Annotated in this window: 90 protein-coding genes (2 of these 90 cut by a window edge); 34 read left to right on the top strand and 56 right to left on the bottom strand. The window is 51.4% G+C overall.

All coding sequences use genetic code 11. The features are described 5' to 3' along the window. Positions 1-724 carry the 3' portion of a sulfite exporter TauE/SafE family protein gene (locus ACTZWV_RS02765; RefSeq protein WP_444785072.1) on the top strand. Its footprint begins 80 nt before the window's first position, so 724 of the gene's 804 nt are visible here — the last part of the coding sequence; its start codon lies off the left edge, out of view; its stop codon occupies positions 722-724. A 27-nt stretch (positions 725-751) separates the two neighbouring features. Continuing rightward, a complete protein-coding gene (locus tag ACTZWV_RS02760; RefSeq protein WP_444785071.1) occupies positions 752-1,546 on the top strand; it encodes an acyl-CoA thioesterase in 795 nt (264 codons plus the stop codon). On the opposite strand, the gene ACTZWV_RS02755 is transcribed toward ACTZWV_RS02760, so the two are convergent. The 5 genes from ACTZWV_RS02755 to ACTZWV_RS02735 all read right to left on the bottom strand — a co-directional run bounded on the left by ACTZWV_RS02755 (position 1,543) and on the right by ACTZWV_RS02735 (position 8,791). Continuing rightward, positions 1,543-2,511: a diguanylate cyclase gene (locus ACTZWV_RS02755; protein ID WP_444785070.1), complete on the bottom strand. Its 969-nt coding sequence runs from the start codon at positions 2,509-2,511 to the stop codon at positions 1,543-1,545. The two genes, ACTZWV_RS02760 and ACTZWV_RS02755, sit on opposite strands and share 4 nt — an antisense overlap. Before the next feature lie 164 nt (positions 2,512-2,675). After that, the gene (locus ACTZWV_RS02750; protein WP_444785069.1) at positions 2,676-3,116 is read right to left on the bottom strand and encodes a hypothetical protein; all 441 of its coding nucleotides are present in this window, start codon (positions 3,114-3,116) and stop codon (positions 2,676-2,678) included. Between the two features lie 13 nt (positions 3,117-3,129). Continuing rightward, a complete protein-coding gene (locus tag ACTZWV_RS02745; protein ID WP_444785068.1) occupies positions 3,130-4,905 on the bottom strand; it encodes a S8 family serine peptidase in 1,776 nt (591 codons plus the stop codon). 238 nt (positions 4,906-5,143) lie between these two features. Continuing rightward, positions 5,144-5,518 (bottom strand): DP-EP family protein, encoded by a 375-nt coding sequence (locus ACTZWV_RS02740; RefSeq protein WP_444785067.1) that lies wholly within the window; start codon positions 5,516-5,518, stop codon positions 5,144-5,146. 24 nt (positions 5,519-5,542) lie between these two features. Continuing rightward, positions 5,543-8,791 (bottom strand): nSTAND1 domain-containing NTPase, encoded by a 3,249-nt coding sequence (locus tag ACTZWV_RS02735; RefSeq protein WP_444785066.1) that lies wholly within the window; start codon positions 8,789-8,791, stop codon positions 5,543-5,545. Between the two features lie 151 nt (positions 8,792-8,942). Here ACTZWV_RS02735 and ACTZWV_RS02730 point away from each other — a divergent pair, with 151 nt between their 5' ends. After that, complete coding sequence (locus tag ACTZWV_RS02730) at positions 8,943-9,683, top strand: ferredoxin--NADP reductase (protein WP_444785065.1); 741 nt, start codon at positions 8,943-8,945, stop codon at positions 9,681-9,683. A gap of 21 nt (positions 9,684-9,704) precedes the next feature. Here ACTZWV_RS02730 and traT read toward each other — a convergent pair whose 3' ends face one another. Both traT and ACTZWV_RS02720 read right to left on the bottom strand, forming a co-directional pair. Continuing rightward, entirely contained in the window at positions 9,705-10,523 is an 819-nt protein-coding gene (traT, locus tag ACTZWV_RS02725; RefSeq protein ID WP_444785064.1) for a complement resistance protein TraT, read from the bottom strand. Then, entirely contained in the window at positions 10,524-11,258 is a 735-nt protein-coding gene (locus ACTZWV_RS02720; RefSeq protein WP_444785063.1) for a complement resistance protein TraT, read from the bottom strand. Positions 11,259-11,519: 261 nt separating this feature from the next. Between ACTZWV_RS02720 and suhB the strand changes: the two genes are divergently transcribed. Beyond that, positions 11,520-12,323 carry an inositol-1-monophosphatase gene (gene suhB / locus ACTZWV_RS02715; protein WP_444785062.1) on the top strand — a complete coding sequence of 268 codons (804 nt, stop codon included), beginning with the start codon at positions 11,520-11,522 and terminating at the stop codon, positions 12,321-12,323. Between the two features lie 167 nt (positions 12,324-12,490). On the opposite strand, the gene ACTZWV_RS02710 is transcribed toward suhB, so the two are convergent. The 8 genes from ACTZWV_RS02710 to ACTZWV_RS02675 form a co-directional block, all read right to left on the bottom strand. Beyond that, a complete protein-coding gene (locus tag ACTZWV_RS02710) occupies positions 12,491-13,354 on the bottom strand; it encodes a TraB/GumN family protein (protein ID WP_444785061.1) in 864 nt (287 codons plus the stop codon). A gap of 11 nt (positions 13,355-13,365) precedes the next feature. Continuing rightward, the gene (locus ACTZWV_RS02705) at positions 13,366-13,743 is read right to left on the bottom strand and encodes a rhodanese-like domain-containing protein (protein WP_444785060.1); all 378 of its coding nucleotides are present in this window, start codon (positions 13,741-13,743) and stop codon (positions 13,366-13,368) included. A gap of 81 nt (positions 13,744-13,824) precedes the next feature. Further along, positions 13,825-14,772, bottom strand: a complete 948-nt coding sequence (gene secF / locus ACTZWV_RS02700) for a protein translocase subunit SecF (RefSeq protein WP_444785059.1) — start codon at positions 14,770-14,772, stop codon at positions 13,825-13,827. A 10-nt stretch (positions 14,773-14,782) separates the two neighbouring features. Beyond that, positions 14,783-16,636: a protein translocase subunit SecD gene (gene secD, locus ACTZWV_RS02695; RefSeq protein ID WP_444785058.1), complete on the bottom strand. Its 1,854-nt coding sequence runs from the start codon at positions 16,634-16,636 to the stop codon at positions 14,783-14,785. Between the two features lie 21 nt (positions 16,637-16,657). After that, the gene (gene yajC, locus ACTZWV_RS02690; protein ID WP_305552235.1) at positions 16,658-16,996 is read right to left on the bottom strand and encodes a preprotein translocase subunit YajC; all 339 of its coding nucleotides are present in this window, start codon (positions 16,994-16,996) and stop codon (positions 16,658-16,660) included. 20 nt (positions 16,997-17,016) lie between these two features. Further along, a complete protein-coding gene (gene tgt, locus ACTZWV_RS02685) occupies positions 17,017-18,159 on the bottom strand; it encodes a tRNA guanosine(34) transglycosylase Tgt (RefSeq protein ID WP_444785057.1) in 1,143 nt (380 codons plus the stop codon). Positions 18,160-18,418: 259 nt separating this feature from the next. Then, positions 18,419-19,444 carry a tRNA preQ1(34) S-adenosylmethionine ribosyltransferase-isomerase QueA gene (gene queA / locus ACTZWV_RS02680; protein WP_444785056.1) on the bottom strand — a complete coding sequence of 342 codons (1,026 nt, stop codon included), beginning with the start codon at positions 19,442-19,444 and terminating at the stop codon, positions 18,419-18,421. Between the two features lie 74 nt (positions 19,445-19,518). After that, positions 19,519-20,427: a hydrogen peroxide-inducible genes activator gene (locus ACTZWV_RS02675; protein ID WP_305552232.1), complete on the bottom strand. Its 909-nt coding sequence runs from the start codon at positions 20,425-20,427 to the stop codon at positions 19,519-19,521. A 384-nt stretch (positions 20,428-20,811) separates the two neighbouring features. Between ACTZWV_RS02675 and ACTZWV_RS02670 the strand changes: the two genes are divergently transcribed. Continuing rightward, entirely contained in the window at positions 20,812-23,070 is a 2,259-nt protein-coding gene (locus ACTZWV_RS02670) for a S8 family serine peptidase (protein WP_444785055.1), read from the top strand. A gap of 84 nt (positions 23,071-23,154) precedes the next feature. On the opposite strand, the gene ACTZWV_RS02665 is transcribed toward ACTZWV_RS02670, so the two are convergent. From ACTZWV_RS02665 to phoU (ACTZWV_RS02655), 3 genes are all read right to left on the bottom strand, one after another. After that, entirely contained in the window at positions 23,155-24,423 is a 1,269-nt protein-coding gene (locus ACTZWV_RS02665; protein ID WP_444785054.1) for an inorganic phosphate transporter, read from the bottom strand. A gap of 18 nt (positions 24,424-24,441) precedes the next feature. Next, positions 24,442-25,119: a TIGR00153 family protein gene (locus tag ACTZWV_RS02660; RefSeq protein WP_444785053.1), complete on the bottom strand. Its 678-nt coding sequence runs from the start codon at positions 25,117-25,119 to the stop codon at positions 24,442-24,444. 151 nt (positions 25,120-25,270) lie between these two features. Beyond that, positions 25,271-25,981, bottom strand: coding sequence for a phosphate signaling complex protein PhoU (gene phoU / locus ACTZWV_RS02655; protein WP_444785052.1), 711 nt, complete (start codon positions 25,979-25,981; stop codon positions 25,271-25,273). Between the two features lie 323 nt (positions 25,982-26,304). Between phoU (ACTZWV_RS02655) and ACTZWV_RS02650 the strand changes: the two genes are divergently transcribed. The 12 genes from ACTZWV_RS02650 to ACTZWV_RS02595 all read left to right on the top strand — a co-directional run bounded on the left by ACTZWV_RS02650 (position 26,305) and on the right by ACTZWV_RS02595 (position 39,586). Further along, entirely contained in the window at positions 26,305-26,811 is a 507-nt protein-coding gene (locus ACTZWV_RS02650; protein WP_444785051.1) for a glycine cleavage system protein R, read from the top strand. 109 nt (positions 26,812-26,920) lie between these two features. Then, complete coding sequence (gene ppk1, locus ACTZWV_RS02645; RefSeq protein ID WP_444785050.1) at positions 26,921-29,035, top strand: polyphosphate kinase 1; 2,115 nt, start codon at positions 26,921-26,923, stop codon at positions 29,033-29,035. Then, on the top strand, positions 29,035-30,573 hold the full coding sequence (locus ACTZWV_RS02640) for a Ppx/GppA phosphatase family protein (RefSeq protein WP_444785049.1): 1,539 nt from the start codon (positions 29,035-29,037) through the stop codon (positions 30,571-30,573). Before ppk1 ends, ACTZWV_RS02640 begins: the two co-directional genes overlap by 1 nt. 244 nt (positions 30,574-30,817) lie before the next feature. Beyond that, positions 30,818-32,296 (top strand): SulP family inorganic anion transporter, encoded by a 1,479-nt coding sequence (locus ACTZWV_RS02635; protein ID WP_444785048.1) that lies wholly within the window; start codon positions 30,818-30,820, stop codon positions 32,294-32,296. A gap of 138 nt (positions 32,297-32,434) precedes the next feature. Continuing rightward, the gene (locus ACTZWV_RS02630) at positions 32,435-32,722 is read left to right on the top strand and encodes a hypothetical protein (protein ID WP_444785047.1); all 288 of its coding nucleotides are present in this window, start codon (positions 32,435-32,437) and stop codon (positions 32,720-32,722) included. Between the two features lie 7 nt (positions 32,723-32,729). Then, positions 32,730-33,032 (top strand): HigA family addiction module antitoxin, encoded by a 303-nt coding sequence (locus ACTZWV_RS02625; protein ID WP_444785046.1) that lies wholly within the window; start codon positions 32,730-32,732, stop codon positions 33,030-33,032. A gap of 110 nt (positions 33,033-33,142) precedes the next feature. Beyond that, positions 33,143-33,958 carry a class I SAM-dependent methyltransferase gene (locus ACTZWV_RS02620; protein ID WP_444785045.1) on the top strand — a complete coding sequence of 272 codons (816 nt, stop codon included), beginning with the start codon at positions 33,143-33,145 and terminating at the stop codon, positions 33,956-33,958. Between the two features lie 234 nt (positions 33,959-34,192). After that, positions 34,193-35,683, top strand: coding sequence for an alpha/beta hydrolase (locus tag ACTZWV_RS02615; RefSeq protein WP_444785044.1), 1,491 nt, complete (start codon positions 34,193-34,195; stop codon positions 35,681-35,683). A 3-nt stretch (positions 35,684-35,686) separates the two neighbouring features. Next, positions 35,687-36,421 (top strand): ABC transporter ATP-binding protein, encoded by a 735-nt coding sequence (locus tag ACTZWV_RS02610; RefSeq protein WP_444785043.1) that lies wholly within the window; start codon positions 35,687-35,689, stop codon positions 36,419-36,421. Further along, positions 36,418-37,554 (top strand): ABC transporter permease, encoded by a 1,137-nt coding sequence (locus ACTZWV_RS02605; protein ID WP_444785042.1) that lies wholly within the window; start codon positions 36,418-36,420, stop codon positions 37,552-37,554. The genes ACTZWV_RS02610 and ACTZWV_RS02605 overlap by 4 nt, the downstream gene beginning before the upstream one ends. Positions 37,555-37,689: 135 nt before the next feature. Continuing rightward, on the top strand, positions 37,690-38,997 hold the full coding sequence (locus ACTZWV_RS02600; protein WP_444785041.1) for an amidohydrolase: 1,308 nt from the start codon (positions 37,690-37,692) through the stop codon (positions 38,995-38,997). Between the two features lie 10 nt (positions 38,998-39,007). Further along, positions 39,008-39,586 carry a DNA-3-methyladenine glycosylase I gene (locus tag ACTZWV_RS02595; protein WP_444785040.1) on the top strand — a complete coding sequence of 193 codons (579 nt, stop codon included), beginning with the start codon at positions 39,008-39,010 and terminating at the stop codon, positions 39,584-39,586. Positions 39,587-39,654: 68 nt separating this feature from the next. Here the strand turns inward: ACTZWV_RS02595 and ACTZWV_RS02590 are convergent, their stop codons facing one another. Beyond that, positions 39,655-40,170: a M23 family metallopeptidase gene (locus tag ACTZWV_RS02590; protein WP_444785039.1), complete on the bottom strand. Its 516-nt coding sequence runs from the start codon at positions 40,168-40,170 to the stop codon at positions 39,655-39,657. Between the two features lie 574 nt (positions 40,171-40,744). On the opposite strand from ACTZWV_RS02590, the gene ACTZWV_RS02585 reads away from it, so the two are divergent. After that, entirely contained in the window at positions 40,745-41,602 is an 858-nt protein-coding gene (locus ACTZWV_RS02585; protein ID WP_444785038.1) for a hypothetical protein, read from the top strand. A gap of 42 nt (positions 41,603-41,644) precedes the next feature. On the opposite strand, the gene ACTZWV_RS02580 is transcribed toward ACTZWV_RS02585, so the two are convergent. The 3 genes from ACTZWV_RS02580 to phoB form a co-directional block, all read right to left on the bottom strand. Then, positions 41,645-42,409 (bottom strand): substrate-binding periplasmic protein, encoded by a 765-nt coding sequence (locus ACTZWV_RS02580; protein WP_444785037.1) that lies wholly within the window; start codon positions 42,407-42,409, stop codon positions 41,645-41,647. 111 nt (positions 42,410-42,520) lie between these two features. Continuing rightward, on the bottom strand, positions 42,521-43,861 hold the full coding sequence (phoR, locus tag ACTZWV_RS02575; protein ID WP_444785036.1) for a phosphate regulon sensor histidine kinase PhoR: 1,341 nt from the start codon (positions 43,859-43,861) through the stop codon (positions 42,521-42,523). 17 nt (positions 43,862-43,878) lie between these two features. Further along, entirely contained in the window at positions 43,879-44,565 is a 687-nt protein-coding gene (gene phoB, locus ACTZWV_RS02570) for a phosphate regulon transcriptional regulator PhoB (protein ID WP_305552213.1), read from the bottom strand. A 368-nt stretch (positions 44,566-44,933) separates the two neighbouring features. Between phoB and ACTZWV_RS02565 the strand changes: the two genes are divergently transcribed. Then, complete coding sequence (locus ACTZWV_RS02565) at positions 44,934-47,603, top strand: hypothetical protein (RefSeq protein WP_444785035.1); 2,670 nt, start codon at positions 44,934-44,936, stop codon at positions 47,601-47,603. Between the two features lie 122 nt (positions 47,604-47,725). Then, positions 47,726-50,386: a TonB-dependent receptor domain-containing protein gene (locus ACTZWV_RS02560; protein WP_444785034.1), complete on the top strand. Its 2,661-nt coding sequence runs from the start codon at positions 47,726-47,728 to the stop codon at positions 50,384-50,386. A gap of 60 nt (positions 50,387-50,446) precedes the next feature. On the opposite strand, the gene ACTZWV_RS02555 is transcribed toward ACTZWV_RS02560, so the two are convergent. From ACTZWV_RS02555 to ACTZWV_RS02500, 12 genes are all read right to left on the bottom strand, one after another. Further along, complete coding sequence (locus tag ACTZWV_RS02555; protein WP_444785033.1) at positions 50,447-51,349, bottom strand: porin; 903 nt, start codon at positions 51,347-51,349, stop codon at positions 50,447-50,449. Positions 51,350-51,610: 261 nt separating this feature from the next. Next, positions 51,611-52,336 (bottom strand): phosphate signaling complex protein PhoU, encoded by a 726-nt coding sequence (phoU, locus tag ACTZWV_RS02550; RefSeq protein ID WP_444785032.1) that lies wholly within the window; start codon positions 52,334-52,336, stop codon positions 51,611-51,613. A gap of 55 nt (positions 52,337-52,391) precedes the next feature. After that, complete coding sequence (gene pstB / locus ACTZWV_RS02545) at positions 52,392-53,162, bottom strand: phosphate ABC transporter ATP-binding protein PstB (RefSeq protein ID WP_305552208.1); 771 nt, start codon at positions 53,160-53,162, stop codon at positions 52,392-52,394. 59 nt (positions 53,163-53,221) lie between these two features. Continuing rightward, on the bottom strand, positions 53,222-54,592 hold the full coding sequence (gene pstA, locus ACTZWV_RS02540; protein WP_444785031.1) for a phosphate ABC transporter permease PstA: 1,371 nt from the start codon (positions 54,590-54,592) through the stop codon (positions 53,222-53,224). 3 nt (positions 54,593-54,595) lie between these two features. Further along, positions 54,596-55,975, bottom strand: coding sequence for a phosphate ABC transporter permease subunit PstC (gene pstC, locus ACTZWV_RS02535; protein ID WP_444785030.1), 1,380 nt, complete (start codon positions 55,973-55,975; stop codon positions 54,596-54,598). Between the two features lie 133 nt (positions 55,976-56,108). Next, positions 56,109-57,140: a substrate-binding domain-containing protein gene (locus ACTZWV_RS02530; protein ID WP_444785029.1), complete on the bottom strand. Its 1,032-nt coding sequence runs from the start codon at positions 57,138-57,140 to the stop codon at positions 56,109-56,111. A gap of 103 nt (positions 57,141-57,243) precedes the next feature. After that, positions 57,244-58,041 carry a GGDEF domain-containing protein gene (locus ACTZWV_RS02525; protein WP_444785028.1) on the bottom strand — a complete coding sequence of 266 codons (798 nt, stop codon included), beginning with the start codon at positions 58,039-58,041 and terminating at the stop codon, positions 57,244-57,246. A gap of 133 nt (positions 58,042-58,174) precedes the next feature. Next, complete coding sequence (locus ACTZWV_RS02520) at positions 58,175-61,276, bottom strand: S8 family serine peptidase (protein ID WP_444785027.1); 3,102 nt, start codon at positions 61,274-61,276, stop codon at positions 58,175-58,177. Positions 61,277-61,481: 205 nt separating this feature from the next. Then, positions 61,482-62,021, bottom strand: coding sequence for a PEP-CTERM sorting domain-containing protein (locus ACTZWV_RS02515; RefSeq protein ID WP_444785026.1), 540 nt, complete (start codon positions 62,019-62,021; stop codon positions 61,482-61,484). Between the two features lie 211 nt (positions 62,022-62,232). Next, positions 62,233-63,258 (bottom strand): L-threonine 3-dehydrogenase, encoded by a 1,026-nt coding sequence (gene tdh / locus ACTZWV_RS02510; protein ID WP_305552201.1) that lies wholly within the window; start codon positions 63,256-63,258, stop codon positions 62,233-62,235. A gap of 15 nt (positions 63,259-63,273) precedes the next feature. Further along, a complete protein-coding gene (locus ACTZWV_RS02505) occupies positions 63,274-64,470 on the bottom strand; it encodes a glycine C-acetyltransferase (protein ID WP_444785025.1) in 1,197 nt (398 codons plus the stop codon). Between the two features lie 137 nt (positions 64,471-64,607). After that, positions 64,608-65,255, bottom strand: a complete 648-nt coding sequence (locus tag ACTZWV_RS02500) for a TetR/AcrR family transcriptional regulator (RefSeq protein WP_444785024.1) — start codon at positions 65,253-65,255, stop codon at positions 64,608-64,610. Between the two features lie 118 nt (positions 65,256-65,373). Between ACTZWV_RS02500 and coaD the strand changes: the two genes are divergently transcribed. Both coaD and ACTZWV_RS02490 read left to right on the top strand, forming a co-directional pair. Next, positions 65,374-65,856, top strand: coding sequence for a pantetheine-phosphate adenylyltransferase (coaD, locus tag ACTZWV_RS02495; protein ID WP_444785023.1), 483 nt, complete (start codon positions 65,374-65,376; stop codon positions 65,854-65,856). After that, positions 65,853-67,250, top strand: coding sequence for a capsule assembly Wzi family protein (locus ACTZWV_RS02490; protein ID WP_444785022.1), 1,398 nt, complete (start codon positions 65,853-65,855; stop codon positions 67,248-67,250). The genes coaD and ACTZWV_RS02490 overlap by 4 nt, the downstream gene beginning before the upstream one ends. A 27-nt stretch (positions 67,251-67,277) precedes the next feature. Here the strand turns inward: ACTZWV_RS02490 and ACTZWV_RS02485 are convergent, their stop codons facing one another. From ACTZWV_RS02485 to nagK, 5 genes are read right to left on the bottom strand one after another with little or no spacing between them, the layout of a single operon-like run. Then, positions 67,278-68,357: an acyltransferase family protein gene (locus tag ACTZWV_RS02485; protein WP_444785021.1), complete on the bottom strand. Its 1,080-nt coding sequence runs from the start codon at positions 68,355-68,357 to the stop codon at positions 67,278-67,280. Next, on the bottom strand, positions 68,357-69,649 hold the full coding sequence (nagP, locus tag ACTZWV_RS02480) for an N-acetylglucosamine MFS transporter NagP (protein ID WP_444785020.1): 1,293 nt from the start codon (positions 69,647-69,649) through the stop codon (positions 68,357-68,359). Before nagP ends, ACTZWV_RS02485 begins: the two co-directional genes overlap by 1 nt. Positions 69,650-69,684: 35 nt before the next feature. After that, complete coding sequence (nagA, locus tag ACTZWV_RS02475; protein WP_444785019.1) at positions 69,685-70,800, bottom strand: N-acetylglucosamine-6-phosphate deacetylase; 1,116 nt, start codon at positions 70,798-70,800, stop codon at positions 69,685-69,687. Between the two features lie 22 nt (positions 70,801-70,822). Then, complete coding sequence (gene nagB-II / locus ACTZWV_RS02470) at positions 70,823-71,821, bottom strand: glucosamine-6-phosphate deaminase NagB-II (RefSeq protein ID WP_444785018.1); 999 nt, start codon at positions 71,819-71,821, stop codon at positions 70,823-70,825. A gap of 10 nt (positions 71,822-71,831) precedes the next feature. Next, complete coding sequence (nagK, locus tag ACTZWV_RS02465; protein WP_444785017.1) at positions 71,832-72,746, bottom strand: N-acetylglucosamine kinase; 915 nt, start codon at positions 72,744-72,746, stop codon at positions 71,832-71,834. 344 nt (positions 72,747-73,090) lie between these two features. Between nagK and ACTZWV_RS02460 the strand changes: the two genes are divergently transcribed. Then, positions 73,091-75,682 carry a family 20 glycosylhydrolase gene (locus ACTZWV_RS02460; protein WP_444785016.1) on the top strand — a complete coding sequence of 864 codons (2,592 nt, stop codon included), beginning with the start codon at positions 73,091-73,093 and terminating at the stop codon, positions 75,680-75,682. A 46-nt stretch (positions 75,683-75,728) separates the two neighbouring features. On the opposite strand, the gene ACTZWV_RS02455 is transcribed toward ACTZWV_RS02460, so the two are convergent. Further along, complete coding sequence (locus tag ACTZWV_RS02455) at positions 75,729-76,442, bottom strand: SapC family protein (RefSeq protein ID WP_444785015.1); 714 nt, start codon at positions 76,440-76,442, stop codon at positions 75,729-75,731. Positions 76,443-76,760: 318 nt separating this feature from the next. Between ACTZWV_RS02455 and ACTZWV_RS02450 the strand changes: the two genes are divergently transcribed. Next, positions 76,761-77,816, top strand: a complete 1,056-nt coding sequence (locus tag ACTZWV_RS02450) for a sulfite exporter TauE/SafE family protein (protein WP_444785014.1) — start codon at positions 76,761-76,763, stop codon at positions 77,814-77,816. Between the two features lie 11 nt (positions 77,817-77,827). Here the strand turns inward: ACTZWV_RS02450 and ACTZWV_RS02445 are convergent, their stop codons facing one another. The 4 genes from ACTZWV_RS02445 to ACTZWV_RS02430 all read right to left on the bottom strand — a co-directional run bounded on the left by ACTZWV_RS02445 (position 77,828) and on the right by ACTZWV_RS02430 (position 84,311). Next, on the bottom strand, positions 77,828-79,387 hold the full coding sequence (locus tag ACTZWV_RS02445; protein ID WP_444785013.1) for a tryptophan halogenase family protein: 1,560 nt from the start codon (positions 79,385-79,387) through the stop codon (positions 77,828-77,830). A gap of 12 nt (positions 79,388-79,399) precedes the next feature. Then, positions 79,400-80,098, bottom strand: a complete 699-nt coding sequence (locus ACTZWV_RS02440; RefSeq protein WP_444785012.1) for a SapC family protein — start codon at positions 80,096-80,098, stop codon at positions 79,400-79,402. A gap of 28 nt (positions 80,099-80,126) precedes the next feature. Continuing rightward, on the bottom strand, positions 80,127-81,674 hold the full coding sequence (locus ACTZWV_RS02435; RefSeq protein WP_444785011.1) for a tryptophan halogenase family protein: 1,548 nt from the start codon (positions 81,672-81,674) through the stop codon (positions 80,127-80,129). Positions 81,675-81,758: 84 nt separating this feature from the next. Continuing rightward, the gene (locus ACTZWV_RS02430; protein ID WP_444785010.1) at positions 81,759-84,311 is read right to left on the bottom strand and encodes a TonB-dependent receptor; all 2,553 of its coding nucleotides are present in this window, start codon (positions 84,309-84,311) and stop codon (positions 81,759-81,761) included. Between the two features lie 455 nt (positions 84,312-84,766). On the opposite strand from ACTZWV_RS02430, the gene ACTZWV_RS02425 reads away from it, so the two are divergent. Further along, positions 84,767-85,792 (top strand): LacI family DNA-binding transcriptional regulator, encoded by a 1,026-nt coding sequence (locus tag ACTZWV_RS02425; protein ID WP_444785009.1) that lies wholly within the window; start codon positions 84,767-84,769, stop codon positions 85,790-85,792. A gap of 47 nt (positions 85,793-85,839) precedes the next feature. On the opposite strand, the gene ACTZWV_RS02420 is transcribed toward ACTZWV_RS02425, so the two are convergent. Continuing rightward, the gene (locus ACTZWV_RS02420; protein WP_444785008.1) at positions 85,840-87,438 is read right to left on the bottom strand and encodes an AbgT family transporter; all 1,599 of its coding nucleotides are present in this window, start codon (positions 87,436-87,438) and stop codon (positions 85,840-85,842) included. A gap of 371 nt (positions 87,439-87,809) precedes the next feature. On the opposite strand from ACTZWV_RS02420, the gene ACTZWV_RS02415 reads away from it, so the two are divergent. Further along, entirely contained in the window at positions 87,810-88,559 is a 750-nt protein-coding gene (locus ACTZWV_RS02415) for a 3-hydroxybutyrate dehydrogenase (protein WP_444785007.1), read from the top strand. A 45-nt stretch (positions 88,560-88,604) separates the two neighbouring features. Further along, entirely contained in the window at positions 88,605-92,060 is a 3,456-nt protein-coding gene (locus ACTZWV_RS02410; protein WP_444785006.1) for a hybrid sensor histidine kinase/response regulator, read from the top strand. Here ACTZWV_RS02410 and ACTZWV_RS02405 read toward each other — a convergent pair. Both ACTZWV_RS02405 and ACTZWV_RS02400 read right to left on the bottom strand, forming a co-directional pair. Next, positions 92,057-92,704 (bottom strand): response regulator, encoded by a 648-nt coding sequence (locus ACTZWV_RS02405; RefSeq protein ID WP_444785005.1) that lies wholly within the window; start codon positions 92,702-92,704, stop codon positions 92,057-92,059. The genes ACTZWV_RS02410 and ACTZWV_RS02405 overlap by 4 nt on opposite strands. Before the next feature lie 67 nt (positions 92,705-92,771). Next, entirely contained in the window at positions 92,772-95,090 is a 2,319-nt protein-coding gene (locus tag ACTZWV_RS02400) for a TonB-dependent receptor (protein ID WP_444785004.1), read from the bottom strand. Between the two features lie 157 nt (positions 95,091-95,247). Here ACTZWV_RS02400 and ACTZWV_RS02395 point away from each other — a divergent pair, with 157 nt between their 5' ends. From ACTZWV_RS02395 to ACTZWV_RS02380, 4 genes are all read left to right on the top strand, one after another. After that, complete coding sequence (locus tag ACTZWV_RS02395) at positions 95,248-96,549, top strand: GntP family permease (protein WP_444785003.1); 1,302 nt, start codon at positions 95,248-95,250, stop codon at positions 96,547-96,549. 14 nt (positions 96,550-96,563) lie between these two features. Beyond that, a complete protein-coding gene (locus ACTZWV_RS02390; protein ID WP_444785002.1) occupies positions 96,564-97,721 on the top strand; it encodes an E22 family MetX-like putative esterase in 1,158 nt (385 codons plus the stop codon). A gap of 181 nt (positions 97,722-97,902) precedes the next feature. Continuing rightward, complete coding sequence (locus ACTZWV_RS02385) at positions 97,903-99,783, top strand: hypothetical protein (protein ID WP_444785001.1); 1,881 nt, start codon at positions 97,903-97,905, stop codon at positions 99,781-99,783. Between the two features lie 143 nt (positions 99,784-99,926). Further along, positions 99,927-100,925 (top strand): PAS domain-containing protein, encoded by a 999-nt coding sequence (locus ACTZWV_RS02380; RefSeq protein WP_444785000.1) that lies wholly within the window; start codon positions 99,927-99,929, stop codon positions 100,923-100,925. Between the two features lie 27 nt (positions 100,926-100,952). Here the strand turns inward: ACTZWV_RS02380 and ACTZWV_RS02375 are convergent, their stop codons facing one another. Further along, the gene (locus tag ACTZWV_RS02375) at positions 100,953-102,119 is read right to left on the bottom strand and encodes an MBL fold metallo-hydrolase (RefSeq protein ID WP_444784999.1); all 1,167 of its coding nucleotides are present in this window, start codon (positions 102,117-102,119) and stop codon (positions 100,953-100,955) included. A gap of 117 nt (positions 102,120-102,236) precedes the next feature. Between ACTZWV_RS02375 and ACTZWV_RS02370 the strand changes: the two genes are divergently transcribed. Continuing rightward, a complete protein-coding gene (locus tag ACTZWV_RS02370) occupies positions 102,237-102,836 on the top strand; it encodes a TetR/AcrR family transcriptional regulator (RefSeq protein ID WP_444784998.1) in 600 nt (199 codons plus the stop codon). Between the two features lie 6 nt (positions 102,837-102,842). Here the strand turns inward: ACTZWV_RS02370 and ACTZWV_RS02365 are convergent, their stop codons facing one another. From ACTZWV_RS02365 to ACTZWV_RS02340, 6 genes are all read right to left on the bottom strand, one after another. Next, positions 102,843-103,109: a DUF3325 family protein gene (locus ACTZWV_RS02365; protein ID WP_444784997.1), complete on the bottom strand. Its 267-nt coding sequence runs from the start codon at positions 103,107-103,109 to the stop codon at positions 102,843-102,845. Continuing rightward, positions 103,106-103,429 (bottom strand): hypothetical protein, encoded by a 324-nt coding sequence (locus tag ACTZWV_RS02360; RefSeq protein ID WP_444784996.1) that lies wholly within the window; start codon positions 103,427-103,429, stop codon positions 103,106-103,108. Before ACTZWV_RS02360 ends, ACTZWV_RS02365 begins: the two co-directional genes overlap by 4 nt. Next, positions 103,420-104,985, bottom strand: coding sequence for a PepSY-associated TM helix domain-containing protein (locus ACTZWV_RS02355; protein WP_444784995.1), 1,566 nt, complete (start codon positions 104,983-104,985; stop codon positions 103,420-103,422). Before ACTZWV_RS02355 ends, ACTZWV_RS02360 begins: the two co-directional genes overlap by 10 nt. Positions 104,986-105,151: 166 nt before the next feature. After that, positions 105,152-109,093 carry a di-heme oxidoredictase family protein gene (locus tag ACTZWV_RS02350; protein WP_444784994.1) on the bottom strand — a complete coding sequence of 1,314 codons (3,942 nt, stop codon included), beginning with the start codon at positions 109,091-109,093 and terminating at the stop codon, positions 105,152-105,154. A gap of 373 nt (positions 109,094-109,466) precedes the next feature. Then, entirely contained in the window at positions 109,467-110,105 is a 639-nt protein-coding gene (locus tag ACTZWV_RS02345) for an alternative oxidase (protein WP_444784993.1), read from the bottom strand. A 62-nt stretch (positions 110,106-110,167) separates the two neighbouring features. Beyond that, on the bottom strand, positions 110,168-110,791 hold the full coding sequence (locus ACTZWV_RS02340; protein ID WP_444784992.1) for a LysE family translocator: 624 nt from the start codon (positions 110,789-110,791) through the stop codon (positions 110,168-110,170). A 203-nt stretch (positions 110,792-110,994) separates the two neighbouring features. On the opposite strand from ACTZWV_RS02340, the gene ACTZWV_RS02335 reads away from it, so the two are divergent. Further along, the gene (locus tag ACTZWV_RS02335; protein ID WP_444784991.1) at positions 110,995-111,447 is read left to right on the top strand and encodes an SRPBCC family protein; all 453 of its coding nucleotides are present in this window, start codon (positions 110,995-110,997) and stop codon (positions 111,445-111,447) included. A gap of 412 nt (positions 111,448-111,859) precedes the next feature. Further along, positions 111,860-112,270 (top strand): hypothetical protein, encoded by a 411-nt coding sequence (locus tag ACTZWV_RS02330; RefSeq protein ID WP_444784990.1) that lies wholly within the window; start codon positions 111,860-111,862, stop codon positions 112,268-112,270. 52 nt (positions 112,271-112,322) lie between these two features. Here the strand turns inward: ACTZWV_RS02330 and ACTZWV_RS02325 are convergent, their stop codons facing one another. Together ACTZWV_RS02325 and ACTZWV_RS02320 are read right to left on the bottom strand one after the other, a co-directional pair. Then, complete coding sequence (locus ACTZWV_RS02325; RefSeq protein ID WP_444784989.1) at positions 112,323-113,705, bottom strand: efflux transporter outer membrane subunit; 1,383 nt, start codon at positions 113,703-113,705, stop codon at positions 112,323-112,325. After that, on the bottom strand, positions 113,698-115,343 hold the 3' portion of the coding sequence (locus ACTZWV_RS02320; protein ID WP_444785638.1) for an efflux RND transporter permease subunit. 1,552 nt of this gene lie beyond the right edge of the window; only the last 1,646 of its 3,198 coding nucleotides appear in the window; its start codon lies beyond the right edge, outside the window; the stop codon is at positions 113,698-113,700. The genes ACTZWV_RS02325 and ACTZWV_RS02320 overlap by 8 nt, the downstream gene beginning before the upstream one ends.

Below are 115,343 nucleotides of genomic sequence, written 5' to 3'. Positions count from 1 at the left end.
GGGCGGCATTATGGTACCGCTGCTTACCAGCATTTTCCTGGCCCAGGGTATAGCCGCCGATGCCGTGGTACATTTGGCACTTGGCACCTCTATGGCGACCATTGTGATGACGTCACTGTCGAGCATGCGTGCCCACCACGCCCGCGCGGGCGTTTTATGGCCGATTGTGAAAGCGATGACACCCGGCGTAATAGCCGGTACTTTTGCTGCCACGTTTCTGGCGGCACGTATCAGCTCGCTGTATCTGGCAGGCTTTTTTGCCCTGTTTATGGGCTATGTTGCCTTTACCATGCTGCGGGCTAAAACCCCTGCCGCCGGTGGCAAACAGGCCGGTAAGGCCGAGCTGACTGCAGCAGGTGCCGGTATTGGCGCCATCTCGGCCCTGGTGTCTATCGGCGGTGGTTCACTTACCGTGCCTTATCTTAGCTGGCGCAGTATCGAAATTAAAAAAGCCATTGGCACCTCTGCCGCAGTCGGGTTACCTATTTCAGTGGCCGGTACCGCCGGCTATCTGCTAAATAGCCAAAGCAGCGCCGACCTGCCGTTTATTGTCGGCCTGGTATATCTGCCCGCTGTGTTGCTGATGTCGGTGGCAAGTTTTATCTGTGCGCCGCTTGGCGCCAAACTGGCACACAAACTGCCGGTTACCACGTTAAAACGGCTGTTTGGCATTTTGCTGCTGTTACTTAGCCTGAAAATGCTGGCCTCGTTGCTGGCGCACTAACGTTGATTGAATTTTAGGGATCACTTTATGCATTTTTACCAGATAATGCAGCAGTTTGCTGCCGGCAACCCGGACACATTCAACATAACCGTACCGGAGCAGTGGGGTCAGGGCCGCGCAGTGTTCGGTGGCTTAGCCGCCGCGCTGGCCATGGCGCACTTGCTGCCGGTGATCCCCCCGGCCGTGCCGCTGCGCTCGGTATCGGTCTCGTTTGTTGCGCCGTTAAATGCCGGGGCCGCCACCGTAACACGCCGTATTCTGCGCCAGGGCAAGTCGGCAATCCAGGCTCAGGCTGAAATTACACAGGATGGCCAGGTGGCCCTGGTTATGCAGGCAAGTTTTGGTGCGCCGCGTACTTCCGCTTACAGCTTAGCGGCCGACACCGCACCACAGTGGCCGCAAGGCGACGCCTTGGTTTTGCCCAAACAAGGCCCGGCACCGGAGTTTACCCATCACTTTGATTACCGCATCAGCCATGGCAAGCTGCCCTTTGGTGGTAGCACGCTGCGCGCCCTCGGCGGCGATATTCGTATGGCCGGCGGTGACAGTCGCCAGGCCGGAATACCGGAGTTACTGGCATTGGTAGATGCCTGGCCACCAGTTAGCCTGACCTTGCTAAACCAACCGGCACCGGCCAGCTCACTTACCTGGACCATTGAATTTGTTGCTCATGATTTACCGTTTACTAATACCGATTGGTGGCGCTATCAGGCTGAAATTGACTACGCTGCTGACGGCTACCACCATATTGCCGCCAAACTGTGGCAGCCGGATGGCAAACTGGCGGCGATCAGCCGCCAAACGGTTACCGTGTTTGCTTAACTACTGGTATTAATACAATCGCGGCCGTCAGACTTGGCGCGGTACAGCGCGGTATCGGCCGCGCATAACAACGCCATGCTGGTGCGGTACTGGCCGTTAATTTCTGTCGCTACGCCCTGGCTTACCGATACACTAAGCGAGGCCGGCAAACCGGCGTCGGTAAACTGCAACAACCGCACTGCCTGCTGCACGTCACGGGCTACCTGCAGCGCGTTAATTTCATTATGATTGGGCAGTATCAGCGCAAACTCTTCGCCGCCGTAGCGCGCTGCCATTTTGCCATCAACCGGCATCGCCTGCACTATGGCACCGGCGACCTTACGCAGGCAGGCATCGCCCTGAATATGGCCATAGCGGTCGTTAAATTGTTTAAAAAAGTCGATATCAATAATCACCACGCTAAGCGGCCGGCGAGCGGCCGTACATTGCTGCCACTGCTGTTGCAGCTGTTCATCAAAACCGCGCCGGTTCGCCAGCCCGGTTAGCACATCGGTAGAGGCCTGCAGCCGCAGTTGCTCGCATTCGGCTTTGTAGTGCGTAAGATCACGCATTACCAACACCAGCCGGGGCTCCGGGTCCGGTAAAAATGATACCGACAGCTCAATATCCTTTACCGCATTATCAGCACAGCGCAGCGCCATTTCTGTTGGCCCGGCCTGCAGCGACAGTATGCGTTTGGCTACCATTTTTACTAAGCCATCGTACTGCTGCTGACAGCGGTTAACTAAAAATTCCGGCCACTTGCGGCCAATCAGCGGTTGGCCAACACAGTTCAGCAGCAAGGCCGCCTTGGCATTGGCGCATTCAATCACGCCATCAGGGCTGACAATCAGCACCGCTTCGGCCAGATACTGAATAAAACCGCCAAGGTCGATGCCGGTGGAGATATCGCCATCGTCAGACCATAAGCTATCGTCATTCAATGCCAGCGGTTGCAGATTGGTTTTACGTTGCGACGTAGTCATCAGGTTATCTCGCTCAAGTGGCTTAACTGTTGCCAACTTTAGCCTTTACTACTTGTCACAACCTTCCGACAACCTTCTGATTTAATTGATTGATTTTTAAAGAATTAAAGCCCCTCCCGGGGCTTTACTCTGAGCGAGACTTACCTCAAACCATGCTGCAGGAATTACTTGGGATCATTGATTACTTGCGGATCCGGGCTTAATCCCAACTCGCGCAGACCATAGCTTGCTCTGAGTACTGTCGGCTCCTGCGCCAACTGTGCCAGTAGTTGTTTAATGTTAGCGTCTGGCGTGGCCACTACCAGGATATCACCGTAGGCGTGTTTCAACTGCAGGTTATAGCTGGCTGCCAGCGCGGCAAAATCAGCCTGTGCGCTTAACTGCAACAGTATTTCACCAGTTAGCTGATACCCGGCTGCGCTTTGGCTATCCGCAACAATATCGCCGCTGCGTAGTGCTGCACTGGTATTGTGTTGCGCCGCAAGGCTGGCTAGGATAGCGCTGCCCGGCTGAATGGCCGTATTAGCAGTAGTGCTTTGTGCCTGCGCTAACGGCGCCATGCTGTATGCCAGCAACAGGGTTGAAACATAAGAAATAAACTTCATATAAAATCCTCTATCAGTGGCCGTAGATACGCAGCGACCACGACAGCAGGCTGCCGTTTGTGCTGTTGTTCGTATCGTTCATGCTTAACAAACCGGTTTGCTGGCTGTAAAGCAAAGTCTGGTTGCTGCCGTTATCGGTATCAATTAGCTTGATTTGCCACGCACCTGCGGCAGGTTCGCCGTAGAAATGCTGACTTAGCAGCACGGCATTATGCACTGTGTCACCGGTAATATTTAATACACCGGTGCGGGGGCTAAGCAGCACACTGCGGGTACCGGCCGGAGAGATAAGCTCTATCGCTAAATCGCGCATCCGTTCATGCTTAACGCTGAACTTTAGTTGTACCGCTTCTATTGTCAGGTTGTCTGTAAGCTGCATAGTGTCCTGCACGCCGGCAACATTGGCATCCGGAATAGTCAGTGCGGTGTTATTGCTATGCCAGTCAGATATTTGCAACGCAGGTAACGACGCTGTGGTTTGCAGCGCCATAGCTACTGCAGCATCCACATCTATTGCACCCAAACCATAAAAGTAATGGAAGTTATAGCCTGCTGCATTCTGCTGCCAGCCGGGCACTGCATTGTAACTCCTGATATTGCCGTTGTTATCGCTGAAGCTCAGCTCAACACCGCTGTTGTTTGGGTCCGGCTTGCGCGCGGTGATGGCAAGTATATGTTTAACCGTTCTGGCATCCAGTTGCGGGTTGGCCGACATTATCAGCGCAATTGCGCCTGAAACACTGGCTGCAGCAGCCGAAGTGCCGTACATCGCCGCTGTTGCATCACAGTTGGCGTCTAAGCCGCTATCTTTTAAGGCGTTGTCAGCCGTGCCGAAATCGGTGTTAAAACCGTCAAAGCAACCGCTAAGGTCAGTGGTAACGATACCAGCTTGTTGTGTACCGCCCTCTCCGCCTGGAGCGGACAGAAACACGTTTGCGCCCACGGAAGAATAAGATGCTAAGCGACCACTGGCATTGTAGGCCGATACCAGCAAATTCCAGAAACTGGCGTTGTCAGCACTTAAATTAGCGTTATGGAATGGCAGGCCGGCATTATTAAAGCGCTGTTGATCCTCAAACGGAAGAACCCGGAACTCAACATCGCCGATAAAGGTATCGTAGTATTTAAATGCGTTACCGGCCGATTTTACAAACAGCGCGCCTAAACCATTATTACTGCTCAAAGTAATATCGTGCATTACCTGGTCTTGTAGTTGCAGGCTAAGGCTTAGTTCACCATCAGTATCAATAAACATAGCAGGCTTGCTACTGTAGCTTTGGTTATACACGCGGGAATGTGCGGTGCCATTAAGCGGCACGCCGTGAGATTGTAACCAGCCCGACACAGACTGCGCATCCAGATAGTTAAAACCGACAATATTGGCTTCCGGCGCTACACCGCGCCCTCCGATATGATTGTTGGCTTCGGCGGCAATAATACCCGCCACTGCTGTGCCGTGGCCGCTGCGATCTTCAGGCTCAGCGCCGCCATTCAGCAGGTTTACTGAACCTGGTGCTATGTTACGCCATAAATCAGGGTGGTTAAGTTCTACCCCGCTGTCGATTACTGTGACCGTAACGCCCGCGCCTTTAATGCCCAGTAGATCGGTAGTTAGCAGGTTTAAATCTTCGCCCTGTGTTCCGGCTACCGCAGAAAAACTGTGCTGGCCGGTGTTGTGCAAATGCCACTGGTACGGCGCAAGCGGATCACCGCTGGCCAAGTTGTCAGTTGCCTGGCTGCTAAAGGCCATTAGCACGCAGCAACTAAGTAGTGTTTTTTTAACATGCATATATAAGACAATCCTCGTGATAGTTTGCATTAGAGCTTAAAAATATTTTAATCAAGTACTTAGCGGATTATTTCTTATAAAAGGCAGAACTACAACTGATAACTTTTTGCTTACAGGTGAAAAGAGGTTTCGCCGGAGTGATGTAGCTTGATTTCAACTCGCTATATACAAAAAAATAAAGCCCCTTCCGGGGCTTTTCAGAACAAAAGAACACAATCAGCAAATACTGATTAAAGCACTATTCAGGATCATTTTTAACTTGAGGGTCTGGACTCAAAACCATCAAAGTATTGGTACTGTTTGTTAGCACAAACTGAAATTTAGTAGTGCCGGCACTGCGATCCATATCCAGCATTTGCACCAGCTGACCATCACTGCTGACGGTGATAGCATCGATAATGCCGTCAAACGGTGTTACAAACCCCACGCCGATAAAACGCAGGCCTTTGCCGGTATTATCTACCAGTTGATAAGTAATAGTACCGGCTTCAGTTACGGTAACATCACCGTTAGGCAACGGCTGGCCAGCGGTGGTTTGATAGCTAAATACCGGTTCACCGTTTTCCAGATGGACAATAACCTGAATTAAACTCGCGGCTTGAGTTAAAGGCATAACGTATTTCCTTATAGTTGTGGGTTAAAATTCAAAATTTACTATGGCATTTTGTTGCAACATAGCAAGAATGTCAGGGTAGTCTTGTAACTCCCCTAAGCAATTCAGCGCCTTTGCAAAGGTAATGATGAACCTTGGTTCTTTATTTTTCTTGGTGATCACAGATAAATTATCTTTAACCTGATTACAAAGATTTACCGCAATACCGCGCTTATCGGTTGCCAATAAAACTTTGGCTTGTAGTAGCTGAGTGTCGGCCAGAGCGAGACTGTAATTGTAATTCTGCCTATATCGTTCGGTAAGTGCCTTGAGAGAAACATAAGCTAAATCGGCATATTTTTTACTTAGCGCCAAATGATCAATCTCTTGTAGTTGTTTTGCAGTCGAGAGCCACAGCCTTGCCTGTATATCTTTTATATTGGTGTTTGACAGCACATTTTTTTGCTTTTTTAATGTCTCAATCAATAAACTAAGGTCATGCTCAATTTGCTCTGCAGTTGAACCGGGGTTTATATTAAACTTCTGATAATCAATAAAACTTTTGTTTCTCAGCCACCTACTGTTTTCCGGGTCTTGCTCTATTGCTTGTGACAAAGCTTGTTCACCTAGGTTAGAAACAGTTTGAGCTTCATTTATTTTTCCCTGGTAAATAAACAGATCCGCAAGTTTTTGGTAGCTGCTTGACAAAATATCAAGTAAATAAGGTTCCGGCGTTGTTGTAGTATTTGTCAACTCAGCCTGCAATTCCTGATGAGTTTCAATTGCTAAATGCACATTGCCTTCAGCTAGAGCTGCGCTTGCCAACCAAGATCGGGTATCAGCAATGTCCGCGATTAGCTGCCCATTATCCGGCTGTTGTTCTTGCGCCAGTAATTTAAGCCGCAGCGACTCTTCAAAATTCTTCCGCGCTAAATCAAACTGCTGCAGCTTCATTGCCAGCGAACCCAATGAATTGGTGGCGTAAGATAGCTCCATAATGGCGTCTAAATCGTCTGGTGCTAACTGATACATGCGCTCGCTGTAGTGGTAATACTGCTCAAATTCTGGCTGCACTGCCTGCCAGTTGCTGGCGTCGTAGTGGATTTGCCCCAGCCAGAAGGCGTTGGCGCCGAGGGTTTTTAATAACTCCAGATTATCCGGCTGTTCAGCCAATACCGATAACAGCTTGGTTCTGGCGGCTTGCAAGGCTGCAGTGGCTTCATCCATTTTACCGCGGGAATAGGCTACCTCGCCCATGGCTTCTAAGGTTTGGCCGTGCTTTAACCGCGCCTCTGCGCTTAAGTGATCATTGGCGGATGAAAAGTCGCTGAAGTACTCCAGCGCTTTATTGCTGATACCGTCGAGCAAGTCCATCCGGCCTATGCTGCGCAGCTTGTCGGCAAATTCACCCACCATAAAACCGAGCAGGTTTTCTGCCGCCAGCCGCTTTTGCTGCGCCTGTTGCTCCGCCTTAAAGCTTTTAATACTCATGCTTATGGCGGTAAAAGTAAGCAGGCACAGCATGGCGATGGTGCCGCGCCGCGTCCAGCGCTTCAGCCTGGCTTTATTGGCAGACACCTGAATAAAACGCCGCTCGTCGGCTTCGAGCGAAAACAAGCTGTTATTCAGCAAGGTTTGCGCTTCCTGCAGCGGTTTGCCATCGGCCAGCAAGTAGGCGCTGTTTTGCTGCTCGGCCAGCCAACGTTGGGTTAAATGCTGCAGCCGGCTTTTTACACTTAAGCTGTCATGGTGTTCGCTAATCCAGGCTGTTGCGCGCGGCCAACGCCGCAGCAAGGCTTCGTGCGCAATGCTGAAACACGGCTCGCCATTTTGCAGGTGCGACACAAACAGGCGCTGTTCTACCATGGTTTGCACCAAAGTGCGCTCGGCGTCGGTTTGCAGCTGTTGCACACGGCCGCTGCGGCTGGTAATGCTTTTTTCATCTTCACGCAAGGTTACCAGCATTGATAACACCCGCGGCAGGCTGGCTTTTTCCGCAATGCCCAAAGCGGTTATTGCCTGTTCGGCGTTTTTACCAATGGCGCCTTCAATGCCGCCCAACGCTTTATACACCGACAGCAACAGCTTGTTGTCGGCGCTGCGTTGTAAATACAGCTGCTGCAGCGTGTATTGCAGCATCGGCAGTGCATCGGGGTTACTGGCCGCTTCGCTGCAGAGCATTTCATCCAGCGGCATAGCGGTATCAGGGTCGGTGTCAAAACTCAGCCCGGCGGCCAGCGCCGGCAGGCGGATCATTTGCAGCAAATCGCTGCGGCCGGGCGCGGCCAAATCAAAATGCGCGCCTTTGGCTTTGCCGGCAATCAGGCTGGGGTAGTCAACCAGCAGCGGATAAAACTCGTTGCGACAGGCGCTCAGTACCAGCACGGCGCCGCTGGTTGCCAGTTGCTCCAACAGCGCAACAAAATCTGTACGCTGTTGCGTGCTGAACAACGGCGAAGACAACAGCACCTCTAAACGGTCAACAAACAAGGCGAAACGCTGCTTCGTCTGTGCGTTTTCGGGCAATTGCTGCAGGCAGCGCTGCATAACCCGTTGCGGATCCGTTGCCAACATAGTCGCCAGGCTTTGCGCACTGTCACCGGCAAATACCGGTGTATCATCCAGCTCCCAGTCCAGCATGGCGCCGGCTAAATCGGTGAGCAATTGGCCGGGCGCCACATCGGCCAAATCCAGACTGCTGAATGACAACACCTGAACGCCGTTATAGCCGCCCTGCTGCATCAGGTTAGGCATAACGCCGGCATTAATTAATGAGGATTTACCGCTGCCACTGGGGCCGAGTAGTAAACAACAATCACGGCCATATTTAATTTGTTGGGCGATGCGGCTAAGCAAGGTGGTTATTTGTATACCACGGCCAAAAAATACGCTGGCATAACGCGCATCATAGGCCTGCAGGCCCGGAAACGGCGAGCCTTGCTGCCAGCTTTGTGCCTGTACACTTTGTTCCTGCCCCAGCGGAAAGCGTACCGGCGCCACAGTGCGGTAACCCCGCTTACGAATGGTTTCAATAAACTGCGGCGCTGTTGCGCTATCGCCCAGTGCTTTGCGTAATTGGGTAATGGTTTTGTGCAGCGGGTTATCGCCGGTGTCGGTATCCGGCCAGCAATGGCGTACTATGTCGTCGCTGCTAAGTACATCACCGCCATGGCGGCACAGCAACACCAACACATCCATAGCCTTGGGTTCGAGCTGAATAAGCTGCTTGCCGCGGCGCAGGCTGTTGGCGGCAGGGTCTACCTGCCAGTCAGCAAAGAAGAAAGTGTCGCTCATAGCTACTTGTAATTATTGCTTTGCTGCACAACATAACATGCTGTAGCGCATTAGTTTAGCCCCTTTTAATATTAACAACTGCGACAATACGGCTTGAATATCGCGGCAACTTTGCCAGACTTGAGCCAAAGCAGAAGCAAGGAAACTAATTATGGCGCAATGGCTTAGCGGTACAGTAACCGAAAACCATCATTGGCATGCCAACTTATTCAGCATTAAGCTGCAAACACCGCCGTTTGACTTTACCGCCGGGCAATTTGTCCGGCTGGCGCTGAATACGCCGGATGGCCGCGTGCAGCGCGCTTATTCACTGGTAAACAGCCCGGGCAGCGCCGTACAAGAGTTTTTAGTCAGCACGGTGGCGCAGGGTAACCTGTCGCCGTTACTGCAACAGCTGAAAATGGGCGATACGCTGGAGATCAGCCAACCGGCTTCCGGCTTTTTTGTATTGGATGAAGTGCCAGACGGCGACAACCTGTGGCTGATTTCCAGCGGCACCGGTATCGGGCCTTATTTATCTATGCTGGGCACACACAACCTGTGGCAGCGCTTTAACCATATAGTGCTGGTGCACAGTGTGCGCACTATTGCTGATTTGGCCTACCGTGAGCTTATTCAGCAATACCAACATCAATACCCGGGCCAATTGCACTACCAGCCGATAGTAACCCGCGAGGCCCATGCCGGCGCCCTTAGCAAACGCCTGCCGCTGCTTATTCAAAGCGGCGAGCTGCAAAGCGCCTGTAAGCAAGCATTGACCAGCCGCTCTCAGGTAATGCTGTGCGGCAACCCGGCGATGATAAAAGAAACCAAAACCCTGATGGAAAGTATGGGCTTAAAGAAAAACCTGCGCCGGGCGCCTGGCAATATTACAGTTGAGCAGTATTGGTAGCCGGCGCAGAGTACACCGGCACTAAAAAATACCCGCCAGCGAGCGCAGCAGGCCCTGGTGCAGCGGTTGTTCAGCGTCTTGCCAGCTTAAGTTGGCTTTGTTGGCAAAGCTAACCACCTTCACCTGATACTTGCGCATATCGGTATCGCGCTGCCATAACTGCTCAAAAGCACCGCTGTCGCCCTGGCGCAGCTGATGCTCGCTGTATTCCTGCACTTTTTGCTCTGAGTCCGGCGAGATACGCTCGGCAATCTGAATATCGGTCAGCATGGTGTAGTACTTATCCTGCACCAGCTGGTTACCGATATACTCGGCACCGGCAAAGGCAGCCAGCACCACTAAGGCGCGGGCGATGTCTTTGCCATCGATATTAGTACCCACAGAGGTATCAACAAACACCGCGGCATTGCGGTTATAGCGGTTGTTACGCTGCTGAGGTGTTTCCGGCGGTGGCGGCGGTGCCATGCCGGGATCCAGCAGTTGCTGCACTTCGGCGGCGGTCATGCCGTATTCGTCGGCCAGTACTTTATCCGGCCGCTCTTTTAACACTGTGCGTACATTCACCTGTAACCAGTATTGCGCGTTAATGGGCGAAGCCACCAGTTGATAACCGCGCGCCAACATAAAGTTACGCACATCCTCACCCAACGGCAATTGGTACTCTGCAGCGGTTTGGCGGATATCAACAAAAATGGTGCGCTGCTCCGGCTCTACCGGATCCAGATACACCGTTTGGCTCATCCGTGTTTGTACATCCAGATTACGTTTTGCCACCGAGGTATGTACAGCTGTACAAGCCGACAGCAGCCATACCGCCAGCAGCAGGAAAGCAATGCGCATTTAGAATAAACCGGCCAGCGCCCGCACCATACCTTGAGTAAGTTCCGGCTCGGCCTCCGGCCATTTTAAATTGGCCTGGTTGGCAAAGCTAACCACCCGGGTTTGATATTTGCGCATATCGCTCTGGCGCTGATAACTGGAGGTAGTGCTGCCGCTGTCGCCCTGGATCAGCTGATGCTCTGAACTTTCGCGCACTGTGCCGTCAAAACGCTCCATAATCTGAATATCGGTAATCACGCTGTAGTACACATCTTCTACCAACGCATCAATTACAGTACCGGCCACCGCACCACCGACTACCGCACCAATAGCCGCACCGCCACCGGAACTGCCGCCGGTAGCACGGTGAATGGCATAGCCTGATACCGCACCACCGGCCATGCCAGGGCCTGCTGCCAGCGCACCGTTAGTAGCGCGCGCATTGCTGCGGCCAACCTGTAACACATTGGCCTGCAGCCAATAATTCGCCCGTGATGGGCTATCGATAACCTGATAGCCGCGGGCTTGCAGGCTTTGGATTACCTGAGGCTTTAAATCAAATTCCGGTTTATCTGAGGTATTGCGGATATCAACAAACACAGTGCGCTGCTCCGGCTCAACCGGGTCGAGAAAAATAGAGCTGCTCATTTTGGTTTGTACATCTAAGTTACGTTTGGCTACAGCCGTGTGCACCGCGCCGCAGCCGCCCAACACTAAGCTGACAACGGCCACTAAGCTGATTAACAGGGTTTTCATCTTGGGTATCCTCTGTGCTGATATCACTTCGCTTTGCGCTGCTCCAAATTTAGGCGCGCGGGGCTGAATCATATCTGAATAATTAACCTGAGTTTATACTAAAACTTACAACAACAGGCAGTGGCTTTGTAAGCAAACATAAACAGACGAAATTACGCGGCGCTGATGGTTTTACCTTTACTTTTACGTGCCAGCCGTTACAATGTGCGCCGCTCTTTTGACCGAAATTTACACAGCTCTTTTCAAAATAAGGTAATTGCTATGCATCCGATGTTAAACATCGCGGTTCGCGCTGCCCGCAGCGCCGGTAACGTGATCGCTCGTGCCTGTGGCCAGCTTGATATGGTTCAGAAAGTACAAAAAGGCACTAACGACTTTGTTACCAATGTCGACAGAGAAGCTGAACAAGCCATTGTTCAGGTGTTACAAAAATCGTTCCCGACCCACGGTATTGTCGGTGAAGAGCATGGTGATTACGGCAATAACGACAGTGAGTTTCAATGGATCATTGACCCACTGGACGGCACCACCAACTTTATTAAAGGCATTCCGCACTTTGCGGTGTCTATCGCACTAAAACATCAGGGTAAATTAGACCAGGCAGTGATCTTTGATCCACTGCGCGGTGAGCTGTTTACCGCATCCCGTGGTCGTGGCGCCCAGTTAAACGGTACCCGTATTCGTGTAACCAACCTGCCTGATATGCAGGGCACTATTTTAGCTACCGGTTTTCCGTTTAAAAACAAAACTCACTTACCGGCACACAGCGCCATGTTAGCGTCGTTACTGACCGACGCTGCCGATATCCGCCGCACCGGCTCGGCCGCGCTGGATTTAGCCTATGTGGCTGCCGGCCGGTTTGACGGTTTCTTTGAGATTGGCTTAAAACCGTGGGATATCGCTGCAGGCGAGTTAATTGTGCGCGAGGCCGGTGGCCTGGTGTGTGATTTTGTCGGTGGCAATAACCAACTGCGCAGCGGCAATATTGTGGCAGCCAGCCCGAAAGTACTGGCGGCTATGCTAAAAGGTATCCGTCCGCACCTGACAGAACCCCTGTCACGCTAAGTCCGGTGTAACACCGCGACAGCACAGGTTAGAACCCCGATGCACAGCCACAGAGTGTCTGAACAAGCCAGGGATGGCTTGTGAGTTGCTGTGGCGAGCACAGCGGGTGTTGTAACCTGACGGTGACCCCGCCGGTTGCGCATTGGAGTTCCGGACTATAAGCAAAGCTACAACTGCGTGATGTTATAGCCCTGCTCACGCAGCAATTGCAGTACATTATCCTCACCAGCCAGATGCAAAGCTCCTACTAACACCAGCTCTACTTCCGGCGTGGCCAGCATCTGCTGTATTTGCGGCAGCCAATTTTTATTGCGCTGCACCAGCAACGCCTCGTAAAACTGCTTACCTTCCGGCGTATCGGTAAAGGCCATCGCCAGCTCTGCCATAGTGTCAGTGTCACCACTGCGCCAGGCGGCAATAATTTTAGTCAGCTCAGCTTCCAGCTCAGATAACTGCTGTAAATTCTGTTGCACAAAGGCGTCTTCGTTATTGGCCGATATGTTCAGCAACATGCTTAACTGCTGCTCTACGGTTTCCAAAAACAGCAGCGGTTTCTTATCTGTTACCGCTTGTTTGAGGAAATACATATCCACGCCCTCTCCGGCCATACCGGCTTTTTGTAACGCCACCTGCATTAAGGTTAGCAGCACAAAATCCGGTTTAAAGCCGTTCAGCGGCGTCAAATCGACACCCTGGGTGTGGGCATACTGCTGTAACTGCTGATAGGTTGCTGCTGATAATACGCCACTGAGCTTACGACCATCTTTGTACATCGCCTGTTGCATCAGCAATTGCATGCCCTGCGCTGTTTCCAGTTCACGCACATCGGTTTCAAACACCAGGGTATCGGCTTGCCGGTAAGCCGCGGCAAACTCCGCCGGTAGCGGAAACTGCTGCGGTGGCAATAAATGCACAGTACCGGCGATATATAATGTTTGCTCAGCTTTGCTGACTTGCCATACCGAGGTTTGCGCTGTCACACTTAGCGTAAACAGCAGTGCGGCAGCATATAGCCCTGTTTTTAACCACATCGGTAAGGTCCTCATTTTGCAGCCGGCACTTCTACCGGCAGCTTACGCTCACACCACTCACGATAGCCGCCGGCTAAACTAAACACATTTTGATAGCCCATTTGCTGCAGCGTTTGTGCTGACAAGGCAGAGCGATAACCACCGCCACAATACAATACTATTTTCTGCTTTTTATCCGCTACAGTGTGCTCGATATCACGCTCAATTATACCTTTACCCAAATGCATCGCCTCAGGCAAATGGCCGGCTACCCATTCATGGTCCTCGCGGATATCCAGCAGCACATAAGGCTGATTATGCTCGAGCAACTCAGTAATACCGATTTCTTTAATTTGCGCTTTGGCCTGCTCTACCAGAGCGATAAACCCCGGTGCGTGTTGTTTACTCATGCTGTTGATCCTTATTTTGCCGGCGCAAAAAACAAAAATGCCGGTCAGTGACCGGCATTTTTAGCATCTTTCGCGACGCAATTACAGTAAGGCGTCGGTATTTTCGCCTTCTTTCTCTACCGGCGGTGGCGGCAGCATGTCTTCACGGCTGATGCCGAGAATTTCTGCAATCGCACTGGCGACATAAACAGAAGAGTAAGTACCGATGGCAATACCAAACAGCAATGCCGTAGCAAAACCATGAATTAACGCTCCGCCCATATAAAACAGCACCACCAACACCAGCACTGTGGTTAATGAGGTGATCACCGTACGGTTTAAAGTTGCGGTAATGGCATCGTTAATGGTGTCATCAACGCTGGTATCGCGCAGCTTACGGAAGCTCTCGCGAATACGGTCGAATACCACTATGGTGTCGTTAATCGAATAACCTATCAGCGCCAGGATGGCCGCCAGTACCGTTAAGTCGAACTCCAGCTGCAATACCGAGAACAAGCCCATGGTTAGCGTAACGTCATGGAACAATGCTGCTACAGCACCAACCGATAAACGCCATTCAAAACGCATAGTGACATAAAGCAAAATACCGATCAGCGCTACCAGCATCGCCAGGCCGCCATCTTCTTTTAGCTCTTCACCTACGCTTGGGCCAACAAACTCAATACGGCGCATCGTCACCGGTTCGGCTTCTGCTGCGTTAAGCGCCTTTATTACACTGTCGCCCAAAGCCGACTGATCAACATCGGTGCGCAGCGGAATACGGATTAACACATCGCGACTGGTGCCAAACAACTGCACCACTGCATCGCCATAGCCGGCAGCTGTCAGGGTTTGTCTTACGGCTGGCAAATTCGCCGGCTGGGCAAAACCTACTTCAATTACGGTACCGCCGGTAAAATCCAGCCCCCAATTAATGCCTTTGGTGGCAAAGGAAAACAGCGAGCCAAGGATTAATAAGCTTGACAGCACTATAGCCGGCCATTTTAACCGCATAAAATTCAGCGGCTGGCTAAAGGAAAATATTCTCATTGCATACCCCTTATATTGGCAGTGACTGCACGCGGCGGCCACCCCAGAACAGATTAACCAATAAACGGGTACCGACAACGGCGGTGAATATTGACGTTAAAATACCAATGGCCAGGGTTACCGCGAAGCCTTTTACCGGCCCGGTACCAATACCAAACAGGATTAACGCCACTAACAAGGTGGTAATGTTAGAGTCGGCAATGGTAGCAAAGGCACGGTCATAACCATGATGGATAGCTTGCTGCACGGAACGCCCTTCCGCCAATTCCTCGCGGATGCGCTCGAATATCAGTACGTTGGCATCAACCGCCATACCTACCGTTAATACGATACCGGCCATACCGGGTAAGGTAAGGGTTGCGCCCGGGATCATCGACATTACGCCGACAATTAATACCAGGTTGGCTACCAACGCCAGGTTAGCGACCAAGCCAAAAGCTTTGTAGTAAATCACCATAAAGATCAGCACGCACACCATACCCCATTGGATAGCCGTAGTGCCAAGCTCGATGTTCTCTTTACCCAAGCTTGGGCCTATGGTGCGCTCTTCAATAATTTGAATCGGCGCAATCAAGGCTCCGGCGCGTAGTAAGGTAGCCAGATTTTGCGCTTCACCCGGTGAGTCGATACCGGTAATACGGAAATCACGGCCTAAACGCGCTTGAATGGTAGCGTCGTTAATCACTTCCTGCTGCTTAATCAGCACAGGGTTGCCATCCGGGCCAAGCTCGGTGCCGGGTTTATATTCAATAAACACCGACGCCATGCGCCGGCCAATGGCATCGCGCGTAGCGGCTGACAACATATTGCCGCCTTTGGCATCCAGCTTAATGCTCACCTGAGGCCGGCTGTACTCATCAAAAGCCGAGTTAGCGCCGGTAATATGCTCGCCGGTTAACATAATGCGTTTTTCCAGCAGCACCGGCCGGCCATCACGGGTGTAATACAGCTCAGCATTCAGCGGCACACGGCCTTCTAAAGCGGCGGCTAAATCGCCCTCTTCATCGACTAAGCGAAACTCCAGCGACGCGGTAGCACCGAGGATTTCTTTCGCCGTAGCCGTGTCTTGCACACCAGGCAGTTGCACTACGATGCGATCTGCGCCCTGGCGCTGCACTAATGGCTCAGCTACACCAATTTCATTTACCCGGTTACGGATAATAGTGATGTTTTGCTCCAGTGCGTATTCACGAATTTCTTTTAAGCGAATTTCACTGATGCTAACCAGCAGGCTTAAGTCATCGCTGCCCTGGCTAAACACCAGCTCACGATCACGCTTTTTCAATGCGGCTTCAGTTGCGGCGACATCGTCGGCCGAGCGCAGTAATACCTGAACCTGGCCAGTGGCCGGGTCAGCCTGAATGCTGCGGTAGCGGATTTTATCTTCCCGCAAGTCTGCCCGAAAGGTTTGCACCATATCGTTCAGGTTTTTATCCAGCGCTGCTTTCATGTCCACCGCCATCAGGAAGTGCACACCGCCGCGTAAGTCCAGGCCCAGTTTCATCGGTGAGGCACCGATAGCCGCCAGCCAGTCCGGCGTTGCCGGTGCCAGGTTTAGCGCGGTAATGTAGTTAGCGCCCAGTTGCTGGCTGGCAATTTCACGCGCCTGCAGCTGATCTTCGGTGCTGTTAAAACGCGCCAGCAGCTGGCCGTCTTCCAACACCACCGATTTTGCCGCTATACCGGCGGCGCTGAAGCTTTGCTCCAACTGCTGCCGGGTTTGCTCCGCTACCGTACCGCCGCGGGTGGCGCTGATATTCAGCGCCGGATCTTCCGGGTATAAGTTTGGCAGTGCATACACCAGTGCCAGCAATAACATGCCGAGCACCAAAAAGTAGCGCCAAACGGGGTTTTGATTTAACACCTGTTTATCCTTTCTTCCGGCTTACAGAGATTTCAGTGTGCCCTTTGGCAATACAGCACTGATCGCTGCTTTTTGCACAGTCACTTCTGTGCTGTCATTCAACGCAATAACGACGAAATCTTTGTCGTCAGCAATTTTGCTGATACGGCCCACCAGGCCGCCTTGGGTTAATACTTCATCGCCTTTGCCCAGTGCCGACATCAGGTTGCGGTGCTCTTTTACACGTTTGGCTTGCGGGCGGTAGATCAGGAAGTAAAAAATCAGACCAAAGGCCACCAACATAATAATTAAATCCCAACCGCCGCCCTGGGCTGGCTGGCTGGCTACGTCGGCATAGGCGTTGCTGATAAATAAACTCATTTGTGTCCCCTTAATTGTGATTAATGTTGTTCTGTATTGGTATCAACCGCGTCCAATGCCGGTACCGGCAGGTCACGTTTAGCATAAAACTGTTCGACAAACTGCTCCAGGTTACCAGCGGCTATGGCCGCGCGCAATCCTTGCATCAATTTCTGATAATGATGCAAATTGTGCATGGTATTTAATCTGGCGCCCTGAATTTCGTTGCAACGGTCCAAATGGTGTAGATATGCACGGGAATAATTTTTACAAGTGTAACAGTCGCATTCTGCGTCTAGCGGGCCAATATCGTCTTTGTATTTGGCGTTGCGGATTTTTACCACACCAGTGCTGACAAATAAATGACCATTACGTGCATTACGGGTTGGCATCACACAATCAAACATATCAATGCCACGGCGCACGGCTTCTACTATATCTTCCGGCTTGCCCACACCCATTAAATACCGCGGCTTGTGTGCCGGCATTTTACCGGTGGTGTGGTTTAAAATGCGGATCATGTCGGCTTTCGGCTCACCGACTGATAAACCGCCAATGGCGTAACCGTCAAAGCCGATATCTTCCAAACCATTCAGCGACACATCGCGCAGGTTCGGGTACATGCCGCCCTGAATAATACCGAATAACGCCGCCGGGTTTTCACCGTGCGCTTCTTTGCTGCGTTTAGCCCAGCGCAATGACATCTCCATCGATTTTTTCGCTTCCTGCTCCGTAGCCGGGTACGGCGTGCATTCGTCGAAAATCATTACGATGTCAGAGCCTAAATCGCGCTGCACTTCCATCGAGCGTTCCGGTGTTAACATAATGCGCTCGCCGTTTAGCGGTGAGCGGAATTTAACGCCTTCTTCGGTAATTTTACGCAGCTCGCCGAGGCTGAATACCTGAAAACCGCCGGAGTCGGTCAAAATAGGCTTGTGCCAGTGCATAAAGTCGTGCAAGTCACCGTGTTTTTTGATGATCTCAGTGCCCGGGCGCAGCATCAGGTGAAAAGTGTTGCCAAGGCAAATTTGTGCGCCGGTAGCATCCAGCTCTTCCGGTGTCATGCCTTTTACCGTGCCGTAGGTGCCAACCGGCATAAAAGCCGGCGTTTCCACTACGCCACGGTCAAAAATCAGCCGGCCACGGCGAGCCTTGCCATCTGTGGTATCTAATTCAAATTTCATTACTATCCTCATACGCCGGAAAAACAGTCCGGCTTTTTTGCGCCGCCGATTATAGCAGCTAAATCCGGATAAACTAAGCCAGAACCTTTTAAGACGGTAGCAAGGTGTTCCTGTGCAGCAGCGGCAGGGATGCCGCGGAGGCTGAGACAGCACAGGGACGTGCTGTCGAAGGCGGCGAAACAGGAATTTCCTTGCTGCTGGTCATGCAATCCCTGCTACGCGCGAACACCTTATCCCCTTCATTACAATGCAGTGATAACTACTTAATAAACATCGCATCGCCGTAAGAGTAAAACCGGTATTGCTCAGCAATCGCCGTTTTATAGGCATTCATTACATTTTCGCGGCTGCTGAATGCTGATACCAGCATAATCAGCGTAGATTCCGGTAAATGAAAGTTAGTGATCAGCGCATCAATAACCTTAAACTGATAACCCGGGTAGATAAAAATCTGCGTATCACCGTTATAGGCCACTAAATTGCCGCCGCCCTGCTGCGCCGCCGACTCCAGCGAACGTACCGACGTAGTGCCCACCGCTACCACGCGGTTACCGCGTGCTTTGCAGGCGGCAACGGCATCCACCACTTGCTGCGGCACCTCGATATACTCGGCGTGCATCTTGTGCTCCAGCACGTTATCCACCCGTACCGGTTGAAAAGTACCGGCGCCAACGTGCAACGTCACATAAGCAAACTCAACGCCTTTAGCTTTAAGTTTATCCAGCAGCGGTTGGTCAAAATGTAAACCGGCGGTAGGCGCTGCCACGGCGCCCGGCTTTTCGTTGTACACCGTTTGATAACGCGCTTTATCTTCTGCATTATCGGGCCGGTCGATATAAGGCGGCAGCGGCATATGGCCGAGGCGTTCCAGCATCGCCAGCACCGGCTCGTCGCTGAGTACTTCGAGCTCGAATAATTCGTCGTGGCGCTGGTTCATCCGCACTTCGGCGCTATTTTCCAGCACTAATACCGAGCCGGGCTTAGGCGCTTTACTGGCGCGCACATGCGCTAAAAAGCGCTTATCGTCCAGCATGCGCTCTACCAGCACTTCTACCTTGCCGCCGGAGGCCTTTTGGCCGAATAACCGCGCAGGGATCACCTTGGTATTGTTAAATACCAGCAAATCGCCGCGCTGCAGAAAATCGGCCAGATCTTTAAAAGTATGATGGCTTAACTCGCCGCTGTGTTTATCCATCGCCAGTAAACGGCTGGATGAACGCTCGGCTTTTGGAAAACGGGCAATAAGCTGCCCGGGCAGTTCGAATGAGAAGTCTTTAACTTGCATTTAGATTCCTTGGCTTTACCGACCAGAGGGCACGGCTGTAAAAAAACAGCCGGCATTTTAGCAGAACTACCGCCTTAACGGCATTTTTGTTGCAGTACTTCGGTAATCAAATCGGCCATCAGCCGGTAGCTACGCGCCTTGGTTGAAGTGGGCCGCCACGCTACACCAATATCGCGGTATGCCGCGGCACTGCCCGGCGACTGGGCCATCAGGCCGGTGCCATCCAGTACGCCGCTGTTAATCGCCATTTGCGGCATAAAGGTTACACCCAGTTTATTGTTTACCATCTGCGTTAAGGTATGCAGGCTGGTGGCAAAAAACGGGTTAACCTTACGGCTGTCTTCCAGCTCACAGGCCTTTACCGCATGGTTGGTTAAACAATGCTCGCGCTCAAGTAAAAAAATGCTTTCGTCCGGCCACTGGCTGATGTCTTTATTAAAGCCCCTGTCTTGCCAATCTTTATGCAGCACCAGTTTAAATGCATCTTGCGCCAGCACTTCGGTATGAAAGGCGCCGGTTTCATAAGGCAGCGCCAGCAACACCATATCCAGCCGGCCTTCGGCCAGACCATGCAGCGAATTGTCTGAGGTATCTTCGCGCAATAACAGCTGTAAGTCCGGGTAACGCTCACGACACAGTGCCATCACCTCCGACAGCACAAAGGGCGCAATAGTGGGGATACAGCCTAAGCGGAAGGGTCCGGTCATTGGTTTACCCTGGCACTTGGCAAATTCGGTCAGCTCTTCACATTGCTCAATAATGTATCGCGCCTGGCGCACCACATCTTCGCCCAGTGCGGTAAAGATAAAGGTTTTATGATCGCGCTCCAGCAGCTGGGTCTGCATGGTTTCTTCTAAATTAGCAATGGCTGCGCTAAGGGTAGACTGGCCGATATAACAGGCATCGGCGGCACGGCCAAAATGCTGGTGCTCATGCAGCGCCAGCAAATACTGTAACTGTTTAATACTGGGCAAACGTTTCATTACTAATTCCGATTAAAAAAAGACTAAATAGCCAATATAAGTGTTTAAACTCTACGCCTGAAACCATAGCGATGCAAGCGGCAGGCACAGCACGATAAACTGTTACCAGAATTACAACTGATAATAAATAGTAAATACAATTTCAACCAGTTAGCTATTAAAATACGCATTTATGTAAATTGAAGTTTGAATAAAAATTTCTTTTGTTATAGCGTAATAACTGAATTGTATTAAGCCTGCTTACTCTGCGTCCCTCTTACAGCACGTGCAGGCTGTTGTTGTATACATTTCACTTAATTGAATGACCTCCCGCTTGCGAGTTATGCGGTCCGCGCTGTATCGGGTATGCATCTGAAAACTATAACAATCACCTGGAGGGTGAACATGTCCGGAACACATAACAAATTATTGCTGGCAGGTGTCAGCATTTTAGCGGCAGCCGTCAGCAGCGCCATGGCCTCCCCGGCAGACGCCGTGCGTTTAGCGGCAGAGCAAGCCGGCAGTGACCGCTATATCGTTAAATATAAAGACAGTAACCTGAATAAAGACCCACTGTTAAGCCGCAGCAAAGTGGCTAAAGATGCCAGCTTGTCGGCACTGGCCAACAACAGCGACCGCTTAAGCCGCCAGGGCGCGCGCGTTCACCATGTGCTGGCCAAACGTAACGCCATTGCAGCAGATCTAAGCCCGGCTGCAGTTAAAGCACTGAAAGCTGATCCTAATGTGGAATATGTTGAACGTGATTTGCCGCGTTTTCCGATGTCACAGCAAGTACCATATGGCTACACCATGGTGCAGGCCGATCAGGTCAGCGATCAGTTTGCCTCTAACCAAACGGTGTGTGTTATCGACTCGGGTCTGGGTTTACCGCATGAAGATTTCAACGACGCCAATATCGGCGGTACTAACGATATCGGCACCGGCAACTGGTTTGACGCCGGCGGCCCACACGGCACCCACGTAGCCGGCACCATCGCCGCATTGAATAACGATGTTGGTATTGTCGGTGTATTGCCTAACGGCAATGTAAAACTGCATATTGTTAAAGTGTTTAATGACGACGGCTGGGGCTATTCTTCCACCCTGGCACAGGCGGTTGATACCTGTGTGCAAAACGGCTCTACGGTAATTAATATGAGTTTAGGTGGGCCGGGTTCCAACACCACTGAAAGCAATGCCATGCAAGCTGCCTATAACGCCGGCGTACTACTGATTGCGGCTGCCGGCAATGACGGCAACACCGCCCTATCATATCCGGCATCTTACGATTCTGTGGTCTCTATTGCTGCGGTTGACGATACCAAAACCCATGCCGACTTTTCCCAACGTAATGCTCAGGTAGAACTGGCAGGCCCTGGCGTAGATGTGCGCTCAACTTATCCTACCGGTACGGCACTGGATGCCACCTTAACGGTAAACGCGACAGCATACAGTGTAAACCCAATGACAGGTTCCGGCACCGCAGATTTAACGGCGGAGCTGGCCGGCTGCGGTTTAGCACTGGAAACCTGTACTGATGTAGCCGATAAAATTTGTTTAATTGAACGCGGCGAGGTGGCTTTTGGCCAGAAAGTGGCATCGTGCGAAGCCGGTGGTGGCGTTGGCGCCATTATTTATAACAATGAACCGGGTAATTTCAGCGGTACTTTAGGCGATGCGCCCACTACCAGCATTGCTGCAGTAAGCCTGTCACAGGAAGATGGCCAATTGTTGCTGACGCAACTGGGCAGCGATGCCAGCTTATTTGCCGGCGCCGCTAACTACGGCCTGATGAGTGGTACCTCTATGGCGTCACCTCACGTAGCCGGCGTGGCTGCGTTGGTATGGAGCCATTACCCGGCTTGTACTAATGCGCAAATTCGCAGTGCCTTAGCCGCAACGGCAGAAGACCTCGGCGCTCCGGGTCGCGATACATCGTACGGCCATGGTTTGGTGCAAACCAAAGCGGCTGTGGACTACCTGGCCGAATTTGGCTGCGATGGCGATGATACTGAGCCACCACCACCGCCAACTGCAACTGAACTGACCAACGCTGAAACCGTGTCCGGTATTGCCGGTACCGGTGGTGAAGAACTGCTGTACAGCCTGGCCGTACCGGCCGGTGCCAGCAACCTGTCATTTGTCATGAATGGCGGTAGCGGTGATGCCGATATGTACGTCAAGTTTGGCACTGAGCCAACTGCATCTGACTGGGATTGCCGGCCTTATCTGGTTGGCAATAACGAAAGCTGCGCTATTGATCCGGTACAAGCCGGTACTTACTATGTGAAGTTAATCGGCTATACCGACTTTGCTGAAGTTAACCTGACCGGCAGCTTTACTGCTCCGGATTTACCGGACGCCGGTGGTGAAACCATTACCGATATCAATATCGCCCGCCGCGCCTGGCAGCACTATACGCTGGAAGTGCCTGAAGGTATGGCACAGTTAACCGTTGAGATTAGCGGTGGCCGTGGCGATGCCGATTTATACATTAAACATGGCAGCCAGCCTACCAGCGCCAGCTACGATTGCCGGCCAAATAAAAACGGCAATAACGAAACCTGTGTTATTGACAACCCGCAAGCCGGCATTTGGCATCTGTCTGTGTATGCCTTCCGTGCAGTGAGCGGCTTAACTCTGGTAAGCGAATACCAACCGTAAGCCGTATTACAAATTACTAACGCAAGTCATAAAAAAGCCCTCGATACTGAGGGCTTTGTTTTTGCAGCTATTTGTATGGTGCTATCAGACGCTGAAAATGGCTTTAAGAATATAGAAGAATATTATTGCCAGGCCGGCACCTACCGGTAGGGTGATGATCCACGAAATAAAGATATTACGCACTACGCCCAAATTAAGTGCCGCTATACCGCGGGCTAAACCAACACCTAATACCGCCCCTACCAGGGTTTGTGTGGTAGAGATAGGCAAGCCGGCTCCGGAGGCGATAACCACGGTAGAAGCCGCCGATAACTCAGCCGCAAAGCCGCGGCTTGGCGTTAAATGCGTAATAGCCGTACCTACGGTTTTAATGACCCGTGCACCCAACGTCGCCAAACCAATAACTATACCAATACCGCCCAGTGGCAATATCCACCATGCCAATGAAGCCTTGCTGGCAATTTCGCCACCTGAGGTCACGACACTGACTACCGCAGCCAAAGGTCCGATAGCATTGGCCACGTCGTTCGAGCCATGGGCGAACGCCATACAACAGGCGGTGGTAATCATTAACACACCAAAAATACGTTCAACATTATTAAACTGCATTTTTTTATCGGCGGCCGGGTCAAACTTCAACTTGCTGATCACCACTTTACCAATTACACCAACCACCAGTGCTATAGCAATGGAAATGTAATAGCCCTCAGCTGTACTCAGGTGCAAACCCACATGTTTTAAGCCTTTTTGCACTGTTACCAGCGTCATCATAAAGGCAGCAAACACCATATAAAACGGTACGTACTTTTTCGCATTGGCCAGCGGCGCATCAGTGTCAAAAATCAGCTTTTGCGCACTCATAAAGAACATATAGGCCAGCACCCCGGCCAGCATCGGTGTCACCACCCAGCTGCCGACAATACCGCCCACCTTGTCCCAATGCACCGCATCCATGCCCACACCAACGGCAGCAAAACCAATAATGGCGCCAACGATAGAATGGGTAGTGGATACCGGCCAGCCAAAGTACGACGCCACTATTAACCAGGTGGCTGCCGCTAATAACGCCGCTATCATGCCGTACACCATCAGCTCCGGCGCGTCGACAAAGAACGCCGCATCAGTAATGCCACCGCGGATAGTGGAGGTAACCGAGCCACCGGCCAGATAAGCCCCGGCAAACTCAAAAATAGCTGCGATAAAAATGGCTTGTTTAATGGTTAACGCCTTAGAGCCAACCGAGGTACCCATCGCATTGGCCACATCATTAGCACCAACACCATACGCCATCATAAAACCGAATACGGCGGCGATAATAATCAGAATCAAGCCGTAAGATTGAATAATATCCATCAGGAAAACCTTTTAAAATTAACGGGCGAGCATAATTTCAAGACGTGAACCAACCTTCAGCGCCACGTCGGCTAAATCACCAACCCACTCCAGTGTGCGGTATAGAAACATCACATCTATCGGGTTCAGTTCTTGTTCTGCCAAACGTAAGGCTTTACGCAGTTTAATCTGCATTTCGTCGGTATCGTTTTCAATAATATCCAACTGCTCTACCATCTTGATCACCAGGTCGACTTCGCGACCACGGAAACCGGTTTCCAGCAGTTCGTCCAGCTCGTTAATTACTTCGCTGGCCAGTGCGGTCGCATCAATACAACGCTGCACGTAAGTTTTAAAGTCTGCCTGCAAGCTTGATGGAATTAACAGCTCGCGGCCCAGCACGCGGCCGGTAATATCTTTGGTTTTGTTGGCAATTTTGTCCTGCTGCGACACCAATTCTAAAATGTCGGTGCGGTCGACCGGTAAAAACAGGCCGCGTGGCAGGTTAACGCGGATTTCACGTTTTAATTTGTCGGCTTCTTTTTCCAACGCGACGATATTTTTGCGTACATCCGCAGCAAGTTGCCAATTTTGCTGATACACCGCATCAAAAAACGGCAGTAACAATTCGCTGGCCTGATGTACCTTGCGAATATGTTCTTCTATCGGTTTAATCGGTGATTTGGCAAACACGGATAAAAAAGTACTAGCTGGCATAGCCTGGCCCCGTAAGTTGGTTTGACGACAGTCGGCGCGCATTGTAGCGGCATTCCCGACACATGAAAAACGAAAAATGAACGCCAAATGAAAACGCCCTGAGCAAAAGCCTGGCAGGGCGTTGGTGAAATAAAACAAAAACCTCAGAAAATCAGCTACGTGCTTCCTGCTCCAGCTTCTCTGCACTGCTGTGGCGCACTACTTTGCCTTTAACAAAGAAAATAATATATTCCGCCAGGTTTTTACAGCGATCGCCAATCCGCTCCAGCGAACGTGCCGACCACAGCACATTCATCACTTTCGGGATAGAACGCGGATCTTCAATCATGTAGGTCATTAGCTGGCGTGTAATGGCCTCATATTCACGGTCAACCTTTTTATCTTCTTTATGCACCAACAGCGCCGTTTCCACATCCATCCGGGCAAAAGCATCTAATACATCATGCAGCATTTGGCCGACATGACGGCCTAAATTGTCCAGATTTACCAGCAAATCCTGCTGTTCGCTGTTAAAAGATTCCAGCGCAACCCGGGCAATGCGCCTGGTTTCATCGCCAATGCGTTCTAAATCGGCGATGGTTTTCATAATTGCCATAATTAAGCGTAAATCACTGGCGGCAGGTTGGCGCTTAACAATAATGCTGGTGCATTCTTTGTCAATTTGCAGTTCCCAATCGTTTACTTTTAAGTCAGTGTCGATAACCAGTTGTGCCAGTTCAGCATCGGCGTTAGCTATTGCCATCAGCGCATTATTCAGCTGTTGCTCAATCAGCCCGCCCATCGCCATTACGTGATTACGCACTTCGTCAATTTCGTCATTAAAAGAACTGGAAATATGTTTGCTTAAATTGAGCTTATCCACTGCTGGCTCCGTTTCGTTAGCTGTATCAGGACTCACCTGCCGGCGCGCCGGCTCATATCGGCTAAGTATAGGCAGAAAGCTAAGCTTCGCACCAGCAGACAGACCACTAACAAGCGCTAAATTTATGTTGCAGCAGCATTACCCGGCGCAAATTGGCTGCTGCACACACTTTGCTAAGCCATTAAATTTACAATTAATGTTAACGGTACATTTTAAAACTTTTCGGCAACAGCTACACTCTGATAGTGTTAATAATCTTTTAGCCGGCTGTGGCAGTAGTGTCCGCTGTTACTTTTACTTCAGGTATGACAGGAATAAATTGAATGAAGCAGTTAGTACTTACATTAATAGGTAAAGATAAAGCTGGTTTAGTCGAGAAACTGGCCACTGTAGTCAGCGAGCATAACGGTAATTGGATGGCCAGCAACCTGAGCCATTTAGCCGGCTACTTTGCCGGTATTTTGCAGGTCGAAGTGGCCGAACAGGATTTACCGGCGCTGACCACGGCGCTGGAGCAAATTACCGATTTAGACATAAAAATTCAGCACGGTATTCCGGGTAATTTAAATGCGCAGCAACATCTGAAATTTGTGATTACCGGCAATGACCGGCCGGGCATAGTGCGTGAACTGTCTTCAGTGATAAAACACAAAGGCACCAATATAGTGCATTTTGAAAGCAGCAAACAAAGCGCGCCCAACTGGGGTGTACCGCTGTTTAATGCCATTGCTACTGTAGAATTACCGGCCAGTGTCAGCCGTGACGAAGTGGTTAAAGCACTGGAAGCTATTGCTACTGACATCGTAGTGGATGTAGAAACCGAACATTAAAGCAAAGTACGCTGCTGCCGGCAGCGTTTTGTTGCACCCGGCAGCGGCTTTCACCATTTTGTCATAAAAATGCCATAGAGTAAGCCCAGTCGTAGTCAGGAGCTGGACCATGCAACATACAGATACTACTCTGGAATTCCCTACCTACCCGCGCGAGTTAAGCTGGTTAGCCTTTAACGGCCGCGTGCTGCAGGAAGCCGCAGATGAGCGTAACCCGCCGATAGAGCGTTTACGTTTTCTCGGCATTTATTCCAATAATATGGATGAGTTTTTCCGCGTCCGCGTAGCGGATGTTAAGCGCCGGATTTTACTGAAGAAATACCAGTCTGATGAGCAGGAAGATGCCGAAGACCTGCTGCAGGAAATTCAGCAACAGGTGCTGCAACTGGGCGCCCGCTTTAACGCCATTTACCTGGATATTCAGTTAGAGCTGCGTAAACACAATATTGAGCTGATCGACAATTTTAAGCTTGGCGAACTGCAGTCCGGCTGGGTAAAAAGTTACTTTCGCAATGAGGTGATCAAACACATATCACCGATGATTTTATCCGGCGAAGAAGTCAGCCTGCCCAAAGCACTGGAAGATAACACCACCTACCTGATGGTTGAAATGACCGGCAGCGGCAAACCGCAATATGCCATAGTGCAGGTGCCCACTAATGAGTTATCGCGCTTTATTGAACTGCCGCTGCACTTAAACACCCGTAAGAAAAACGGCCACTATCGCCGGCAAATATTGCTGCTGGACGATGTTATCGTGCACTGCGTTGCCGACTTATTTGCCGGCTTCTTTGAATTTGATCATATTCAGGCTTATTCGCTGAAACTGACCCGCGATGCTGAGTACAATATCAGTGATACGCTGGACCAAAGCCTGATTGATAAAATGTCAAAAGGCATTCGCCAGCGTTTAAAATCGGAACCGGTGCGGCTGGTATACGACGCCGCTATGCCGGAGCAAATGCTCAAAGTGCTGAGCAAACAGCTGGGTACCAGCTCGGTAGACTCGCTGATCCCGGGCAGCCGCTACCGCAACTTTAAAGACTTTATCGGCTTTCCCAATATCGGCCACCAAAGCCTGGAGTTTCCGGCCATGCCGCCGCTGCAAAGCCCCGACTTTGAACAACATACCACCAGCTTTGATGCCATTCGCGCCGGCGATATTCTGCTGTACTACCCGTACCATAACTTTGGTTATTTTACCGAATGGGTGCGCCAGGCGTCGTTCGACCCCAAAGTAACCCACATTAAAATGACCATGTACCGTGTGGCCAAGCATTCCCGGGTGATCCACTCCTTACTGGATGCGGTGCGCAACGGCAAAAAAGTCACGGTAGTGGTAGAGCTCAAAGCGCGCTTTGATGAAGAAAACAACATCAATTGGGCGCGTAAAATGACTGAAGCAGGTATTCAGGTAGTGTTTGGCTTAACTACGCTGAAAATTCACTCTAAGTTGTGCCTGATAAGCCGGATGGAAAAAGGCAAACCTGTGCACTACGGCCATATAGGTACCGGTAACTTTAACGAGAAAACCGCACGTATTTATACCGATATGAGCCTGTTTACCTGCCATCAGGAAATTACCGCTGAAATTGACCAGGTGTTTGAGTTTATTGAATACAGCTACCGGCCGTATCAATTTAACCACCTGATTGTTTCCCCCACCTGGAGCCGGCCGCGTTTAATAGCCTTGATCCAGCGCGAGATGGACTTTGCTATCAGTGGCCGCAAAGCTGAAATTTTCCTGAAAATTAATAACCTGGTAGACCAGCAAATTGTTAACCTGCTGTACCGCGCCAGCCAGGCCGGGGTGAAAATCCGTATTATTGTCCGCGGCATGTGTTCGCTGGTGCCGGGCTTGCCCGGTAAGAGTCAGAATATTAAGGTGATTTCGGTACTGGACCGGTTTTTAGAGCACGCCAGGGTGTATGTATTCCATAACGGTGGTGAGACCGATTTATACCTGTCGTCGGCCGACTGGATGACACGCAATATCGACCAACGGGTTGAAGTAGGTGTGCCTATTTATGATGTGCGCTTAAAGCAGCAAATATTAGATACGCTGGATATTCAGTGGCGGGACAATGTAAAGGCACGTATTATTGATGCCAGACAAAGCAACGCCTATGTAAAACGCGGCAATAAACGCAGCATCCGCTCACAACAGCAGATCTACGACTATTTTGCCCGTCAGCAGGGGCTGCACAACGACGCCGAGACTTAATGAACGATACTTTGCCCCTACCAGAGCGCCCGGACAACCAAGCCTATATGGCAGCGGTTGACCTGGGCTCTAACTCCTTTCACATGGTGATAGCCCGTGTTGTAGACGGCGATATTCAACTGCTGCACCGTGAAAAACAAAAAGTGCAGCTGGCCGAAGGCTTAAACGAACAACTGGTGTTAAGTGAAGAAGCCATAGAACGTGGCCTTAGCGTACTGGCACAATTTGCCGATACCCTCACCCCCTTTGCGCCGCAATCGGTACGGGTTATTGCTACTTATACGCTGCGCCGTGCGCGTAATTCGGCTACCTTTTTACGCCGCGCCAAGGCAGTGTTTCCGTTTCCGATAGAAGTGATCTCCGGCCAGGAAGAAGCGCGTTTTATTTATCAGGGTGTGGCGCATTTCGAGCATTTTTCCGGCCGCCGGCTGGTGATTGATATCGGCGGAGGCAGCACCGAATTCGCCATTGGCGAAGGCTTGCAGCCGCTGCGGTTAAGCAGCCGCAATATGGGTTGTGTCAGCTATGCGTTGCAGCACTTTGGCCAGGGCCGCATTAGTGACAAACGTTTCAACCGCGCTATTTTGCAGGCTGAGCAAGAGCTGGAGCCTATCGTCAGCAGCTTTAAAACTGCCGGTTGGCAACAAGCAGTAGGCACCTCCGGCACAGTAAAAACCATCCGCGATATTATTATCGGTATGGGCCTGAGCAACAATGCACTGGAGCTGGAACACCTGCTGGCGTTAAAACAGCATTTAATTGAACAAGAGAACAGCTATCAGCTGGATTTACCCGGTTTAACCGATGATCGCAAACTGCTGATTTGCTCCGGGCTGGCGATCTTAATTGCCGCTTTTCAACTACTGCAAATAGAACAACTTATTTATATTGATGCAGCGCTGCGTGAAGGTGTGCTGTATGAAATGAGCGACCGGCTGCAGCATTTGGATATCCGCGAACACAGCGTTGCCAGTATACAACGCCGCTATGATGTCGATATGGCACAAGCCGCCCGGGTCAGTGATACCGCGCTACAACTGTTTAGCCAGGTGCGCACTAAATGGCAGCTTACCGACGAAGACGCCATGCTGCTGGGCTGGGCCGCAACGCTATACGAGGTAGGCCTGCACATTAACTCGTCCGGAGTACAAAAACACTCGGCGTATATTCTACAAAATGCCAACTTACCGGGTTTTAACCAGGAACAACAACAGCTTATCGCCACCCTGGTGCGCTTTCACCGGCGCAAGATCCGGCTGGAAGAAATGCCGGCTTTTAACCTGTATCAGCTATCGCAGGTAGTACATCTGCTGGTACTGCTGCGCCTGGCGGTGCTGTTAAACCAAAAGCGCCGCGATGATTTCCTGCCGCAACTCAGTGTCATTGCCGATATGCAGGCATTGCAGCTGAATTTAGCCGCCGACTGGCTGGCACGGCAAAGCCTGTTGGCTGCCGACTTGTTGTTAGAGCAAAAAGCGCTGAAGAAAATTGCTTTTGTGCTCGACTGCCCGGGTTTAGCCGATGCCGTGCCGGGTTAAGCAGCCGGCATTAGCGTGACGGGCTACAAAAGCAGCGCTTTTTAGCGTAAACTCCGCGCTTCGTTTTTTTGACACATCATATTTCAGTGAGGATGGGCCGGTGTAATCAATCAGACAACACTTTAATCAATTGCCGGTAAAGTTGACTGTTGGCAACACCTTGCAACTATGGGCGCAACTTTAAGTGCAATTTATGCTGTGTTGTCCCGGTTATAACCGTTTTATTTAACTCATTGGATATTGTATGTTGAAATCAATTCAGCAGAACTGGTTCTCTAATATCAGAGGCGATGTTCTGGCGGCCTTAGTTGTGGCCTTAGCGCTGATCCCTGAAGCTATCGCTTTCTCTATTCTTGCAGAAGTTGACCCTAAGGTTGGCTTATATGCCTCTTTTTGTATTGCGGTGATTACCGCTTTTACCGGTGGCCGTCCGGCAATGATCTCGGCAGCCACCGGCGCTATGGCACTGTTGATGGTGACACTGGTACGCGAGCACGGGCTGGAATATCTGCTTGCTGCTACCTTGCTCACCGGTGTACTGCAGATTATTTTTGGCCTGTTTAAGCTGGGCGAATTAATGCGTTTTGTGTCGCGTTCGGTGGTAACCGGCTTTGTTAATGCGCTGGCAATTCTGATATTTATTGCGCAACTACCCGAGTTGACTGAGCACGGTTCCCTGCATGTTTATGCCATGACACTGCTGGGCCTGGCCATTATTTATCTGTTCCCTTATGTTACTAAAACCATCCCCTCGCCGCTGGTATGTATAGTGGTACTGACCGGGCTGGCGTTCTATTTTGGCTTTGATATCCGCACTGTGGCCGACATGGGCGAACTGCCGGACAGCCTGCCGGTTTTCTTATGGCCGGATGTACCGCTGAATTTCCAAACGCTGCAAATCATCTTCCCTTACGCCTTAGCGCTGGCGGTAGTGGGTATTTTGGAGTCATTGATGACGGCAACTATTGTTGATGATCTAACCGATACCGGCAGTGATAAAAACCGTGAATGTGTCGGCCAGGGCGTAGCCAATATTGGCTCGGGCTTAATTGGCGGTATGGCCGGTTGTGCCATGATTGGTCAATCCATTATTAACGTAAAATCCGGTGGCCGCACACGGTTATCTACCTTGCTGGCAGGTATTATTTTGTTGATTATGGTGGTGTTTCTGGATGAATGGGTTGGCATGATCCCGATGGCTGCGCTGGTAGCTATTATGATTATGGTGTCTATTGGTACCTTTAGTTGGAGCTCTGTTAAAGATTTGCGCAAAAACCCGACAAGTTCCAGCGTAGTAATGATAGCCACAGTGCTGGTAACCGTATTTACCCATAACCTGGCTTACGGCGTATTAGTGGGTGTGTTGTTAAGTGCGCTGTTCTTTGCCAATAAAGTCGGCCAGATTATGTATATCGGCTCTACCTTGTCTGAAGATGGCCATCAGCGTATTTACCAGGTTATAGGCCAGGTGTTTTTCAGCTCCGGCGAGCAGTTTGTTGCCGCCTTTGATTTTAAAGAAGCAGTAGAAAAAGTACGTATCGACTTAAGCAAAGCGCACTTTTGGGATATTACCGCCATCAGTTCGCTGGATAAGGTAGTGATTAAATTCCGCCGCGAAGGTACCGAAGTAGAACTGCTTGGCCTGAATGAAGCCAGCGCTACCCTGGTGGATAAATTTGCTATCCACAACCGCCCCGATGTCGAGAAGTTAATGGGACATTAAGGTTATCAAGCCCGGCACTCGCCGGGCTTTTTGTTTATCCGCCAGAAAATTGAGCTCTCGCGCGTTGAGGTTGTGCATTTTTTATACTACACTTCAACCGTTACGCGAAAGGTAACACCCTTATGCTAAGGATGGCGCTTGATACAAAGTTTTAAATCGACGGTATTGCAACAATTATGGCAAAGCGGCGACATAACTCTGTTGCCCAATACCTATGTTTATAAGGTTGTTGAAATAATGGATGACTTAGATGATGCCGCTTCAGTAAAGGATTTAGAACTACTTGGCGGTTTTGAAATTAGTCAGTATACGCCTGGCTATTGGGCGGTTACCGTAACAGTGAATAATGTTGAACCTATTGGTTCAGTGACCTGCCTGTTTAGTAAAGGCAATGTGTATGATGTTGATTTAAATGAGTTTGAGTGAGGCTGATATGGCAGAATTAATACGCAGCACCAGATTAGCCGTGCAACACCCCGGGCAGGTATTGCTGCAACGTTGCCTGCAACCACATAACCTTAGTATTGCAGAAGCAGCGGCCAAGCTGCATATCAGTCGTAAGCAGTTATCACTGTTTGTTAACGGCCACAGCTCCGTATCAGTTTTACTGGCGAAAAAACTGGAACTGGGCACCGGCATCAGTGCGCAGTTCTGGCTAAGCCGTCAGCAAAAATATGATCTGCATAAAGCTGCCACGCTTAATGTGGTAGCTGAGCCGCTGTACCAATATGGCTAATCAATACAAACGTCAGCGGATTAACCCGTTAAATCACTTTTGAAAACAGACTTTTAGGGTTACCTTTTAACCACTTCCCGAATAAATACGCACCATTACAGGATCTGCTGATGCTCACTAAACTCTTGAATGTAAGTTTGTTATTACTGGCAAGCAGCGCCAGCTGTATTGCCCACGCGGATATTAGCCGGGCGTTGCAACATGAAGCCCGCACCGACGCCAATAAACTGCGCGATACTGCACGCAAGCCTGAGCAAACGCTGACCTTTTTTGAGGTTACACCGCAAAGTACTGTGGTGGAAATATGGCCGGGTTCTGGCTGGTATACCGAAGTATTGGCACCGCTGTTGGCGGAGCAAGGCAAGCTGTATGCCGCGCATTTCTCTGATAAGTTCAGCTTATTGCCCGCTGACTATATGCAAAAAGGCCGCGCAGACTATAACAACAAACTGGCATCACACCCGGTGTACAAAAATGTCACCGTAACTGAGTTTGCCCCACTGGCCGGTATTGCTATCGCGCCTTCCGGCAGCGCTGATGTAGTGCTGTCTATCCGTAATCAGTTTTATATCTTTGATGGCGAGACCTCGTTAAAACACGCCCTGGCCAACTTTTATCGGGCACTAAAACCGGGTGGTGTATTGGGCGTAGTGGCACCACGCCTGCCGGATCATATGCTGGACACTGACTGGAAAGAATCAGGCTATGTGCCGGAACAGTTATGGTTAGACCAGGCCAAAGCAGCCGGCTTTAGCTTTGAAGCACGCAACGATATGCTGCTTAACCCGAAAGATAGCGCCGATCACCCGGCAGGAGTGTGGTCAATGCCACCCACTTTAGCCGGCGATGAAACCGAAAAGGCTAAACACCTGGCCATTGGCGAGGTTAATCAGATGGTGCTGAAGTTTAGAAAACCGCGCAGTTAGACAACGGCTACTGTCGCTGCGCGCTCCCTGAGTCTGTTTTTGTGGTCAAAGTGTTACAAAAATAAAAAAATTAAATAATGTAACAGTGCTCCTTCCCTGCCCGACTTAATCATCAAACAGCTTAACAAGCTTGTTCTGTTGATTATCAATACCTTGAGGAGCACCCGTTTGAACACACTAAAATTAAAATACCTATGCGCTGCCTGGCCGCTTGTTGCGGCAACGGCGTTACTGATGCCGGCAGCAGTGAGTGCGCAGCAGGCAAAAACGCCACCACAGGCTGCACCTGAACTGACACCTTGTTATGCCAAAAATTTAACTGACCGTATGCTGTGCGGCAGTATTCGCCGGCCACTGCACGCTGCGGCGCCATCTCAGGATGCCGGCATCGATATTCATTTTGCCGTGTTGCCCGCAATTAACCCGTTACACCCACAAGAGGCGGTACTGGGCTTTGCCGGCGGGCCTGGTCAAGCCGCGTTTGATGCGGCGGCAACCTTCGCCCATGCCCTGCGCTACGCCCGGGAAAGCCGCGACATCCTGCTGGTCGATCAACGCGGTACCGGCAAGTCCGGTCTACTGCAATGTGATGGCCTGAACTTAACCAGCCAGTTTGCGCTGGATGAAAACAGCCTGGATATGGCCGAAATGACGCGCAGGGAAACAGAGCTGTGTCTGGACAAATTACAGGTTGATCTTAGCCATTACACTACAGTAGCCGCCGCGGCTGATTTTGAAGCGGTACGTCTGGCACTGGGTTATCAAAAGCTGCATTTGTATGGTGGCTCGTACGGCACGCGGATGGCGCAGGAGTATATGCGCCAGTATCCGGATGCTGTGCTCACTGCCACTCTGGATGGTGTAGTGCCGTTTAACCAAAGCTTCGGCGCTATGGGTGCCGCCTCTGATGCGTCGTTGGAAGCCGTCTACGCTTATTGTGATGCGTCACCGGAATGCCGCCAGCAATTTCCTACTGCCCGGGCGCAACTGCAGCAGCTGCAACAAACGCTGACTGAACGCACCATTAGCAGCAAGGTTCGCCACCCACGCACTTTTGAGCTGATTGAACTGAAACTCACCCGGGCCAAACTACAACAAGCGCTGCGCTTTGCGCTCTACAGTAATCGTTATCGTGCTCTGATCCCTATGGTGGTAGAGCAAGCTACACAAGGCGATTATAGCGCCCTCGTCGGCTTAATGCTGGCACAGGATTTTGCTGCAGATTTATCCATCGGGGTTAACTTTGCCGTGGTCTGTGCTGAAGACCAGCCATTTTGGACCGAAAAGAGCCGTGCTGAATTTGCGCAAAGCTATTTAGGCCACAGCTGGCTGGAAGGCGCTGAGGCCAGCTGTAATGTGTGGCAGGTTAAGCCGGTCGCTGCCGATTACACGGCGCCACTGCAAACCGACACGCCGGTGCTGTTATTGTCCGGTGGCTTAGATCCGGTCACCCCGCCTGGTTGGGCTGAACTGGCGATGGCGCGGATGGGCAATGCCCGCCATCTGATTGCACCGCATGCGACCCACATTGTCGCTTCGCAAACTTGCGCGCCAAAACTGATTAGCCAGTTTATTAACCTGCAGTCTGCCAGCGCACTGGATGACAGCTGCTTGCAACAAGAGCTGCGTAAAGCCTTTTTAACCAATGCCAATGGCGCCGTTATGCCAACTGCAACTGCTCTGGCAGCAAGCCCAACCTCCACTACTATCAGCGCTCAGGAATAAACCATGATTAAAGTAACCGATTTGCATAAAAAAATAGGCCGGGTGCAGGCATTAAACGGCCTGAGTTTTCAGGCAGAAAATGGCACTATCACCGGCTTATTAGGCCCCAACGGTGCCGGAAAAACCACCTGTTTACGTACCCTGTTTGGCTTACTGAAAGCAGACAGCGGCGGCGCCGAGATAGACGGCCTGAACGTGGCAACCCAAAGCACACAAGCAAAACAACAACTGGGGCTGTTTCCTGATCCTTTTGGACTATATGAGCGGTTAACCCCGCGCGAGTATGTGCAGTTTTTTGCACAGCTCAATGGCATGAGCACACAAGATGCCAAACTCGCCACCGCCGAAACTCTCAGTTTGTTAAAAATGCAGGATATCGCCGATAGGCGCTGTCAGGGGTTTTCACAGGGCCAACGCATGAAAACCGCGCTAGCCCAGGCCATCGTGCATAAGCCCACCAATATTGTTTTGGACGAGCCAACCCGCGGTTTAGATGTAATGAGCACCCGGCTGCTGCGCGATTTACTGCTGATGTTAAAACAGCAAGGCCATTGTGTGCTGTTTTCCAGCCATGTCATGCAAGAAGTGGCCGCGCTGTGTGATCAGGTGGTGGTTATGGCTGAAGGCCGGGTGGTGGCGCAGGGCTCACCGGCCGAACTCTGTCTACGTACCGGCAAAACCAGCCTGGAAGATGCATTTATTAGCCTGATTGGCACTGATGAAGGAATTGCAGCATGATGAACTTATTTCGTACTTTGTTTCGTAAAGAACTGCTCGATGCCAGCCGTGATAAACGCTCGGTCATGGCCGGACTGTATTATGCTGTTGGCACACCGCTACTGATGTGCCTGCTGTTTTCAGTGCTGCTAAGGCAGCTTAGCTCCAGCGATGAGTTACTGATCAGCATCGACAACGCTGACGCCGCGCCGGCGCTGGTGCAATATCTGGCCAACAACGATATCCGCCATGGCGAAGGGGCTGAGGTCAAAGCTATTCGGTTAGTAGTCAGCACTGATTTTCAGCAGCAGATGCAGCAAGGCCGGCCGGCGACAGTCATTATAGATGCCGATCGTGCCGACGACCAGCTGCAAACGGCTATCCGACGCTTAGAGCGCGAGCTTGGCCGTTACAACAGTGACATTGCCACTTTACGCCTGATGGCGCGCGGTATAGATCCACAGTTAATGCAGCCGGTGGATGTGCAGGTACAGGATCAGGCTACGCCAGACTCCCGCGGCGGCACCTTTTTAGCCTTTGCCACTCTGAGCATTATTTTAACGCTGTTCTACGCCGCGATGAACCTGGCCATAGACACCAGTGCCGGCGAGCGTGAGCGTAACTCGCTAACACTGTTACTTAGCCAGCCACTAAGCAGCCTGCAGCTGGTATTGGCTAAAATTGCCGCCATCGCTTGTTTTTCCATGCTGGGCTTGCTGGTTATTCTGCTGGTGTCCAAGTTTGCCTATGGCATGGTGCCCTGGCAGCAACTGGGCTTTAACATCAGCTTAAATGCCGACTTTATGCTGTTCACACTACTGCTTGGCTTGCCGCTGGCGCTGCTGTCAGCCAGTTTACAAGTGATGGTGTCTTTCGTTGCCAAGTCGTTTAAAGAAGCACAAACCTACGTGACTATGGTGCTGCTGGTACCGGCGGGCCTGAGCATGGTGACAGCTTATAACATAGCGCCGGATTACCTGCAGTGGCTGCCGATAGCCGCACAACAACAAGCGATGATCGCCTATCTAAAAGGCAGCGCCATCGCTATGCCGCAACTGTTGGTATCCGGCCTGCTGACATTGGCCATCTTTGCCGCCTGCAGTTACGCCAGCAGCCGGTTGTTAAAAAGCGAAAAAGTGGTGTTTGGTTTATAACCCTGAGCCCGGCTTAACACCGTGGCTGGTTAACTGATGGCTTAAGCTGTTCCGGAACTGATTTAGCGTCGCCCCTTGGCTTTTTGCTGTGGGGCGCTTAAGGTAGTAACACTATATAAAAATTATGGAGTTACTATGCGCTGGTCAGTATTAAGTTTGGCTCTATTACCGCTGTTACACACGCCGAACGCCGTGGCAGAACAACGGCCACAGCTAAGCAGGCAAATAGAGCAGGTAATGCCAAAGGTGATTAGCTGGCGCCGTGACATTCACCAGCATCCGGAACTGTCGAACCGCGAAGTGCGAACTGCCGCTAAAGTGGCAGCGCATTTAGAAAAACTCGGCCTGGAAGTACGCACCGGCATTGCTCATACCGGTGTAGTGGGCATTTTAAAGGGCGGTAAAGAAGGCCCGGTAGTGGCGTTACGTGCCGATATGGACGCACTGCCGGTGACAGAGCAAACCGGCTTGCCGTTTGCTTCTAAGGTGATAAGCGAGTTTAACGGCCAGCAAACCGGTGTAATGCACGCTTGTGGCCACGATGCCCACGTAGCTATGTTGATGGGCGCCGCCGAAGTACTGAGCAAACAACGGGCGGATATTGCCGGCACTATTATGTTTGTGTTTCAACCGGCAGAAGAAGGTCCGCCGGCCGGTGAAGAAGGCGGCGCCAAAATGATGCTGGCCGAGGGGTTATTTGCTAACCCTACCCCGTCTGCCATTTTTGGCCTGCATGTTTGGCCTGGCGAGCCCGGCCAGTTACAGGTAAAAACCGAAGGCATAATGGCCGCGGCCGACAGTTTCCAAATTACCGTTAAAGGCAAGCAAGTGCATGGCTCCAGCCCATGGCGTGGCATAGATCCGATAAACGTTACCGGCCAGCTGATCAGCGCCATTAACCTGATACCGGCGCGGCAAATTGATGTCACCAAAGCACCGGCTGTAGTGTCGTTTGGCCAGGTACATGGCGGTATTCGTTGGAATATTATTCCCGATGACGTAAAACTGGAAGGTACCATTCGAACCTTTGACAGCGAGATGCGCGAAGATTTAATCGCCCGCATGGCGCACACCAGCGAGCATATTGCCAAAGCCAGCGGCGCTGAGGCCGACTTTCATGTACACAACTTTGCAGCCGTTACCTGGAATGACCCGGCTTTAACCAACTGGGCAATGCCAAGCCTTAAGTGGGCAGCGGGTAGCAAAGGCATGGCATCGATTAAACCCATTACCGGCGCCGAAGATTTTTCGTTCTATCAGCAGCAAATTCCGGGCGTGTTTTTCTTTTTAGGCATCTCGCCCGATGGCAAACCGCTTAGCGAAGTCCCGCCGAACCATTCGCCGATGTTTGATGTTAACGAAGATGCCCTGGTAAACGGTGTGCGGGCCTTAACCGGGCTGGCGCTGGATTATCTGGCGCAACCACCCAAGCTGGAACAATAAGGAGCTGACAATGAACACACCGTGCCGCTGCGGTTGGGTAGATTTAAGCAAACCGGATTATGTTGCCTACCACGATACTGAGTGGGGCGTGCCGGTATATGACGATAACAAGCTGTTTGAGTTTTTAACGCTGGAAGCGGCCCAAGCGGGGCTTAGCTGGTACACAGTGCTGAAAAAGCGCGATAACTACCGCGCTGCCTTTGCTAACTTTGACCCGGTTAAAGTCGCCGCTTTTGATGAGGCCAAAGCGGCAGAGCTGCTGCAAAACCCCGGCATTATCCGCAACCGCTTAAAAGTGGCAGCTGCCATTAATAACGCCGCCCGCTTTCTTGAAGTGCAAGCTGAATTTGGTAGCTTCAGCAACTATCAATGGCAGTTTGTCGGGGGTAAGCCGCAGCAAAACCACATTGCCAGCCCAAGCGATTACCGCGCCACCAGCCCGGAGTCGGACGCCATGAGTAAAGACTTAAAAAAACGCGGCTTTAAGTTTGTCGGCTCTACCATTATTTACGCTCATATGCAGGCCTGTGGCATGGTAAATGACCATCATGTCGATTGCTTCCGGCAACAGGCCGTCGCAGCCCTGTAGCTGAGTGCGAACCAGTGCTGCTCCGTTTTACAGTTATAAATAGGCACTAATGCCAACACGGCTGGCAGCTATTCGCCAGCCAGATAACTACCGGGGTCAATATAAAACATTTTTTTATAGCCCTGGCTGCTGCTATCTATCGCCCACGGTGCGGGAATAAGCCGTACTATGGAATAGTGCAAATGAGGCGGTTTGCCTTTGGCATTGCCGCTGTCGCCTACTGAACCAATAACCTCACCCGACCTTACCGCAGTAAAACTGCTGACATCGATGTTGTTGAGATGAGAAAAATAATGCAGCCGCCATTTCGGCCCCAGCACCAACACTACCTTACCGCCTTTGGCAATTTCGCCCTGATATAACACTATACCAGCTGTGGTACTGGTTACAGCAACACCCTTGTTAGCAAAAATATCAATGCCCTTGTGTACACCGGAGCTGCCCCAGGGTTCATACCAGAAAGAGTCCGGGTGCCAGTCGCGCTGTGCGGCGCCGCTAACCGGTATATTAATGCGCTCCGGCACTACAAAACCTGCTACCAGCACAGCCGGGAGCAACAACAGCAGATACTTTTTTATTTTCATAGTACCAGGATATACCTGAGTCAAGGTTAACTGCCAATTAACCACAGCTGCGTTTGCGACATGCCGCTAGCCATGAAAGTTTTACGTTATGTGCCGGTAAGATATTCCGCATCTGCTAACTGGTACTTCCTGTTTGCTACATTACTGTTTGCCATTTAGCTGCCTGTTTGCCTGATTAAACTGCATTATTTATTAACCAGGCCGTAAAGGCACAGAATCTGCAACTGCCGGGGTATCGTTCGTTCTTCCTGACTTTATATCTACAAACCCGGAGGTATTAAATGCCCGCTAATAATCAGTTCACTATGCAAGACCCGCGCAAGCAGTATCCGATAGACAGCACTCCCTATGATGAGTCCCAGCCAGATCCCGGGCTCGATGCGATATTGTCGCCAAAGGCTGACCACGGTGAAAACACCTACCACAGCAGTGGCAGATTAACAGGCCGCAAAGCACTAATCACCGGCTTATGTCTATCTGGCATCGCAAGAATCAAGCTATGTAACAGCCGAAGTAATTGGCGTTACCGGCGGCAACCATCTGCCTTAAGATGAAAACTGCAGCAGGTAAGTGGATGAACATTAAGTTGCAGGACACTAAGGCTGAACCGGCAGGCTCAGCCCTGGGTGAAATTAATCAGCTGTTTCATCTTCAGTATGCGAGGAGAAAACAACACTTTGCCGACAAAATCAGCCGCGGTGATATTCTGCTAATTGTGCGCATGGACAGCCGCCTGATTGCCTGTTGTGGCGACAGTATCAGTGAATATACCGTTAATGGTCCGGCCTATCACCGGCTGAAAGCCCTGAGCCACAGCACCATGGCGGTTTATTACACCCTGTTGCAAACACCACAACCGGATGCTGCAGTCTTATTGCGCAAGCTGCTGGCACAGCTTAAACGTGAGATTGATAATCCTGCGGGCCGGCAGCTGTTTGCCGCCACCCGGCAATTGCTCAGTACTGTGGCGTACGATGGCACTCTTGATCACGGCCTGATACTGCAATACAGCCACAAACTGGAGCCCGTTTTTGCGCAGTTAATGCTGCAAAGCGCTACAGATGAAACGATGCACTTGCTGCTGCAACTGGAAAAAATAACCGCGCAGTTTAACAAAGCCAGCGCAGACACGTTTTTTGTCGTGTTTGGCGGGCCACAGGCCCGCTATCGGCAACTGGCCAGGCAAGTGTTTAAAAAATGGTGCAAGCAGTCGGATGATCTGGTGATTGATACCAATCATCAGGTCAGGTATTACGAGCACGGCACCACGCTGGACGATGCGATAACCTTGGTAGCAACAGTGCTGGCAGACCGCGAACTGGCGCAAACCTTTTTGGGCCGCGCCGATGCGCTGGAACAAGATGTGCTGGGCCAGGTAGCTGAAGAGGCGATTAACCGCTGCTGGCAGCAACGCAAAAACGCTGCTGAGTAAGTGAAAGAGGTTAACAGCCGGCCGTTAGCCAATATGCTCTGGTTATTGGCTGGCAGCGGAACCGTTAATATGTTGCTGTAACAAATTGTCCGTCAAACCGGACTCAGCCGCTTGCTGCAAAAAGGTATTCAGCTTAGGCAGCAATGGCTGCCACTCTAATGATAACGCCAGCGTAAGCCCGGTTTCATCCACTATATAGTCAGAGCGGTATAACTCGGCGTCGGCAAACTGGTGTAGTTTCAGCCACTGCGCTACATGTTCGTTCAGGTAGGCAAAATCGCAGCGGCCGTTTACCAGCATATTCATTTGATCAAATTCACTGTCGGAATCCAGCCGCAGTAGCCGGCCACTGCTCAGCGCCTCTTGCAGGCCGTTATAAACATAATGCCGGCGTAAACAAATAGTGCTGTTTTTCAACGCATGCAGTGCCTGCAATTTTTGCGGTTGCAGCGTATAGATGTAATCGCGGTGGGTTATTACAGTGCTGCTGTACAGCGCTTTGTCCGGTTGCTTGCTCCATTTCTCGGCCAGCACCATCATATCTATCTCGCCGTCGTACAGTTTAAGCTCGGCACGCTGGCGGTTGTCTTCTACATAATTGACCCGAATATGATTAGCAGAAAAAAACTGATTCAGAAGTTCAGGTATAACACCACGCACCTGGCTGGTAGCGTCAGATTTATACATATAGGGCGGCACTTGCGGGTAGTAAATCCCTACCTTAATGCTTTGCACCGGTTCAGCGGCCCATGCATTACTGCCAACTATAGCTAACAGCAGTAACACCCGTTTCACTACTCTGCTCATATTTTCCGGCCTTGCCCATTCCGTGGCTTATTTATGTAATCGCTTACTGAGGTACAGACTATAACTATAGGGCCAAATTGTGACAATGGTTTTATTTATAGCAGGTATAGGTCAGACAGGTTTACTGCTGCGTTTCTTCTTTGTATTTGCATTGTTGCCATGTACCAGCTCAGGCGGCAGTGTAAAGGAAAAGCTGCTGCCTTTGCCCGGCTCGCTGAAAATCATCAGCCGGCTGTTGTGTCGCGACAGTACGTGCTTCACTATCGCCAGGCCCAGGCCGGTACCACCGGTATTGCGGGCGCGGGCTTCGTCTACGCGGTAAAAACGCTCGGTTAAACGTTTTACATGCTGCGGCGCTATGCCCGGGCCATTGTCGTTGACAGAAAACACCGCTTTGAGGTGTTGCCGCTGCCAACTGACCTGGATATCACCGCCGTTTTGCGTGTATTTAATCGCATTGATCACCAGATTAGAAAAAGCGCTGCGCAGCTCTTCCGTTACCCCGGTGATTTTCAGCTGCGGATCTATGTCGAACACCAGCTGATGCTGCTTGTCACGGTTTACTGTTTGCGCCTCCTGCTCCAGCTGCAACAACATGGCCGGCACATCCACTTCATCGTCAAACTGCACCCGTGCTGAGGCTTCAATACGCGATAACGTCAGCAGTTGCTGCACCAGCGCATCCATACGTTTGGTTTGGTCCAGCATGACATTATGGGCTTTTTTCCACATGGTTTTATCCGGCAGGTGCTCATCGTCCATCACCTCCAGGTAGCCCTGCAACACGGTAAGCGGGGTTCGTAGTTCATGCGATACGTTAGCGACAAAGTCTTTGCGGATTTGCTCAAGTTGCTTCAGTTGGGTAATGTCACGCACTATCAGCAGGTACTGCTCTACACCATAGGCCATAATATTAAACTCCAGCGTTAACTGGTCGTTTACCGGCGAGGGCAGCTCTATCGGCAGCTCGAATTTACCTGCTTTGAGATACTGTAAAAAATCCGGATGGCGGATAAGGTTATCCAGCCGCTGGCCTTCATCGGCCGGCCAATGCAAACCCGCCAGAATTTGCGCCAGTTTGTTGCTCCAGATAATGCTCCAGTCACGGTGCATTACCACAACGGCTTCCGGCAGGGCTTCGGCACCGTCGCGAAAACGGCGTACTACATTGCGCAATTCGCGCCTTTTACGCCGGTCACGCCGCTGCAGGTAGTATATGCCTTCGAATAAGTGGCCCCAAATACCTTCGCTGATCGGCGGCGATAGCTTGCGATCGCGCCACAACCATTTGTCCATTAAAAACAAATGATGGTAATGCCACAGCAACAGCGCTACGGTAAATATCAACAGCGCCAGCAGCAAGCTGTTGGAGATCAGGCCAACTAAGGCAATAAAACAATAAAAAAGGAAGAGTCTGGTGTACACCTTCCTTTTAGATAACAGCTGACGCATAGCGTTGGTATATAACCTTACTTAGCAGAGAAACGGTAGCCGGAGCCCCGCACGGTTTGCACTAATCTATCATGTCCGGCAATAGAAATCGCTTTGCGCAGGCGGCGGATATGCACATCAACAGTGCGGTCTTCCACATACACATTAGTGCCCCATACATGGTCCAGCAATTGTTCGCGGCTGTATACCCGCTCCGGGTGGGTCATAAAGAAATGCAGTAAACGAAACTCGGTTGGCCCCATGTCCAGTGCCTGATCGGAAGCCATCACACGGTGCGATACCGGGTCCAGCTTTAAGCCCTGCACTTCTATCACTTCATCCAGGCTGGTGGGCGCCACACGGCGGATCACCGCTTTAATGCGCGCCATCAGCTCTTTTGGAGAAAACGGTTTGGTAACATAGTCGTCGGCACCTACTTCGAGGCCGCGTACTTTGTCTTCTTCCTCACCGCGGGCAGTGATCATAATAATCGGGATATTGCGCGTCAGCTCGTGTTGTTTCATTTTCTTCGCGATCTGAATACCGCTGCCGCCGGGCAACATCCAATCCAGTAAGACTAAATCCGGGTAGGGTTCCATCAGAGCATTAATCGCCGAGTCATAATCTTCAGCAGTTGTTGCCTGATAACCATTTTGCTCCAGTACAAAACACAACATATCGCGGATCGGGGCTTCATCTTCCACCACCAGGATCTTTCTTGCCATAGCATCCACCACACTCTGTTACCCGGCTACTGTGCCGGCACTGTTCTAACTATCTACTGCGCATAGTATTGCCGCAGTTTATGACATTTTTATGAAAACACACGGTTAATCTTTACTCATCCGGGCCAAACGCCAACACAACACAAATAAAATACATAATTCACAAAATATAAACACCATAGAACAATGTCAGCCGTGACACTTAGATGAATTTTTTTTGACAATCACCCTGGGCCCCCAATGTTAACAGCCGCTGCTGTGACCGTAATATGACAGCCGCAAAAGTGTAATAAAAGCGTCATTTCCCTGTTGTAGGGTGCACCCAACTTATTACGCACGACCTATAACAACTCAATGGAGAGATGGTAATGGCTTTACGCAAACTATTAAAACTAAGCGCGATAGCGTCAGCACTGATACTGGCTGGCTGTGGTGGCGACTTGGTAGTGAATGCTGGTGGCGATGACAACGGCAATGGCACACCACCACCAACTGCAGACTGCCCGGCTTTTGCCACTGAGGGCAGCAGCCTGGCAGGTGTGGATAAAACCGTATGTGAAATCAGCGGCACCATTACCAGCGACACCCACTTAACTGCCGATATCGTCTGGTCATTAAGCGGCAAGGTTACTGTGGGTAATGATAACGCCGATAGCGCTACCTTAACTATTGAGCCGGGTACTTATGTATTTGGTAAAAGCGGCGCTGATTACTTAGTAGTGGCCCGTGGTTCAAAAATTCAGGCGGTAGGTACCGCTGCAGCACCTATCGTGATGACGTCAGTTAACGATATGCTGGGCTTGTCGGATGATGAATCTACCGCTGAATGGGGCGGCCTGGTATTACTGGGTAATGCACCGAGCAACAAATGTGATCAGGCTGCGCTGGAAAGCTGTGAAATTCAGGCTGAAGGCGAAGCCGGCCCATACGGCGGTGCAGACCCGGAAGACGATAGCGGCGCGTTGAAGTATCTGCAGGTACGTTATGCCGGCTTTGAAGTTATTCCGGATAACGAGCTGAACGGTATTACTTTTGCCGGTGTTGGCCGCGGTACAGAAGTAGAATATATTCAGGTACATAACAACCTGGATGACGGTGTTGAATTTTTCGGCGGTACTGTAGATGCCAAGTATGTGGTATTAACCGGTAACCGTGACGACTCACTGGACTGGGCCGACGGCTGGACCGGCCGCATGCAGCACGTGCTAGTTCGTCATAACCCGAATAATACTAAAGCCAACCGCGGTATTGAAGCCGATAATCAGTCCGGAAACCTTACTGCCGAGCCGGTATCTAAGCCGCGTATCGCCAATATGACCATTATTGGTAATAACTTTGATGGCGAAGACGACTCAGAAGGCGTATTACTGCGCGCCGGCACTGCCGGAGAGTTGTACAACTTTATTATCACCGGCCCGGCAGGTATGGGCGAGTGCTTTGAAATTGACAGCGCTGAGTCCGTTGCTTTCGCTAACAGCGGCGAAATTGTGTTTCGCAACTCTATTATTGATTGCACAACACCATTTGAAAATGAAAAAGACGAAAATGAAAATGTCGTTTTTGATGCTGCAGCCTGGTTTAATGATCAACCTGGCAATTTCGTTGGCGACGCGTTATTAGGCGGCTATGTACCTGCACCAAATTCACCGGCATTAGGTAATGGCTATAATGTAGCTAATAACGTTGACCCTTGGTTTGACGACGTTGACTATATCGGCGCCTTTGACGGCACCACCGACTGGACTGTAGGCTGGACTGTGGGCCTGCATGCTAATGACGACCTGGCGGCCTGCCCTGCCGGCACCAGCGAAGTAAACAGCTTAACCGGCCGGTTAAACTGCCAATTAACTGGTGATATTACCACTAACATCACCCTGGCAGCCGGTGCTGACTATGTGTTAGACGGCCGCGTACGCGTTGGTGTTGATAACACCACTGCCGCTACGTTAACAGTGCAGCCCGGCGTAACTATCTTCGGCAAATCCGGTGCCGATTTCCTCGTGGTAACCCGCGGCTCGAAAATTGAAGCCAACGGCACAGCCACTAACCCTATCGTAATGACTTCAGTGCAGGATGTTATCGGTTCACCAACAGCTGCCGGTCAATGGGGTGGTCTGGTATTACTGGGTAAAGCGCCTACGACCAAATGTGCTGATCAGGCCGATTTAGACAGCTGCTTAGTTGAAGCCGAAGGTAACGCCGGACCTTATGGCGGCGGCGATTGGGAAGACAGCAGCGGCACTTTAAACTACGTAGTAGTAAAACACGCTGGCTTTGAAGTTATCCCGGATAACGAATTAAACGGTATTACTTTCGCCGGTGTCGGTTCAGGCACACAGTGTTCAAACATTCAGGTACACCAGAATGTGGACGACGGCATTGAAATGTTTGGTGGTGCAGTTAGCTGTAAAAATGTGGTGCTGACCTCTAACGGTGATGACTCAGTGGACTGGGCTGACGGCTGGCGCGGTAAGCTGCAATTTGTGCTGGTAAAACACGGCGCCGATGACTCAAAGGCTAACCGCGGTATTGAAGCTGATAACCAGGCAAACAATCTTACTGCTACACCGGTATCTAACCCGACTATCGCCAATATGACCATTATCGGTAATAACTTCGACGGTGATGATGACTCAGAGGGCGTTTTACTACGCGCCGGCACCAATGCCAAGCTGCATAACTTTGTTATCACAGGCCCTGTCGGTATGGGTGAATGTCTGGAGCTTGACTCAACCGAAACTAAAGCTTTCGCTATCGCCGGCACACTGGAAATGACCAATTCGGTTATTGCCTGCAACGAACCTACCGTAGGCGACCTGGGTAACGGCACCACCACAGAGCAATGGTTCCTGGGTCAGGCAGGCAACAGCTTCGCTGCTAACCAGGCCGCGGTACTGGACGGTATCTTTACTATCGATGCTACGGCGCCAAAAGATATGACTGTAGTAGATGATTTCTTTGAAGCAGTAGACTTTATCGGTGCTGTTAAAGCCGGTAATGACTGGACTGCAGGTTGGACTGTCGGTTTAGACGACTAACAACACCAAACACTGCCGGGTTTTGCCTGGCAGTGTTTTTTTATTCCACTGCATTGAAGCCGCAACAATGCCGTTCAGTGCAACGCAGAAGTAACAGTACAAGCTGATAGGACAAAGTTCAGATGAGCAGCATACAAAAGTTTAATTTCAGTCGTGTTGGCCGCAGTGTACTGCTGGCCCTTGGCACGGCAACCGCGCTGGTGTCGCTGAGCGCTACTGCGCAAGAAGCACCGCTACAACCGGCACAAAATGAAGCAGATGTTGAACGTATTTCTGTATCCGGCCGTCTGATGAGTTCAGCAGCCTCTGCCGCGGCAGAACGTCGTGAGCAACCTTATGTTGCTGAACTATTGGGCATGGAGCAAATTTCCCGCGCCGGCGACAGCAACGCTGCAACTGCCCTGCGCCGTGTCACCGGCTTAACCCTGGTAAAAGATAAGTTTATTTATGTGCGGGGTTTGGGCGAGCGCTACTCCAGTACGCTGCTTAACGGCGCCATGGTACCAAGCCCCGACCCAACGCGTAATGTTATCCCGCTGGATATGTTTCCGGCCGGCATTATTGAAAGCTTAGTGGTACAAAAAGCTTACTCGCCGGAGCTGCCGGCAGCCTTTGGTGGCGGTAACGTTAACATCCGCACCGCAGCCATTCCGCTGCAAACCAGTTTTAATATCGCTGTCGGTACCGGCTATAACAGCCTGAACAGCGACGATGGCTTTGATTATGCCGGTGGCGGCGATGACTGGCGCGGTAAAGATGATGGCCTGCGTGGCATTTCGCCTGAACTGGCAAATGCCCAGGCTCAGTACGGTATTTTAACACCGATAAATATCGCTGAAGCCTTAGGCGGCATCAATGCCGGCAACCTGGCACAGGCAGAAACCATAGTGCGTGAGCTGGGTACTGCTTTTAACCGTGATATTGATATCAGCAGCAAAAGCGTAAAACCGGATTTTGACGGCAGTGTGTCTTTTGGCGACCGCTTTGAACTGGCGCGAAACGTGGTATTTGGTGTAATGACCGGTTTGAGTTATGACCGCTCAACACAAAATATTGACGAGCAGGAACGTTATTACTCGGTGTCAGGTAACAACCTGGTGCCGTTAAACCGTTATGACGATATTAAAGGTACCGAACACCAGGTAAAACTGTCCGGCATGCTGAACTTTGGTTTGGAGCTGGGCGTGGATCACCGCTTGGAAACTGCAACCATTTATCTGCGCGATACCAAAGACGAAATTAAAATTAAAAACGGCGACAGTATAGAAACAATAAACGAGAGCAACCGTTCAAATACTGATACCTCCATATTGTACGAAGAACGTACCATGCTGAGTAATCAGATACGTGGTAAACATAACTTCCCGTACCTGATGGACTTAGCCGTAGACTGGCAATACACCGATGCTAAAGCGCGCCGCTATGCGCCGGGCGAAGTAGAATACCGCTACCTGAATGAAACTCAGGCTGACGGATCTGTTACCTCGTTCCTGCGCCGCAACCAAAATGCGGTAAATTACAGCTTCGGTGATATGAAAGACAACACCGAAAACTTCAGCTGGAATGCCAAACTGCCATTAACGCTGGGTAAGGCCGAAATGACCTTAAGCGGCGGCTACAGCTACTTTGAGCGTAACCGCAATGCACAAACCGATCGCTTTAACTTTGACACCGTAGGTTATAGCCTTGAGCAGTTATCCGGCAGCTTCTCAGAGATTTTCTCTGACGATAATATTTTGAATGCCGCCAACGGCTTTAAGATTTCCAACGTCACGACCCAGGCCGATGACTATCTGGCCGCACAGATGATTGATGCCGGCTATGGCGCACTGGAGCTGAACTACGATTATAAGTTTCGTCTGAACCTGGGCGTGCGCTACGAAGACTTTAAGCAAATTTCGCTGCCGTTAACCGCAGATGGCGAAATCAGCGGCAATATAACCGACTCAGTATTACAGGAAGACGGTTTTTATCCGGCGTTGTCGTTAACCTGGTTTATAAACGATGATTTACAAGCGCGCTTTGGTTACAGCCAAACAGTGGTGCGGCCGGATTTACGTGAAGTCACCCCGGTATTGTACGTTGACCCGCTTACCGATTTTAAAGTAACCGGTTTTTCCGGCCTGAAAAGCACCGATATTACCAGCGTTGATGCCCGGTTAGAGTGGTACTACGACAACAGTAATTACAGTGTGGGTGTGTTCTACAAAGATCTGGATAACCCGATAGAAGCCATAGAACTGTCCGGCTCTGACGGTAACCTGTTAATGTCGTTCCGCAATGCGCAAAGCGGCAAGCTGTATGGCGTAGAAGCGGAATTTTTACAGCAGCTGGATATGTTTGGCGGTGACTTTGGCAAGATCAGCGATAACTTCTTTATTGCCGGTAACCTGACACTCAGCGAGTCAGAAATAAAAATCCAGGCATTCCCGGGTGCTGATCTGACTAATTTCGAGCGCGGCTTAAGCGGCCACTCAAAATATGTCGCTAACCTGCAACTGGGTTTCGATTCAGACAACAACCGGCACAATGCTACCTTTACCTACAACGTGTTTGGTAAGCGTATCGCTTTTGCCGGTGTTAACGATAAAGACGATGCCTACGAGCAACCGTTTAACTCGCTGGACTTCACCTACAGCTATACGCCGCAGGAAAGTATGACCGTGAAGCTGGGACTGAAAAACCTGCTGGATGAAGATGTCGAAATTCTGCAGCAAGGTGAAATACTGCAAAAACGTATCGAAGGCCAAAGCTACAGCTTAAGCTTCTCATACAAATACTAAGCAGATTACTGCTAGCGCAAAACGCCGGCTGTCAGCCGGCGTTTTTTATTGCGCAGCAGATTAAAACTTATGTTTAATACCCAACGCCAGATAGTCACGATCCGGCGTTGGCGTATCTAAATTAAAACTGCTGTACCAGGCAAACAACGTCGTATTCTTCCCAGCTTTATAATCAACACCAACGCTTATCGCTTTGTCATCTTCCAACGTTTGATACTGGGCTTTCAGCTCGGTTTTGCCCAGCGGGTATGCCGCACTGGCTAACCAGCCATCCTGCTCCAAACCGGTCACGATATCTTCCTGACGCTGCAACATAGCGCCCAGCTTAACCCCGGCCACTTTGGTTTGGCCGCTCAGGCGCACAGTGTCATAACCATTAACTTCAGAGTCAAAAGCAACCGAGACAAAAATATTACTGTCTTTAAGGTTATCATCACCATAAAACAATGCAGCGGAGATAGCGTCTTCAGCATCGGCAGAATCTTCCAAAATATAGGTCAGCTGCGCGCCGAAACCGTTATAAGAGGGCGTGAAATAACTGATAGAGTTATTCGCCCGTACTTCTGCTTCCCACAAGCCGCCGACGTCGGCTTCAAAATCATTAAATTGATCAATCTTGCCCTGCGACATCTTCGCTGCCGTATCATGCCGACCCAGGCGAACCTCACCGAAATTGCCGGCCAAACCAATATACTGATTGCGCGCGGTAACATTGCTACTGCTGCTGTCGGATACATTCACGCCCCACTCCAGCTGATACACCAGCGTCAGGCCGTCTTCCAGCGCATAGTCACCTTTTAAGCCAAAGCGGGAACTGTTACTTTTTAACTCAGAGAACCGGCCTTCGCCTTCATCTGCAGACTGCGCTGATACATTCAGCTGGCCATATATTGTTATCGGTTCAGCCTGCACTGTTGCTACGCCTGCTATTGCCATGACTAATACTACTGAAGTTTTTTTCATACTCTGCACCTGAGTTATTACCGGCTCATCGCTACTATCGTCAGCGGCCAGCTGTTGATGACGGCGTCATAATATGGCCACTTCATGACAGTTAAATGACAAAATGGCATATTTATGACTTTTAAATGATGTTTTTATGACTGCAGCCAAATTAAACTTTCTGAAGAAAAGTATGTATTAAATTAGCAGCATAGCCGGTAGTCTGCCGTGATCTGGCATAAAAAAAGGGGCTAAAGCCCCTTTTTTTGCAAAATATACTGCTTAACTGCGTTTTTTATCGACGACCTGCTGTAATTCTTCATCGCTAAGGTGGGAAACATTACGGCCTAAGCTGAGGAAAATAGCATGTTCGCAAATATTGCGCCCGTGATCGCCTACCCGCTCTAATGCTTTGGCAACTTGTGAAATCTGCATACTGACACTGATTTGCTGGGCATCATGCATCATGCTGTTGAGGCTGTGTTGTAAAATACGGGCGTAATCATCATCAATGGCTTTATCTTCGCGTAATACCGCCAACGCTGCTTCTGCATCCATCTGCTCAAAGGCCGCCAGTGCACGCTGCAACATCTGCAGTACTTTCTGTCCCATTTGTGCCAGGGCGTCCAGCTGCGATGTGCCCGGCCGGCTGTCCGGCTCTTCTTTTAACAAGGCTTTGGCAATACGTTTGGCTAAATCACCAATGCGCTCAACGTCGTTAATACTTTTCAGCACAGCCAACACCAGACGTAAATCACTGGCGGCCGGCTGACGCCGTGCCAGTATATCCAGGCAATGTTCGTCAATATCTACTTCGAAATTATTCACGCGCCGGTCAAAGTCTTTTACCTGTTGCGCCAGCTTCATATCTGCAGTGGTAAAAGCCGTTAACGCATCGATCAGCTGCTGCTGCGCCAGCTCTGCCATCTGCATTAAACGCGCTACCGCCTGCTGTAATTCTTCATCATAGGCCTGTGAATAATGGCCGCCGATTTTGCTATTTGGCATAATGCCGTTCTCCTGAATTAGTCTTCGCCACTATCCTATCGCCGCTTAACAACACTTAACCATAGCGGCCGGTAATATAGTCTTCGGTGCGCTTTTGCTGCGGGTTAGTAAACACATCATTGGTATTGCCGATCTCGATAAGGTTACCCAAATGAAAAAAGGCAGTACGATCTGACACCCTGGCAGCTTGCTGCATATTGTGCGTGACAATAACGATGGTGAAGTTTTGCTTCAGCTCGTCAATCAGCTCTTCAATAATAGAGGTAGCAATGGGATCCAGTGCCGAGCAAGGCTCATCCATCAGAATAACTTCCGGGCTTACTGCAATGCTGCGCGCAATACACAAACGCTGCTGCTGACCACCGGATAAGCCGGTGCCCGGCTGGTCCAGCCGGTCTTTTACCTCATTCCACAAACCGGCGCGACGCAGGCTGGACTCCACAATGTCATCCAGATCGGCTTTGCGCTCTGCCAGGCCATGCAACTTCGGCCCGTAAGAGATGTTCTCGTAAATAGATTTCGGGAACGGGTTAGGTTTTTGGAACACCATGCCCACCTGTGCCCGCAGCTGCACCACGTCCAATGCCGGCTCATGGATATCACGGCCATCGAGCAAAATACTGCCGGTAACACGGCAATGCTCTATGGTATCGTTCATCCGGTTCATGCAGCGTAAAAAGGTCGATTTACCGCACCCGGACGGGCCGATAAAGGAGATCACCTCATTCTGATACACATCCATGCTGATGCCATGCAGCGCCTGATTATCGCCGTAAAACACCTTTACATCTGTAGCACTGATCTTTACCGGAGCTGAATTACTCATCTGTTTATCCGTTACCTTAAAATTAAATCTGTTGAGCGCGGTTTAATTAACAACTTGGCTTACCAGCGCTTCTCATATTTTTTCCGCAACCAAATGGCCAGGCCGTTTAAGCTAATCATCATCAGCAGCAACACAATAATGGCCGCCGAGGTGCGGGCTTCAAAGAAGTTGCGCAGCTCGTTGCCCTGCCACAGGTAAATTTGCACCGGCAAGGCACTGGCTTGTTCAAACGGTGAAGCCGGAATGGACGCGACAAAGGACTTCATACCGATTAACAGCAGCGGTGCCGTTTCACCCAGTGCCTGGGCTACGCCAAGAATAGCACCGGTAAGAATACCGGGAATGGCCAGCGGTAACACATGATGGAAAATGGCCTGCATCTTTGATGCACCCAGCCCCAGTGCCGCCTGACGGATAGACGGCGGTATTGCCTTTAATGTAGAGCGGGTAGCAATAATCACAGTGGGTAACGTCATCAGTGATAACACCAGACCACCGACAATCGGCGCTGACATCGGCAGGTTAAACCAGCCAATCAGGACTGAGGCGCCAAGCAAACCAAACACTATTGATGGCACTGCGGCCAGGTTATTGATATTAACTTCGACCAGGTCTGTGAGTTTGTTACGCGGCGCAAATTCTTCCAGGTAAATGGCAGCGGCCACCCCCATTGGCACCGCCAGCAAAATCACCACCAGCATCATGTAGAACGAGCCCATAAAAGCGCCGGCTAAACCGGCAGAAGCCAGTGAGCTGCGCGAGTCAGGGTTCATAAACAACGCCAGGCTGAAGCGGTTTTGAATAACACCTTCGGCGGACAGCTTATCTACCCATTCACGCATTTTCGGGCTTAGCTGCTGCTGCCCGTCCGGCAGGCTGCGATCAATATTACCTTTTAACCAAACATCGATATTGGCATCAGTTAACAGGTGCAGTGTACGGGTTTGGCCGATAATTGACGGATCTGTTACCACCATATCGCGCAGCGCAAAACGCTCACCTGAGGTCACCACCCGCGCCAGGTCGCGCCGGTGCTTATTTGCATCCGGCAGCACTTTTTGCAGGCTGTCGGTGATCAGCCGGTTAAAGTTAACGAAGCCAATTTCGGTTTGCCATTCAATATGCCGCTGACGAAAATCGTTATCGGACTCATCATCACGCTGCTGTGGCATGGCCGGGATCTTGATGATCTGCGGATCGAAGTAGATATCCAGCGTAATTGCCGACTGCCAGAATGCCGGTAATCCTTTGGAAAGAATGTTGATAAACAACACCGCAACCAGCCCAAGGCTGATCAGTACCGCGGTAAGCCCCAAACGGCGGAATAGATTTTCTTTGCGGTGCCGCCTTGTCAGCGACGCTATCACCTTTTGCTGCACCTGGCTGGGTGCTGCAACAGCTTTAATCGGGTTTTCTGCAATAATGGTCATAACTTACTCGTATTGCTCACGGTATTTACGCACTATCACCAGCGCCATCACGTTCAACAGCAGGGTAATAACGAACAGGGTTAAGCCCAATGCGAAGGCCACCAGTGATTGCGGACTGGAAAAATCGTTGTCGCCGGTTAACTGATTAACTATGGTTACCGTTACAGTAGATACCGCTTCAAACGGATTAGCAGTCAGCGTCGGGCTGTTACCCGCCGCCAGTACTACTATCATGGTTTCACCGATAGCACGGCTGGCCGCCAGCAACACCGCACCGACAATACCCGGCAACGCCGCCGGCAGCACCACTTTTAAAATGGTCTCAGATTTGGTCGCGCCCAGCCCCAACGAGCCATCGCGCATAGATTTCGGCACCTGGGTGATAATGTCATCCGACAAAGATGAGATAAACGGAATAATCATAATGCCCATAACCACACCGGCAGTTAACGCTGAGGTAGCATTAATATCCAGCCCTACTGCGGCGCCCAGATCGCGTAAAAAGGGCCCTACCGTGACCAGCGCAAAAAAACCGTACACTATGGTAGGAATACCGGCCAACACTTCGATAACCGGTTTGGCGGTATTGCGCAGCTTTAACGGCGCGTATTCAGCCAGATAAATAGCCACCATTAAACCCAGCGGAATAGCCACCAGCATGGCGATACCGGCGATCATTGTCGTACCGGCCAGCAAAGGTACTAAACCAAAACTACCTTGCTCACCGACACCTACCGTTGAGAAACGTGGGTTCCAGGTGGTACCAAAGAAAAACTCAGTCGGCGGAATATAACTGAAGAATTTCATGGTCTCACCGAGCATCGACAGTACTATGCCGATGGTGGTCAGAATAGCCACGGTAGAACACAGTACCAGCAAAGCTTTAACGACACGCTCTACCTGATGCCGCGCCTTTAAACGCGGCGTGATGCGCAGCAAGCTATACAGCATACCCACTGCAGCTATTACCGCCATTAACGCAGTCAGCACCAGGGCACTATTGGCTCTCAGCTGACGCAAATGCTCTGCCGCTGCCAATTCCCAGTCAGCAGCATCGGCTACCACACCAAAGTTACCGGCTAAGTTATTGATACGCTGCGACACCACACGCAACTCGTCAGCGGCCAAAGCAGCGATGTCGGCCGGCAATTGTGCCAACATCATAGAATTAATGACCGCCGGTGCCAGCCATAGCCACAGCAGCAGGATAAGAAACGCCGGCAGTACAGCCCATAAACCAACCATCATACCGTAATGATGTGGCCTGGAATGCATGCGCAAATCGGGGTTAACTGTTGCTACTTTGCGGCTGCGGGTCATACCAAGTTGGTAGCCCAATGCCATCAGGATCAGCAGCACGACAATTAACGAAAGGTTACTCATGGTCGCTCCGTAAACGGCTTACACGTAATACTACTAAGATGCGCAGTGTAAGCGGCTTATATTTCATTTTTATGACAGTAAGAATGCAAAAAAGAGAACCCGCTACAGGTTCTCTTTATAAACAACAGACAGATTATAGCGACTTTTTCTGCCGGATGTTTTGTACAATTGCCGCACGCTCATCGTCAGCCAGCGGAATTAAACCGGCACTTTCCAGCACGCTGCCAAAGCCAGACATGCCTTCACTGACGTGGAACTGCGCATATTCCTGCAAGCCCGGGATAACACCGATATGTGCGCCTTTAATATAGATATACAGCGGACGTGATACCGGATACTCGCCGGAGATAATAGTATCCAGGTTTGGTTCTACACCTGATACGGTCGCCACTTTAATACGGTCACGATTAGCTTCATAAAAGCTTAAACCAAATACGCCGAGGGCATCTTTTTGTGCCTGTAACCGTGCCAACGTTTCAGTGTAATCACCGGCAATTTCCACTACCCTGCCATCGGTACGCATAGCAGTACAGAATTTATGTGTAGCCTCTTTGTCCATAGCTTTTACGTCAGCCAGTGTCTGGCAACCCGGCACTACCACTTTTTCTTCATAAACTTCGCGGGTACCGTGATTAGAGCCCGGAATTGCCAGCAAAATTTCCTGGTCCGGTAAAGCTTTATCTATCTGATTCCAACGACTGTAAGGGTTGGCAACCATTTTACCATTCTGTGGTACTTGTGCAGCCTGGGCCAGAAACACATGTACCGGTTCCAGTTGAAATATTGCTGCATCTACGCGTGAAGCGAACACAATGCCGTCGTAGCCGATTTTTACTTCGATAATTTCTTTCACGCCGTTGGCTTTACAGGCTTCTACTTCATTCGGGCGGATTTTACGCGACGAATTGGCTACATCAATAGTGTTAGCACCTACGCCCTGGCAAAACTGACGCAGACCGCCTGACGAGCCGCCTGAGCCCACTACCGGGGTACGGAACTGAGCAAAATTATTACCAAACTCCTCTGCTACTACAGAAGAAAACGGCAGCACGGTAGAAGAACCGGCAATTTGGATAGTGTCACGGCTTTGTGCCTGTGCTGTTGCTGATGCGGTTAAAGCGACAGTTGCCGCCACTAACAGGCTGGAAAAAGTATTCAGTTTCATATCAGGTTCCCGGTTATCCGAAGTATGTACCTGACCAGTTTGCTGCATTTTTATTGCATTAATATGACAGTGAAGAATTATTTCTCTACTTAGCAAATTTAGCTTACTGCTGCACACAACAGCGGTTACGACCCTGATGTTTGGCCTGATACAAAGCTTGGTCGGCACGTAGCAGCAATTTGTCCAGGTCATCGCGATCCGGCAGATACATGGCAATGCCCAGGCTACAGGTAATATTCAGTACAGTACTATCACGCAAGGTAAACGCATGTTCGGCCACTGTCATACGAATACGTTCTGCAGACAGAATAGCCGTTTTTAAATCAATCTCCGGCAGTAAGATAAAGAATTCTTCGCCACCGTAACGCCCGGCTAAATCGGTATCACGGATACTTTGCCGGCATACATCGGCAAATTCGGCCAATACTTTATCGCCGGCGGCATGGCCGTACTGGTCATTTATCTGCTTAAAGTGATCAATATCCAACATCAGTACCGCCAAATCTTTTTGGTAACGGTTAGCACGACGGATCTCCATCATCGCTTGCTGCATAATGGCACGCCGGTTAGCCAACCCGGTAAGCAAGTCAGTGCTGGCTAACTGCAGCAGCTCCTGATTGCGCAGCACCAGCTGTTGCTCAGTGTCAGCGTGGCGGGCAATTTCTGCACGTAAAGCCACCGCCATGCTACGAAACCGCCATACCACAAAAATCAGCAATACCATTACGACAAAAAGTAACAATATCAACGCCATAACGACCGGCGTATAACCGGAAAATTGTGCAGCTGAATTACCAACAGACGCCAAAGCGCTGCCGGTTACATTTATCAGCGCTACTGCACTGAACAGCTTAGTATGTTTTCGTATCAACCTGCCTTTAGGGCATTTGGCTTTGCACACAACTACATTCCTGCCTATCCGGCGTTGTCAGTAACCTATTCAGTATAGGTCAGCTTATTCAAGGGTAAAGACCACTGTTTTTACTGAAAAAAAGCCCGGCATAAACACCGGGCTTTTGCTTTACCACTGATGGTTAGTTAGCAATGATTTCCAGCAAGCTGGTGGCCTGTTCATTACCGTCGGCGTCTTTAAATGACATCACACCGAGATACGGAAACGGGCTGGCGGTCAGGCCGGTAGTAATCAAGGTAACATTGTTTGGCCGGCCGGCTATTGCCCGCATACCGGCAGCTATACGGCTGTTACCCTCGTTCGCGTTTACTACCCAAACCGGCATAGTGTATGCCGTTTGCTCTGCACCCAGCAGCGAATAGCCATGCACGAACACCAGGTAGAAATCACCGGCTGCACCATTGGCCGCCGGTGCCGGGTCGCTTAAGCTTACCTCTTCATAGCCACCTTCATTGGCAGAGCTACCTACAGCAGTGCACGAGAAACCTATACAGCGATAGACAAACATATCCAGATCAGCGCCCGCTACATCGGTTAACTCTTCATACAAGCTGAAACGTACCAGCCTTGTGCCTTCCGGTACCAGGAAGGTATGGAAGCCCAAGCCTGGCTCGTTAAAGGCAAAAGTGCTGTCAGCGTCTTGCGCTACCACACCGGATGAACCAAAGGGCGCTGTAAGCCCCAGCATAGTGGTGCTGGTCATACCGCTGTAGTTCATCATTACCGGGAAGCTGACACGGCCACCTCTGGCGGCAACCGACCCATTAACCTCTGCCGGCGCCACAATTAACTTCGGCGGCACCACTTTTACAGCAATAGGACTACGCACACTGTGGACACCATCAGACCAGGTAATGGCACCAAATACCCACTGATCCATCATCGCCCCCTGGGTTGGGGTAAAAATCAGGCTGTAAGGCACAGTTGCATTTGCCGGTACCGACAAGGTATTGCCGCCATCATTGGTAACCACAGATACACTGACGCCGGCAGGCGCTTCGATGCTGGCGGTATAGACTGAAGCAGAACCACTGACATTCATTACCCGACGTTGCAGCGTTTCCTGCTCCGACAGCTCTGCAATCGCCATAGACGGCAGGTTTAACTGGCTGGCATCAGTGTTGTAGCCTGCATTAACAAAGGCAGCACAGGAAAAACCACTGGCGGTTTGCACAAAGGCCGCTTCACCGACACCACAGAGGAAGGCGAAATACTCTAAGTTGGAAATCGGGTAAGTTAAACCAGGATTGACCGCACTATTGGGTACCGCATGACCGGCGCCAAAATCAAACGGATCTGCAGCAGTTAAACCGTTTTCTTTGGTCAGATTTTGCCGCGCGGTGGTCATAATGGCGGATTTAATCATTGCCGCAGACCAACCAGGGTTCACCTCTTTCACCAGTGCTGCAATACCGGCAATATGCGGGCTCGACATTGATGTGCCCTGCAGGTACGTAAAGCTGATACCCGGAGCACCAAACAGCGTTTGCGCAGAAGCCCCGGCGAGGATTTTCACCCCTGGCGCCGTAATGTCCGGTTTAATAATATCAAAGGTATTCAGGTTAGGGCCACGCGAGGAGAAACCAGCCATCAGGTTCCCCACTTCCACTACATCGTCAACAAACACCGATGGGCTCATTTTTACCGTAACCACACCGCCGCCGCTTACTTCAGCATTCAAAGCACTGCCGGCGGCTAAAGTTGTCATTACAGCAGGAAAAGCAAAACTGCCGGTGCCGCCCATAGCAATAGGGGCTGCCGCGGAGTTATTGTACATAATAACCCCCGCAACACCGGCTGCTTGCGCATTGGCCAGCTTAATATCAAAGCTGCAAGTGCCACGTTGCATCAGGGCAAACTTACCGGCCAGTTCAGCCGCATTATCTAACGGCTCACAGGCTTCAAGCGGAGATGCCACAGCTACATCTGCGGTAACATCGCCGGTTTCACTCAGCGGTGTCGACGTGACGGCTTCTATCGCTTGATATAAGCCTTGCAGTGGACCGGCGATAACTTCAATGCCGTTAGAGACACTGGTTCCGCTGTAGGTCGAAGCAGCTACTGTTGTTACCCAGGGTGCAGGCGTACCTATGGTACTTGCTGCTGGTCCATTGTTGCCGGCTGACACTGCGACAAAAACTCCGGCCTGAGCGGCACGCAGTTTTGCTGCGGCTTGCGGCGTAGTGATGTTGGTCAAGCTGCCGCTGATAGAATAGTTAATTACGTCAACACCATCTGCTACAGCCTGATCAATCGCTGCCATAGTATCACCGCCGAAACAGCCACGTTCCGGTTGGCCCTGCGGGTTGGTGTAACTGCTGTTCCAGCAGGCTTTATACATCGCAATGCGGGCGCGTGGCGCTATGCCGGACACGGTTGCCACGTCAGTGCCGTTCAACACAGCAGTAACACCTTCATTACCACCGGCAGTTGAGGCGACATGAGTACCATGGTTATCGGCATCCCTTGGTGAGACAAACTCGCCGGGTTGTAACTGATACACGCTTTCAAACGACTCTTTATAATAACGCGCACCGATCAGTTTGTTGTTACAACTAAAATCGGCGTCTTCGCCAGTATCGCAAGCACCGGCCCAACCGGCTAAAGGCGCGTAAGAGCCATCATCAGCAAAGCTGGGGTGTTCCGGCCAAATGCCGCTGTCCACTACCCCTATTACCACCCCCTCTCCTTTAACACCCTGCACATGCAAGCCGTCCGGTCCTGTGGTCAAGCCAAGAAAGGCCGGCGTATTTGACGTCGTCAGTTGCTGTGCTTCATCGCGCCACACTCCGGCTACATTCGGATGGTTACGCAGCGTTTCAGCCTGAGCTGCGGTCATTTTCGCCGAAAAGCCGTTGAAGGTATGGGTGTAAGAGTAGAGCAGCTTGCCGCCGCCATTTTGCGCAGCCAATTGTTGATGGAAATGCTTTAAACCATTGGTGTAGCTGAGCATGCGCGCTGAAGCCGCATTGTAGCGGTTCAGGCCAACGGTGACAGATTGCGCTGCCGGTAATAATTCGCCCAGCTCTTCAGCTTTTTCTACACCACTTTTACCCTTAACCTGTACGATATAAGGTACAGCTTCGGTATCTTCACCGGCTTGTTGCAGCGCGGTGCGGTCAATCTCTATCTGATAATTATTCGCCATCACACCGGTGTGAATCCCGGCGATAGCCAGCGTAACGGCACAGGCCGTTGCGGACATAAAATTGTTACGTGGCATTTTGTATCTCCGTTTATTGTTTTATCTCACCGCAATATTGGTATTACTGCGGCAAACATAGCGCCAACAACTGTATAAAATTCAGACAGCCAGTTATTCAGCAAAAGCACGGTTATCGCCCCATATCACAGCATTAGCTCAATGCTGTGCCGAAGGTTGGCGTGTAGGCGAGCCGGCACCTTGCAAAAAAAGCTGACAATGCCAGCTAAACCATATTTTGACGGCGCTGACGTAACAATAAGCCTCCTGCTGAAGCAAACAGCAGCCATATAGTCGCCGGAGCGGACACTACCGAGACCTGGCCCGGGCTAAAGATATCTGACACAGTTAACTCACCGCTGATAAAATTAAACATGGTAAACTGCGGCGGAAGGCTCTGGTCATTCAGATCGAAAAAGCCCTGAAACGCCATGGTCATGCCAACATCGGTAACATCAAAGCTGATGAATTCGAGACCGGCATAAAGGTCTTCTGGGTTAAAGCCAACACTGACAAAGAATAAGCTGGTATCTATTTCAAAACCGAACAGGGTGAAACTTTCCCAAGCTAGCAAGTCGCCGGTGCCGGGGAACCATTCATCAAGGTCGTCAGTATCAAAACTGATGGCGCCAATGCTAATGATTTCACCGCCGGCATCTTCTGCAAGAAATTCTTGCGTCAGTATGGGGCCAGCCTGTGCCGGCTGCGACAAGGTGACAGCGCTGAGCAACAGTACAGACAAAGCGATAAGGATGGACTTCAACATGGATTACCTCTTAATTTTGTTATTGATTATGTAATATGCAATTGCTTGCAAGTTAGCCAATGCATAAAGTAATCCAATTGTTAATGCTGAATAAATTCAATAGCTTAATTAGTTTTAATCTTTACTTTGTAACGCGCAGCCCAAGTTGCTGTATAAAAAGCAGACAATAAAAAAGGCGAACCGGAGTTCGCCTTGTTGCTATGCTGGCTGATTATGACCAGTTTAATACCACTTTGCCGGACTGGCCGGAGCACATAATGTCGAAGCCTTCCTGAAAGCGCTCCATCGGCAGCTCATGCGTTACCATGGGTGTTAAATCCAGCCCGGACTGAATTAAGCTGGCCATTTTGTACCAGGTTTCAAACATCTCACGGCCATAAATGCCTTTAATTACCAAGCCTTTAAAGATCACTTTGTTCCAGTCCACCGCCATATCAGAAGGCGGAATACCCAGCATGGCAATTTTGCCACCGTGGTTCATCGTATCCAGCATGGCGCGAAACGCCGCCGGTACACCGGACATTTCCAGGCCCACATCAAAGCCTTCTGTCATGCCCAACTCTTTCATTACGTCTTTTAAGTTTTGCTTACTAACATCCACCGCGCGGGTGGCGCCCATTTTCAGCGCCAGTTCCAGCCGGTATGGGTTAACGTCGGTAATTACCACATGACGGGCACCCACGTGGCGTGCCACTGCCGCGGCCATAATGCCAATGGGGCCGGCGCCGGTGATCAGTACATCTTCTCCGACTAAATCGAACGACAAGGCAGTATGCACGGCATTACCGAACGGGTCGAAAATAGCGGCAATATTATCCGGAATATTATCCGCCAGTTTAAAGGCGTTGTAGGCCGGAATAACCAGATACTCGGCAAAAGAGCCGGCACGGTTAACCCCTACCCCTATAGTGTTGCGGCATAAATGCACCCGACCGGCGCGGCAGTTACGGCAGTGACCACAGGTAATATGGCCTTCGCCGGAGACACGATCACCAATGCTGAAACCGCGCACTTCCGAGCCCATGCCTTCTATTACACCCACATATTCGTGGCCCACCACCATACCGTGCGGAATAGTGTTTTGCGCCCACTCGTCCCATTTGTAAATATGCACGTCGGTGCCACAAATGGCGGTTTTTTTAATGCGGATTAACACATCATTCGGGCCTACTTGCGGCTTATCAACTTCGGTTTGCCAAATGCCCGGTTCTGCTTTTAACTTTGCTAATGCTTTCATTTTCACGCCCCGCCCTTATGCGATCACGCCCATGTCTTTACCAATACGGATAAAGGCATCAATTGCCTTATCCAGTTGCTCTGTTGTATGTGCTGCTGAAATTTGTGTGCGGATCCGCGCCTGGCCTTTTGGCACTACCGGGAAAGAGAAACCCACCACGTAAATGCCTTCGGCCAACATGCGTTTGGCCATTTCTGCGGCAACTTTGGCATCGCCCAGCATTACCGGAATAATGGCGTGGTCTTTACCGGCCAGAGTAAAACCGGCGGCAGACATTTTTTCGCGGAAGTAATTCGCGTTATCCCACAGCTTAGCGCGCAGCGCATCGCCGGAGGCCAACATCTCCAACACCTTAATAGAGGCGGTAACAATAGACGGCGCTAAAGAATTAGAGAACAAATACGGCCGTGAACGCTGACGCAGCCATTCAATCACCTCTTTCTTACCGGAGGTATAGCCACCGGACGCGCCGCCCAGGGCCTTACCCAGGGTGCCGGTAATAATGTCAACGCGGTGCATTACGTCGCAATATTCATGGGTGCCGCGGCCGTTTTTGCCAACAAAACCCACAGCGTGGCTGTCATCCACCATCACCATAGCGCCGTATTTATCGGCCAGATCGCACACAGCTTTTAAGTCGGCGATTACGCCATCCATCGAGAATACGCCGTCGGTGGCAATCAGCTTAAAACGCGCGCCATCGGCATCAGCTTGTTTTAATTGCGCTTCCAGCTCACTCATATCGTTATTGGCGTAGCGGTAACGCTTAGCTTTACACAAACGCACACCGTCAATAATAGAAGCGTGGTTCAGCGCATCAGAAATGACAGCATCTTCGGCGCCTAAGATCGTTTCGAACAAGCCGCCGTTGGCATCGAAGCAGGAAGAGTACAAAATGGTATCTTCAGTGCCTAAAAATGCGCTGATATTTTGCTCCAGCGTTTTATGAATATCCTGGGTACCGCAGATAAAACGCACAGACGCTACACCAAAACCATGGCTTTGCAAGCCCTGCTGCGCGGCGGCAATTAAATCCGGGTGATTGGCCAAACCTAAGTAGTTATTGGCACAAAAGTTCAGCACTTGTTGGCCAGCAACGGTAACGTCAGCACTTTGCTGTGACGTAATAATACGCTCTGCCTTGTACAAACCTTCTGCTTTTACATCGTCTATTTGTTGTTGTAGATGTTGCAGAAAAGCGCCATTGCGCATAAAGCCTCCTGTTACGGGGTGAGGGTCAGAAAAACGGCGCCATTGTAAAGCTTATAGCGCAAGGCTGCAGCGCTTTTACGTTAACTTAAGCGCTGTTCAGACCTGCTGCTGTAAAGTTTAGCCTACAAAGGCCGGCGTTAAAGCGCCAGCGCCTCATAATGCTGCTGCAACCGGCTAATCCGCGGTTTCGCTTGTTCAGTGGCATAGGGTTTAAACAACAGCAGCACCTTTAACACGCCCTGATACACGCTGGCCTGATCGATCTCTTTATGCGGTGCCTGGGTTTTCAGGTAGCTGATCCAGAAGGTCACTAACAATTTGATACTGTGCGCAAGGTCGGTAATATCCTCATCATCGATCTGGATCACGCCGGATTGCTTCAGCGCTTTGAGCACCGCAATAACCCGGCTTAATACGCCGTGTTGCACCTGCAGATAATCTTGTTGCAAGGCCGGATCGCGCGCCAGAATGTCGGGCAAATTGGCATAGAAGAAATGAAAACGCCACATTAACTCAAACACTGCATCCAGATAGCAGGCCAGCGCATCCAAAGCTTCAGCCTTATCCGACGGCGGTTTAATGCGGGTTTCCAGTAATTTGGCGTACTCTTTAAAAATCTGCCGTACGATGTCTTCTTTATTGCGAAAGTGGTAGTACAAATTACCCGGACTAATACCCAGATGCGCAGCGATATGGTTAGTAGTAACCTGGCGCTCACCCACCTGATTAAACAATTCAATGCTGGCTTGCAGAATTTTATCTTTGGTTCTTAACTTTTTTTCCATCTGCTAAACAGGCTTATTCTTAGCGAAATTAATTTGCTATAGTAACGCCAAATTGATGAAAAACTCCAGTAGCAGGCCGGACATGGCGTTGCTCTTGCCAAGGAAAGCTCGCAATACAATGAAAATTAAAGCAATTTACCCCGGCACCTTCGATCCGCTAACCAACGGCCATGCTGACTTAGTGCAGCGCGCTGCGCGCATGTTCGATAAGGTGATAGTCGGCGTTGCTGCAAACCCGAGTAAACAACCGCTGTTTAGTCTGGATGAACGGGTAGCTCTGGCGCAGCAAGCCTTTGCCGGTATCAGCAATGTCAGCGTTATTGGCTTCTCCGGTTTGCTGGCTAAATTTGCTGAAGCTCAATCCGCGCAGGTGCTGCTTCGTGGTGTGCGCGCAGTCGCCGATTTTGAATATGAGTTTCAACTGGCCAGTATGAACCGCCAGTTAAACCCGGCGCTGGACAGCATTTTTATGACACCGTCGGAAAAAAATACCTTTATCTCTTCCACCTTAGTCAAAGAAGTATGCCGCCACGGCGGTGATGTCTCCAGCTTTGTGCCGGCTCATGTTGAAGTTGCGCTGAAAACCAAATTAAAACTATGACCTTTAAACCCTCTTTATTAACTGTACTGTTGTTTGCACTGCCCGCAACAGCAGCGCCCTGGGTAGATACCACAGATAACTACCTGCGTCAGTCGCTGCAAACCCTGGCCCACGCCGGTGTATTAACCGGCCCGGTAAATACCTACCCGTTAATGTGGAAAAATATCGCGGTTGATTTGGCGGTAGCAGCAGAACAGCCAACAGAAGAGTTGCGCTTTGCCCTGGCGCATGTCCGCGCCGCGCTGAATACCAACCAGGCGGGCTATATTGCCGGCATTAAGCTCAAAGCCAGCTCGGATCCGTCGCTGTATCAAAGCTTTGGCGAGAGCTATTTTGACAAAGCAAGCGCGACTGTATTTAAAGAATATTTGGGCGATAACTGGGCGGCTAAAACACAGCTGAATTATCGCAAGCTTGAAGATGGCAGTAATGAACAGGAATTGACGTACGACGGCAGCTACCTGGCCTTTATTGCCGGCAACTGGGTACTGGCGCTGGACCAGCAACCGTTGTGGTGGGGCCCGGGCCAGCAAACCTCGCTACTGGTTAGCAATAACGCACGGCCCATTCCCTCGCTACGTTTAGGCCGCCACAGTTGGCAGGCCAGCGACAACATGCTGTTTAGCTGGTTAGGCCCGTGGAGCTTTACAGCCTTTATTGGCCAGGGCGAACACAGCAGTACGCCACGGCAAATTAAACATTTTGGCGCCCGCTTCAGCGCGCGGCCACTGCCGCAGCTGGAACTGGGCTTATCCCGTGTTAGCCAATGGGGTGGCGATAGCCTGGATAATGGTTTAGGCGCCTTTGGCGATATGCTGCTGTTAAACGATGATGACAACGCCGACAACCTGGCTGCCATCGATCTGACGTTTCACACCAGCTTGTTTAATCAGCCTTTCAGCTTTTACACTGAGTTAGCTGACGATAACGGTGGCAGTAAGCTGAGCAAGCCGCTGCAACTGTACGGCGTGCGCAGTTTTTTTGGCAGTGCCAGTGCAGTGCATACGCTGAATCTGGAATGGTCAGACAGTTATATCCGCTGTGAAGAGCAGGCCACTGCCGGAAACTGCGCCTACGAAGGTGACATTTATCCGCAGGGTTACCGCCGCTATGGCCGCGTACCAGGCAGTGGCTATGGTAGCGACGCACAGGTGCTGTCTGCCGGTTACCGCTATCAAACCTTTGATGGTTATAGCTGGGCGCTGAGTTTATTGCGGGGTGAGTTCCTTGCCGCCGCGTCTGATATTAAAAACTGGCAACTGCGGCTGGAATACCGCCAACCGTTGCTCAAAGGCTTGCTCAGCGTTGAGGGTCGGCTATTTGATAAGTCGCCACAACCGGAACTGCGCATTAAACGCGGCAGCCTGGCTGTAACCTGGGAATACCGCTTCTGAATGGTGTTCAACCCGCTGCCTCCGGCGCTATAACTTAATAATGATATTGCGCCGGTACAATAACAGCGACAGCCACCAGAACCATACCACATGCAATAAGGCAAACAGCAACGAGGCCGCTTTAGGCGCAAACACCTGCGCCAACAGCTCAAAGCTGTATTGGTACAGATTGCTGCCGGCCACAGGAATTAACGCAGCCGATACCGCCCATAACCAGGCCAGAATATAAATAAACAGCGGATTACTGCCATACACGATCAGTGGTTGCAGCAAAGTACGCCGATGGCGTACATCGCACAACCAGACCAGAGCCGCCAATATCAGCAGCAGTATCGCAACAGACAACAACACATAGCTGCCACTCCACAGCGCTTTATTTACCGGCCAGAACATACTGCACAACCATGCCGCTAACAGCAGCACTAAGGCCGCGTTTAGCAACCAAAGCGCACCGGCTGGCGCACTGCGCATTTTAAGCTGTGCGGCGGCATAGTAACCGGCCAGCACAGACACCACCGCCGGCAATGAACTGAGTAAACCTTCCGGGTCAAAGGCGATGCCAAAGCCCTGATACAGATGCGCGCCGCCAAGCAGATACAAATCCAGCTGCAATACCGCATTACCGCTCAGGCTGTAAGGCTCGGTGCTGCCAAAGCCGAGCAATAAACCCCAATACAGCAGCAAAATGCTGCCGGCCAGTACTGGCAAATAGCGGCCTTTAAGCAGCAACACCAGCACTGCCGCCACGGCATAACACAGCGCAATGCGCTGTAATACGCCGAAAATACGCAGCTCTGCCAGAGCCGTAGTAAACGGGAACCAGTTTAACAACATGCCAATGCCAAACAGCAGCGCACTGCGTTTGGCAATGCGCGCCAAGGTTGCCATATTCAGTTCTGCGTGGCGCAGCGAGTAAAACATCGCCGCCCCTACTACAAACAAAAACGCAGGAAACACGATATCGGCAAAGGTGAAGCCATCCCAGCGCGCATGCAATAGCGGGCTATACACATGCTGCCACGAGCCTGGTGTATTGACCAAAATCATCAGCGCTATTGCCAGGCCGCGCAATGCATCCAGCGCGTAAAATCGTGTACTGCTTTGCATTATTTCCAGCTGGTCAGTTTGTGGCCTTTAAGCGCATAGAACAAAATAAATACATAGCAGGGCAGCATAACAATATAAGCGCCCTGTTGGCCGAGCGAACTGCCGCTGGCCAGCCCCCAGAACAGCGGACCAAAAGCGCCACCGGCGATACCCATAATCAGCAATGCTGAACCAATACTGGTTAACGCCCCTAAGCCGGATAAAGCCAAAGGCCACACAGCAGGCCAAACAATGGCATTGGCCAACCCGAGTACAGCAATAAACAACAGGGTATCCGGCAACGCCGTGCCACCAAAAGGCACCAGTACGGTATTGGCAATAGCGTAAGATGAGCTGTCGCCCAGCACTATTGCCAGTGTCAGCAACACCCCCAGTACCGCAGATACCGCCAGCGCGGCTTGCTGTGACAACAACCGCGGGATCAATAAAATACCCAGCACATAGCCCAGCACCATACAGCCCATAGTGTAGGACGTCATCACGGTATAGCGCTCCACCCCCAGCGACAGGGCGAATAAACCGATGGTGTCGCCGGCAATAACTTCAACTGCGACATAGACAAACAGCGCCAGCACACCCAACACCAGCCCTGGCTTAGCCAGTACGGCTTTGATTTGTCCGGCTTTATTCTCGTCACCGCTCTCCTTGGCCAGTTCCGGCAGCGGTGAAAACTTCACTGCCAGTGCCAATAAGCCCAAAAATGCCGCCAGGCCTAAATAAGGCAGGACTAAACGTGCCGCCATATCGTCAATTTGGGCCGGCGTTAATGCCACATCGGCAGCAACCACAAAGCTACCGGCCATCAGCGCAGTAAACACTATCGGTGCTACTACACCGGCAGTTTTATTAAGAATGCCCATAATACTGATCCGCACCGCTGCCGTTTCTTCCGGACCAATTTTTACCACATAGGGATTTACCGCCGTTTGCAGCAGTGTCTGGCCGGCACCGATAACCAGCTGCGCCAATAAAAACAAGGCAAAGGTTTGTGTCTGGGCTGCCGGAATATACAACAAGCCGGCCAGCATCATGGTGGCCATACCCAGCGCCATGCCATTTTTATAGCCGACTTTGCGGATCAACCAGGCCGATGGCAGCGCAGTAAAGGTTACTGCGATATAAAAGGAGAATATGACCAATGACGCCTGCAGCGGTGTCAGCTGCAGCATCTGTTTCAGATAAGGCATTAAAGAGCCATTCAGCCAGGTAGCAAAACCCAGCACAAAAAACAGTATCGCTACTATTACCATCGGCAGCAGGCTGCTGCGCCGCTGCGATTGTTCAGCTGTCATTTCCATATTCCTTCCCCGTTGTTGTTATCATTATATTAAGCGTTAAATAGCGGCCGGCCGTTAATCCAGCTGGCCTGTACCTGCCAATCGTTATCCAGTAGCACTAAGTCTGCCTGCGCACCTGCCACTATGCGCCCTGCGCTGTGACGGGCTAAAAATTGTGCCGGATACAACGACGCCATCCTAAGCGCTTCTTCCGGCACAACACCCAGGGAATCGATGGCATAACGCACGGCGCCGGCCATATCCAATACCGAGCCGGCCAAACGACCGTCGGCATCGGTCAGTTTATCGCCGTCGCGCTGCACTTTGCCGTCAAACAAATCGAACTCGTTGTCGGTGGTACCCACCGGTGACATGGCATCAGTAACAATCATCAACTTGCCTTTGGCCTTAGCCGCCAGCGCCACTTTGGCAGCAACCGGATGCATATGGTGGCCATCAAAGATCACGCCGCACCAACTGTGCGGATCGGCCAAGGCTACACCCACCATACCCGGTTCACGCGATGTCAGCGGCGACATGGCATTATATAAGTGGGTAAAGCCGGTGGCGCCGGCGTCCAGCGCAGCCTGCACTGTGGCGGCGTCTGCATTGGAATGGCCAAGGCAAACAATCACATTCAGTGCCACTAACTGGCGGATTTGCGCCGGGCTGATGTTTTCCGGCGCCACTGTTACCAGCTTAATGCCAAGATCGGCTCGGCCGTAAATTGTCAGCTCTGCCGCGCTCAGGTGACGAATATGCTGCTGTGGATGAACGCCCTTTTTCGGTACCGATAAATGCGGCCCCTCAAAGTGTACGCCGATAATACCGGGTTCAGCATCAGCAATAGCTGAGGCAATAACATCGGCGGCTTGCTGCATTACCGCTACACTGTCGGTGATCACCGTAGGCAGCATAGCGGTAGTGCCAAAACGGGCATGCGCCTGCAGCATAGTGCGCAGCGTCTGCCGCGTCGGTGCGGTATTAAATAAGGCACCGCCGCCGCCATTAACCTGGACGTCAATAAAACCCGGCACCAGGGTACCCGGTTGCACCGGGCCCGCTGACGGCGTGATCGCCTGAATAACACCATCTGTTATAGCGACGCTGACATTGTCGAACCAATTTTCGCCGTCAAACAACCGGCTGACACTTAACTGCTGCATGTGCTGTTTACCGTTAGTTGCGTTATACCGTTTTCGTGACTTTATTCAGGCCCGGTGGTGCATCCGGGTCAATGCCACGGCTGCGGGCGACCACTTCAACATCCAGATAAAACCGCTGCAGTAACAATAACGGCAACACCCGCGGATGTGCTGCTATGTCGCTGTGATGCAGCTGCACTATAGCAGCGCCGCGGCTACGTACATCTTCTACCTGCGCACGGTGCGCGCTGATGCTCTCATCATTAATACTGACATCGACAATAGCAAACTGGTTTTTTACCAGGGTGACCGGGCCGTGTAAAAACTCGGCACTGGAAAACGCTTCTGCATGAATGCCGCACACTTCTTTTAACTTCAGCGCAATTTCACGCGAAATGGCATAACCCAAGCCGCGGCCCAGCACTACCAGGTGCGCTACCCGCTCCAATGCCTGCGCTGTAAGCTGCTGCGGCAACGCTATCGCAGCGGTTAAACTTTGCGGTAATTGTTGCACCGCCTGCTGCAATGCCTGATTGCCTGACCACACCGACACCAGTTGCAAGATGGCACTTAAGGTAGCCAGATAACTTTTGGTGGCCGCCACGGCCTTTTCCGCGCCGACATGCAATGGCAAGGTGTAGTGCGCCAGCTCTGCCAGCGGCGACGTGGTGTCGTTTACCAAGGCCACTACCATGGCACCGCTGCGTTTGGCCATTTCTACCTGAGCCAGAATATCCGGGCTGCGACCGGACTGTGATATCACCAGCACCAGTGCATCCGCCAGCTGCAGTGACTTGTTATACACGCTGGCAATAGAAGGTGCCGCCGCCACCACCGGCAGGCCAACCTCTATTTCAATTAAATACTTGGCAAATACCCCGGCATGGTCGGAAGAGCCGCGCCCTACCATATAAACAAACTTGGGCGCGCGCTGACGAATTTGCTGCACAACCTGCTCTACCATGGCCTGGTTGGCTGCCAGTTGTTCGGCGATACGTTGCGGGGCTTCTCTGGCTTCAAGCGCCATAATACTGTTGCTCATTACTTCCTACCTATAACGACATAGCGATAGATTGCGTTTGATTGCGCGAACGGGCAAACCAAACAGCTCCGAGTTCCGGCGTTTGCAGTGCCGGCGTAACCTGTTGTTGTACTTGCGCGGGTAAATAAGGTAACAACTTGTGTGCCAGGCCACCAATAAAAGATAACCGCGGCGGTTGAATACTCAGCAAGCGGTTGGCAATGGCCGCAATAAAGCCGGCGCCTTGCTGCACCAGTTGCAATGCCGTTTCATCACCGGCTTCGGCGGCAACAAATACTAAGGGCGCAAACTTAGCATAAGTTGTTGGCGTTGCATGCATAAAATGCGCAACCAGTTCCAGGCTGTTAGCGGCGGCCAGCTCCTGCAACAGCAAATCAGTTAACATGGTATCCGGCGCCAATTTATCCAAACTTAACAATACCTTATGCAGCAGTTGCATACCAAACCAGGCACCGCTGCCGTTATCGCCATAAGGAAAACCATGGCCGCCCACTTCAACCAGCTGACCGTTCACTTCTGCCAAACCACAGGAGCCGGTGCCGACTATAATGACGGCACCATCGTTGCCCTGATGCGCCCCCATACAGGCAATATGCAAATCGCTGGTCAGGTGCAGCGTTTTAAACGGGTGCTGCCAATCAGAAAACAGCTGAAAATACTGCGGTATATTCAGCCCGGCCAACCCGGCACCGGCAACCAGGCGCGACATATCATTAAATGTCAGTCCGGCACAGCTTAATGCTTGTTGGGTAGCCGTTAAAATAGAGTCGGTCGCAACTTTCATGCCGCGTAGCGGATTAGCCGGGCCGGACAAACCTTCACCTAAAATTTGCTGATCCGACGATACAATAACAGCGCGGCATTTACTGCCACCGCCGTCTATCCCCAAATACAAAGGCGTATCGGCCTTCAGCATTGCTTTCATCCCTATAACCTCGTCACAAGTAATGCAGCCGGCTACTCTGGCCAACTGCGAAGTGGTCAATACTCAGCGCTGTAGATTTAATCAACAAGCAAGCGAATTGACAGCGTTGTCATTTTTTAAATTCAGCATATAATAATTCTGACAAATAACAAGTGTCTTGTTTAAAAATCAAACGGGCATTTTGCCGGTTTGCGACAGATGCATAAATAAATAAGATTTTAATCAGCAGTTTAGCGAAGAGATCTGAGCTGTTAAGCTGAAGAATAAAACCACAACGCAGTAACAAATACTGCCGGCACGGTGCTGCAACAGCAAACACCGGCCAAAATAAAGGGGAGCATGTTATGCCATTACTCAGGGTACTGTTTTGTCTGTTGTTGACCTGCTGTTGTCAACCAGCGCTGGCAGCAGCGTCATTTACGCAACAACAACTGGCTGATTTTGCCAACGACAGCAGCCTGGTGTTCAGTGTGCTGTCGAACAACTTAGCAGAGCCCTCGCGTTTCAGCGCGGCGATTACACTGCACAACGGCTCCGGCCAGACACTGCCGGGCGGTAAGTCAGACTGGCAAATTTACTTTCACTCCATCCGCCGCATTGACACCATACAGCAACAAGGCCTGATACTGCAGCATGTTCAGGGCGACCTGCACCGGCTTAGCCCCGACAGCAGCTTTGCCGGTTTGGCGCCCGGCAAGCAACTGCGGATAAGCTATACCTCAGCGCCCTGGGTGGTGAGTTACAGCGACTTTATGCCACGTGCTTTTATCACCGCCACAGGGCTGACACCTGCAGTATTTGCCAATACCGATACCGAACAGCTCAGCCAGTTTGTTACCCCCATTACTACGCCACAACAGCAATTACGTAACAGCGGTACGGCCGATTTAGTGCCGGTTGTTACCGCCGCCACGCGTTTTGCCCACAACGCTAAGCTTAATGTGCACGGCAGCGCAGCGGATATCGCACAGCGGATTATCCCCACCCCGCTGCAAGCTAAGTTCAGTAAACACCGCCTGACGCTGAACACGGATTGGCACATCAGCTACAGCGGGCGTTTAACCGGCACAGCAACTTATTTGCAGCAGCAATTGCAGCAGCTGGGCCTGTCACTGCAAAGCAGCACAGACAGCAGTGTTCAGCACACGCGGCAGATCCGTTTATCGGTAGACAGCAGCTTGCCGCTGGCAGCAGAGGGGTATCAGCTGGAGATTAAAGACAAACATATCAGCCTGATTGGTAAAGATAATGCCGGGGCGTTTTACGCGGTGCAGTCGTTGCTGGCATTAGCTCAGCAAACGGACAACCGCATACAGCTGCCACTGGGTAAGGTGGCTGATCAGCCACGCGCGCCCTGGCGTGGTATGCACTATGATATGGCACGCAATTTCCACGGCAAAGACGTAACCTTGCGGCTGATCGACAACATGGCGCGCTATAAGCTGAATAAGCTGCATCTGCATTTAACCGAAGATGAAGGCTGGCGGCTGGAAATACCGGGCTTACCGGAGCTGACCGACATCGGCGGCCAGCGCTGCTTTGACTTAACCGAACAACAGTGTTTACTAACCCAGCTTGGCACCGGGCCACATAAAACCGGCTCCGGCAACGGCTACTACAGCACCGCTGATTTTATTGAAATTTTGCAATATGCCGCCGTGCGGCAGATTGAAGTTATTCCGGAAATTGACTTACCGGGCCACGCCAGGGCGGCCATCGTGGCGATGAAAGCTCGCTATAACCGCCTGCAGGCACTGGGCCAGCCGGAAGCCGCCGCACAGTATTTATTATCAGACCCGGATGACAGCTCCCGCTACCTTAGCGTGCAAAACTATACCGACAGTTCGGCTAATGTCTGCCTGGCCTCTACCTACGCCTTTGTTGAGAAAGTGGTGTACGAGCTGCAGCAGATGTACCGCAGTGCCGGGGTAAAGCTCAATACCTTCCATATGGGTGGCGATGAAGTGGCGGCCGGCTCCTGGCTGGGCTCGCCGGCCTGTCAGCAATTGTTTGCCACCGCGGACAACGGTATAGCCGGTGTCGCTGATTTAAAGCCGTGGTTTGTCAGCCGCGTCGCAGAAATTACCCATCGTCGCGGCCTGAACCTGGCCGGCTGGGAAGATGGCTTAATGTACGATCAGCAAAATACCTTTAACCGTAACCAGTTTGCCAATGACAAGGTGATTGCCAATGCCTGGGATAATATCTGGGAATGGGGCGTTGCCGACCGTGCTTACCGGCTGGCTAATAACGGCTATCAGGTGGTGCTGTCACCCGGCACGCATCTGTACTTTGATCATCCGCATGAAGCACATCCTCTCGAGCGCGGCTACTACTGGGCTACCCGCTTTAGCAGCATCGACAAAGTGTTCGGCTTTATGCCGGATAATCTGTATGCCAATGCCGATACCACACGGGACGGTGCGCCTATTGCAGATTTGGAAGCACTGGTTGGCCGCGAAATGCCGGCACTGCAACAAGCGCAGAATATTCTCGGCATCCAGGGCCAGCTGTGGAGCGAAACTGTCCGTACCGCTGAGCAACTGGAACAGATGATATACCCCAGAATGCTGGCGCTGGCCGAACGGGCCTGGCACAAAGCGGCGTGGGAGCAAAGCAACAACCTGCAACAGGCTCAGCAACAGCGGCAACGAGACTGGCACAGCTTCGCAGCACGGCTGGGGCAGATTGAGCTGGCCAGGTTAGCCAACAACGGCAGCAGTTTTTATCTGCCACCACCCGGAGCAATAACAACCGCAGCAGGTATCAAGGTGAATAACGCCTTGCCCGGTCTGTATACCGAGTTCAGTACAGATCAGGGTGCAAGCTGGCAGCCTTATCAGGCCCCACTGGCAATTGCCACTAAACCGCTGTGGTTACGCAGCCGGCATCAGGCGGTACACAGCAGAACAGTAGAAGTAACAAACGGCGGGTAGTAACAATACAACAGGTAACAGCCTTCGCTGTTACCTGTTGCCGCGCTTAACTGGCGTCAGCGATTTTCTTAACCAGTTTTTGCGTATGTTGTAATGACATCAGATGGGCATAGATAGCAGTGAGGAAACCATTTTTACGCAGCTCAACAAACACCTCATCGCTAAGCTCGTTCAGTTTCTTCTCATCCAGCAGATGAATACCGTTAATCCGGCGCTCTTCACCGTTGACGTTTAATGTCAGCACTTGCTCTTTAATCAGCTCAAGCTCTTGTAGCCTGGCAACAAAATTACGTGTAATTTGCCCCAGTTCAAGGTATTCGGCCATCTGTTGCTTACGATGGGTTAAAAACTCGCTTTCAGCGCCATCGGCGTTAAACAGTGCATTACCTTCTGTCTGGCCAACACGCTCTGAAGATTCATCCAGAGCCACCAGCAAACGCTCACTTTCCGCTTTATCCTGTACCAACACCAGCGGGTAGTTACGCACTGCACGCGGTACATATAATGCCTGCCATTTATCATCCTGCATAAACAGGTTTTGTTTGGCCGACAGCCCCAGCATTACCACCGGCTGATAGGTATTGTTTTCGCTGTTTTTAACAAACACGATAGGAAACTCAGCACCCGCCACCACAAACTCATGCACCACCACCGGCAACATATGCTCGCTGCTGATATGAGAAAAAGCGTTGTTATTATTAATTTTGGTATCTGCGTGCTGTTCCTTGTTTAACGGCACAATCTTTGGAGTTGAAGTCATAAAACTGCTCTTTATTTTAGTCATTAATGTGAGAAGTGCTGAGGGCGTTGATGTTGTGTCCCCTGATTGCCATCAGCAGTGCGGCCTTATCATGCGCTAAGTCGGCAGCAGGATCAACAGCCACACCGGTGCAAACTACCGCAGATGAGCTAATCGGTTATCTGCCATCAGCTTTTTGTCATTCTGCCGTTTTTAACATTACTGTTATTCAGCATTATTTTTTATTTTAACGCCGCAGCGTAGCGCTTTGTTACTGGTCAAACAGCCCGGAACCCGATATAACAAAGCAACAAATTTAAACCGGCAGAGACCGCGTACATGCAGCAAAAACTGAAACAGCATTTGTGGATCTGGTTACTCTGGCTGGTCGGCTTTTATGCGGTCTGGTTATATCTGGTTATTGGCTTAGGTTACTGGCCTGAAGCCAAAGCGCACTGGCCAATCGCTGTTGCTATGGCGATAGGTAGCTATGCGGCCGGCTCTACGCCGATGGGCGGCGGCACTGTGGGGTTTCCGGTGCTGGTGTTGCTGTTTGAATTGCCCGCCACCCTGGGGCGTGATTTCAGCTTTGCCGTGCAGGCCATCGGCATGACCAGCGCCAGCATCTTTATTTTGGCGCGGCGCCAGCCCATTGCCTGGGCCATGCTCAAAGGTGCCATGCTTGGCAGCTTAATTGGCACGCCGCTGGGCATCTGGCTGATAGCGCCTTATATTCCGGGTTTATGGATTAAACTGGTGTTTGCCGTGGTCTGGGCCAGCTTTGGCATTTTGCATCTGTATCGTGTTAACGAGATTGCCGGCCACAGCGGCATGACCGAATTTAACGAAAAATGGGATTTTAAAGTTGGCTGCTGGATTGGGTTATTATCCGGCGCGGCCGTGGCCTCGGTTACCGGCGTTGGCATCGACATGGTGCTGTATACCGCCCTGGTATTGCTGTGCCGCACCGATTTAAAAATTGCCATTCCCACCTCAGTGATCATTATGGCCTTCACCTCAGTGCTTGGCGTTATCGTAAAAAACCTCAGCACCGGCATGCAACCCGGCGTATTTGAAAACTGGCTGGCCGCCGCGCCCGTTGTCGCATTGGGTGCCCCGCTGGGGGTATTTATCGTCGCGCTGATTGGCCGTAAACCAACATTGTTAGTCGTGGCGTTTTTATGTGTACTGCAGTTTTTCTGGACCATGCATTCCGAACGCGCCAGTTTAGGTCTCAGCGGTATGCTGTTATCCACGCTGGCGGTAGGCATTTGTTTATTGGGCTTTGAACAACTGCGGCGCTGGGGCGCAAAACTGGTGGGCGAGCGTAGTGCCACGGCAGAACACAAGGTCGCCGATAAGCAAGGCGCTATTGCTGCGGCCGGCAGTAAATAAGCCTGCCGGCGCTACAATTTAGGCAGGCCGTAGCGGTACACCTTATCGATTAACTCACGATGCGTCGGCAATTGCTGTTGCAACAACGCTGTGGTGCGGTCAATTTCGGCAAACAGCTGTTGCGCGCGGTGTTTATCCGGGTAACTGCTGAGGTTGTGGCTTAGGTCGGTATTAAACTTCATGCCATACAAAACAAACAGATAGCTGTCGAGCACAAAGGGTTCAAACGCGTAGTCAAAATCGTACTTACCGGGTGGGTGCAGCCGCCAATGCGCCAAACGCTGCTGCAGCGAAGCCGGAATCGACCTGTCGGCACAGTTGTCCACCCAATAAGCCGTGTCACGACGCTGACTGATACAATAATGCAATTTGATAAAGTCGATGCTTTTATCCCAGCGCAGTTTAAAGGTGTCGTTGAATTTTTTCTCGACGAAACCCAGCGCGGCCCGGCTACGTGGAAACTGCTCCGCCAGCATATTGGCCGCGGCTTCTATCAAAAATATTGCCGACGCTTCCAGCGGCTCAATAAAGGCAGCCGACATACCAATAGCCACACAGTTATGCTGCCAAAACTGCTGCCGGTAACCCAGCTTCAGCTTTATTTTGCGCGCTTCCAGCCCCTCTGCCTGCTCTCCTATATGTTGCCGCAATATCTGCTCTGCCCGCTGATCTGTGCTGTGCGCACTGGAATAAACGTAACCGACACCACGACGGTTATGTAAACCGATATCCCAGGTCCAACCGGCTTCATGTGCTGTGGCTATGGTATGGGTAGCAATGGGCCAGTCTGCTGTCGGATAAGGCACCTGCATCGCAAGGGCGGTATCGTTAAAAATAACATCATTGATGCTGTGCCAACCTACGCCTAACGCCTCGCCTAACAACAGCGCTTTGCTGCCGGTGCAATCGACAAAGAAATCGCCGTTAATCTCGCCATGGCTGTCCGTCAATACCCCGGCAATGGCACCACAGGGATGCAAACGCACTTGCTGCACATTGGCGGCAATAAAGCGTACCGCCAGTTTCTCTGTGCAGTGTTTCTTCATAAAAGCGGCAAACTTCACCGCATTAAAGTGATAAGCATAATTTTGTAGTGCTGCATAAGCCGGGGTAGTAATTTTTTTCGGTGCCAGCCCCAGCCGGCAAATACGGCTTTGCGATGCCACGGCTAAATCATAAGGTAATTCAGAGGCACCCTGCAGCCAGTACGGTGCCAGATTAAAATCATAGGATGAATGGAACACCGCACTTAACGGATGAAAATAACTGTGTGTCTCGCCTGCGGCCGGTGTGTGTTGCCAATTAACAAACTCAGCGCCCTGCTTGAAGGTGGCATCGCATTCACGCATAAATTCGCCTTCATCCACGCCAACGCTCTGCAAGGTTGTGCGCATGGTCGGCCAGGTACCTTCGCCGACGCCGATAATCGGAATATCCGGCGATTCAATCACGGTTATTTGCACGCTGCCAGCTGTGCCGGCATTAAGCTTTTTCGCCAGTATCGCCGCGGTTAACCAGCCCGCAGTGCCGCCACCGACGATAATAATGTCGTCCAAAGTGGGTTTTAACATAGCCTTATTCCTCTATTGCGGTAAGCGGCCGACCAACAACGGCAGTTGGCTCATCGACATCAACACCGCATGTACGGCCAACAAACCATTATTGGCGCGCAGTGACAGCCATTGCTCCGCCGTCAGTTGCGCCAGCCGCTGCTCGTTTATACCGTACAGTCCGGTCAGATCATAAGGCTCAGCCCCTTTGGGCGTTAGCGTTAAGGTTCGGGCCACTAACAGCTCAAGCTCGAGCAAGCGGGCAATAAATTGCTGCGTTAAAGCGCTGCTTTGCGCCAGGGCAATGGCAAAACGGGCCCGCCGCTGCAGATAATCCGTGGCCTTGTCAGCAACGAATAAAGCCTCACCACCTTGTTGATTAAACAGCGTACTGCCGGCATCAACGGCAACAATATAATCACCGGATTGCGCCTCAGACTGTACCGCCAGCAACGGATAATTGCGTACCGCCAACGGTATATAAGCGGCCTGCCAGCCGGTTGGCTGCCAATACAAATTCTGCCCGGGTTGCAAACCGGTCAGGGCACAGGCCCGAAACTGCCCGGTAGCGCTGTCTTTAACAAATACTATCGGGAAACTTACTGCCGCAGCGGCAAATTCAGTAACTTCCAATGGCAGGATATGCGCAGTTTGGCTATGGGAAAACAGCAGATCTTCGCGCAATTTGTGCTGCTGATGTTGCTGGCTGTCCAGCGCAACTATGTTAGTCATTATTATTATTTCCGCTTAACATCTGCCTTTAAAGCGCAGAAAAACCATACTGATAAATTTTTGCCAGCAGCTCGCGCTGGGCCGGTAGTTGCTGCTGCAGTTGCTTTGTCAGCAGCTGTACACGTTGAAAATACATCGCGGCTTTGTCACTTTGCCGGTAGCGCTGCGGGTCGGCCAGTTGCTGCTTAAAACCCATGCCGTATAACACATATTGGTAGCTTTCCATCGGAAATGGTTCGTACACATGGTCGAAGTCATAGGCACTGACAGGCTGAGTTTGCCAGCTTTGCAGTAAATCCTGTAGTGATTGGGGTATTAATGGCGTTGCCCGCGCGGCTTGCCAGAACGGCTCTGTGCGGCCGGACAAGGCATAATGCAGTTTGATAAAGTCGATAGTTTTTTGCCAGCGAAATAAAAACGAGCGGTTAAATTTACGCTCAGCCAGTGGCAGGTTTTGCTTTAGTGCCGGCAGCTGATCAGCCAGCATATTGGCTGCTGCCTCAATCAGAAAAATTGCCGATGCTTCCAACGGCTCGACAAAGGCGGCAGATAAGCCCACCGCAGCACAGTTTTTATGCCAGAACTTTTCCCGATAGCCAACCTGCATTGCCAGCTTTCTGGCATTGAGCGACTCTGCAGCAGGGCCAATATAACGGCGCAAGGTTTGCTCTGCTTCATCGTGTGACACATGGTTGCTGCTGTACACATAGCCAACACCGCGACGATTGGTTAAACCTATATCCCAAATCCAGCCCGCCGCCTGAGCAGTAGAGTGGGTACAGGCATTGAGCGGCGAATCCGCCGCCGGATGTGGCACCTGGATTGTCACGGCATGGTCGGCCAATAAAGTGTCGGCGACAGAGCGAAAACCCACGCCCATTGCCTTACCCAATAACAGGCTTTGAAAACCGGTGCAATCCACATAAAAATCGGCTTGCTGCGTGCCGGCCGTGTCGGTAACAACCACGGCGATGCTACCATCACCAGCCAGGGTAACATCCAGCACATTAGCACTGATAAACTGCACCCCCAACTTTTGCTGCGCATGCTGTTTTAGCAGTTCGGCAAATTTGCCGGCATCAAGATGATAAGCGTAATTAAGAACCCCTTCATAGGGTTTGTTAGTGATTTTTTTCGGCGCCAGCCCAAGCTCTGCAATCACGCCCTGGGCGCTTACTGCACTGGCGTAAGGCAGATTGTCGCCAGCATGGTCCTTCAGCCAATAGGGTGCCAGATTAAATTGCGTTGGGTCGCTGACGGAAGTAAATAAATGATGATAACTACCCGGCAACTCGCTGTGCTGCCAGTTGATAAATTTGGTGCCTTGCTTAAAAGTGGCATTGCAGCTGCGCAGGAAGTCGTCTTCTTTTATGCCCAGCCTTTGTAACGTTGCCCGCATAGTGGGCCAGGTGCCCTCACCCACGCCGATAGTAGGGATGTCGGGGGATTCTATCAGGGTAACACGAATAGCGCCTTCTGCGGCGCTGTTAAACGACTGTGCCAGATTGGCCGCAGTAAGCCAGCCGGCTGTACCACCGCCAACCACCAGCACGGAACGAATTGCCTCTGTTTGCATACTGCAACCTTTAAAAACGCAACTGTTTTACGTTACTACAAAGCAGAAAAAAAGGAAGGCAAATGCCTTCCTTTCTTATCATGATCAGAAGCGATAAGACGCTTTTAGCGCATAACGCCGACCATTTTCTGTAATAACCCGCACCGTTTCTGCGCCGGTGCTATGACGCTGATAGGTAATTTCATTGGTCAGGTTAATACCTTCAAGTGATACATCCAACTGATCGGTAATTTTGAACACGAATGACGCATCGAGGAAATCCTGCGCATCAAAAGAGTCGCTACCGTTACCCAAAGCTGTACCTTCAGCAAAGAACTCGCTGCGGTTGGTATAAGCCAAACGGGCAGAGAACATATCATGCTCATAATAACCGGTTACGTTAAACTGGTTACGAGATGAGCCCGGCAGAATAATTTTTTCACCGTTGTCAGTCTCACCGGTTGCGTCAACGTAGGTATAGTTGAACAAAGCACCGAAACCATTACCAAAGTTAGTTTGCCACTGGAACTCCAAGCCTTCAATTTTACCGCCACGGCCCTGGTCCGGAATAGAGACTTCATATTCACCCGGCACCGGTACATCAACTAAATCTTCAATAATCTTTTTCGTGCTGATAAAAGAGGCAATATCTTTATTAAACACCGCAAAAGACAATAGTGACGACTCGTCGTAGTACCATTCCAGACCAATATCCATTTGCGTAGCACGGAACGGATCTATCGCCGGGTTACCCCGGGCAGCTTGTAAACGACCGCTGTCTGGTGGTGTATCCGGTAAACCTTTATAGCCCGGCGCCAGTTGGCTGTAGCCGGCTCGGGTCATTACCTTGGCGGCCGACATCCGTAAAATCAGGTCATCTGACAGATCAATGGCAAGATTTAAACTGGGCAGAAAATCGCTGTAATCACCTTTAAATGAATCAATATCAGTCAAGTTACCGTTGTAAGCGCGACCATCAGTTTCGGTTTTCACATAACGTACACCAACATTACCACGGTAGTTATCGCCGGAAAAATTACCCTGCACATAGGCAGCATACACATCTTCAGTCACAGAACTGAAGTTAGCACGTTGCTCATTCCAGGCAGTTACCGAGTTATTCAACGCATTCCAATATGCTTTACCATCAATTTTGACATAGCTGGTTGGTGAGCCACTTGCCAGTACACCATCAAAGTCTTCCAGTAGGCCATCGGCAAACTGGCCGATATTGGTAATGCCGTGATCACCTAATACAGCGCCATAAGAACGATAAGTAAATTCATGTGAACGAATCTTCACACCGGTTTCAATACTTTGAATGGCGCCAAAATCCACATCCAGTTTTAAATCGGCCTGGGCATAGGTCTCTTCGTCTTCCAGCGCAGTGCGGGCCATTGAGCCGTCCTGAAAGTCCTGCCAAGATGCATCACTCAGGCTTACGCCGTTTGGCGCCAACAACATAGAATTTGCCAGATCCATGTTTACATCAACCGTAATGCCGTTAGTACCGTTAATGGGTTGGCCCCATAAACCGTTGGCATTGCCACCGTTACCACCGTCGGCAGAGGTTTTACCGATCACACCCGATAAGGTGTAATTGGCCGCTTCATAATCGACACGCAAGTCCAGTACATCACTGGTCATTTCAGCATTACGGGTGTTAGTGTCCTGTGCTAACCAGGCTGCGCGCGTAACGGTACCGGTTAAAGGTAAGCCGTTAGGTGCTACGCGGCCACTGGTATTGGTCATAAAAGCCGGATCAGCACCAATAACTAAAAAGTTTTGGTTGGTATTAAATGCATCTAATTTGGTACGAAACGCATGTAAGGTAAAGCCTAACTGCTCAGTCGCCTGAAACTGTGCCGTAATATCAAAAGCGTCACGCTTACGGTCCTGATCAAAACCGGCAATACCGGCAGCTGACCAACCCTCTTCCCAGTAGTTTTCTGCTTTACGGCCACGACCAATCTGCTCCAGTGTTGAAATCATACCGAGCACACCAAAGGTTTCGTCGTCATTTTTCCAGCTGTATAACGCAGAAGCACCCAGCCCGGTGTCATCTGCCAGAGAATTCTGGTTCGCTTCAACAGAAGCAAACAAAGTGTTGCTGTCCAAATCGAGTGGTTTGCGGGTATGCAGAATTACGGTACCGCCAACGCCACCCTCATCCAGCGATGCTACCGGCGATTTATATACTTCAAGATCTGAAATCATCTCTGATGGCATCAAATCCATATTAAAACTACGCTTATTTGCGCCTTGAGAAAACCAGGAAGTAGACGCCACAAACTGGCCGTTCATTTGTACTTGAGTTAATGTCGGGTCAACACCGCGAATGGACACTTCTGCACCTTCACCAACAAAGCCGCGGTTAATGGCAACACCGGCGATACGTTGTAACGATTCAGCGATATTTTTATCCGGAAACTTACCGATATCTTCCGATGTAATCGCATCAACAGTGGCCACTGCATAGCGCTTCACATTGAGCGAGGCTTCCTGCGAAGCTTTAATGCCGCGCACCTGAATCACTTCTACTTGTTGTTCTTTTGCTGCTTCATCAGCAGCGAACGCTGGCATCGTTAATGCGGCACTGCCCACTAACAAACTCAGTTTCACTGCTAAGGCACATTTATTTATTTTATTGTGCTGCATATGCTTCTCCCGTTCCTGTTCTGTAATTTTGTTGTCTTATTTCCCGGACACCTTAATGACAACGCTGTCATTGAAATTTAACATACACAAAAAATTTCGCCTTTGCAAATCCAATTCGACGAAATTTTAAACGAATATTGCAAACTGCAGCTGTCAGTCTACTACAAGCTAAAGCGGTTTTAATGGCTTAAGCTCCGGTTGTCACCAACGGTGAGAATAAATAAATATCGTTTAATATCAACTATAAAGTAGTTACTCTTACTCTCCGCTCAATGCAGGTTGTATAAATAGCCATTTATTTCTGTAATTAATATTTGCCGTTTGGTCAAAAAAGAGGTATCCATTAGTTCAATTTGATCTAATTAATGACCAGCGCTGTCATATTTATACTATGACTTAATAAAGAACGCGCTATTATCGTCATTTCAGCCATTTTCGGGGGCCCGGAAAACGCCATGAAAGTTACCATTAATGATGTAGCCCGCCACGCCGGCGTATCGATTAAAACGGTGTCCAGGGTAATGAATAATGAGCCATCAGTACGCAAGGATACCTGCGACAAGGTGATGGCGGCCATTAACGAGCTGCAATATCAGCCTAATGCCGCGGCACGTAATTTAGCCAGCAACCGCTCATTCAGCATCGGCTATATTTACGACAACCCCAATGCCTACTATGTTATTGATATGCAGCGCGGCTTACTGGATGCTTGCCGTAAACACGGCTACGAACTACTGATCCACCCGACTAACGCCAAATCACCCGGCATAGTGCAGGAGGTAATAGATTTGGTGCAGCAATCGCGGCTGGCAGGGTTGGTACTGACGCCGCCGTTTTCCGAAATGCCGCATATTGCCGAAGCGCTGGAAAGCATAGGCGTGCATTTTGTGCGGATTATTTCCGGCTCAACGCCGTCACCGAAACTGAGTAATTGTGTATTGGTGGATGACTTTACTGCGGCATTTAAAATAACCACCCACTTGCTGGAACTGGGCCATACCGATATCGCCTTTTTATGTGGTGATGAAGAACACAGCTCCAGTGGCGAGCGCTTAGCCGGCTATCAAGCCGCGTTGGCCAAACGTAATATTGCGCCAAATCCGAAATTTATTGTGCCGGGCAGCTATTCATTTGAATCCGGTGTGCAAGGCGCAAAACAACTGATGGCGCTGAGTAAAAAGCCTACTGCTATTTTTGCCTGTAACGATGAAATTGCCGCCGGTGCACTATTCAGTGCCAGGCTGATGAACATTGCTATTCCACAGCAATTGGCAATAGCCGGCTTTGAAAACAGCCCGTTTTCGCGCCAAACCTGGCCGCCGCTAACCACAGCGCACCAACCTAACGTGACCATAGCGCAACAAGCGGCAGAGCTGTTATTCCGTCATACCAAACCCAATTCCAGTAAGACGCTGTCAGACAAGCAGCCGGTATTTATCCCCGAGCTGGTCGTACGGGAGTCTACCGCTGTCAGTGAGTAATAAAAAAACCGCACTTTCGTGCGGTTTTTTTAGCAAGCCAAAAAAGCTTAACCACCAAACTGATAGTAGGTTGGTGAACCCGGCCCTACCGGCAAGCCCAGCACAAACACCCAAATGTAAAACAGCAAGGTCCAACCCACGAAAAACACCATGGTATAAGGCAGCATGGTGGCGATTAGCGTGCCAATGCCTAAATCTTTCTTATAGCGTGCAGCCACCGCCAGAATTAAGCCAAAGTAGCTCATCATCGGCGTGATCAGGTTAGTTACCGAATCACCAATACGGTAAGCCGCCTGAATTACTTCCGGCGAGTAACCAACAATCATCAGCATCGGCACAAAAATAGGTGCAAAAATGGCCCACTGCGCCGAAGCTGAGCCCAGCGATAAGTTGACTAAAGCGCACATACCGATAAAGAAGAAAAATAACACCGGCCCGGTTAAGCCAATATTCTGCAGTAAAGTTGCGCCATTCACCGCCAAAATCGAGCCTAAGTTAGACCAGCCGAAAAAGGCTACAAATTGAGCAGCAAAGAACACCAACACTATATACAAGCCCATTGAGCTGATGCTTTTTGCCATGGCATTAATCACATCGCGGTCGGTTTTCATCGTGCCGACAATACGGCCGTAGACAAAGCCCGGAATGGCAAAGGTAATAAAGATAAATACCACTATACCTTGTAAAAATGGCGAACCGGCTACCAACCCGGTTTCGGGATGCCGTAACGGGCCCCACTGTGGCACCACACTTAATGTCAGCAAAATACCCAGCGCCAGAAACGCCAGGCCGGCCGCTTTCAGGCCGCATTTTTCAGTGGCAGTCAGTTTGTCTAACTGCGGTTTGCCTAAATCGATGGCCGCCTCATTGGCGTCGTATTTACCCAATTTAGGCTCTACTATTTTCTCGGTAACAAAAGCACCCAACGCAGCAATAAAGAAGGTGCTGATTATCATAAAGAACCAGTTTGCTTCCGGCCCGACGGTATAGTTAGGGTCTATTAAGTTAGCGGCAGATTGGGTAAAACCGGCCAGCAAAGGGTCTACCGTACCAATAAACAAGTTGGCGCTGTAACCGCCGGATACACCGGCAAACGCCGCTGCCAGGCCAGCCAAAGGGTGGCGGCCCAGTGAGTGGAAAATCACTGCTGCCATCGGTATCAATACCACATAACCCAGCTCAGAAGCAGTGTTAGAAATAATACCGGCAAACACTATAGTCACGGTAACCATGCGCGGAGAAGCACCCATTACCAAGCCACGCATAGCGGCAGAAATCAGCCCGGAGTGCTCGGCAATACTTACGCCCAACAAGGCTACCAACACCACGCCCAACGGCGGGAAGCTGGTAAAGTTGGTGACTAAATTAGAAACAATGCGCTGCAAGCCATCGACACTAACCAGGTTCACCACCCGGATAACGCCATCAGCAGCCCGGCCGGCCGTACCTTCCGGCCTGGGGTCTATGGCACTGACATCAAAGTATGCAGCAATACCGCTGCCTAACACCACCGCCACGGCAAACATGGCAAATAAGGTTACCGGATGGGGCAATAAATTACCCAACCATTCTACCGTGTCAAGAAAACGGGTAAACCAGCCGCGTTTGGCCTTCTCTGCCAACGGCGTATTATCAGAACCTGACATAGCTATTCCTCAAAATTAAAGTCTTATGTATCAATGCTGCCGTGGATCAAACGAAGAAAACAGACTTTTTTAAGCGCTTAAACAAAAGTTAGCCGTGTAGACACCTGAATAAGCAATTATTTTCCGCTATCAAACCGGTTGCAGCCAGTACTAAATAGATTAACTGTGGCTGAATTTATCATAAGCAGTAGGCCGGACAAAGCCATACAGCACTTTTTGCGGTTACTGCACAATTATTTGTCTGTTTTTGCCAATTTTATATTTTGCTCTGCTGCCACCTTTTGCCCTGCTATAGCACTAAAGTAGCGTTGCTGTGCGCAGCCGCCGCTTCTAGCATGATAGCTATTACAGTGAATAACAGGATTAGTACTATGCAGGTTGTTATTACCGGCGGCACCGGCGGTATAGGTTTCGCCATAGCCGGCCATTTTGCCGCACAGGGCCACAAGGTGGTGATTGCAGATTTACAACAAAGCGCAGTTGACGACAAAGTCGCGCAGCTGCAAGCGCAGGGCTTTACCGCTGCCGGCATAGTACTGGATGTCACCGATGCGGCCTCCATCGCCAATTGCGCTGCGCTCTACCCGGCCGATGTATTAGTAAATAATGCCGGTATTCAGCATGTAGCCCGGCTGGAAGATTTCCCGCCAGAAAAGTGGCAGCAGCTAATCAATGTGATGTTGACCGGCCCGGCCATGCTTAGCCGCGCTATGCTGCCGGGTATGCGCTCGCGCAATTTCGGCCGCATTGTTAATATCGGCTCTATTCACGCATTAGTGGCATCGCCGTTTAAATCCGCCTACGTCGCGGCTAAACATGGCTTGCTCGGTTTTAGCAAAGTAGTGGCGCTGGAAAATGCCGATATCAACTTCACTATTAATACGGTGTGCCCGGCCTACGTGAAAACGCCACTGGTAGAGCAGCAAATTGCCGCCCAGGCCAAAGAGCATAACCTGACCGAACAGCAGGTAATAGAGCAGATTATGCTGGCACCAATGCCGCAAAAAGCCTTTATCGGTGTCGACGAAATCGCTGCTACTACCGCGTTTCTCTGCAGTGATGCCGCGCGGCATATGACTGCGCAAACCCTGGTGCTGGATGGCGGCTGGACGGCCCGCTAGCCGCATGCTGAAAACTCAGGCACAATCAGGTTACTTGGCGCACAGATGACAGCACCTGAGCTTATGATATTAAACGGCAGCAGCATTGGACTTGGTACCATAGCTGCGCTTTCTCTGGTTTACCTGCTAATTCTGTTTAGTGTCGGCCATTTCGGCAAACGTATTAACAGCAAGCACCCGTTAGCACCCTGGGTGTTCAGCTTTGCCTTGTCTATTTACTGCACCTCCTGGGCTTTCTACGGCGTTACTGCCCAGGCAGCGGTAAACGGCTGGTGGATGCCACCAACCTATATTGGCTCTTTTTTGCTGTTTTGGTTTGGCTTTAAGCTAATAGCCCGCATCGCTATCGCCTGCCGCCGTTACCGCATTACCTCCATCGCCGACTTCATCGCTACCCGGTTTGGCCATTCGCGCGCCCTGGCGGTTATTACCACCCTTATCCTGCTGATGTCTGTTATTCCCTATATCGCGCTGCAATTGCATGCGGTGTCTACCAGTATTAACACCCTGGTTAGCAGTGCACCGGACCCACACTGGTATACCGATACCAGTTTGTACGTCACCTTGTGGATGGCGGTGTTTGCGCTGCTGTTTGTCAGCAAAAGAGCCAAAGCACACCAACCCAACCCGGGGCTGATGACCGCCATCGCCTTTGAATCACTGGTAAAACTATTGGCCTTACTGGCCATCAGTGCCTTTGTATTTTGGGGCCTGTATGATGGCATTGGCCAAATTTTTACCCTGGCCGCAACCCACCCGGCAGTGCAACAACTGCAGCAGGACGCGTTGCCGGCACACACCTATTGGCTACATGTGTTGCTGGGCTTTGCCGCTACCTTGTGTTTACCGCGCCAGTTTCACGTTACCTTTGTTGAAAACCAGCATCTGGGCCATTTACGCAGCGCGCGCTGGATTTTTCCGTTGTATTTATTGCTGATGGGCATGTTTACCCTGCCACTGGCGCTGGCTGGGGTCATGCTGCTGGGCGGGGATGCCAATATCGATTTGGTGGTGTTGCAAATCCCACTGGCGGCGCAGCGCACCGATATTGCTCTGCTGGCCTACTTGGGCGGTTTTTCAGCAGCAACCAGTATGGTGGTGGTAGCCACTGTGGTACTGGGCATTATGATCACCAACGAATTACTGGCACCGCTGGTGTACCGCACGCCGGCGCGCCGGGCCGACTCACCCAACCATATAAAAGTGTCTACTCTGCGCCGTATTGCCATGCTAACGGTAATGGCGCTGGGCTATATTTATTACCGCTGGATTGGCACCGAAACCGGCCTTGCTCAGCTGGGGCTGATGGCCTTTGCCCTGGTGGCGCAGCTGGCACCGGCGTTAATTCTTGGCTTACTCAGTCGCAATATTAACCGTCAGGGAGCTATTGCCGGCTTATGCGGCGGAGCCTTTGCCTGGGCTTATATTATTTTGCTGCCCGAGCTTAGCCGCGCCGGTTTAATTGGCAGCACCTGGCTTAGCCAGGGCCCGTTTGGCTTTCGCCTGCTGGCACCGCAGCAGCTGTTTGGCTTAAATGCCGATGTAATAAGCCTGGGCGTATTAGTCAGCCTTAGCCTGAACTGCCTGTTGGTAGTGCTGGTAAGCCGCTTTAGTGCTACCCGTGTCGGCGAATGGCTGGAAAGCGGCCGCTTTTTACGCCTGCAAATTAACAGCCGCCACAGCCGGCCGCTGAATTTGTCGGTGCAAGACTGTTACCTGTTGGTTAAGCGCTTTGCCGGTGAAAAAGAAGCCCGCCGCCTGTTGCAACGCAATTTAAAAGAGCCGCACGAACTGCAGCACCAGGCACCGGCCAATTTGTTGCAGGCTGCTGAGCGCAGCTTAGCCGCGGTGGTAGGTGGCGCGTCCATGCGGCTGATTATGGATGCCAGTGGCAAACATGCCGCCCTGCCGCTGGAGTCTGTTGCCCGCTTTGTTGACGAAGCCAGCCAGGTATTTCAGTTTAACCAGGCCTTACTGCGCGCTACCATCGACAATATTAGCCAGGGTATCAGCGTAGTAGATGCCGACCTGCGCTTAATTGCGTGGAACCAGCGTTATATTGATATGTTCAGCTATCCGCCGGGCTTGGTGGAAGTGGGTAAACCGGTGGCCGATGTGATCCGCTTTAACCTGCAACGCGGCCTGATAGACAGCGAAGATATAGAGGCTGAAATTCAAAAACGTCTCAGCTACTTAAAACAAGGCAGCGCTTATAAATTTCAGCGCCGGCAACAAGATGGCAGCGTGTTAGAGATGCAGGGCAACCCGCTGCCTGGCGGCGGTTTTGTTACCACCTACAGCGATGTCAGTGCCTTTATCGACACCCAGCAACAGTTGGAGCAACGCGTTACCGAGCGCACTCAGGCACTGCAACAACTCAATGAAAAGCTGCAACTGGCGCAGCAGGAAATAGAAGCCAGCACCCGTGCCAAAACCCGGTTCTTTGCCGCTGCCAGCCACGATTTAATGCAGCCGTTTAATGCCGCGGCGTTATTTGCCGGTTTGCTGCGCGATAAACAAACCGAGCCAGCGTTAAAACAGCTGAGCCAAAATGTGATTAACTCACTTAACTCCGCAGAAGAGTTGCTCGGTGCTATTCTCGAACTTACCAAACTCGACTCAGGCGTGATCAGCGCCCAACCGCAGGCAGTCAGCTTAAACCTGGTGCTGGACGACATCGCCAAAGACGCCGCCGCCTTAGCCGCCGAAAAAGGCCTGACGTTTCACTATCTGCCGGTAAAACTGGCTGCGCTGACCGACCGTAAATTGCTCAAACGCGTGATCCAAAATCTGCTGGCCAATGCCATCCGCTATACCGACAGCGGCAAGGTAATATTAGCCGTAAAGCGGCGCGGCACAGAGTTGCAGATTTGCGTTATCGACACCGGGGTGGGTATTGCCGCGCAAGACCAGCAACGAATTTTTGAAGAATTCCAACAAGGCACGCAGCCGGATCAAAAAGGTCTGGGTTTGGGTCTGGCCATTGCCAGACGCATCAGCGGTATTTTGCAGCACCGCCTTGCTGTGCATTCTGCAGCCGGCAAAGGCAGTTGCTTCAGCGTTACCCTGCCATTGGCACAGCAGCCGGCCGCAACGGCACTGACACCGGTACCGGGCAGCATTAGCGCCAGCTTTGCGGCAAAACAGGTATTGCTGTTGGATAACGAACCGCAATTACGCGCCGCCGTGGCCGAACTGTTACGCAGCTGGCAGATTACCGTTACCGCAGTTGGCCAACCGGCAGAAGCGTTACAGGCATTGCAACAAGGCTTGCAACCCGACTTACTGCTGTTTGATTATCATCTGGATAACGGCGCCACCGGCGTAGAAGTGGCCAACCAATTGGCGGCGCATTTTGCGATAAATGTGCCGGTGGTTATTCACTCGGCAGACCACAGCGGGCACATTCGCGACAGCGCCTTAAATGCCGGCTATTACTTTTTACTTAAGCCGTTAAAGCCAGCGGCGCTGAAACAGCTGTTCCAGCGTTTATTGCGTTAGAGACTGTCAGGCAACTTCAGTTTTTCAAACATAATACCGGCTAAGGTACGGTTATTCACATTGAGTTTGCGTAAAATCGCCGACACATGCTGCTTAATGGTGGTTTCCTGCACGTTCATCTCGTATGCAATTTGCTTATTTAACAGGCCATCGGCAATCATTTTTAATACGCGAAACTGCTGCGGTGTCAGCTGTTCCAGCCGGCCGGCAAAATCGTCGTCAATCAGCGCCTTAGCGTTACGCACATCAGTTTCCAGTGCCGGCGGCAACCAGCTGTCACCGTTCAGTACCGCCGCAATCGCCTCCGATAACAACTCCAGCGGCGCAGATTTTGGAATATAGGCCGCCGCGCCCAGTGTCAGGGCTTGTTTAATAATGACAGGGTCTTCTTCGGCCGACACCATTATCACCGGCACGTCGGGGTATTCGGTGCGCAGTGCACTGAGGCCGGTAAAGCCATCACTGCCGGGCATTCTTAAGTCGAGGAAAATAAAGTTAGTATCAGGGTGCTGGCGCAGCAAAGGCCACAATTGTTGCATACTCTGTGCTTGCAGCAGCAGGGCATCACTGCCAAGAATATTGCCGCAGGCCTGGGATAGCGCTACGCGAAACAGCGGGTGGTCGTCAGCAATTAAAGCAATCATAAATCCGGTTCTGAGCCTTTTGGCCCATAATGTACCGGGGCTTTCGCCCCGGCAAGTGTTTTATTAATCAGAAACGGTAACCAACACTCAGGCTTACGGTACGTGGCGCACCATAATAGCCTATCAGGGTATTGTCGCCGCCCAAGCCCGGAATAAACTGGCCGGGGTTATTCGGATCCGGCGCGATAAAGGCGTAGTTACCCACCAGGTACTCTTCGTCGGTCAGGTTTTTACCATGCAGCGCGATGTTCCAGTGGCCGTCGTTACTAAACCAGGTTACCCCCAGGTTCAGCAAGCCATAGCTGTCCTGCGTCAGCAGGTTATCCAGCTCTACCAGTGAATAGCTGCTGCGGTAGCTGTAGTTACCGTTCACGATCACATCACCCAAGCCCGTCAGCAGGTTATAACTAAAGCCCACTGTGCCGGTTGTTTCCGGTGTATTGGTTACCGAGAAGCGGTCCGAAATATCTATTGCTCCTGCCTCAGGGTCAAAGCTAACCGCCTCCTCAAATTTGGCGTCAATTAAGCCCAGGTTGGCATAAATTTCCAGTTCGCGGCTGGCTCTCCACGTTACTTCCAACTCCAAACCGGTCGCTTCAGAGCGGCCTACGTTACCCAGGCGTTGGTTTAGTGCAGAAGCATCGTTTTCATCCGGGATCACCGCAATATACTGGCGGTCTTTGTGATCCAGCATAAACAGCGTGGCATTGATCCGCACGCGGTCATTCCAATCGCTCTTCATACCAATTTCAAATGAATCAACGGTTTCCGGATCCGCTGCCGGCTCTGCTACCGTAGCACGCGGGTTAAAAGTACCGGATTTAAAGCCCTGACCATAGCTGGCAAACAACATTAAATCGTTACTGTGCTGATATTCCACACCAATTTTCGGTGTCAGCTTGCTCCAGCTTTCGCTGTCATCCAGCACCACCGGTGTAGTTAAACCATCCGGCCGCACATAACCCGGCACCCAACCAGACTCAGGATACACAGTGTCAAAAATTAAGCCGTTACGCACCACTGCATCTTTTTCATCCTTGGTGTAACGCAAGCCTGCGGTTACCGACCATTTGTCGTCAATATCGTAGCTACCCTGGGCATACAGGGCAGTGCTGTCGCCGTTGCTGCAGCCGCTTACTTCACGGGTTAAACCCGGCGTGCCAAAGGCGCTTTTACCCAGCTCTTCCAGGATGGCATCAAACACACCACACGAATCTGCCGTGTAGTAATAGGCACCCGATACCATTTTAAAGCCGTCGGTTTGATAGTTTAACTGGAATTCCTGCGTAAACTGCTCGTCATCATAAATCGCCGGCACGTCAAAAATACGGATCGAGGTATTATCAAAATCGATATTGGTTGGCGAGTAGCTCTCACGCTGAGAGGTAATGGATTTAAACGTCCAGTTATCGTTAATGTCCCAGTTGGCCGTCAGGCTTAAGCCTTCGGTTTCTACTTTGTTTGAGGTCGGTAAACTGGTGTAAGAATCAAACACACTGTCCGGCACCGGCGCATCGGTCAGCAAACTTGGCAATAAGCGGAAACCGCCTTTGGCGTTAGATTTATCATCTGTTTTATCGTAATTAACACGGAAGAATAAATCGTCGGAGGGCCGGTATTCCAGCGTCAGACGAAAGGCCTGCATATCTTTGTTGTAGTTCTCACCGTCCTGACCGTCCAGGGCTGATGTCAGAAAGTTACCGTAACCATCGCGTTGCAGGTTGGCATAACCAAACCCCAGATACAGCTGGTTATCGATCAACGGGATCTGGCCGGTGGCTTTAATATCACCCTGCTTGTAGGAACCCGCTGTCAGATTGACCGCAAACTCAGTGTCACCGCTCATTTCTTTGGTAACGTATTTAACCGCGCCACCTATAGTATTTTTACCGTACAGCGTGCCTTGCGGACCACGCAGTACTTCTATCCGCTCAACATTCAGGATGTCCAGTACCGCACCTTGTGGCCGCGCTACGTATACATCATCAATATAAATACCCACACCCGGCTCATAACCCCACAACGGATCTTCCTGACCAACACCGCGGATAAAGGCGGTCAGGGTTGAGTTAGTGCCACGGCTTTGCTGCAAGGTGGTATTGGGCGAAAACTGCTGAATTTCCACTACGGTTGAAATCCCGCGCTCGGCAAGGTCGGCAGCACCAATTGAGGTTACGGCTACCGGTACTTCCTGCAGGTTTTCAATGGTACGGCGTGCCGTTACTTCAATCCGCTCCAGCTTCACGTCAGCTTCGGCGTCTTTGGCTTGTTCCTGCGCCAGCGCAGAACCGGCAAAACAGCTGCTGATGGCTAATGCAATAAGACTGGGTTTAAGTAGGCTGCTGCTAAACTTGTGCTGTGTATCACTATTATAGTTATAGGCCATCTTGGCTCTCCTGCTGTTTGATGTCACATCATCTTGTCTTTATTGGTATGGCTTTACTGTAGGCGCAAACGCAGAATTTTTAACCTGTACCTTAGTACTATGGTGATGCCCGCTGTCCTGTATCAGACTAAACGAAAATGAGAATAAGGATAACAAGATGTTGAGTCTTATCGGATTGCTGGCCGGGCTTGGCCTGCTGATAGTACTGACCATGCGCGGCTTTAACCTGTTTATTACCGCCCCGTTGTGCGCGCTGTTAGTGGCAGTAACTAATGGCATTCCGTTCTGGCAACTCAGTGACAAACTGGATTTTGTACATGGTTATATGTCCGGTTTTTCCGGCTTTGTCGCCGCCTGGTTTTTAATGTTTTTGCTCGGCTCTATCTTCGGCAAGCTGATGGAACACACCGGTGCCGCTGATGCGGTGGCACTGGCTATCGTAAAAAAGCTTGGTCAGGGCAAAGCCGTGCTGGCGGTAGTGCTGGCCTGTGCGGTGTTAACCTACGGCGGCGTCAGCGTGTTTGTCGTGGCGTTTTCAGCCTACCCGATGGCGGTAAGTTTATTTAAGGGCGCTAACCTGCCACGACGCTTTATTCCGGCCGCGCTGGCCCTGGGCTCGGTTACCTTTACCATGACCTCGGCCGGCTCACCGGAAATACAAAACTGGATCCCTATCGCGTATTTAGGCACTACACCCTATGCCGGCTGGCAGGTCAGCATTGTCGTCGCGGTGTTTATGGCCATCAGCGGCTATGCCGCACTGATGTGGATGCTCAGACGGGCAGTAACCAATGGCGAACACTTTAGCCAGCGCAGCAGCGACCCCGTGATCACCGACCGTACCCTGCCGCATCCGCTGCTGGGCATTATTCCGCTGGGTGTAGTGCTGTTGTTATCATTTTTACTGCATGACAGTCTGCAGCAGGCGGCGCTAATTGTCGCGCTCAGCGGTGGCGTCATCAGCCTGTACTTACTGAACTTTCGTTTTCTGCATAACCCGGCAGCGGCCACCAATGAGGGAGTGCTGGGGGCGCTGCTGGCCATTGGCAATACCGCCGCAGTAGTGGGTTTTGGCTCTGTCGCTAAACTGACACCTGCGTTTAGTCATGTGGTAGACATTATGACCCATCTGCCCGGGCCGGAGCTGCTCGGCGCCGCCGTGGCAGTCAGTGCCATTGCCGGTTTAACCGGCTCGGCCTCAGGTGGCCAGGTTATCGCCTTGCCGGAAATTGCGCCGCATTATCTCGACCGCGGCGTCGACCCGGAGCAATTGCACCGTGTGGTGGCCATTTCCTCCGGCGCGCTGGATTCTCTGCCGCATAATGGCTATGTGGTTACTACTATTCGTGCTATTTGTGGCGAAACACACCAAAACGCCTACTGGCCGGTAGCGGTGGTTAGCGTGTTAATGCCGGTGCTCGGCACTATATTAGCGATAGCGCTGTTTCAGTGGTTTTAACCGGAGACAACACCATGTTTATCAGATTGATGTTACTTTGCTGCGTTATCGCATCCGGCACCGCTCAGGCGATGTTGGTGCAGAAGCAGCGCTTTACGCTGGATAACTTCGCAACGGAAAACGGCCAAACTATTGCTCAGGTTGCAGTTGGCTGGGAAGCCTACGGCAGGCTTAACGCCGATAAATCCAATGTCATTTTAATCACACATTATTTTTCCGGCTCCAGCCACGCTGCCGGTAAATACCATGCAGATGACACTGCGCCCGGTTATTGGGATGCCATTATTGGCCCTGGCAAAGCCATCGACACCAACAAATTTTATGTGATCAGCAGCGACACCCTGGTTAATGCCAATGCATTTGATAAAAATGTTATCACCACCGGCCCGGCTACTCTTAACCCGGCAACCGGTAAACCTTATGGTTTAAGCTTTCCGGTAGTGACTATCGGCGACTTTGTTGAACTGCAAAAAGCCCTGCTCGACAGCCTCGGCATCAGCAAACTGTATGCGGTAATTGGCCCGTCGATGGGCTCGTTCCAGGCCATTGAATGGGCGGTGCGTTACCCACAGCAAGTGCAGCGCTTAATCCCGGTGATCGGCAGCGCCTATATCGACACTTACAGTGCGGTTAAGCTACAGCGTTGGGCCTACCCTATCCTGCAGGATCCGGCCTGGCATAACGGCAACTACTACGACAAAGGCCAACCGCTGCAGGGCTTAAGCACAGCGCTGGCCTATATTACCCAGGACGCGCTGCACCCGGATGGTTTTAACCCGCGTTACAGCGCCATCAGCACAGATAACAGCTTGCATCACAGCATAACTGCTCTGCCACAGGCCTGGCAGCAGTTGCTGCAACATGCCAAAACGCGCGCCACCTACCAGGATGCCAACCATATTTTGTACCTGGTGCGGGCATCGCAGTTGTGGCGCGCCGGCATGGGCGACAATTGGCAACAAGCCCTTAGCCGGGTAAAGGCCAAAACCCTGTTTTTACCGGCCAGCGGCGATTTACTGCTGCCGCCGGCCTTAAGCCAACACAGCGCACAAGCGATGACAGCTGCAGGTAATGCGCCGCAGTATGCCGAAATCCCGGGCAGTTGGGGCCACCTCGACGGCGTAGTGGGCATAAGTGCTGTCGCGCAACAAATCGAAGCCTTTCTTAACTAAGTTACTGCAACATTTTCCTGGTGGGTGCCGCAGGTATTGGGCTCCCTTTTTCCCCGCCGGATAATTTATTCGCCAACCGCCATCTTTTCCGCTAAAACTATCCGGCTGAGCATTGCAAAACGGCTGCAGTCAGGCAAGATAGCTGCGTTTTTAATAATCTGATTTATAAAAGGAAGTCACCATGGCGTATGATTATGGTAGTGAGTCGTTAGGGATCCGTAACCCGTTTAAAGCCGAAGGCTTGCTGCGGGCTATACGTGGCTTGATGGTAAGCCTGCTGGGCATTTACCCGCTGCTCCAGGTAGTTAGCCTGGTACAGCAGGATAAAACCCTGGCCTGGATCTACGCTGCGGTGGGTTTTGTGTTGCTGGCCGGTGGGTTACGGGCGCTGGGCAGCGGTATTTTTCAAATGCTGCGCTTCTTTGTTGGCCGCAGTGTGCCTACCTCACTGGCGCCAAACTATAGCAAGTCTGAGCGCGAAACCGCCAAACTGGAACAGCCGCACTATAAAAGCATTGATCTGGAAGAGATGCTGATGGGCCGCAAAAATAAAACCTTTGTTGAGCCGGACGGTTTTATTTCCCGCTTAGTGCATACCTTAGTACCCAAGCTGATCTTCCTGCCCTACCCGCTGCGCAACCTGGCGCAACGTTTTGCCGGTGCCTTAATTGCCACTGTGGTTGCGCTGGTGGCTTATGCGCTAACAGCTTTTGTTTGTTTAACCGGGCTGGCCGGTGACACCGGTGATATTTTGCTGCCGTTTTTCTCTTTTGTGCTGGTGGTATATTTAATTCTGAGCTGGCGCGGCGCCAGTACCGTGTTTCGCCAGGCGGAGAAAAGCATTGAAACCCGGGGCAACCTGCAGCTGGCAAAAATTATGGCCTTTGCCATTCTGGCGCCGGTGCTGCTGGGGTTAGCCATTAATTACTTACTGCAACAGCGCGATATACAAAATTTTGTCAGCGAACTGCAAAACTCAGAGTTACACAGCTTTGCTGTAGTGCCGCAATTGCTGCTGGTGTTACTGTTTGCTGCGCTCAGCGGGGCCTTTATCTTTCTGTTGTTAAAACAGCGTACGGCTAAAGTGCAGGCCCAAACCAAGGTGTCGGAGTATCGCGCCAACTGGCAGGAAAATATCCACCCGCGTGAGCTGTTTGTAAATATCGACAATATTGTTATGGCCAACCGCCGTTACAAGGAAATCCCCAACCGCGTATACCGCGAATTAACACCTAACCTGAACGAACAGTCGGAAAGCAAAGGCGATTTCAGCGGCGAAGTAATGATTGAAACCCAGCCGGCCTATGCGCCGCTGGAACACACAGCGTTGTTTAAACAGCTGCGCTTATTGGCCACCGTTGCCGGCCAGATCCTGCTGTTAATTGGCCCCTTCATTTTGTTTTATTTACTGTTCGAAGCCCAGACGGTGCTGGCGTTGGTGCGCGAATACACCGCACTGGCACGCCCCAATGACACAGTAACCCAAAGCTTTGTGGTTAACCTGTTTAATGAAAGCCAGTTTATGTTAAGCCTGATTTTCAGCTGGTTAATTTGCCACAGTTTTGGCCGCCTGCTGGAGAACTACAGCCACACCTTTTGGGCAGAGCTGAATTTTGATTCCCTACTGGTGTACTTAAAGTGCGAAGGCACTTACACCCAAAGTAAGCTGACTACCGGTAAAGGTATTTACGATTCTACGTCGTCAGAAAACTATGTAATGCGCTCCTCACTTACGCCGTGGATCATCAGCTCGCGTATTATGAGCAGCACCTTTGCCGACAGCGGCGCGAAAAACGTTGAACACCCGCGACATATCCTGGAGATGCAGGATAACCCGCAGGAAATGCAGGCCATATTGGACGATATTCAAAGCTTCTTATCTGAGCGTGAAACCATCGCCAATATTAAAAACCAGCAGGATTTATCCAACACCGAGCAAATTTACCAGATTAACCAGCAATCGCGCGCCATGCCGGTGACCCCGGATCAGGCCAGCCTGGCCAGCCCGCAGCAAGACGCTGAAGCCAGCATCAACCTGCCTCCGGAGCCTGCTAAAGACTAAGCCGGTAAACTGTTATACCGCCTTGTGTCGCAAACGCGGCGCAAGGTGGTTGGCAGAGCACTTTGGCAAAACACAGTTAGCAGTGAGTAGCGCTTTGGCTTACACTTTAAACCTTGTCGTTACTGTTTTGGTGAGTACTTTCTATGCAAACCCCGGCTATTCCTGATAACGAAATAGAACGATTACAAGCACTTATCGAATCCGGCTTATTCGACAACGATATTGATACCGATTTCGACCGCTTTACCCGGCTGGCGCAGGCGTTGTTTGGCTGCAAAATCTCGCTGTTGTCACTGGTTGATGAGAAACGGCAATGGTTTAAATCACGCCTCGGTATTACCGCCACAGAAACGCCGCGCGATGTGTCGTTTTGTGCGCATGCGGTATTTAATGATCAGCTGCTGTATATACCGGACGCCAGCGCCGACCAACGCTTTGCTGATAATCCGTTAGTTACCGGCGCACCGGCTATCCGCTTGTATGCCGGTGTACCGCTGCATTCTGTTGATGGCCTGCCGCTGGGTACCTTGTGCATTATTGATGACATACCCCGCGAGCTAAATGCGTTGCAGCTTACCCTGCTGCAGGATCTGGCGTCTTTGGCAGAAACAGAAATTGCCCGCAGTACTTTAGCCAGACAAGCCGAACAACTGCAGCGTGACAAAAAACTGGTAGAGCAGCACCGGCAACGCCTGGCCGGCTTTATCGAAAGCTCACGCCTGGCAACCTGGGAATGGAATGTGCAAACCGGCGATGCCATTTTTAATGAACGCTGGGCCCAAATGCTGGGCTATGATCTGTACGACTTATTGCCGTTAAGTGTCGACACCTGGCTGAAACTGGTGCACCCAACCGATAAGGCGCAGTCTGAACGCTTGCTGCAACGCCATTTCAACGGCGAAATCCCCTTTTATGAGCTGGAATGCCGCATGCAGCATAAAGACGGCCATTGGGTGTGGATCCTAACCCAGGGTAAGGTTATCAGCCGCACAGAACAAGGCCTGCCACGGCTGATGGCCGGCACCCATCAGGATATCAGTGAACGTAAAGCCAGCGAAGCAGCCATCACCGAAGCCTATAGTTTACTGCAACAGGTATGCCGCAATGCCGGGTTGGATATCAGCGGGCACGATAAACGCTGAAACCATGGTTGCCAGCCAGAGCCCCGGTTACTCTGCCGCTGCGGCAACAGTAGAAGACGTTGGCGCTTCAGTGCGCGGTATCAGTGCCTGCCACCAAAAACTGTTTTGCGCCACACTGCGATGCAATTCTGACATCGACACCACCTGACCAAACTGTGGTGTCAGCAGTGCCGCATCAGCTTGTGCTGCCGCAGCACTAACCCGTTCAAGTGGCTCATACCAGGCATGAAACGCCAGATCAAAGGTACCGTTATGTACCGGCACCATGACCCGGCTTTTAACATCCAGGTGCGCCTGCATGCTTTGCTCCGGTGTCATATGAATATGCGCCCAGTCATTATCATAAGCGCCGGTTTCAATAAAGCTGATATCGAACGGGCCGTATTTATTGCCTATCTGCTTAAAGCCATCGAAGTAACCGGAATCACCACTGAAATACACTGCACCGGCCAGGGTTTTAATTACCCAGGAGCCCCACAAAGTAGTGTTGCCATCACCAATACCGCGGCCGGAGAAATGCTGCGTTGGCGTAAAGGCAATCAGCACCTTGTCGCTGGTCTGCTCTTGCCACCAGTCAAAACGCTGAATTTTTTCTGCCGCCACACCCCATTTTTGCAGATCTGTTTCTACCCCTAACGGCACCAAAAACTGCGCCGTTTTTGCTGCCAACAGTTTAATGCTGGCTTTGTCTAAATGATCATAGTGGTTATGCGAGATCAGTACTTTAGCGATGGCTGGCAGCTCTGCAATACTGATTGGCGTTTGGTGAAAACGTTTCGGGCCTAAAAATGAAAACGGCGAAGCACGTTGTGAAAATACCGGGTCCAACAGCCAGTATTCACCATAGACTTTTAACAGTACCGATGAATGCCCCAGCTTAACAAAATGCACATCGTTATCCGGTAAAGCATCAAGCTGCTGCCGGCTCAGCGGTTGCAGCGGTATGATTTTTGCCGGCACTTTATCTACCGCCGGTTCAGTAAAATAGCGCTTGGCAATTGCCAGCGTTTTCAGCAAGCCCGGTTGTTCAAAGGCCTGCACATTATGAAACTTGCCATGCTGGTACCGGCTGGCATCCGTTAAGGTTGTTGCATCTACATTCGCTACTATTCTGGTATTCAGCATCACTATTCCTGCCCCTGTCAGCGCCAGGCTGCCCGCCAGCCAGCGTAGTGGTTTCATTAATTTGCGCATAAGCTCACCAAACATAAACTACACCGTGCAGTTTACATGTAAAAACACATAAGTAAACTGGTTAGTGCAGTTTTTTCTGTGCCGGGCTACAATAGCCGCACCGGAACAAGGTTTAAAATGATGAAACTAACCGACAAAAAACGCATGCAAATACTTGATGCGGCAGAAGAACTTTTCCACAGCAGCGGTGTGGAACATACCAGTATGGATCAGCTGGCGCTGCAGGCTAAAGTGTCCAAACGCACGGTATACAACCATTTCGCCACTAAGGACGCACTGTTTCAGGCGATTTTGCAGCGTATGTTCGACAAACTGGCGCAGGGCGGTGAAGTGCGCTTTAACGCGGCAGAGCCTATTGAGCAGCAACTACGCCGCATAGCGCAAGATGAAGTCGCGCTGCTCAGTTCAGCAGCCTTTTTACGCGTGGCCAAAATTGCCATTATGCAGGTAATGCAGCGCCCGGAACTGGCACAGCTGATGAGCGACAGCAGCCTGGGTTGCAAGCGTTACATCGACAGCTTTTTAACCGACGCCTGCTCTGCCGGTGTGTTGCAGATTACAGATATCCCCTTTGCCGGTAAGCAGTTTATTTATCAGCTAAAGTCCTTTGTGTTTTACCCCAGTTTATTTGGCCTGGAACAGCAAACCCCGGCGCAACAGGCGCATATTATCAACGAAGCGATTGCGTTGTTTCTGGCGCGGTATCAAGCTAAATAACGGCTGTTAAAACCGCTGCCGGTATGCCAGCACCGATGCTACCAGCAGTGCTGCCATAGTCAAAATACCAAACCAGGTCACTAAGTCTTCAGCCAGCTGTTGGCGCTGCAACACCAGCAGTAAAGGCAACAGTAATAAAGCAAAACCGCTTAGCCGCCAGATACGCTCTGCCCGGGAGCTTAAATGACGTAAGCCAAACAGCCGGCGATAACGCGGCATCGCCAGGCTCAGCAGCGTAAAACCGCTCAAACATAATAACCACAGCAACATCATCTTGTTTGCTCCGCACTGGTGCTGGCATCTGCCGGCGGCGCGGTGTAAACCAGGCTCAAATATAAGCCGGCGCTTAACAGCAGTAAGAGCAGGCTGGTTCTGCCCAGCCGTCTGGTGCTTATTACCCATAGAATAATCAGGCTGTAGCAGAGAAAACTCAGTAGCATCAGCCAGACAAAAGCCCCGGCTTTATCGGCACCCAATAGCGCCAGAACGCCCGGCACGGCGGCCGTGGCCAGAATACTCAGGCAAAAGCCGCCGGCAATCGCCAACAGCAAGCGGTAGCTTAATTGCACTTTGGGGTGTGATATTAACGACATGCCAGCTCCTGCGCGGTATCGCCTTCGTGCTTAGTCAGGTGTTGCTTAGCCCGGGCCGCGCGGCGCAAGGTAAAACGCCAGAGCAGAAAAAACCCGGCAGCGCTTAGCAGCAGGGCCAAATCCACTGTCAGTAAGGTGGTGTCGGCAGGAAAACGGTAACTGAGCAAATTGCGCTGCACCGTGAGTATACTCAGCAGCGGTAACACTGAATACGCCAGCCCAAGCAGCAAAGCGCCCTCGCGCCAGCTGTTGCTGATACCGCGTAGCAACGGATACAACAGCATTAACGCCCAGCCGGCAAAAAAGCAGTGAATCTCCATCTCAGCACGGTTTTCCAGCGCCAGCGGTAATAAGCGGTTGGCGTAAAAATACGCTGCCACGGCTAATGGCAAGCCCAGAATAACACCGACATTTAACCAGCGTACCAGTTGCTGCCCCGGCGCTATGTTGTGGCTAGCCCCGGGCTTTTGCAATCGTTTTTCTGACCACAGCACCAACCCGGTAGCGATCATCAGCGTGCCCATCACCCCGCTGATAAAGTACAGCCAGCGCAGCTGCAAACCGGCAAAACGGCCGGCATGCAAATTCACCATGGTGCGGCGGGTGTGCTCGGCGGCCAATTGCGGTTGCAACTTGCTGAGCAATTCGCCGGTCACTGCGGAATAAATTAAAGTACGGCCGGGCACAATAAGTGACTGCGTACTGCCTTCGGTAAACTGCACTGTGGCGGCCGTATCACCGGGATTATTCACTGCCACAAAAGACAGCGGCGCCCCGTTTAACTGCAACTTTGCCTGTTGATACAACTGCTGCAGCGGCAACATAGCGGCCGCTTCACCACTGGCCACCACCGCCGCCGGTTGCCGGGTTAAGGTTTCAAACAACGTATTACGATCACCAAAGCCAAGCGAAATGGCCCAGGACAAATACATAAACATCAGTGTCACCAGCCCGGTGTAGGTGATCATTAAATGAAACGGCAATGCCAGCACTGCGGTAATAGTGTGCGCATCCAGCCAGCTGCGCGGCCCCTTGCCCGGCTGAAAACTGAAGAAGTCTTTAAAAATCTTTTTATGAATAATCACACCGCTGATAATGGCCACCAGCATAAACATGCTGCAAATACCCACCAGCCAGCGGGCCCACAGCACCGGCATATAGTGTAAGTCAAAGTGAAAACGGTACAGAAAGCTGCCGCCACGGCTGTCTCTTAACGCGACTTCCTCACCGTTGCCATCCAGCGTAGCGCGCTGAAAACCACGCCCGCCGGCGGCGGTATCGCGCCAGAATATGCTGGTGGTAGCAGAGCGCTCATCGGGCAACGACACAGACCAGCGCGCCGAATCCGGCGCCTTTTGGCTCAGGAACGCCTGCGCCTGCGCCAGGCTTTGCTCAGGCCGGGCCTTATGTTGCAGTTCAGGCTGCATCCAGGCGGTAATTTCATGCTGGAAAAACGCCAGGCTGCCGGTGAGAAACACCGCAAACAATACCCAGCCAACGACAAGCCCGGACCAGGTGTGCAACCAGGTCATGCTGTCGCGGAATCTTGCTTTCATTCGTCTTACCTTTAATGCACGGCCATACCATGCTATGCAGTAGCCATAAATAAGGCCGGTATTATTAGCATAAAGCATAAATAATAACAATTATCATTCGCGAATTGATAGGAAGAAAAAACGGCACTGCTAGTGAGTGCCGTTTAGCTAAGCGGGTTGCTATGCGCTATAAACTGTTCAAAAACGCCAGCAAGGCGGCCTTATCTGCCGCGGCCAGGTTCTGGTAATTTACTCTGCTGATTTCTGCCTCACCACCGTGCCAGCGGATCGCTTCATCAATAGTGCGGGCGCGACCGTCATGCAGATAGTTCGCATCCGGTGTACAGTATTGATGGCCATCCAGGCCAAAGGCATCCCAACCGGTGTTGCCTGCTACACCGCCGGTAACACAGGCCGATAGCCCTAAGCCCCACAGCGGCGCAGTGCGCCATTCACTGCCGCTGGCCCCACCTTCGGCTAAGTTATCGACCAGCCCGGGGCCCATATCATGCAGCAGTAAGTCGGTGTAGGGCCGTATCGTCTGATTGCGCAGCTCGGCCAGCGGGTGATATTCGCTGGTTTGAAAGCTTTCGACATGGCAGCCGTTACAACCTATGTTGCTGAACACCGCCTTGCCCTGCAGCACCTGCGGCTTGTTGTAATCACGCTGTGGCCGCACGCCCAGCAACGAAATGTACTTAACCAAATCGGCCAGTTGCTGCTCGGGTAGCTGCGGGCCTGCACTGCAATCGCTTTGGTTAGCACCACAATCCGGTGTCGGCAGCATTGCCGTCATCACGCCCATATCGGTGTTCAAGGCGGCCGCCAACTGATGCTTTACACTGCCGGCAGCGGCTTTGTAGCCAAAACGGCCCAGCCGGGTTTCACCGGTAACGGGGTCAATAACGCGCTGCGCACGGCCGGAAATACCATCGCCGTTAGCATCGTCCGGATCTTCCAGCGCCAGTATCGCCGCTTCGGGTATTGCCTCCAGCAAACCAATACCGTTTAACTGCGGTGCAATACGGGCCGAGTAGGTATCAGGCACTATGCCGCCAAACTGATAATGTGGCGTACGCAAGCCGTTACTCTCAGTAAAAGCAGCGATAGAGGGCATGCCTTCACCGCTGGCGTTACCACTGGCACGCGGTTGTAATACCCGGCCCAGCTCTGCGTGCGATAAACCTTCAGCATTGCCTACTTTAAATACCCATTTGTCCAGCGGCTCGCCAATGCCCGCTACCGGCGCACGACCATTGCGCACATGGCAGCCGGAGCAGCGCTCATTAATATAGTGCGAGCCGGCAAGGCCTGCCATGGCGGCAAAACTGCCGTTTTCAGCGTTTTCGTCATGGCTGCCATCCAGCACAGAGCTATGGTGTACCCGCCGTCCCAATACAAAGGGCTGGCCATTGTCGTAACCCAGGTTAGTCGCCATTTGTTGAAAGTGGCCATCCGGCTCGGCAGTCATTTGCACATGCAAGGTGGTGTCGCCACCTAAACGCGCGCTGGCAGGCAGCGGCACTGAATCGCGCTGTAAATAGCGCCCGGGCTGAAATACTTCTTTGTCGGTAACATCCCACGGCACTATGCCCTGGCCAACAATATACAAAAAGGTGGTGCCGTAATAGTTAGCGCGGCCACGCGGCAGGGTTGATCCATCGAGAAACTGGCTGACTTCAAACTCCAGCTTATCGCCAACCTGAATCGGCCGGCCTTCACGGCAGTTATAGCTTTCTTCTTTCCAGTAGTGGGTGTTATCTACCATATTCATTACACCATTACCGCAAAACTCGGCCAGGGTGTTGACACCGATATACCACCAGCGGTTTTCGGCTTCGGTATCATGCAGTTTATTTTGCGTCACCACATTCATGCGGATACTGCTGCCGCCTTTGGCCACGTAGTCGACGATCTCTATCGCGGCGGTTCTGTCTTCCCAGTAAAACGTCAGGTAATGATCATAGGCCTGAAAATGGTTTTCTTTGGCATGCCGGTCGCGGGCACGATCAGAGAAACGTGTTACCAAAGCATCACCGCGATCATATTGAATGGCGCCCTCCAACGGCGTAGCAGCGTTATACAGCGGTACCACATTTACTGATGTCAGCGGGCAGCCATTGGCATTAACCGGGGTGCCGGCCGGTGTCCCCGGGCAGTTATCCAGTTCATTGCTGACCCCATCGCCATCACTGTCCTGGCCGGGCTCGGGCGTTGGGTCCGGGTCGGGCGTTGGATCAGGGTCAGGTGTCGGCTCCACTGCTGCGCCCAGGGTATAAGTTTGCAGCGCAGTATCCACCGCATAGCCGTTGGCCGTATCCCAGTAAGTAAAGAAGTAGCTCAGTACAGTGCCGGGCGCCAAACCCGCTACCGGATAGCTGTTTGCGCCATTTTGCTGCTGCATGGCGACATTAATCTGGCCGCCGTTATTCACGCGGTAATGCACATCAGCCCAACTGTCGCTGTTAACATAAAACCGCACACTGTCGGCGCCGGTTTGCGCCACACCAAAAGCCCCGGCGGCGGTGGGGCAGCCGTTATTATCCACCGCACTGCCGGCTGCAGTATTGGCGCATTGGTCCTGGTTGTCAGGCACACCATCGCCGTCACTGTCGGCTACCGCTGTACCGCCGCCTTGCCAGACAATATCGTCGATAGCAAATTCAAAGCTGCTGCCGGGTAGCTGGCCATCAATACTGGCAATATAAAACATGCCGCTTAACGCCTGTAGCGCAATTAACTCGCCGCGTAAATCGGCCACCGGAATGCTCGCTTGTGCCCAATCGCCATTACGCACCAGACCATAACGGTTTTCATTGGCGGGGAAATTCAGCCAATTTTCATTACTGTAGGAGTCGGCAATGCCAATTTTAAAGCTGACATTGGCCGGAATTTTGATACTGAACTTTAACGTGCCATCGGCAAAGTTGCTCATATCACGCACTTGCCGCGCCTGAACACCGCCACCAAACCATTGGCCCGGGCTGGTGTAGTGCCAGGCAATAACATTGCTGCCTTCCAGCGGTGCGGTGTTGCCGGCGGTTACCGAATTTTGGTTCCAGATATAAATATCGGAGCTGACGCCGGCCTGCAGCTGATCTGTCGTCGCTGTGGTATCGGTAAAAACACCAAAGTTGCCGCTTTGTGGCGGGTTAACATTGCCGTTAAACACCTGGCCCATGCCGTTTAGCTGGTACACCCGCAAATAATCGATATACATTTTCGCTGGTAACGGTGCCGTAATCTGCGAATTAACCGCAGCATCGGTAAAATTGCCGCCTACTGCCAGGTTCAGCAGCAGATAAAACGGCTGCTGCAGCTCGCTGGACTCTGCGGTAATGCTGATCGGCGCGTCATACATATCGTACTCAACCCCGTTATCAACAACGGTAAAACGCAGCTGAGTGTCGGTCCAGTAAGTACGGTAGGTCACAAAGCGGTTGCTCAGTGGCTGGGCAGCCACATAAGCATTGTCGGTTTGCCAGGCTGTCATGGCAGCACAGGTAGGATTTTCCGGCACACAGGCGGCGTCGGCGTAAAAAATCGCATTAGCGCCAACATAGCTGTTGATATCGGCGCCCGGATGGCCAGCGTCGCTTCTGCCCTGAGCACTGTGGCCCATTTCCATCATGTCAATTTCGCCTTTGGCCGGCCAGCTGGCGGTGCTGGTACCCAACATCCAGGCGGCAGGCCATAAGCCAATGCCCAGCTGTGGCACCCGCATACGTACTTCAATCATGCCGTATTGCAGCGCCAGTTTATGCTGGCTGTCTACTTTGCCGGAGCTAAAAGCGCGGCCGCCAATGGCGTCGTTACGCGCCTGCAATACCAGCGCCTTGTTACCCGGCTCACCGGGCACATCTTCAATACTCAGATTATTCGCGCTGTACCACTGCAACTCCTGGTTGCCCCAGCCACATAAGCCAATAGCACAGCCGTCGCCTTCTATCTGATTCCACGTATTGTTATTTAAGCTGTTAAAGTTGTCCTCAAACAGCAGGCTACCAATCACCGGATTGGTTACATCTGCCAATGCGCTGTGCGGCACAGCCAAAGTACACAGGCCAAGCAGAGCACAAAGCCATGGGCGCGGCGTTAACCACGCCCGAAAGTTGTTAGTATGTTTCATTTGCAATAACCCACAGGTTGCACATTCATCTTTCAGGCAACGCCGGTAGCATTAACGGCATACCGTAGCGCGCCCGACCGGGCTTGCTGAGTGTGAAAACAATCTTGCGGGTGAGACTGAACACAGCGCCGGCTTACTAAGCAGGCGGCAGCTGGCACAGGCATTGCTGCCTGTGGCATTACGTTATGTTTTATCCTGTCCTGAGGCGCTTACCGGCTCTGTCTTGTTACCTGTTCTTGCTACCGGAGGTTCAGACAGTATTGTTATGTTCAAGCTAAAATGTAAGCGCTTACTTAAGCTAGATGAGATCAGCGGACAGGTCAAGTTATTGCGTTAAAAGCAGGCAAAGCTAACAACGAACAACGCCACATACTTAGCGCGACGCTGCCAGTTGATTGGCAAAATCATGGTTTACATCGCGGTGCCCCGCTTCATCGGCACGTACGGCAATAATCACCTCGCGTAGCCTGGCGTCGCCGGCTAACTGCCAGTAATCTATCGCCACCTGCGGCGCGGCAATATTTTCTATCTCACCGCTGTCTATTTCCGCCAGATAGCAGCTGTAGCTGTATACCGCTTCTTCTTCAAAGTAGCCCACCAGCCGGTGCGCCGTTTCTGCCGACAGCAGATACAGCACTAAAAAGCCGGTAAAAAACAGCCCCTGCGCCAGCAAGATCAGCAGGCGCTCAAACCAGTTCGGTTTGGCAATCTCTATAAAAGTCATCAGGTGCATACGCTCGTTTTCGGCTTCATCCAGCAACACCCGAATCCAGCCATGGTCGTCTTCCATCCGGCGCAAGCTGCGCATATGCCGCAACATACCGGCCACCATTCCCGGTACGCCGGCCACGGTTTCCAGTATCACGGCACGGTGACCATAACGCTTGGCAAAAAAGGTGTCGGCGCAAAAGCGCAGCATTTTGGTTAAACGAAAGGCAATACGATCAGAAAAATTCTGCGGGCTGTGGCGTGTGGCTAACGGATCAGTCTGGCTAAGCGGGTCTTCAGACATCAGTGGCTCCTTTTGTTATGCCGCATCACAGTATCACAGGTGCCAACTGAACCCTTACTGAGTTAACCCAGTAACATCCACAGCGCTACAGCAAACATCAGGCTGGCGCCGATACGGTTTAAATACTGCACGCGGTTGGGTTTGCCAAAAAACAGCGCCAGCGCTTTACCACCACTGGCGTACAACAACATAGATAAAAACTCCAGCAGTAGAATAATCGCCACCAGCACTAACAGCTGCGGCCAAAACGCCAACTGCGTATCAATAAAAGGCGGTAACAGCGCCATATGAAAGGCCCAGCCTTTGGGGTTAGACACCGCGGTAATAAAGCCCTGGCTAAACAAGGTACGTCGCGCCATTAACTGCCGTATTTCGCCTTGTTGCGGCAGCGCCAGCTTGCCTTTGGCCAGCCACATTTGCAGGCCTATATAGCCGAGGTAACAGGCACCAATAATTTTAAACCACTGAAACACGGCCGGAAACTGCAGCATTATCGCCGCCACGCCGCACACCGCCAGCACGGCTACCAGCGCCACGCCAAGCATTTCGCCCCACATCATCCAAAAGGTACGCCGCACGCCCTGGCTCATGCCCAAGGTCATCGCCAGTGTCATACACATACCCGGCGTTACCGAGACAAATAAAAATGTCGGAATAAAAGCACCCATCAGGGCCAGATTAACCATAGCAACCTCAGCAGCAAAGTAGCGCTATTCTGGCTGGTTGCAGCAGCGCCAGCAATAGCTTTGAGCAGGGTTTTTCGGCACTTGAGCGCAGCCATACAAAAACCTATAGTAAACAAATTTCTCCACTCCTGTCGAATCCATCCCTGCTGTTTCGACTAAGCTGTGATACAGCAAATTATTGCGTTTAACACAGGAGATTCGTTATGTCAGGCAATACTGTAACATTGCACCGCGTTATGAAAGCTACACCAGAGCGGTTGTACCGCGCCTTTTTAGATGCCGATGCGCTAGCCAAGTGGTGCCCGCCGCATGGCTTTACCGGCAAGGTGCATAGTATGGATGCGCGGGTGGGCGGCGGTTATAAAATGTCGTTTACCAATTTTAATACCGGCAGCAGCCACAGCTTTGGCGGCACTTATCTGGAGCTGAAACCAAACGAGCTGATCCGTTATAACGACCAGTTTGATGACCCCAACCTGCCCGGCCAAATGCAGGTAACCATCCGGTTAAAACCGGTACTGTGCGGCACTGAATTGCATATTGAACAAAGCGGTATACCGGACGCGATACCGGTTGAGTTTTGTTACGCCGGCTGGCAGGAATCTCTGCAGTTGCTGGCGTTATTAACCGAGCCGGAGATCCCGGACGGCCCATAACAGTGAAAATGGCGGCGCTGGCCTGTTAACGGCCTGCGCCACTATCGTTATTTTAACCTTAACTTTAGCTGTCAGCCTTTTCTACGCCGATAAAGCGATATAGCTTTGCTGCAGTGCGCTGACAGCAGCGAGCTGACTCACCTGACTAACACTAAACCACTTTTGCACTCTATGCCGCCTACCGATACCCGCTGCCCAGTGGCAGCCGAATCTGGCATCTAGATCGGTCTGTCGCTGAGGCCTTGTAAGCTACTCAATAAATTGATATTTTCGCCACTTTTTGGCCAACTCATTCATTGAGATTTTTAACCACCAAGCTACAGCCTCGGTATTTTCTGCAATTGGATAATTGGCACAGCTATTGCCTCACGCCGACACTTAACAGATAAATTAAACGACTTGAGGGCTTAGCATGACAACAACATTTTTATCCAATACATCTCTGTTACTGCGCCGCCTGCTTATTATCACGTTGGCAGGCTTACTGGTGTTCTATCACGTTATCACGCTGTACGAGCTGTATCTCGGCGACAGCAATGCCACCCTTACCCGTTATGACCATATTCAGTCCGTATTCCGCGTTGGTATAACGCTGAGTTTGCTGTTGGTGGTGTTTGGCGTGCGCAGGGCCCTAATCGGCATGTGGCTTAGCATCGGCGCCTTGGTCGCTACCCACTACTGGGCGCATTTTGGCAATTTGCCGGTCGACTTCACCGCTGGCCGCCATCCGCTGTCGTACCTGAAAGGCTTTATCTTCCCCACTCTGATCACCCTGGCATTCCCGCACAGCAACAAGCGCGCAGTTGACAATAAAGCCGACTAATCAGAAAAACACAGAAAAAAGCCGGGCAAGCCCGGCTTTAATTTTACTGACACTAGATCAGCTGAATACCACCACCAAAGCTGCGGTAAATGCCGACTAAACGGACAAAGCTTTGCTGTTGCAGTTGCGCTAACTGATCGCGGCTGCGCAGCAATTCGCGCTCGGCGTCCAGCAGGTCAAGGAACTCACCGGTACCGGCATTATAACGCTGGCGGGCAATTTGCACCGCCTTGTTACTGGCCTGCCATTGCAGTTCTGTGCTCAGTTGCTGCTCACGGCTTAAGTTGTAGCTGTTAAGCGATAACTCCATCTCGTTGATGGCATCAAACACCTGCTGTTCAAACTGCGCCAGCGCCATTTGTGAGCTGGCTTTAGCTTGGCGGATCCGCGCTTTTACCGAGCCTAAATCTGCGGCCTGCCAGCTCAGTGCCGGTGCTACTGACCAGCTTTGCGTCTCACTGCTCAGGGTTAAGCCCGGGCCGGAGAGAAAGCCCAAAAAGCCGCTTACCGACAGGTTAGGATATAAATCTGCCGTTGCCACACCAATATCAGCAGTGCGGGCCGCTAAGATACGCTCGGCACTTGCCACATCGGCACGGTAACGCAGGTAATTCTCACCTTCTACTACCGCCACCGGTTGTTTCAGCTCAGGTAAGTACGGCACCGCACCCAGCTTTAACTGGCCGGGCCGTTGCGCCAGCAGGGCCGACAGAGTGGCATCTGCGGTTAGCAGTGCAACACGGTAAGCCGGTACTGCGGCATGCACCTGATGCAACTGCACCTCTATTTGTGCCAGCTCCAGCTCAGAGGCCATACCGGCCTCTAACCGTGCCAGCACTATGGCGCGGCTTTGCTGCAGATTCTGCAGGTTTTGCTCTGCCACCACTAAGCGCAGCTGGGCACCGCGGTATTCGCCATAACTGGTGGCCACCTGGCTTATCAGCTGCACCTGGGCATCGTGCCATAAAATATCGGCTTGCTGCGCTTGCGCTTCTGCCGCTTCACTGGCGCGGCGTAATTTACCGAACAAATCCAGGTCCCAGCTTAAGTTGGCGCCGGTGCTGTAACCGCGGGTTATCACGCCATCATCGGCTGGCGATAACGTAGGGTTTTCACTGGCCTGGTAACCGGCATCCAGCGTGCCCTTGGGCAAAAAGTCGTTATTGACATCACGAAACACCGCATAAGCGCGATCGACATTAGCACGGGCTTGCGCCAGGGTACGGTTTTCAACCAGGGCACGGCTAATCAGCTGGTTTAGCACGGCATCGTCAAACGCCTGCCACCAGCTTTGCGCCTGCTCTGCCTGCTGATACGGGCTGTTAAAGCTGATATCGGCTACCTTTAGCGGCGTTTGGTAATCCGGCCCTACGGCACAGGCACTTAATGATGCCACCAGTATAGCGATAGCCGACAGTTTCATTGTGTTACGCATGAGAGCCCTCCGCAGAATCAATTACTGTTGCAGCCGCTGGCTCTATTGCAGCCTGGCTGGCTTTGTTGTCGCCACGTTTGGCCAACATATAGTAGAACAGCGGGGTTAAAATTAAGCCGAAGATAGTCACGCCTATCATACCGGCGAATACTGCCACCCCCATGGCCTGGCGCATTTCGGCACCGGCACCGCTGGAGAACACCATTGGCACCACCCCCATAATAAAGGCGATCGATGTCATCAGTATTGGCCGTAAGCGCAGGCGGCCGGCTTCCAGTATGGCTTCCATTGCGCTCATGCCATGGTCTTGCAGCTCTTTGGCAAACTCGACAATTAAGATGGCGTTTTTGGTTGCCAGCCCCACCAATACTATTAAGCCAATCTGGGTGAAGATATTGTTGTCGCCACCGTAGATTAGTACGCCGCTCAGTGCCGATAACAACGTCATCGGAATGATCAGGATAATCGCCAGCGGTAAGCTTAAGCTTTCGTACTGCGCCGCCAGCACCATAAACACCAGCAGAATAACCAACGGGTAGATAAACATCCCGGCGTTACCGGCCAGAATTTGCTGGTAGGTCAGCTCTGTCCACTCGTAGGTCATACCATTGGGCAGGGTTTCAGCCAGTATTTTCTCAATCGCCGCCTGGGCTTCACCGGTGCTGTAACCGGCAGCCGGGCCACCGTTAATTTCAGCGGTGGTAAAGCCGTTGTAGTGCATAACACGGTCTGGTCCTGCCGTATTGGTTACGTTGATAAAGGAGCCCAGCGGGATCATGTCACCTTGGGTATTACGCACCTTTAACTGAGCAATTTGTTCCGGTGTTTGGCGGAACTGCTCGTCGGCCTGCATATTAACCTGATAGGTACGGCCAAACTGGTTAAAGTCATTCACATACACCGAGCCCATATAAGCCTGCAGCGTTTGGAACACTTCATCCAGCGCCACACTTTGCTGTTTGGCTTTGGTGCGGTCGATATCCAGATCCAGCTGCGGCACATTGACCTGATAACCGGAAAACACCCCGGCCAGTTCAGGCGTTTGCCAGGCTTTTTGCATTACCTGCATGGTGACTTTATACAGCTCTTCATAGCCATGGTTAGCGCGGTCCTGTATTTGCAACCTGAAGCCACCTATAGTGCCTAAGCCCATCACCGGCGGTGGCGGGAATATCGCAATAAAAGCATCTTCAATACCGGCAAACTGCTGGTTTAACGCCGCGGCTATGGCATTACCGGATAATTCGGCGCTGTCACGCTGGTCAAACCCATCCAGGCCAACAAACACAATGCCGGAGTTCGGGCTATTGGTAAAACCGTTGATGCTCAGGCCCGGAAAAGCAATAGAGTTAGCTACGCCCGGGTACTCCAGCGCAATGCGCGACATTTCTTTAATTACTGCTTCGGTGCGCTCCAGTGAAGCGGCATCCGGTAACTGGGCAAAGGCCACTAAGTACTGCTTGTCCTGACCAGGTACATAACCGGTAGGTGTGCTGGCAAACTGCAGGCCGGTTAAGCCGACTAAAGCCACATACATTACGCCGACAATAACGCCATAGCGGATCACCTTTTTCACCAGCCAGCCGTAACCGCGCGATAAACGGGCAAAAAAGCGGTTAAAGGGGTTAAACAACCAGC

Origin of the sequence: Rheinheimera sp. NSM, from assembly GCF_052380015.1 — a bacterium.
Classification (GTDB): Bacteria; Pseudomonadota; Gammaproteobacteria; order Enterobacterales; family Alteromonadaceae; genus Alishewanella.
Note: the sequence above shows the minus strand (reverse complement) of the source record. Positions and strands in the feature narration are given on the sequence as shown.

What these genes read in the sequence shown, in the direction of transcription:
- ACTZWV_RS02605 (WP_444785042.1), top strand. Translation starts at nt 36,418, where the DNA reads ATGATGAACTTATTTCGTACTTTGTTTCGTAAAGAACTGCTCGATGCC.
- ACTZWV_RS02745 (WP_444785068.1), bottom strand. Translation starts at nt 4,905, where the DNA reads ATGCATGTTAAAAAAACACTACTTAGTTGCTGCGTGCTAATGGCCTTT.
- ACTZWV_RS02665 (WP_444785054.1), bottom strand. Translation starts at nt 24,423, where the DNA reads ATGGATATTATTCAATCTTACGGCTTGATTCTGATTATTATCGCCGCC.
- ACTZWV_RS02520 (WP_444785027.1), bottom strand. Translation starts at nt 61,276, where the DNA reads ATGCCACGTAACAATTTTATGTCCGCAACGGCCTGTGCCGTTACGCTG.
- ACTZWV_RS02555 (WP_444785033.1), bottom strand. Translation starts at nt 51,349, where the DNA reads ATGAAAAAAACTTCAGTAGTATTAGTCATGGCAATAGCAGGCGTAGCA.
- ACTZWV_RS02345 (WP_444784993.1), bottom strand. Translation starts at nt 110,105, where the DNA reads ATGTCTGAAGACCCGCTTAGCCAGACTGATCCGTTAGCCACACGCCAC.
- ACTZWV_RS02615 (WP_444785044.1), top strand. Translation starts at nt 34,193, where the DNA reads ATGCCGGCAGCAGTGAGTGCGCAGCAGGCAAAAACGCCACCACAGGCT.
- ACTZWV_RS02460 (WP_444785016.1), top strand. Translation starts at nt 73,091, where the DNA reads ATGCCATTACTCAGGGTACTGTTTTGTCTGTTGTTGACCTGCTGTTGT.
- ACTZWV_RS02675 (WP_305552232.1), bottom strand. Translation starts at nt 20,427, where the DNA reads ATGAAACGTTTGCCCAGTATTAAACAGTTACAGTATTTGCTGGCGCTG.
- ACTZWV_RS02600 (WP_444785041.1), top strand. Translation starts at nt 37,690, where the DNA reads ATGCGCTGGTCAGTATTAAGTTTGGCTCTATTACCGCTGTTACACACG.
- ACTZWV_RS02340 (WP_444784992.1), bottom strand. Translation starts at nt 110,791, where the DNA reads ATGGTTAATCTGGCCCTGATGGGTGCTTTTATTCCGACATTTTTATTT.
- ACTZWV_RS02410 (WP_444785006.1), top strand. Translation starts at nt 88,605, where the DNA reads ATGACAGCACCTGAGCTTATGATATTAAACGGCAGCAGCATTGGACTT.
- ACTZWV_RS02705 (WP_444785060.1), bottom strand. Translation starts at nt 13,743, where the DNA reads ATGAGTAAACAACACGCACCGGGGTTTATCGCTCTGGTAGAGCAGGCC.
- ACTZWV_RS02450 (WP_444785014.1), top strand. Translation starts at nt 76,761, where the DNA reads ATGCAGCAAAAACTGAAACAGCATTTGTGGATCTGGTTACTCTGGCTG.
- ACTZWV_RS02365 (WP_444784997.1), bottom strand. Translation starts at nt 103,109, where the DNA reads ATGATGTTGCTGTGGTTATTATGTTTGAGCGGTTTTACGCTGCTGAGC.
- ppk1 (WP_444785050.1), top strand. Translation starts at nt 26,921, where the DNA reads ATGCAACATACAGATACTACTCTGGAATTCCCTACCTACCCGCGCGAG.
- pstA (WP_444785031.1), bottom strand. Translation starts at nt 54,592, where the DNA reads ATGACCATTATTGCAGAAAACCCGATTAAAGCTGTTGCAGCACCCAGC.
- ACTZWV_RS02625 (WP_444785046.1), top strand. Translation starts at nt 32,730, where the DNA reads ATGGCAGAATTAATACGCAGCACCAGATTAGCCGTGCAACACCCCGGG.
- ACTZWV_RS02635 (WP_444785048.1), top strand. Translation starts at nt 30,818, where the DNA reads ATGTTGAAATCAATTCAGCAGAACTGGTTCTCTAATATCAGAGGCGAT.
- ACTZWV_RS02425 (WP_444785009.1), top strand. Translation starts at nt 84,767, where the DNA reads ATGAAAGTTACCATTAATGATGTAGCCCGCCACGCCGGCGTATCGATT.
- ACTZWV_RS02505 (WP_444785025.1), bottom strand. Translation starts at nt 64,470, where the DNA reads ATGCGCAATGGCGCTTTTCTGCAACATCTACAACAACAAATAGACGAT.
- pstB (WP_305552208.1), bottom strand. Translation starts at nt 53,162, where the DNA reads ATGAGTAATTCAGCTCCGGTAAAGATCAGTGCTACAGATGTAAAGGTG.
- ACTZWV_RS02325 (WP_444784989.1), bottom strand. Translation starts at nt 113,705, where the DNA reads ATGCGTAACACAATGAAACTGTCGGCTATCGCTATACTGGTGGCATCA.
- ACTZWV_RS02405 (WP_444785005.1), bottom strand. Translation starts at nt 92,704, where the DNA reads ATGATTGCTTTAATTGCTGACGACCACCCGCTGTTTCGCGTAGCGCTA.
- ACTZWV_RS02435 (WP_444785011.1), bottom strand. Translation starts at nt 81,674, where the DNA reads ATGCAAACAGAGGCAATTCGTTCCGTGCTGGTGGTTGGCGGTGGTACA.
- ACTZWV_RS02350 (WP_444784994.1), bottom strand. Translation starts at nt 109,093, where the DNA reads ATGAAACATACTAACAACTTTCGGGCGTGGTTAACGCCGCGCCCATGG.
- yajC (WP_305552235.1), bottom strand. Translation starts at nt 16,996, where the DNA reads ATGAGTTTATTTATCAGCAACGCCTATGCCGACGTAGCCAGCCAGCCA.
- coaD (WP_444785023.1), top strand. Translation starts at nt 65,374, where the DNA reads ATGAAAATTAAAGCAATTTACCCCGGCACCTTCGATCCGCTAACCAAC.
- ACTZWV_RS02640 (WP_444785049.1), top strand. Translation starts at nt 29,035, where the DNA reads ATGAACGATACTTTGCCCCTACCAGAGCGCCCGGACAACCAAGCCTAT.
- ACTZWV_RS02620 (WP_444785045.1), top strand. Translation starts at nt 33,143, where the DNA reads ATGCTCACTAAACTCTTGAATGTAAGTTTGTTATTACTGGCAAGCAGC.
- secF (WP_444785059.1), bottom strand. Translation starts at nt 14,772, where the DNA reads ATGAGAATATTTTCCTTTAGCCAGCCGCTGAATTTTATGCGGTTAAAA.
- ACTZWV_RS02590 (WP_444785039.1), bottom strand. Translation starts at nt 40,170, where the DNA reads ATGAAAATAAAAAAGTATCTGCTGTTGTTGCTCCCGGCTGTGCTGGTA.
- ACTZWV_RS02530 (WP_444785029.1), bottom strand. Translation starts at nt 57,140, where the DNA reads ATGAAACTGAATACTTTTTCCAGCCTGTTAGTGGCGGCAACTGTCGCT.
- ACTZWV_RS02750 (WP_444785069.1), bottom strand. Translation starts at nt 3,116, where the DNA reads ATGAAGTTTATTTCTTATGTTTCAACCCTGTTGCTGGCATACAGCATG.
- ACTZWV_RS02330 (WP_444784990.1), top strand. Translation starts at nt 111,860, where the DNA reads ATGACAACAACATTTTTATCCAATACATCTCTGTTACTGCGCCGCCTG.
- phoR (WP_444785036.1), bottom strand. Translation starts at nt 43,861, where the DNA reads ATGCGTCAGCTGTTATCTAAAAGGAAGGTGTACACCAGACTCTTCCTT.
- ACTZWV_RS02720 (WP_444785063.1), bottom strand. Translation starts at nt 11,258, where the DNA reads ATGAAAACCCTGTTAATCAGCTTAGTGGCCGTTGTCAGCTTAGTGTTG.
- ACTZWV_RS02735 (WP_444785066.1), bottom strand. Translation starts at nt 8,791, where the DNA reads ATGAGCGACACTTTCTTCTTTGCTGACTGGCAGGTAGACCCTGCCGCC.
- ACTZWV_RS02395 (WP_444785003.1), top strand. Translation starts at nt 95,248, where the DNA reads ATGTTGAGTCTTATCGGATTGCTGGCCGGGCTTGGCCTGCTGATAGTA.
- ACTZWV_RS02650 (WP_444785051.1), top strand. Translation starts at nt 26,305, where the DNA reads ATGAAGCAGTTAGTACTTACATTAATAGGTAAAGATAAAGCTGGTTTA.
- ACTZWV_RS02380 (WP_444785000.1), top strand. Translation starts at nt 99,927, where the DNA reads ATGCAAACCCCGGCTATTCCTGATAACGAAATAGAACGATTACAAGCA.
- ACTZWV_RS02730 (WP_444785065.1), top strand. Translation starts at nt 8,943, where the DNA reads ATGGCGCAATGGCTTAGCGGTACAGTAACCGAAAACCATCATTGGCAT.
- ACTZWV_RS02670 (WP_444785055.1), top strand. Translation starts at nt 20,812, where the DNA reads ATGTCCGGAACACATAACAAATTATTGCTGGCAGGTGTCAGCATTTTA.
- ACTZWV_RS02455 (WP_444785015.1), bottom strand. Translation starts at nt 76,442, where the DNA reads ATGACTTCAACTCCAAAGATTGTGCCGTTAAACAAGGAACAGCACGCA.
- ACTZWV_RS02385 (WP_444785001.1), top strand. Translation starts at nt 97,903, where the DNA reads ATGGCGTATGATTATGGTAGTGAGTCGTTAGGGATCCGTAACCCGTTT.
- ACTZWV_RS02415 (WP_444785007.1), top strand. Translation starts at nt 87,810, where the DNA reads ATGCAGGTTGTTATTACCGGCGGCACCGGCGGTATAGGTTTCGCCATA.
- ACTZWV_RS02440 (WP_444785012.1), bottom strand. Translation starts at nt 80,098, where the DNA reads ATGACTAACATAGTTGCGCTGGACAGCCAGCAACATCAGCAGCACAAA.
- ACTZWV_RS02500 (WP_444785024.1), bottom strand. Translation starts at nt 65,255, where the DNA reads ATGGAAAAAAAGTTAAGAACCAAAGATAAAATTCTGCAAGCCAGCATT.
- nagP (WP_444785020.1), bottom strand. Translation starts at nt 69,649, where the DNA reads ATGACAGCTGAACAATCGCAGCGGCGCAGCAGCCTGCTGCCGATGGTA.
- phoB (WP_305552213.1), bottom strand. Translation starts at nt 44,565, where the DNA reads ATGGCAAGAAAGATCCTGGTGGTGGAAGATGAAGCCCCGATCCGCGAT.
- nagA (WP_444785019.1), bottom strand. Translation starts at nt 70,800, where the DNA reads ATGCAGCAGTTAAGTGTCAGCCGGTTGTTTGACGGCGAAAATTGGTTC.
- ACTZWV_RS02595 (WP_444785040.1), top strand. Translation starts at nt 39,008, where the DNA reads ATGAACACACCGTGCCGCTGCGGTTGGGTAGATTTAAGCAAACCGGAT.
- ACTZWV_RS02490 (WP_444785022.1), top strand. Translation starts at nt 65,853, where the DNA reads ATGACCTTTAAACCCTCTTTATTAACTGTACTGTTGTTTGCACTGCCC.
- ACTZWV_RS02515 (WP_444785026.1), bottom strand. Translation starts at nt 62,021, where the DNA reads ATGTTGAAGTCCATCCTTATCGCTTTGTCTGTACTGTTGCTCAGCGCT.
- ACTZWV_RS02400 (WP_444785004.1), bottom strand. Translation starts at nt 95,090, where the DNA reads ATGGCCTATAACTATAATAGTGATACACAGCACAAGTTTAGCAGCAGC.
- nagK (WP_444785017.1), bottom strand. Translation starts at nt 72,746, where the DNA reads ATGAAAGCAATGCTGAAGGCCGATACGCCTTTGTATTTGGGGATAGAC.
- nagB-II (WP_444785018.1), bottom strand. Translation starts at nt 71,821, where the DNA reads ATGAGCAACAGTATTATGGCGCTTGAAGCCAGAGAAGCCCCGCAACGT.
- ACTZWV_RS02445 (WP_444785013.1), bottom strand. Translation starts at nt 79,387, where the DNA reads ATGTTAAAACCCACTTTGGACGACATTATTATCGTCGGTGGCGGCACT.
- ACTZWV_RS02760 (WP_444785071.1), top strand. Translation starts at nt 752, where the DNA reads ATGCATTTTTACCAGATAATGCAGCAGTTTGCTGCCGGCAACCCGGAC.
- pstC (WP_444785030.1), bottom strand. Translation starts at nt 55,975, where the DNA reads ATGAGTAACCTTTCGTTAATTGTCGTGCTGCTGATCCTGATGGCATTG.
- ACTZWV_RS02710 (WP_444785061.1), bottom strand. Translation starts at nt 13,354, where the DNA reads ATGTGGTTAAAAACAGGGCTATATGCTGCCGCACTGCTGTTTACGCTA.
- ACTZWV_RS02335 (WP_444784991.1), top strand. Translation starts at nt 110,995, where the DNA reads ATGTCAGGCAATACTGTAACATTGCACCGCGTTATGAAAGCTACACCA.
- queA (WP_444785056.1), bottom strand. Translation starts at nt 19,444, where the DNA reads ATGCAAGTTAAAGACTTCTCATTCGAACTGCCCGGGCAGCTTATTGCC.
- ACTZWV_RS02430 (WP_444785010.1), bottom strand. Translation starts at nt 84,311, where the DNA reads ATGCAGCACAATAAAATAAATAAATGTGCCTTAGCAGTGAAACTGAGT.
- ACTZWV_RS02375 (WP_444784999.1), bottom strand. Translation starts at nt 102,119, where the DNA reads ATGCGCAAATTAATGAAACCACTACGCTGGCTGGCGGGCAGCCTGGCG.
- ACTZWV_RS02580 (WP_444785037.1), bottom strand. Translation starts at nt 42,409, where the DNA reads ATGAGCAGAGTAGTGAAACGGGTGTTACTGCTGTTAGCTATAGTTGGC.
- ACTZWV_RS02610 (WP_444785043.1), top strand. Translation starts at nt 35,687, where the DNA reads ATGATTAAAGTAACCGATTTGCATAAAAAAATAGGCCGGGTGCAGGCA.
- ACTZWV_RS02420 (WP_444785008.1), bottom strand. Translation starts at nt 87,438, where the DNA reads ATGTCAGGTTCTGATAATACGCCGTTGGCAGAGAAGGCCAAACGCGGC.
- ACTZWV_RS02390 (WP_444785002.1), top strand. Translation starts at nt 96,564, where the DNA reads ATGTTTATCAGATTGATGTTACTTTGCTGCGTTATCGCATCCGGCACC.
- tgt (WP_444785057.1), bottom strand. Translation starts at nt 18,159, where the DNA reads ATGAAATTTGAATTAGATACCACAGATGGCAAGGCTCGCCGTGGCCGG.
- ACTZWV_RS02740 (WP_444785067.1), bottom strand. Translation starts at nt 5,518, where the DNA reads ATGCCTTTAACTCAAGCCGCGAGTTTAATTCAGGTTATTGTCCATCTG.
- phoU (WP_444785032.1), bottom strand. Translation starts at nt 52,336, where the DNA reads ATGCCAAATAGCAAAATCGGCGGCCATTATTCACAGGCCTATGATGAA.
- ACTZWV_RS02560 (WP_444785034.1), top strand. Translation starts at nt 47,726, where the DNA reads ATGAGCAGCATACAAAAGTTTAATTTCAGTCGTGTTGGCCGCAGTGTA.
- traT (WP_444785064.1), bottom strand. Translation starts at nt 10,523, where the DNA reads ATGCGCATTGCTTTCCTGCTGCTGGCGGTATGGCTGCTGTCGGCTTGT.
- suhB (WP_444785062.1), top strand. Translation starts at nt 11,520, where the DNA reads ATGCATCCGATGTTAAACATCGCGGTTCGCGCTGCCCGCAGCGCCGGT.
- ACTZWV_RS02565 (WP_444785035.1), top strand. Translation starts at nt 44,934, where the DNA reads ATGGCTTTACGCAAACTATTAAAACTAAGCGCGATAGCGTCAGCACTG.
- ACTZWV_RS02755 (WP_444785070.1), bottom strand. Translation starts at nt 2,511, where the DNA reads ATGACTACGTCGCAACGTAAAACCAATCTGCAACCGCTGGCATTGAAT.
- ACTZWV_RS02355 (WP_444784995.1), bottom strand. Translation starts at nt 104,985, where the DNA reads ATGAAAGCAAGATTCCGCGACAGCATGACCTGGTTGCACACCTGGTCC.
- ACTZWV_RS02485 (WP_444785021.1), bottom strand. Translation starts at nt 68,357, where the DNA reads ATGCAAAGCAGTACACGATTTTACGCGCTGGATGCATTGCGCGGCCTG.
- ACTZWV_RS02370 (WP_444784998.1), top strand. Translation starts at nt 102,237, where the DNA reads ATGATGAAACTAACCGACAAAAAACGCATGCAAATACTTGATGCGGCA.
- tdh (WP_305552201.1), bottom strand. Translation starts at nt 63,258, where the DNA reads ATGAAAGCATTAGCAAAGTTAAAAGCAGAACCGGGCATTTGGCAAACC.
- ACTZWV_RS02660 (WP_444785053.1), bottom strand. Translation starts at nt 25,119, where the DNA reads ATGCCAGCTAGTACTTTTTTATCCGTGTTTGCCAAATCACCGATTAAA.
- ACTZWV_RS02360 (WP_444784996.1), bottom strand. Translation starts at nt 103,429, where the DNA reads ATGTCGTTAATATCACACCCCAAAGTGCAATTAAGCTACCGCTTGCTG.
- ACTZWV_RS02585 (WP_444785038.1), top strand. Translation starts at nt 40,745, where the DNA reads ATGAACATTAAGTTGCAGGACACTAAGGCTGAACCGGCAGGCTCAGCC.